General features: G+C 57.0%; 102 protein-coding genes, 2 tRNA genes, 1 pseudogene and 1 riboswitch (2 of these 106 cut by a window edge). Of the genes and pseudogenes, 56 read left to right on the forward strand and 49 right to left on the reverse strand.

Translation table 11 applies throughout. From position 1 onward, the window contains the following. Positions 1-120 carry the 3' portion of a ParB/RepB/Spo0J family partition protein gene (locus ACR0J7_RS07470; RefSeq protein ID WP_480913718.1) on the forward strand. Its footprint begins 777 nt before the window's first position, so the window shows 120 of its 897 coding nt (coding positions 778-897); its start codon lies beyond the left edge, outside the window; it ends in the stop codon at positions 118-120. Here the strand turns inward: ACR0J7_RS07470 and ACR0J7_RS07475 are convergent. The 4 genes from ACR0J7_RS07475 to rph are packed head-to-tail and all read right to left on the reverse strand — an operon-like array spanning position 110 to position 2,934. Beyond that, positions 110-463 carry a YbaN family protein gene (locus ACR0J7_RS07475; RefSeq protein ID WP_480482526.1) on the reverse strand — a complete coding sequence of 118 codons (354 nt, stop codon included), beginning with the start codon at positions 461-463 and terminating at the stop codon, positions 110-112. The genes ACR0J7_RS07470 and ACR0J7_RS07475 overlap by 11 nt on opposite strands. 2 nt (positions 464-465) lie before the next feature. Further along, on the reverse strand, positions 466-1,620 hold the full coding sequence (gene hemW / locus ACR0J7_RS07480) for a radical SAM family heme chaperone HemW (RefSeq protein ID WP_480913720.1): 1,155 nt from the start codon (positions 1,618-1,620) through the stop codon (positions 466-468). After that, entirely contained in the window at positions 1,610-2,224 is a 615-nt protein-coding gene (gene rdgB, locus ACR0J7_RS07485) for an RdgB/HAM1 family non-canonical purine NTP pyrophosphatase (protein ID WP_480546076.1), read from the reverse strand. Before rdgB ends, hemW begins: the two co-directional genes overlap by 11 nt. Continuing rightward, on the reverse strand, positions 2,221-2,934 hold the full coding sequence (gene rph / locus ACR0J7_RS07490) for a ribonuclease PH (protein ID WP_267363729.1): 714 nt from the start codon (positions 2,932-2,934) through the stop codon (positions 2,221-2,223). The genes rdgB and rph overlap by 4 nt, the downstream gene beginning before the upstream one ends. A gap of 112 nt (positions 2,935-3,046) precedes the next feature. Between rph and hrcA the strand changes: the two genes are divergently transcribed. Both hrcA and ACR0J7_RS07500 read left to right on the forward strand, forming a co-directional pair. Then, complete coding sequence (gene hrcA, locus ACR0J7_RS07495) at positions 3,047-4,111, forward strand: heat-inducible transcriptional repressor HrcA (protein WP_480898691.1); 1,065 nt, start codon at positions 3,047-3,049, stop codon at positions 4,109-4,111. A 10-nt stretch (positions 4,112-4,121) separates the two neighbouring features. Then, the gene (locus ACR0J7_RS07500; RefSeq protein ID WP_480494021.1) at positions 4,122-4,685 is read left to right on the forward strand and encodes a nucleotide exchange factor GrpE; all 564 of its coding nucleotides are present in this window, start codon (positions 4,122-4,124) and stop codon (positions 4,683-4,685) included. Between the two features lie 56 nt (positions 4,686-4,741). Here the strand turns inward: ACR0J7_RS07500 and mutS are convergent, their stop codons facing one another. Continuing rightward, positions 4,742-7,357, reverse strand: coding sequence for a DNA mismatch repair protein MutS (mutS, locus tag ACR0J7_RS07505; RefSeq protein ID WP_480913842.1), 2,616 nt, complete (start codon positions 7,355-7,357; stop codon positions 4,742-4,744). Between the two features lie 160 nt (positions 7,358-7,517). Between mutS and ACR0J7_RS07510 the strand changes: the two genes are divergently transcribed. Next, positions 7,518-9,773: an NADP-dependent malic enzyme gene (locus ACR0J7_RS07510; RefSeq protein WP_267363735.1), complete on the forward strand. Its 2,256-nt coding sequence runs from the start codon at positions 7,518-7,520 to the stop codon at positions 9,771-9,773. 3 nt (positions 9,774-9,776) lie between these two features. Continuing rightward, the gene (locus tag ACR0J7_RS07515) at positions 9,777-10,649 is read left to right on the forward strand and encodes a ribokinase (protein WP_480913723.1); all 873 of its coding nucleotides are present in this window, start codon (positions 9,777-9,779) and stop codon (positions 10,647-10,649) included. Here the strand turns inward: ACR0J7_RS07515 and msrA are convergent. The 4 genes from msrA to ACR0J7_RS07535 form a co-directional block, all read right to left on the reverse strand. Continuing rightward, entirely contained in the window at positions 10,646-11,317 is a 672-nt protein-coding gene (gene msrA, locus ACR0J7_RS07520; protein WP_480913725.1) for a peptide-methionine (S)-S-oxide reductase MsrA, read from the reverse strand. The two genes, ACR0J7_RS07515 and msrA, sit on opposite strands and share 4 nt — an antisense overlap. Before the next feature lie 255 nt (positions 11,318-11,572). Beyond that, entirely contained in the window at positions 11,573-11,854 is a 282-nt protein-coding gene (locus ACR0J7_RS07525) for an SCP2 sterol-binding domain-containing protein (protein ID WP_480913727.1), read from the reverse strand. A 79-nt stretch (positions 11,855-11,933) separates the two neighbouring features. Further along, positions 11,934-12,338: a DUF1810 domain-containing protein gene (locus tag ACR0J7_RS07530; protein ID WP_480913844.1), complete on the reverse strand. Its 405-nt coding sequence runs from the start codon at positions 12,336-12,338 to the stop codon at positions 11,934-11,936. Between the two features lie 32 nt (positions 12,339-12,370). After that, positions 12,371-13,597 (reverse strand): argininosuccinate synthase, encoded by a 1,227-nt coding sequence (locus ACR0J7_RS07535; protein ID WP_209506894.1) that lies wholly within the window; start codon positions 13,595-13,597, stop codon positions 12,371-12,373. Positions 13,598-13,775: 178 nt separating this feature from the next. On the opposite strand from ACR0J7_RS07535, the gene ACR0J7_RS07540 reads away from it, so the two are divergent. Beyond that, a complete protein-coding gene (locus tag ACR0J7_RS07540) occupies positions 13,776-14,501 on the forward strand; it encodes a hypothetical protein (RefSeq protein WP_480913729.1) in 726 nt (241 codons plus the stop codon). Between the two features lie 58 nt (positions 14,502-14,559). Beyond that, the gene (gene ilvA, locus ACR0J7_RS07545) at positions 14,560-15,786 is read left to right on the forward strand and encodes a threonine ammonia-lyase IlvA (protein ID WP_480538375.1); all 1,227 of its coding nucleotides are present in this window, start codon (positions 14,560-14,562) and stop codon (positions 15,784-15,786) included. Here the strand turns inward: ilvA and ACR0J7_RS07550 are convergent. Further along, positions 15,783-16,112: an Hpt domain-containing protein gene (locus ACR0J7_RS07550; RefSeq protein ID WP_480913731.1), complete on the reverse strand. Its 330-nt coding sequence runs from the start codon at positions 16,110-16,112 to the stop codon at positions 15,783-15,785. The genes ilvA and ACR0J7_RS07550 overlap by 4 nt on opposite strands. A gap of 162 nt (positions 16,113-16,274) precedes the next feature. Here ACR0J7_RS07550 and ACR0J7_RS07555 point away from each other — a divergent pair, with 162 nt between their 5' ends. Continuing rightward, positions 16,275-17,549 (forward strand): PP2C family protein-serine/threonine phosphatase, encoded by a 1,275-nt coding sequence (locus tag ACR0J7_RS07555; RefSeq protein WP_480913733.1) that lies wholly within the window; start codon positions 16,275-16,277, stop codon positions 17,547-17,549. Here ACR0J7_RS07555 and ACR0J7_RS07560 read toward each other — a convergent pair. Continuing rightward, positions 17,546-17,989 (reverse strand): NUDIX hydrolase, encoded by a 444-nt coding sequence (locus ACR0J7_RS07560; protein ID WP_267363745.1) that lies wholly within the window; start codon positions 17,987-17,989, stop codon positions 17,546-17,548. The two genes, ACR0J7_RS07555 and ACR0J7_RS07560, sit on opposite strands and share 4 nt — an antisense overlap. Before the next feature lie 76 nt (positions 17,990-18,065). Here ACR0J7_RS07560 and hslO point away from each other — a divergent pair, with 76 nt between their 5' ends. The 8 genes from hslO to ACR0J7_RS07600 all read left to right on the forward strand — a co-directional run bounded on the left by hslO (position 18,066) and on the right by ACR0J7_RS07600 (position 27,306). Further along, the gene (hslO, locus tag ACR0J7_RS07565; protein ID WP_480486934.1) at positions 18,066-19,052 is read left to right on the forward strand and encodes an Hsp33 family molecular chaperone HslO; all 987 of its coding nucleotides are present in this window, start codon (positions 18,066-18,068) and stop codon (positions 19,050-19,052) included. Continuing rightward, complete coding sequence (locus ACR0J7_RS07570) at positions 19,045-19,641, forward strand: CoA pyrophosphatase (RefSeq protein WP_480482502.1); 597 nt, start codon at positions 19,045-19,047, stop codon at positions 19,639-19,641. The genes hslO and ACR0J7_RS07570 overlap by 8 nt, the downstream gene beginning before the upstream one ends. Then, positions 19,638-20,792 carry a CCA tRNA nucleotidyltransferase gene (locus ACR0J7_RS07575; RefSeq protein ID WP_480546072.1) on the forward strand — a complete coding sequence of 385 codons (1,155 nt, stop codon included), beginning with the start codon at positions 19,638-19,640 and terminating at the stop codon, positions 20,790-20,792. The genes ACR0J7_RS07570 and ACR0J7_RS07575 overlap by 4 nt, the downstream gene beginning before the upstream one ends. Positions 20,793-20,983: 191 nt before the next feature. Further along, positions 20,984-22,822, forward strand: a complete 1,839-nt coding sequence (locus ACR0J7_RS07580) for an ABC transporter ATP-binding protein (protein ID WP_480913735.1) — start codon at positions 20,984-20,986, stop codon at positions 22,820-22,822. Next, the gene (locus tag ACR0J7_RS07585) at positions 22,819-24,651 is read left to right on the forward strand and encodes an ABC transporter ATP-binding protein (RefSeq protein WP_209598978.1); all 1,833 of its coding nucleotides are present in this window, start codon (positions 22,819-22,821) and stop codon (positions 24,649-24,651) included. Before ACR0J7_RS07580 ends, ACR0J7_RS07585 begins: the two co-directional genes overlap by 4 nt. A 39-nt stretch (positions 24,652-24,690) precedes the next feature. Then, complete coding sequence (locus tag ACR0J7_RS07590) at positions 24,691-25,920, forward strand: class I SAM-dependent RNA methyltransferase (RefSeq protein WP_480913737.1); 1,230 nt, start codon at positions 24,691-24,693, stop codon at positions 25,918-25,920. 21 nt (positions 25,921-25,941) lie between these two features. After that, positions 25,942-26,727: an ion transporter gene (locus ACR0J7_RS07595; RefSeq protein WP_480486945.1), complete on the forward strand. Its 786-nt coding sequence runs from the start codon at positions 25,942-25,944 to the stop codon at positions 26,725-26,727. Between the two features lie 60 nt (positions 26,728-26,787). Further along, complete coding sequence (locus tag ACR0J7_RS07600; protein WP_480486947.1) at positions 26,788-27,306, forward strand: L,D-transpeptidase family protein; 519 nt, start codon at positions 26,788-26,790, stop codon at positions 27,304-27,306. Here ACR0J7_RS07600 and ACR0J7_RS07605 read toward each other — a convergent pair. From ACR0J7_RS07605 to cysQ, 7 genes are all read right to left on the reverse strand, one after another. Continuing rightward, on the reverse strand, positions 27,290-28,741 hold the full coding sequence (locus ACR0J7_RS07605; protein WP_480913739.1) for a nodulation protein NodH: 1,452 nt from the start codon (positions 28,739-28,741) through the stop codon (positions 27,290-27,292). The two genes, ACR0J7_RS07600 and ACR0J7_RS07605, sit on opposite strands and share 17 nt — an antisense overlap. A gap of 6 nt (positions 28,742-28,747) precedes the next feature. Then, positions 28,748-30,448 (reverse strand): DUF5927 domain-containing protein, encoded by a 1,701-nt coding sequence (locus ACR0J7_RS07610; RefSeq protein ID WP_480913741.1) that lies wholly within the window; start codon positions 30,446-30,448, stop codon positions 28,748-28,750. After that, on the reverse strand, positions 30,445-31,431 hold the full coding sequence (locus ACR0J7_RS07615) for a glycosyltransferase family 2 protein (protein WP_480913743.1): 987 nt from the start codon (positions 31,429-31,431) through the stop codon (positions 30,445-30,447). Before ACR0J7_RS07615 ends, ACR0J7_RS07610 begins: the two co-directional genes overlap by 4 nt. A 185-nt stretch (positions 31,432-31,616) precedes the next feature. Next, positions 31,617-32,660 (reverse strand): glycosyltransferase family 2 protein, encoded by a 1,044-nt coding sequence (locus ACR0J7_RS07620; protein ID WP_480913745.1) that lies wholly within the window; start codon positions 32,658-32,660, stop codon positions 31,617-31,619. 7 nt (positions 32,661-32,667) lie between these two features. Next, a complete protein-coding gene (gene galE / locus ACR0J7_RS07625; RefSeq protein WP_480622657.1) occupies positions 32,668-33,651 on the reverse strand; it encodes a UDP-glucose 4-epimerase GalE in 984 nt (327 codons plus the stop codon). Between the two features lie 71 nt (positions 33,652-33,722). Next, on the reverse strand, positions 33,723-34,523 hold the full coding sequence (locus tag ACR0J7_RS07630; protein WP_480624808.1) for a 3-deoxy-manno-octulosonate cytidylyltransferase family protein: 801 nt from the start codon (positions 34,521-34,523) through the stop codon (positions 33,723-33,725). Continuing rightward, positions 34,523-35,320 carry a 3'(2'),5'-bisphosphate nucleotidase CysQ gene (cysQ, locus tag ACR0J7_RS07635; protein WP_480913746.1) on the reverse strand — a complete coding sequence of 266 codons (798 nt, stop codon included), beginning with the start codon at positions 35,318-35,320 and terminating at the stop codon, positions 34,523-34,525. Before cysQ ends, ACR0J7_RS07630 begins: the two co-directional genes overlap by 1 nt. Positions 35,321-35,442: 122 nt before the next feature. On the opposite strand from cysQ, the gene ACR0J7_RS07640 reads away from it, so the two are divergent. Next, a complete protein-coding gene (locus ACR0J7_RS07640; protein WP_267364436.1) occupies positions 35,443-36,267 on the forward strand; it encodes an ABC transporter permease in 825 nt (274 codons plus the stop codon). On the opposite strand, the gene ACR0J7_RS07645 is transcribed toward ACR0J7_RS07640, so the two are convergent. Further along, on the reverse strand, positions 36,264-36,866 hold the full coding sequence (locus ACR0J7_RS07645) for an alpha-ketoglutarate-dependent dioxygenase AlkB family protein (RefSeq protein ID WP_480546065.1): 603 nt from the start codon (positions 36,864-36,866) through the stop codon (positions 36,264-36,266). The genes ACR0J7_RS07640 and ACR0J7_RS07645 overlap by 4 nt on opposite strands. Before the next feature lie 212 nt (positions 36,867-37,078). Here ACR0J7_RS07645 and dnaK point away from each other — a divergent pair, with 212 nt between their 5' ends. The 13 genes from dnaK (at position 37,079) to radC (ending at position 48,745) form a co-directional block, all read left to right on the forward strand. Then, positions 37,079-38,986 carry a molecular chaperone DnaK gene (dnaK, locus tag ACR0J7_RS07650; protein ID WP_480506882.1) on the forward strand — a complete coding sequence of 636 codons (1,908 nt, stop codon included), beginning with the start codon at positions 37,079-37,081 and terminating at the stop codon, positions 38,984-38,986. Positions 38,987-39,060: 74 nt separating this feature from the next. Next, positions 39,061-40,206, forward strand: a complete 1,146-nt coding sequence (dnaJ, locus tag ACR0J7_RS07655; RefSeq protein WP_209598968.1) for a molecular chaperone DnaJ — start codon at positions 39,061-39,063, stop codon at positions 40,204-40,206. Positions 40,207-40,445: 239 nt separating this feature from the next. Then, positions 40,446-40,551, forward strand: a riboswitch (TPP riboswitch). 44 nt (positions 40,552-40,595) lie between these two features. Beyond that, on the forward strand, positions 40,596-41,399 hold the full coding sequence (thiD, locus tag ACR0J7_RS07660) for a bifunctional hydroxymethylpyrimidine kinase/phosphomethylpyrimidine kinase (protein WP_480898640.1): 804 nt from the start codon (positions 40,596-40,598) through the stop codon (positions 41,397-41,399). Beyond that, complete coding sequence (thiO, locus tag ACR0J7_RS07665; protein ID WP_480898638.1) at positions 41,396-42,373, forward strand: glycine oxidase ThiO; 978 nt, start codon at positions 41,396-41,398, stop codon at positions 42,371-42,373. Before thiD ends, thiO begins: the two co-directional genes overlap by 4 nt. Beyond that, a complete protein-coding gene (thiS, locus tag ACR0J7_RS07670) occupies positions 42,357-42,551 on the forward strand; it encodes a sulfur carrier protein ThiS (protein WP_480506885.1) in 195 nt (64 codons plus the stop codon). Before thiO ends, thiS begins: the two co-directional genes overlap by 17 nt. Before the next feature lie 2 nt (positions 42,552-42,553). Next, positions 42,554-43,318, forward strand: a complete 765-nt coding sequence (locus ACR0J7_RS07675; RefSeq protein WP_480474355.1) for a thiazole synthase — start codon at positions 42,554-42,556, stop codon at positions 43,316-43,318. Then, on the forward strand, positions 43,315-43,911 hold the full coding sequence (locus tag ACR0J7_RS07680; protein WP_480559220.1) for a thiamine phosphate synthase: 597 nt from the start codon (positions 43,315-43,317) through the stop codon (positions 43,909-43,911). The genes ACR0J7_RS07675 and ACR0J7_RS07680 overlap by 4 nt, the downstream gene beginning before the upstream one ends. After that, on the forward strand, positions 43,908-44,873 hold the full coding sequence (locus ACR0J7_RS07685; protein ID WP_480913748.1) for a ThiF family adenylyltransferase: 966 nt from the start codon (positions 43,908-43,910) through the stop codon (positions 44,871-44,873). Before ACR0J7_RS07680 ends, ACR0J7_RS07685 begins: the two co-directional genes overlap by 4 nt. Positions 44,874-44,891: 18 nt before the next feature. After that, positions 44,892-45,827, forward strand: a complete 936-nt coding sequence (locus tag ACR0J7_RS07690) for an ABC transporter substrate-binding protein (RefSeq protein ID WP_480474352.1) — start codon at positions 44,892-44,894, stop codon at positions 45,825-45,827. Next, the gene (locus ACR0J7_RS07695) at positions 45,824-46,498 is read left to right on the forward strand and encodes a TenA family protein (protein ID WP_480913750.1); all 675 of its coding nucleotides are present in this window, start codon (positions 45,824-45,826) and stop codon (positions 46,496-46,498) included. Before ACR0J7_RS07690 ends, ACR0J7_RS07695 begins: the two co-directional genes overlap by 4 nt. Beyond that, on the forward strand, positions 46,495-47,223 hold the full coding sequence (locus ACR0J7_RS07700) for an ABC transporter ATP-binding protein (protein WP_480913751.1): 729 nt from the start codon (positions 46,495-46,497) through the stop codon (positions 47,221-47,223). The genes ACR0J7_RS07695 and ACR0J7_RS07700 overlap by 4 nt, the downstream gene beginning before the upstream one ends. After that, positions 47,220-47,954 (forward strand): ABC transporter permease, encoded by a 735-nt coding sequence (locus ACR0J7_RS07705; RefSeq protein ID WP_480913753.1) that lies wholly within the window; start codon positions 47,220-47,222, stop codon positions 47,952-47,954. Before ACR0J7_RS07700 ends, ACR0J7_RS07705 begins: the two co-directional genes overlap by 4 nt. 35 nt (positions 47,955-47,989) lie before the next feature. Next, positions 47,990-48,745: a RadC family protein gene (gene radC / locus ACR0J7_RS07710; protein ID WP_209506928.1), complete on the forward strand. Its 756-nt coding sequence runs from the start codon at positions 47,990-47,992 to the stop codon at positions 48,743-48,745. Between the two features lie 3 nt (positions 48,746-48,748). On the opposite strand, the gene ACR0J7_RS07715 is transcribed toward radC, so the two are convergent. From ACR0J7_RS07715 to secA, 3 genes are all read right to left on the reverse strand, one after another. Continuing rightward, positions 48,749-50,305 (reverse strand): phosphate ABC transporter substrate-binding/OmpA family protein, encoded by a 1,557-nt coding sequence (locus ACR0J7_RS07715; protein ID WP_480913755.1) that lies wholly within the window; start codon positions 50,303-50,305, stop codon positions 48,749-48,751. A 24-nt stretch (positions 50,306-50,329) separates the two neighbouring features. After that, complete coding sequence (locus ACR0J7_RS07720; RefSeq protein ID WP_480913757.1) at positions 50,330-51,247, reverse strand: hypothetical protein; 918 nt, start codon at positions 51,245-51,247, stop codon at positions 50,330-50,332. A 100-nt stretch (positions 51,248-51,347) separates the two neighbouring features. Further along, entirely contained in the window at positions 51,348-54,065 is a 2,718-nt protein-coding gene (secA, locus tag ACR0J7_RS07725; protein ID WP_480586931.1) for a preprotein translocase subunit SecA, read from the reverse strand. A 177-nt stretch (positions 54,066-54,242) separates the two neighbouring features. Between secA and ACR0J7_RS07730 the strand changes: the two genes are divergently transcribed. The 4 genes from ACR0J7_RS07730 (at position 54,243) to ACR0J7_RS07745 (ending at position 57,419) form a co-directional block, all read left to right on the forward strand. Continuing rightward, entirely contained in the window at positions 54,243-55,091 is an 849-nt protein-coding gene (locus tag ACR0J7_RS07730; RefSeq protein WP_480913759.1) for a peptidylprolyl isomerase, read from the forward strand. Between the two features lie 5 nt (positions 55,092-55,096). Further along, positions 55,097-56,323 carry a bifunctional glutamate N-acetyltransferase/amino-acid acetyltransferase ArgJ gene (argJ, locus tag ACR0J7_RS07735; protein ID WP_480913761.1) on the forward strand — a complete coding sequence of 409 codons (1,227 nt, stop codon included), beginning with the start codon at positions 55,097-55,099 and terminating at the stop codon, positions 56,321-56,323. Then, entirely contained in the window at positions 56,320-56,718 is a 399-nt protein-coding gene (mutT, locus tag ACR0J7_RS07740; protein WP_267363933.1) for an 8-oxo-dGTP diphosphatase MutT, read from the forward strand. Before argJ ends, mutT begins: the two co-directional genes overlap by 4 nt. A 110-nt stretch (positions 56,719-56,828) precedes the next feature. Continuing rightward, positions 56,829-57,419 carry a hypothetical protein gene (locus ACR0J7_RS07745; protein WP_480913762.1) on the forward strand — a complete coding sequence of 197 codons (591 nt, stop codon included), beginning with the start codon at positions 56,829-56,831 and terminating at the stop codon, positions 57,417-57,419. Between the two features lie 248 nt (positions 57,420-57,667). Here the strand turns inward: ACR0J7_RS07745 and ACR0J7_RS07750 are convergent, their stop codons facing one another. Beyond that, entirely contained in the window at positions 57,668-58,921 is a 1,254-nt protein-coding gene (locus ACR0J7_RS07750) for a class I SAM-dependent methyltransferase (protein WP_480546051.1), read from the reverse strand. Between the two features lie 143 nt (positions 58,922-59,064). Between ACR0J7_RS07750 and ACR0J7_RS07755 the strand changes: the two genes are divergently transcribed. The 11 genes from ACR0J7_RS07755 to ACR0J7_RS07805 all read left to right on the forward strand — a co-directional run bounded on the left by ACR0J7_RS07755 (position 59,065) and on the right by ACR0J7_RS07805 (position 71,045). Further along, positions 59,065-61,056 carry an AMP-binding protein gene (locus ACR0J7_RS07755; RefSeq protein WP_480773068.1) on the forward strand — a complete coding sequence of 664 codons (1,992 nt, stop codon included), beginning with the start codon at positions 59,065-59,067 and terminating at the stop codon, positions 61,054-61,056. Between the two features lie 234 nt (positions 61,057-61,290). Further along, positions 61,291-62,022 carry a hypothetical protein gene (locus ACR0J7_RS07760; protein ID WP_480773069.1) on the forward strand — a complete coding sequence of 244 codons (732 nt, stop codon included), beginning with the start codon at positions 61,291-61,293 and terminating at the stop codon, positions 62,020-62,022. 99 nt (positions 62,023-62,121) lie between these two features. Next, positions 62,122-62,937 (forward strand): ABC transporter ATP-binding protein, encoded by an 816-nt coding sequence (locus tag ACR0J7_RS07765; protein ID WP_480913763.1) that lies wholly within the window; start codon positions 62,122-62,124, stop codon positions 62,935-62,937. A 29-nt stretch (positions 62,938-62,966) separates the two neighbouring features. Then, the gene (locus ACR0J7_RS07770; protein ID WP_267363929.1) at positions 62,967-63,953 is read left to right on the forward strand and encodes a branched-chain amino acid ABC transporter permease; all 987 of its coding nucleotides are present in this window, start codon (positions 62,967-62,969) and stop codon (positions 63,951-63,953) included. A 3-nt stretch (positions 63,954-63,956) separates the two neighbouring features. Further along, complete coding sequence (locus ACR0J7_RS07775; protein ID WP_209506939.1) at positions 63,957-64,214, forward strand: hypothetical protein; 258 nt, start codon at positions 63,957-63,959, stop codon at positions 64,212-64,214. A 3-nt stretch (positions 64,215-64,217) separates the two neighbouring features. After that, complete coding sequence (locus tag ACR0J7_RS07780) at positions 64,218-65,294, forward strand: branched-chain amino acid ABC transporter permease (RefSeq protein ID WP_480482437.1); 1,077 nt, start codon at positions 64,218-64,220, stop codon at positions 65,292-65,294. 74 nt (positions 65,295-65,368) lie between these two features. Next, positions 65,369-66,652: an ABC transporter substrate-binding protein gene (locus ACR0J7_RS07785; protein WP_480474335.1), complete on the forward strand. Its 1,284-nt coding sequence runs from the start codon at positions 65,369-65,371 to the stop codon at positions 66,650-66,652. A gap of 111 nt (positions 66,653-66,763) precedes the next feature. Beyond that, complete coding sequence (locus ACR0J7_RS07790) at positions 66,764-67,597, forward strand: ABC transporter ATP-binding protein (protein ID WP_480474334.1); 834 nt, start codon at positions 66,764-66,766, stop codon at positions 67,595-67,597. A 19-nt stretch (positions 67,598-67,616) separates the two neighbouring features. After that, positions 67,617-68,834, forward strand: coding sequence for a phenylacetate--CoA ligase family protein (locus tag ACR0J7_RS07795; protein ID WP_480913764.1), 1,218 nt, complete (start codon positions 67,617-67,619; stop codon positions 68,832-68,834). 122 nt (positions 68,835-68,956) lie between these two features. Next, positions 68,957-70,621: an ABC transporter permease gene (locus ACR0J7_RS07800; RefSeq protein WP_480913766.1), complete on the forward strand. Its 1,665-nt coding sequence runs from the start codon at positions 68,957-68,959 to the stop codon at positions 70,619-70,621. A gap of 73 nt (positions 70,622-70,694) precedes the next feature. Continuing rightward, positions 70,695-71,045, forward strand: coding sequence for a DUF2794 domain-containing protein (locus ACR0J7_RS07805; RefSeq protein WP_209598949.1), 351 nt, complete (start codon positions 70,695-70,697; stop codon positions 71,043-71,045). Here ACR0J7_RS07805 and ACR0J7_RS07810 read toward each other — a convergent pair. The 3 genes from ACR0J7_RS07810 to ACR0J7_RS07820 all read right to left on the reverse strand — a co-directional run bounded on the left by ACR0J7_RS07810 (position 71,042) and on the right by ACR0J7_RS07820 (position 73,611). Then, the gene (locus ACR0J7_RS07810) at positions 71,042-71,779 is read right to left on the reverse strand and encodes a C40 family peptidase (RefSeq protein WP_480913767.1); all 738 of its coding nucleotides are present in this window, start codon (positions 71,777-71,779) and stop codon (positions 71,042-71,044) included. The genes ACR0J7_RS07805 and ACR0J7_RS07810 overlap by 4 nt on opposite strands. After that, the gene (locus ACR0J7_RS07815) at positions 71,776-73,158 is read right to left on the reverse strand and encodes a leucyl aminopeptidase family protein (protein WP_480913769.1); all 1,383 of its coding nucleotides are present in this window, start codon (positions 73,156-73,158) and stop codon (positions 71,776-71,778) included. Before ACR0J7_RS07815 ends, ACR0J7_RS07810 begins: the two co-directional genes overlap by 4 nt. A 63-nt stretch (positions 73,159-73,221) precedes the next feature. Beyond that, positions 73,222-73,611 (reverse strand): hypothetical protein, encoded by a 390-nt coding sequence (locus ACR0J7_RS07820; RefSeq protein ID WP_267363938.1) that lies wholly within the window; start codon positions 73,609-73,611, stop codon positions 73,222-73,224. Between the two features lie 144 nt (positions 73,612-73,755). Here ACR0J7_RS07820 and ACR0J7_RS07825 point away from each other — a divergent pair, with 144 nt between their 5' ends. Together ACR0J7_RS07825 and ACR0J7_RS07830 are read left to right on the forward strand one after the other, a co-directional pair. Further along, positions 73,756-74,406: a carbonic anhydrase gene (locus tag ACR0J7_RS07825; protein ID WP_209506947.1), complete on the forward strand. Its 651-nt coding sequence runs from the start codon at positions 73,756-73,758 to the stop codon at positions 74,404-74,406. A 97-nt stretch (positions 74,407-74,503) separates the two neighbouring features. Then, positions 74,504-75,040 (forward strand): SRPBCC family protein, encoded by a 537-nt coding sequence (locus ACR0J7_RS07830; protein WP_480506899.1) that lies wholly within the window; start codon positions 74,504-74,506, stop codon positions 75,038-75,040. A 63-nt stretch (positions 75,041-75,103) separates the two neighbouring features. Here ACR0J7_RS07830 and ACR0J7_RS07835 read toward each other — a convergent pair whose 3' ends face one another. The 5 genes from ACR0J7_RS07835 to ACR0J7_RS07855 form a co-directional block, all read right to left on the reverse strand. Beyond that, positions 75,104-76,021, reverse strand: coding sequence for an endonuclease/exonuclease/phosphatase family protein (locus ACR0J7_RS07835; protein WP_480538326.1), 918 nt, complete (start codon positions 76,019-76,021; stop codon positions 75,104-75,106). A 346-nt stretch (positions 76,022-76,367) separates the two neighbouring features. After that, entirely contained in the window at positions 76,368-77,309 is a 942-nt protein-coding gene (locus ACR0J7_RS07840; RefSeq protein WP_480482420.1) for a class I SAM-dependent methyltransferase, read from the reverse strand. 213 nt (positions 77,310-77,522) lie between these two features. Beyond that, positions 77,523-78,545 (reverse strand): aspartate-semialdehyde dehydrogenase, encoded by a 1,023-nt coding sequence (locus tag ACR0J7_RS07845; protein WP_480913771.1) that lies wholly within the window; start codon positions 78,543-78,545, stop codon positions 77,523-77,525. A 103-nt stretch (positions 78,546-78,648) separates the two neighbouring features. Then, the gene (locus ACR0J7_RS07850; protein ID WP_480898310.1) at positions 78,649-79,680 is read right to left on the reverse strand and encodes a glycosyltransferase family 4 protein; all 1,032 of its coding nucleotides are present in this window, start codon (positions 79,678-79,680) and stop codon (positions 78,649-78,651) included. 21 nt (positions 79,681-79,701) lie between these two features. Then, on the reverse strand, positions 79,702-80,874 hold the full coding sequence (locus tag ACR0J7_RS07855; RefSeq protein ID WP_480898312.1) for an MFS transporter: 1,173 nt from the start codon (positions 80,872-80,874) through the stop codon (positions 79,702-79,704). Positions 80,875-81,015: 141 nt separating this feature from the next. Between ACR0J7_RS07855 and ACR0J7_RS07860 the strand changes: the two genes are divergently transcribed. Beyond that, positions 81,016-82,158, forward strand: coding sequence for a DUF3095 domain-containing protein (locus tag ACR0J7_RS07860; RefSeq protein ID WP_480913772.1), 1,143 nt, complete (start codon positions 81,016-81,018; stop codon positions 82,156-82,158). On the opposite strand, the gene ACR0J7_RS07865 is transcribed toward ACR0J7_RS07860, so the two are convergent. Then, the gene (locus ACR0J7_RS07865; protein ID WP_480913774.1) at positions 82,125-82,934 is read right to left on the reverse strand and encodes an HpcH/HpaI aldolase family protein; all 810 of its coding nucleotides are present in this window, start codon (positions 82,932-82,934) and stop codon (positions 82,125-82,127) included. The two genes, ACR0J7_RS07860 and ACR0J7_RS07865, sit on opposite strands and share 34 nt — an antisense overlap. 188 nt (positions 82,935-83,122) lie before the next feature. Between ACR0J7_RS07865 and hpaR the strand changes: the two genes are divergently transcribed. Both hpaR and ACR0J7_RS07875 read left to right on the forward strand, forming a co-directional pair. After that, positions 83,123-83,557, forward strand: coding sequence for a homoprotocatechuate degradation operon regulator HpaR (gene hpaR / locus ACR0J7_RS07870; protein WP_480482410.1), 435 nt, complete (start codon positions 83,123-83,125; stop codon positions 83,555-83,557). 600 nt (positions 83,558-84,157) lie between these two features. Beyond that, a complete protein-coding gene (locus tag ACR0J7_RS07875; protein ID WP_480831938.1) occupies positions 84,158-84,856 on the forward strand; it encodes a fumarylacetoacetate hydrolase family protein in 699 nt (232 codons plus the stop codon). A 3-nt stretch (positions 84,857-84,859) separates the two neighbouring features. Here the strand turns inward: ACR0J7_RS07875 and ACR0J7_RS07880 are convergent, their stop codons facing one another. Together ACR0J7_RS07880 and ACR0J7_RS07885 are read right to left on the reverse strand one after the other, a co-directional pair. After that, positions 84,860-86,071, reverse strand: a complete 1,212-nt coding sequence (locus ACR0J7_RS07880; protein WP_480913776.1) for a winged helix-turn-helix domain-containing protein — start codon at positions 86,069-86,071, stop codon at positions 84,860-84,862. Beyond that, entirely contained in the window at positions 86,068-87,093 is a 1,026-nt protein-coding gene (locus tag ACR0J7_RS07885; protein ID WP_267366879.1) for a LacI family DNA-binding transcriptional regulator, read from the reverse strand. Before ACR0J7_RS07885 ends, ACR0J7_RS07880 begins: the two co-directional genes overlap by 4 nt. A 115-nt stretch (positions 87,094-87,208) precedes the next feature. On the opposite strand from ACR0J7_RS07885, the gene ACR0J7_RS07890 reads away from it, so the two are divergent. Further along, positions 87,209-87,285, forward strand: a tRNA-Arg gene (locus tag ACR0J7_RS07890). Between the two features lie 201 nt (positions 87,286-87,486). Here the strand turns inward: ACR0J7_RS07890 and arsJ are convergent. Genes arsJ through ACR0J7_RS07905 form a run of 3 tightly spaced genes read right to left on the reverse strand, consistent with a single transcriptional unit; the run spans position 87,487 to position 90,577 of the window. Continuing rightward, the gene (gene arsJ, locus ACR0J7_RS07895) at positions 87,487-88,752 is read right to left on the reverse strand and encodes an organoarsenical effux MFS transporter ArsJ (RefSeq protein ID WP_480913778.1); all 1,266 of its coding nucleotides are present in this window, start codon (positions 88,750-88,752) and stop codon (positions 87,487-87,489) included. Continuing rightward, positions 88,749-89,747, reverse strand: coding sequence for an ArsJ-associated glyceraldehyde-3-phosphate dehydrogenase (locus ACR0J7_RS07900; protein WP_480487022.1), 999 nt, complete (start codon positions 89,745-89,747; stop codon positions 88,749-88,751). The genes arsJ and ACR0J7_RS07900 overlap by 4 nt, the downstream gene beginning before the upstream one ends. Further along, positions 89,744-90,577: an arsenate reductase/protein-tyrosine-phosphatase family protein gene (locus tag ACR0J7_RS07905; RefSeq protein ID WP_480913780.1), complete on the reverse strand. Its 834-nt coding sequence runs from the start codon at positions 90,575-90,577 to the stop codon at positions 89,744-89,746. Before ACR0J7_RS07905 ends, ACR0J7_RS07900 begins: the two co-directional genes overlap by 4 nt. A 363-nt stretch (positions 90,578-90,940) precedes the next feature. Here ACR0J7_RS07905 and ACR0J7_RS07910 point away from each other — a divergent pair. Next, positions 90,941-91,016, forward strand: a tRNA-Thr gene (locus ACR0J7_RS07910). Between the two features lie 23 nt (positions 91,017-91,039). Here ACR0J7_RS07910 and ACR0J7_RS07915 read toward each other — a convergent pair. Genes ACR0J7_RS07915 through hsdR form a run of 4 tightly spaced genes read right to left on the reverse strand, consistent with a single transcriptional unit; the run spans position 91,040 to position 97,772 of the window. Further along, complete coding sequence (locus tag ACR0J7_RS07915) at positions 91,040-92,170, reverse strand: SIR2 family NAD-dependent protein deacylase (RefSeq protein WP_480913782.1); 1,131 nt, start codon at positions 92,168-92,170, stop codon at positions 91,040-91,042. An 11-nt stretch (positions 92,171-92,181) separates the two neighbouring features. After that, a complete protein-coding gene (locus ACR0J7_RS07920; RefSeq protein ID WP_480913784.1) occupies positions 92,182-93,945 on the reverse strand; it encodes a restriction endonuclease subunit S in 1,764 nt (587 codons plus the stop codon). Then, complete coding sequence (locus ACR0J7_RS07925) at positions 93,942-95,420, reverse strand: class I SAM-dependent DNA methyltransferase (protein ID WP_480913786.1); 1,479 nt, start codon at positions 95,418-95,420, stop codon at positions 93,942-93,944. Before ACR0J7_RS07925 ends, ACR0J7_RS07920 begins: the two co-directional genes overlap by 4 nt. Continuing rightward, positions 95,421-97,772 (reverse strand): EcoAI/FtnUII family type I restriction enzme subunit R, encoded by a 2,352-nt coding sequence (gene hsdR, locus ACR0J7_RS07930; RefSeq protein ID WP_480913788.1) that lies wholly within the window; start codon positions 97,770-97,772, stop codon positions 95,421-95,423. 70 nt (positions 97,773-97,842) lie between these two features. Between hsdR and ACR0J7_RS07935 the strand changes: the two genes are divergently transcribed. Further along, positions 97,843-99,267, forward strand: coding sequence for an exonuclease domain-containing protein (locus tag ACR0J7_RS07935; RefSeq protein ID WP_480913790.1), 1,425 nt, complete (start codon positions 97,843-97,845; stop codon positions 99,265-99,267). 740 nt (positions 99,268-100,007) lie between these two features. Here ACR0J7_RS07935 and ACR0J7_RS07940 read toward each other — a convergent pair. From ACR0J7_RS07940 to ACR0J7_RS07970, 7 genes are all read right to left on the reverse strand, one after another. After that, complete coding sequence (locus ACR0J7_RS07940; RefSeq protein WP_480913791.1) at positions 100,008-100,631, reverse strand: hypothetical protein; 624 nt, start codon at positions 100,629-100,631, stop codon at positions 100,008-100,010. A gap of 589 nt (positions 100,632-101,220) precedes the next feature. Continuing rightward, complete coding sequence (locus ACR0J7_RS07945; protein WP_480913793.1) at positions 101,221-101,493, reverse strand: helix-turn-helix transcriptional regulator; 273 nt, start codon at positions 101,491-101,493, stop codon at positions 101,221-101,223. Positions 101,494-101,738: 245 nt separating this feature from the next. After that, entirely contained in the window at positions 101,739-102,926 is a 1,188-nt protein-coding gene (locus ACR0J7_RS07950; protein ID WP_480913795.1) for a tyrosine-type recombinase/integrase, read from the reverse strand. 223 nt (positions 102,927-103,149) lie between these two features. Further along, positions 103,150-104,502: a hypothetical protein gene (locus ACR0J7_RS07955; RefSeq protein WP_480913797.1), complete on the reverse strand. Its 1,353-nt coding sequence runs from the start codon at positions 104,500-104,502 to the stop codon at positions 103,150-103,152. Positions 104,503-104,901: 399 nt separating this feature from the next. After that, on the reverse strand, positions 104,902-105,918 hold the full coding sequence (locus ACR0J7_RS07960; protein ID WP_480913799.1) for an HNH endonuclease: 1,017 nt from the start codon (positions 105,916-105,918) through the stop codon (positions 104,902-104,904). Between the two features lie 42 nt (positions 105,919-105,960). Next, positions 105,961-107,091 (reverse strand): 5-methylcytosine-specific restriction endonuclease system specificity protein McrC, encoded by a 1,131-nt coding sequence (gene mcrC, locus ACR0J7_RS07965; protein ID WP_480913801.1) that lies wholly within the window; start codon positions 107,089-107,091, stop codon positions 105,961-105,963. Continuing rightward, complete coding sequence (locus ACR0J7_RS07970; protein ID WP_480913803.1) at positions 107,091-109,310, reverse strand: AAA family ATPase; 2,220 nt, start codon at positions 109,308-109,310, stop codon at positions 107,091-107,093. Before ACR0J7_RS07970 ends, mcrC begins: the two co-directional genes overlap by 1 nt. Before the next feature lie 375 nt (positions 109,311-109,685). Here ACR0J7_RS07970 and ACR0J7_RS07975 point away from each other — a divergent pair, with 375 nt between their 5' ends. From ACR0J7_RS07975 to tnpA, 3 genes and pseudogenes are all read left to right on the forward strand, one after another. Continuing rightward, positions 109,686-112,898: a UvrD-helicase domain-containing protein gene (locus ACR0J7_RS07975; protein ID WP_480913804.1), complete on the forward strand. Its 3,213-nt coding sequence runs from the start codon at positions 109,686-109,688 to the stop codon at positions 112,896-112,898. Between the two features lie 359 nt (positions 112,899-113,257). Then, the gene (locus ACR0J7_RS07980) at positions 113,258-114,151 is read left to right on the forward strand and encodes an OST-HTH/LOTUS domain-containing protein (RefSeq protein ID WP_480913806.1); all 894 of its coding nucleotides are present in this window, start codon (positions 113,258-113,260) and stop codon (positions 114,149-114,151) included. A gap of 248 nt (positions 114,152-114,399) precedes the next feature. Further along, a pseudogene (gene tnpA, locus ACR0J7_RS07985) lies at positions 114,400-114,830 on the forward strand (IS200/IS605 family transposase). Positions 114,831-114,887: 57 nt separating this feature from the next. Here the strand turns inward: tnpA and pncB are convergent. Next, on the reverse strand, positions 114,888-115,343 hold the end of the coding sequence (gene pncB / locus ACR0J7_RS07990; RefSeq protein ID WP_480484546.1) for a nicotinate phosphoribosyltransferase. Its footprint extends 837 nt past the window's final position; 456 of the gene's 1,293 nt are visible here — the last part of the coding sequence; its start codon lies beyond the right edge, outside the window; it ends in the stop codon at positions 114,888-114,890.

The following is a 115,343-nucleotide window of genomic DNA, read 5'->3' on the forward strand; positions in this document are numbered from 1 at the left end:
GCTATTTTGGCCATGAAAGTCTCGATCAACCACAAGGCGGGAACGGAATCCGGTCAGGTTGTTCTGACGTATGAAAACCTGGATCAGCTTGACGATCTTTGTGCAAAGCTCAGCCGTTAGGGCGCGTCCAGATAAATATCAGGACGCCGCCCAGAACAATGACCTGAAGGATCAGCACGAAGGGCGGAACGGATAAGAGCAAAGACACTCCTAAAACGGCGGCGACCGACAGGGTTGCTGCCTTTTTTGCGGCCGGGCGTATTGCGCCCGAACTCTGCCAATCCAGTATCATTGGCCCGAAAATCCGGTGCGACAGAAGCCAGTTGTGCAACCGTGAAGAGGATCGCGCAAAGAAAAACGCTGCCAGCAACAAAAACGGAACCGTTGGAAGAAGAGGCAGAACAACCCCAATCGCGGCCATCGCAACGCAAAGCAATCCCAGCCCCGCCCAAAGATACTGCATATCTAGCCCATCAATTCCCGGATTACAGCATTCAGCACGGCGCGCCCCGCTGGTGTTGCTCTGAGTCTGTTGTTATCACGTTCAATCATATTAATGCCGACCAGATGGTCCACGGTTTCGTCTGGAAGTGGACGGTCCGACAGGGCCTCCCACCTATCTACATCTAGTCCTTCTGAAATCCTTATGCCCATCATAAGGTATTCGTTCGCCTGATCTTCAAGCGAAAGGACATAGCGTTTCTTTTCTCCGCAACCCTTCGTGGCGGCGTCAAGCCAACGTTGCGGGTTCAGATGGGTCTCGGTCGCGTGTTTTTGACCATCCACAGTAATCCGCCCATGAGCGCCGGGACCAATGCCGACATAATCCCCGTAACGCCAATAGACCAGATTGTGCTGCGACTCTGCACCGGGGCGGGCGTGGTTGGACACCTCATAGGCGGGCAGGCCGTGTTTCTCGCAAATCTCTTGTGTTGCAAGGTACATGTCGGCCGCACTGTCATCTTCGGGCAAGCCGCGCAGTTTTCCGACAGCATACCGGTCGCCAAAAGCGGTGCCGTCTTCGATTGTCAGTTGATACAGCGACAGGTGATCCACGGCCATGGACAAAGCTTCGTTCAACTCGGCCCGCCAGGCATCCAGCGTTTGGTGCTGTCTGGCATAGATCAGGTCAAAGCTGACCCGTTCAAAACAATCACGGGCGATGTCAAAGGCGGCGCGTGCCTCGGCCACAGTGTGAATCCGCCCCAAGCGGCGCAGGTCTTCGTCGTTGAGCGCCTGCACGCCCATCGAGATCCGGTTGACGCCTGCGTCACGATAGGCCGCGAACCGTCCGGCCTCGACCGAACCGGGATTGGCCTCGAGAGAGATTTCCATGTCATTGGCGGGGCGCCACAGGGCGCGGGCGGTTTCAATCACGGCGGCAACGGTTTCCGGGTCCATCAGCGACGGGGTTCCACCACCGAAAAAGATCGTGTTCAGCACCCGATCCGGGGTTTCGACGGCCGAGCGCCGCAATTCGCTCAGATAGGAGTTAAGCCATTGTTTTTGATCGATAGTTTTGGAAACATGGCTGTTGAAGTCGCAATAGGGGCATTTGGCCTCGCAAAAGGGCCAATGCACGTACAGGCCAAAGCCCCCGTTGCGCCAATCATCCGCCAAAGCAGCCTTTCACGAACTTCTCAACCGCGCGACCGCGATGGCTAATCTTGTTCTTTTCCCAGCGATCCATCTCGGCAAAGGTAATGTCGTATCCTTCGGGAACAAACATCGGGTCATAGCCGAATCCACCTTCGCCGCGGATGGGCCAGACCAAATGACCGGGGGCAATGCCTTCAAACACTTCATCATGCCCATCAGGCCAGGCCAGCACCAGTGTGCTTCGGAATTGCGCTGTGCGGGGATGGGGGGCGTTCTTTGCCTCAAGCTCAGTATGGGCGCGGGTCATCGCCATCAGGAAGTCGCGACCGTTGCCGGTTTCGGCCCAATCAGCGGTATAAACACCCGGCGCGCCATTCAGGGCGTCGATGGTGATTCCGGAATCGTCTGACAGGGCAGGCAGCCCGGTGGCTTTTGCGGCGGCGTGGGCCTTGATCCGGGCGTTGCCGACAAAGGTGTCCTCGGTCTCTTCCGGTTCGGGCAGGTCCATGTCCGCCGCACCCACAACCGTCACGCCAAAAGGTTCGAGGAGATGCGCCATCTCCTCAAGCTTGCCTTTGTTGTGGGTCGCGACCAACAGCCTGTCGCTGTCAAACTTACGGGTCATGCGGTGGCAGCTTTCTGGGCTGCGGCCAGCTCGGCAACGCCTTTTTCCGCCAGATCCACCAGCTGATCCATCTGGGCGCGGCTGAATACAGAACCTTCGGCACTCATCTGAACCTCGATCAGTTTGCCTGACCCGGTCATGATAAAGTTGCCGTCGACACCGGCCTCGCTGTCTTCCGGATAGTCAAGGTCCAGCACAGGCTGGCCCGCATAGATCCCGCAGGAAACGGCGGCGACCGGATCAACCAGCGGATCTGAAATCACGTCACCTGCTTTCATCAGTTTGTTGACGGCCAGTCGCAGCGCAACCCAGCCGCCGGTGATCGAGGCACAGCGGGTGCCGCCATCGGCCTGGATCACATCGCAATCAACGGTGATCTGACGTTCGCCCAGTGCAACCCGGTCGACGCCGGCGCGCAGGGCGCGACCAATCAGGCGCTGGATTTCCACCGTACGCCCGCCTTGCTTGCCCGAGGCCGCTTCACGCCGCATCCGAGTATTGGTGGCGCGGGGCAGCATACCGTATTCGGCGGTGACCCAGCCTAGCCCCGAACCCTTGATGAAAGGGGGTACGCGATCTTCGATCGTAGCGGTACACAGAACATGTGTATCGCCCATTTTGATCAGGCAGGAACCTTCGGCATGTTTGGTGAACCCCGTTTCAATTGAAACGGCGCGCATTTCACTTAAGTCTCTTCCAGAGGGTCGCATGGGAAATCCTTTGTTTGCTGGGTTGGGGATACCGCCCCGCAGCGTTACGATGCAACCCCGATTGACCTTTCATTTGCCTGCTATTTAATGATGAACCAGCAGGGGAAAACGCATGAGTGAAGCGAGCAAAATTCTGGACGAGATGAACGACCGGTCGCGCGAGGTGTTCCGGTTGATCGTTGAAAGTTATCTGGAAAGCGGAGAGCCGGTTGGAAGCCGCACCCTGACGCGTACCCTGTCTGAAAAAGTCAGTGCCGCAACCGTGCGCAACGTGATGCAGGACCTTGAGTTTCTGGGTCTTCTGGACAGCCCGCATATCAGCGCGGGTCGGGTACCGACGCAGCAAGGACTGCGTATGTTCGTGGACGGTTTGCTTGAGGTTGGCGATCTGGGCGTCGACGACAAGCAAAAACTGGAAGAGACTTTAGGCTCTAACACGGGTGATGTTGGCGGAATGCTGGATCGGGTCGGGTCAGCTCTGTCACACGTAACACAAGGTGCGTCGCTGGTTCTGACGCCAAAGCATGAAGCCGAAATCAAACATATCGAGTTTGTCTCGTTAGGGCATGACAAGGCTTTGGTGGTGCTGGTCTTTTCTGACGGCCATGTTGAAAACCGCCTGTTCACACCGCCGCCCGGCCAGACGCCCAGTTCGATGCGCGAGGCTGCGAATTTTCTGAATGCGCTGATTGAGGGGCGCACACTCAGTGAAGTGCGCCGTCAGATGCAGAAACAGATTCAGGCGCGCAAGCAGGAAATAGATGCGCTGGCGCGCGAGCTGGTCGAAAGCGGGCTGGCGGCCTGGGACGGAGACGGAGCCGACTCGGCCCGTTTGATCGTGCGGGGGCGGGCGAATCTGTTGAACGAACCCGGTCAGGCCGGAGAGTTGGAGCGTATTCGCAGCCTGTTCGATGATTTGGAGCGCAAGCGCGACATCGCGGATTTCCTCGAATTGACGGAAGACGGCGAGGGTGTGCGCATTTTTATTGGGTCTGAGAACAAACTTTTCTCACTTTCGGGTTCCTCTTTGGTGGTGTCTCCATATATGAACGCTGATCGAAAGATAATCGGTGCGGTCGGGGTCATCGGACCCACGCGTCTGAATTATGGACGGATCGTGCCGATCGTGGATTATACGGCGCAACTGGTCGGCAAGCTGATATCCGACCGGAGCTAGAGGGTAAGAGATGGCAGAGCCCAAGAACGAAGATTTTCTGGACGATATCATGGCGGCAGAAGCGGAAGAGCTGGCCGAGGAGTTTGCTGAGATCAGTGACGAGGCGTTGGAGCTGGACGAGCTGCGCGCTGAGCGGGATGAGTATAAAGACAAATTCATGCGCGCGCTTGCCGACGCCGAGAACGCGCGCAAACGCGGTGACAAGGCGCGCCGCGATGCCGAACAGTATGGCGGTTCCAAGCTGGCCCGCGATATGCTGCCTGTTTACGACAACATGAAGCGCGCGCTTGAGGCCGCGACCGACGAGCAGAAAGAGGTTGCCGCCGGACTGCTGGAAGGCGTCGAACTGACCATGCGCGCTCTGAAGGATGTGTTCCAGAAACACGGGATCGAAGTGATCACACCCCAGGTTGGCGACCGGTTTGATCCGAATGTGCACGAAGCAATGTTCGAGGCCCCGGTCCCGGGCACGCGGGCAGGGGACATCATCCAGGTGTCCGCCGAAGGTTTCATGCTGCACGACCGACTGTTGCGTCCGGCTCAGGTCGGGGTCTCTTCAACGCCAGCAAGCTGATTGGCTTTTCAAAGCCAAGCCTTCGGCGAGAGTATTTTTGAAAAGATGAAGGGCGGTCAGGATCTGGCCGCCTCTTTCAATTTGTAGATCAGATCCAGCGCCTCGCGCGGGGTCAGTTCGTCGGGCAGGACACCCTCCAGCATCTCGGTCACCGGCGAGGTTTTCGGTGCGGGCGGGGGTGGCGGCGCGGCTGCCGAGAACAGCGGCAGGTCGTCAATCAGCGCCTTTTGCTTACCGCCTTCGCGTTCGGTTTTTTCAAGCTGGTCCAGAACCACCCGGGCACGTTCGACGACAGAAGCGGGTAAACCGGCCAGCTGCGCAACCTGCACCCCATAAGACCGGTCAGCCGCGCCCTTGTGAACCTCGTGCAGGAAGATGACTTCGCCATCCCACTCTTTGACCGCTACGGTGGCGTTATCGACACCTTCGAGTTTGCCGGCCAAAGCCGTAAGCTCATGATAATGCGTGGCAAACAATGCGCGACATCTGTTGGCCGCGTGCAGGTGTTCCAATGTGGCCCAGGCGATGGACAGGCCATCATAGGTGGCGGTACCACGACCGATTTCGTCCAGAATGACCAGAGCGCGGTCATCGGCCTGATTCAGGATGGCGGCGGTTTCGACCATTTCGACCATGAAGGTCGACCGCCCCCGCGCCAGATCGTCCGAGGCTCCGACGCGGCTGAACAGCTGACTGACGACGCCAATATGCGCCTCTTCGGCCGGAACATAGCTGCCCATTTGGGCAAGCAGTGCGATCAGGGCGTTCTGGCGCAGAAAGGTTGACTTACCGGCCATGTTCGGACCCGTCAGTAACCATATCGCTGCGCCGTTTTCGACGGTCAGATCGCAATCATTGGAAATGAATGCATCGCCGCTTTGCTGCCGGAGGGCGTGTTCCACAACCGGGTGTCGACCGCCCTGCACATTGAATGCGCGAGAGGCATCAACCCTTGGACGGCACCAGTTTTCACCCCGCGCAAGATCAGCCAGAGCGGTCGTCAGGTCCAGTTCGGCAAGCCCGCGGGCGGCTTGATTCAATCGGGAAGCGAGGTCCAAGATAGCGCCAGAAAGCCTTTGATAGAGCCGCTTTTCAATCTCCAGCGCCAGATTCCCGGCGTTCAGGATACGCGTTTCGATCTCGGACAGTTCGACGGTTGTAAACCGCACCTGATTGGCTGTCGTCTGGCGATGGATATAGGTTTCGCTAAAGGGTGTGTTCAGCATCTTTTCGGCATGGGTGGCCGTGGTTTCGATGAAATAGCCCAGCACATTGTTGTGCTTAATTTTCAGCGAGGTGATGCCGGTGTGTTCGACATATTTTCGTTGAAACTCGGCGATGACGGACCGGCCTTCGTCGCGCAAGGTGCGGGCCTCGTCCAGTTCAGCGTCAAAACCTGGCGCGATAAAGCCTCCGTCGCGGGTCAGAAGCGGGGGCTCGGCCACCAACGCCTCGTCCAGCAAGGTCAGCAAGTCATCGAAACCAACAAGGTTCTGAAGCACGGTTGCCAGCAACACCGGTAAATCCTGACCGGTGCAGATTTCGGCAATCGTGACCGCCTGGGTCAGGCCATTGCGAATGGCTGTCAGGTCACGAGGCCCGCCACGTTCTAATGACAAACGCGACAGAGCGCGGTCCAGATCCGGGGTTTTGCGCAAGGCTTCGCGCAGATCAGACGCGATCAGGCTGTCACCAGCGGCGAAACTGACTGCGTCAAGCCGGGCATGGATCACATCCAGATTTCGAGAAGGGCTTGAAAGCCGCTGTTCCAGCAATCGCGCGCCACCGGGGGTAACGGTCCGGTCAACGACAGAAAGAAGCGATCCTGCGCGCCCGCCGGACAGCGAGCGGGTCAGTTCCAGATTGCGGCGCGTTGCAGCGTCGATCTGAACGACCCGATCCTCAGATTCTTTCAGCGGTGTTTGCAGCAGGGGCAGCTTGCCCTTTTGCGTAATCTCCAGATAGTCGATCAGCGCGCCCATCGCGGACACTTCGGCGCGGCCGAAATTGCCGAACGCGTCCAAGGCGCCCACGTGAAACAGCCCGCAGATGCGCTTTTCCGCCGCCGTGCTGTCGAAACTGGCGCGCCCGACCGGGGTCAGTGAAATCCCCAGATCAAGCAGCGTTTCGTTCAGCTTTTCCTGCGCCCCATCGGCCACGATCAGTTCAGAGGGCGCAAGCCGGGCAAGTTCGGGGCTGAGCCGGACCGAGGTCAGGGGCATCACGTGAAACGCGCCCGTTGAAATATCAGCCCAGGCAAGCGCGGCCTCGTCCCGGACCTCGGCATAGGCAGCCAGAAAGTTGTGCCGGCGCGCCTCAAGCAGCGCATCTTCGGTCAGTGTTCCGGGTGTGACCAGTCGCACGACATCACGCTTTACGACCGATTTAGAGCCTCTTTTCTTCGCTTCAGCCGGGCTTTCCATCTGTTCGCAGACCGCAACGCGAAAGCCCTTGCGGATCAGTGTCAGAAGGTATCCTTCGGCCGAATGCACCGGCACGCCACACATCGGGATGTCTTCGTCATTGTGCTTGCCACGCTTGGTCAACGCGATATCCAGCGCTTCGGCAGCGTTGACGGCATCCTCGAAAAACATCTCGTAGAAATCACCCATGCGATAAAACAGCAGGGCATCCGCGTGGGCTTGTTTGATTTCGAGGTATTGCGCCATCATTGGCGTGACTGTGGACAAATCGGCCCCCTTTTGGCGTATTCCGGGCGCGACCTTACAAATCCCGCATCTTCTGTAAAAGCCGAAAACTCATTCTCGTTGAGGCGGGCGTTCTCCTGCGCTATGAGGCGTCAGCCCTGAAGTCATGGAAACGACATTTAAGATGCCCAAAGCGAAGATCACCAAAGAAGAGGCATTGGCCTTTCACCTGGACCCCACCCCCGGCAAGTGGGAGGTGCAGGCCACCGTCCCCATGACAACGCAGCGTGACCTGTCGCTGGCCTACAGCCCGGGCGTGGCCGTTCCCTGCGAGGCCATCGCGGAAAACCCGGAAACGGCCTATGACTATACCAACAAGGGCAACCTGGTGGCCGTAATCTCGAACGGGACGGCGGTGCTGGGCCTTGGTAACCTTGGCGCGCTGGGCTCGAAACCGGTCATGGAAGGCAAATCGGTCCTGTTCAAACGGTTCGCCGACGTGAACTCGATCGATATCGAGCTGGACACCGAAGACCCGGATGAATTCTGCCGTGCGGTGCGCCTGATGGGGCCGACCTTTGGCGGCATCAATCTGGAAGACATCAAGGCGCCCGAGTGTTTCATCATCGAACAGCGCCTGAAAGAAGAGATGGACATCCCCGTCTTTCACGATGACCAGCACGGCACAGCCGTGATCTGTGCTGCGGGCCTGCTGAACGCGCTGCATATCTCGGGCAAGAAGATCGAGGACGTGAAAATCGTTCTGAATGGCGCAGGTGCGGCTGGGATTGCCTGTATCGAACTGCTCAAGGCAATGGGCGCGCGGCATGAAAACTGCATTGTCTGCGATACCAAGGGCGTGATCTATCAAGGCCGGACCGAGGGCATGAACCAGTGGAAATCGGCCCACGCGATCACAACCGACTTGCGCACATTGGAAGACGCGATGAAGGGGGCGGATGTGTTCCTGGGCGTTTCGGTGAAAGGCGCGGTCACGCAGGATATGGTCGCCAGCATGGCCGACAATCCTGTCATCTTTGCAATGGCCAATCCCGACCCCGAGATCACTCCGGAAGAAGCGCACGAGGTTCGCGTGGATGCGATCGTTGCCACCGGGCGCAGCGATTATCCAAACCAGGTGAATAACGTTCTGGGCTTCCCCTACCTGTTCCGCGGTGCGTTGGACATTCACGCCCGCGCCATTAATGATGAGATGAAGATCGCCTGTGCCCACGCACTTGCCAATCTGGCGCGCGAGGATGTGCCGGATGAGGTCGCCATGGCCTATGGCAAGTCGCTGACCTTTGGGCGGGACTATATCATTCCCACCCCATTCGACCCGCGTTTGATCCATCGCATCCCACCGGCCGTTGCAAGGGCGGGGATGGACACCGGTGCCGCGCGCCGTCCGATCATCGATATGGACGCGTATGAGCTGAGCCTGAAATCCCGGATGGACCCGACCGCCAGTATCCTGCGCGGTTTGAACGCCCGTGCGCGTCAGGCGCAAAGCCGCATGATTTTCGCCGAAGGCGACGATCCCCGGGTATTGCGCGCTGCGGTCATGTATCAGCGGTCAGGTTTTGGTAAGGCGCTTGTGGTGGGTCGGCCAGACGATGTTAAGACCAAACTGGAAGCCACGGGCCTGGGCGACGCTGTGCGTGAAATCGAGGTCGTGAATGCCGCCAATACCACGCATCTCGAAACCTATTCGAACTTCCTGTATCAGCGCCTGCAGCGTAAGGGGTTTGACCGCAAAGACATTCACCGTTTGGCTGCACGGGACCGCCATGTGTTTTCTTCGCTGATGCTGGCCCACGGGCATGGTGATGGTCTGGTCACTGGCGCAACCCGCAAGTCCGCGCATGTGCTCGACCGGATCAACCATGTGTTTGATGCAGATGCGGCCAACGGTGCTGCCGGTGTGACAGCTTTGCTGCATAAGGGCCGGATTGTCCTGATTGGCGACACTTTGGTACATGAATGGCCCGACGAAAACGATCTGGCGAATATTGCCGAGCGTTCGGCCGCAGTTGCCCGGCATATGGGGCTGGAGCCGCGCGTGGCTTTTGTCAGCTTCTCGACCTTTGGCTATCCGGTGTCAGAACGTGCCGAAAAGATGCACCGTGCCCCGGCTGTTCTGGATCGGCGCGGCGTCGACTTTGAATACGAGGGTGAAATGACGGTGGACGTCGCCCTGAACATCGAACAGCAAGCGGCCTATCCGTTCTCGCGCCTGACCGGTCCGGCGAATATCCTGATCGTTCCGGCCCGGCATTCGGCATCAATCTCGACTAAGCTGATGCAGGAAATGGGTGGTGCGACCGTGATCGGCCCGATCCTGTCAGGCATCGACAAGCCGATCCAGATCTGTTCGACCGTCTCGACCGCGAACGATATTCTGAACATGGCCATTCTGGCCTCTTGCGACATCGGATAAATCATGACGATCTGGAATCTCGGCTCAATCAACGCGGATATGGTTTATGACCTGCCGCATTTGCCTGCGCCGGGGGAAACTCTGGCTGCCCGTAGGCTGGGTCGGTTCCTGGGCGGCAAGGGGGCCAACATGTCGGTGGCCGCGGCGCGTGCGGGATCACGCGTCAGCCATATAGGTGCCGTGGGGCCCGATGGGCGCTGGGCCAAGGATCGACTGACAGGATATGGTGTGGATACGCGCCATATCTCTGAGGTGGATGTTCCCACAGGCCACGCCATCATTGCGGTGGATGCCGAGGGTGAGAACCTGATTATCCTGTATCCCGGGGCCAATCACGCTTTGGAACCCGCCCATCTGGGGCAGGCGCTGGCCTCGGCAAACACCGGTGATCTGCTGATCTTACAGAATGAAACCAATGCCCAGGTCGAAGCGGCGCAGCTGGGGCGCAAGCTTGGCTTGACCGTCTGTTATGCCGCAGCCCCGTTTCAGGCACAGGCCGTTCAGGGCGTTCTGCCCTATCTGGATTTCCTGATCCTGAATGAGGTGGAGGCCGAGCAACTGCGTCAGGAAACCGGTCTGAGCATCGCTGATCTGCCCGTTCGGCATGTCATCGTTACCCTGGGCTCAAAAGGCGCGAGGTACTTGCAGCAGGGCAACGATCCGGTCGAGTTTCCCGCGCATAAGGTGCGGGCGGTGGATACCACAGGGGCAGGCGACACCTTCACCGGCTACGTGCTGGCAGGCATGGATCGCGGAATGCCAATGGAACAGGCCATATTGCAGGCAAACCGCGCCGCAGCCCTGATGGTCATGCGGCACGGAACGGCGGATGTCATTCCCGATCTGAAAGAAGTACGTGACGCATCCTTTGACTAGGAGCCTGCAAATGGCGCATCCCCACCCCAAAGCTGCTTGACGCGCGCGTCACGACCACAGGCTTTGCGATACGCCTTGTAGGCGTTGTGCTGGCGCTTTGGTCCAAAACGGGTAAGGACCAGTTTGTTGCCTTTGTAATAATCCTGATGATACGCCTCGGCGGGGTAAAAGGGTCCTGCGCTTAGAACCGGGGTGACAATGGTCTGCCCCAGCGCTTGCTGCGCGTCTGCTTTGGCTTGTTCCGCCAGCGCCTTTTCACCTGTGTTAGAGACGAATATCGCAGTTCGATAGCTGTCGCCCCGGTCACAGAACTGGCCACCGGCGTCTGTCGGGTCAACCGACCGGAAAAACATGTTCAGAAGTGACGCGCGAGAGACGCGCGCCGGATCGAACGTGATCTGAACCGCCTCGTAGTGTCCGGTTTCCCCTTTTGAAACCTGATCATATGTCGGGTCCGCAGTTGTACCGCCGGTATATCCGGACACCGCCCCGATTACGCCGGGCACGGATTCGAAATCGGATTCCACGCACCAGAAACACCCGCCAGCCACCGTCAGCGTTTCGGTTCCCGCAGCCGGGGCGGGCAGTGCGCGCAACAGTGCGGCCAATGCAATCAGTGTAAACAGAAGGGCTGGTCTGACGGTTTCAAAATAAGCGGTCCGCATCATGTCAGGTCTCCTTTTAAGATGAGATTGACGCGGGTTCGACCCCCTTGCAATTGCCTGTCATGCAATGTCACGCGCTGGTGAGACGAGTTTATCGTCTGCGATTACGTGTAGACGGCCCACTTGAAGGGTGGGCGAAACCACAGTTCATTTGCCCCAGATCATGCGCGACAGGTATCCCGATGCGGAATCGCGGTACACCGCGGGGGAACCGCTGGTCTGGCTGGACTCGGGCCAAAGGCCAACTTTGAGGCAAATTCAGCCCAGCAGTTGCCCCAGCTTCATCGCAACACCCATATTGCCCGAGATCTTGAGCTTGCCCAAAGCAACGCCGGTCATCGGGTTCAGCTTTCCGGTCAACAGCTTGGTCAGGTTCTCCTGCGAAATACGGATTGTGCAATCCGTGTCCCGATCCTGCGTCGTTGCCTGGTTTTCTGCCAGAACAATCACACCATCCGCGCCGCAATCGAATTTGAGCGATCCATCAAAGCTTTTGCCGCTCAGCCCTTTTTGAATTCCATCGGCGATGTCCTGAAGCATTCGGGTTCCTTTCACGGTTTCCGAATGCGTAATGCGTCAGGTGTCGAACAGGCAAGGCTGACCCAACTGGAACTTCTGATCACGATGCGCCGAGGATCTGAACCGTCCGGTCACAAGGCTTGCCGCCATAAAAGGCATCCAGAACAGCACGAAACTCGGGCGGAGCATCTGCCACAGACGAAAACAATGTCATCGAAGATCGCAGCTTTTTCGCGTCAATTCCGCCCAGAATGTCGCGGGCATCGCGCCCCGTGTGCAGCAGCATCAGCGAGGCCGCCTGCCTAAGCCGGTCGCGCAGTTCCGGGTGGTTCAGATAGCGTGTCGCCTCGTCCAGATCTTCAATGCCGTAAAGCTGCGCCATATGGGACTGGCCCAGCTCGGCCAGTTGCGGAAACACGAACCACATCCAGTGGCTGGATTTCTGCCCCTGTTCAAGTTCGCGCAGGACATCGGCCCAAACCGTGTCCTGCGCCTCGATGAACATGTCGAGTTCGTCGTCGGTATCGTCTTCGTCGATCACTTGGACAGGCGCTTGTTCCGAGCAGCCAGCAGTTTCAGACGCAGCGCATTCAGCTGGATAAAGCCTGCCGCATCTTTCTGATCGTACGCACCTGCATCCTCTTCGAAGGTCACATGTGCCTCAGAGTACAGCGAATGATCCGACCAGCGGCCCACGGTCGAGGCCAGACCTTTGTACAGTTTCACGCGGACGGTGCCGGTGACATGCTCTTGCGACCTGTCGATGGCGGCTTGCAGCATCTCGCGCTCGGGGCTGTACCAGAAACCGTTATAGATGAGTTCCGCATATTGCGGCATCAGCTGGTCTTTCAGATGCATCGCGCCACGGTCCATGGTGATGGATTCAATGCCACGGTGCGCTTCCAGCAGGATGGTGCCGCCGGGTGTCTCGTAGATACCGCGCGACTTCATGCCCACGAACCGGCCTTCGACCAGGTCCAGACGGCCAATACCGTGCTTGCCGCCATATTCGTTCAGCTTGGTCAGGATCGTGGCCGGGCTCATCGCCTCACCGTTGATGCTGACGGCGTCGCCTTTTTCAAAGCCGATCTCGATAAATTCAGGCTCATTCGGGGCGTCCTCGGGGTGGACGGTGCGCTGGTAGACATAGTCGGGGGCCATATCGGCGGGGTCTTCCAGAACCTTGCCCTCGGACGAGGTATGCAGCAGGTTGGCATCGACCGAGAACGGCGCCTCACCACGCTTGTCCTTGGCAATCGGAATCTGGTTCTGCTCGGCGAATTCAAGCAGCTTGGTACGGCTGGTCAGATCCCACTCGCGCCAGGGGGCGATCACCTTGATGTCTGGGTTCAGCGCATATGCCGCCAGTTCGAACCGCACCTGATCGTTGCCTTTGCCGGTTGCACCATGGGCGACAGCATCAGCACCGGTTTCGGCAGCGATCTCAATCAGGCGTTTCGAGATCAGCGGCCGCGCGATCGAAGTGCCCAGCAGGTACAGACCTTCATATTGCGCATTGGCACGGAACATCGGGAAGACGAAATCGCGGACGAATTCCTCGCGGATATCCTCGATATAGATGTTCTCGGGCTTGATCCCCAGCAGTTCGGCCTTTTGGCGCGCGGGCTCCAGCTCCTCGCCCTGACCCAGATCGGCAGTGAAGGTCACGACCTCACAGCCATACTCGGTCTGCAGCCATTTCAGAATGATCGAGGTATCAAGGCCACCGGAATAGGCCAGAACAACTTTCTTGGGCGCGGACATCTGACTTCCCTTTATGCGTAGAACGATTGGCCCCTAGCGGGTTTTGGACGCGGGGGCAAGTTGGTGCGCGTTGACGAAGGCCGGGAAATGAGGTGAAACGGGTGCAGAGAATAACAAGCATTGGTTGAAGAGGCGGTTTCAAATGTTGGGATGGCAGATTTTCTTGCATTCTGTGCGGATGGTATTTGGAAACATCAAGCAGGTGCTACAGATAACGGTTGGCCCTGCTCTAATTGCGACAATCATCATCGTGGGCGTGTTTTTGGCGCTTGGTATTCCGCTTGAGGCGCTTGAAGACAACACAGGCGCGTTGCCGCCAGGTGCAACCGCAGGTTCAGCCATTGTCTTTGTGGTCGTTTTACTGGCGGTAATGTCCGTTACCATGTTCTGGATCGCGGTGTCATGGCACCGCTTCATCCTGATGGAAGAATATCCCACGGGAATACTCCCGACATTCCGCTTCGACAGGATTCTGGCCTATTTCGGTCGCTTTCTGATGTTGGGAATTTTGATGGCCATTGCATTCCTTCCGATGGGCTTTGTTATGTCAGCACTGAGTGGCGGCTCAATCGGATTCGCGCTTGTCGCTGTTTATGCCATCTTTCTGGTTGTCTGCTTTTATCGCCTTTCTATCGTCTTGCCAGCGGCAGCTATCGGGCACCCAGCGACTCTGGCAGATGTATGGAACAGCACTCAGGGTGCATCGGGGGCTATTATTGTTCTTTTGATCGTGAATTTTCTGTTCCAATTTCTGGTTCAGCTAATATTCACCGGGTTGGCGTTTATTCCTCTGTTAGGCATCTTACTGACATTGTTTTTTGGAATGCTGATCCTGCCGATGATCAACGTCAGCATTCTGACCACGATGTACGGCGTCTTTATCGAAAAACGCCAACTCTCCTGAGCGGCGTACACATATGTATTCCTTGCCCTTATCACGCTGATGGGGCAGGGAAGCGGTCATGACCGACTTCATGACCCGCGCCCGCGCCGCCGAAGAGGCGATGCGCTCTGTCTTCCCGGCAACGCCGTTGCAGCGCAATGCCCACCTGTCCGACCGTTATGGGGCGGATATCTGGCTCAAGCGCGAAGACCTGAGCCCGGTGCGCTCCTACAAGATTCGCGGTGCCTTTAACGCCATGCGCAAGCAACAGGGGCAGAACCTGTTCGTCTGTGCCAGCGCGGGCAATCACGCGCAGGGCGTGGCCTATATGTGCCAGCATATGGGGGTCCGGGGCGTGATCTTCATGCCGGTCACGACGCCTCAGCAGAAGATCCAGAAAACGCGTATCTTTGGCGGGGACAACGTCGAGATTCATCTGATCGGTGACTATTTCGATGACACGCTTGCTGCCGCTCAGGCATGGTGCACGCAGCAGGGCGGGTATTTCCTGTCGCCTTTTGACGATGCCGATGTGATCGAAGGGCAAGCCTCGCTGGCGGTTGAAATCGAAAGGCAGATGGGTGGTGCGCCCGATCACGTTGTGCTTCCCGTGGGCGGAGGCGGCATGTCCGCCGGCGTGGCCACATGGTTCGGGGACCGCACCCATTGCCTGTTCGTCGAACCGGCCGGAGGGGCCTGTCTGCGCGCAGCCCTGGCCGCGGGGCATCCTGTTTCGCTGGATCATGTGGATACCTTTGTCGATGGCGCGGCGGTCGGGCGGATCGGTGAAAAGCCGTTCGAGTTGTTGAAATCACGTCACCTGTCGGACGTTCTGGTCCTGTCCGAGGACCGTATCTGCACCACCATGATCGAGATGCTGAATGTCGAAGGCATCGTGCTGGAACCTGCGGGGGCGCTGGCGATCGAGGCAGTAGGTGATATCCAAAGCTTTGTGCGCGGAAAGACCGTGGTCTGCCTGACATCCGGCGGCAATTTCGATTTCGAACGCCTGCCCGAGGTCAAGGAACGTGCGCAGCGGTACTCCGGTGTGAAAAAGTACTTCATCCTGCGCCTGCCGCAGCGACCCGGCGCTCTTAAAGAGTTCCTGAATATTCTCGGCCCCGAGGATGATATCGCCCGGTTCGAATACATGAAGAAATCGGCGCGCAATTTCGGCTCGGTTCTGATCGGGATCGAAACCCGCAAGCCCGAAAACTTCATGCGCCTGTTTGCCCATCTGGACGATGCCGGGTTCACCTATACCGACATCACCGAGGACGAGACGCTGGCACAGTTCGTGATCTAGGTCAGGTTCTCATTCAGCTCGGCTTGAAACATGGTTTTCGAGCTGTCGAAAGCGGCCAAAAGCGCTGTCAGATCAACCTCGGCCCCTTGCCCTGCCGCGGCCTGCCGTTCCCCATCCTGGCAGAGTTTCGAGAATTGATCGAACCCCAGGCTCAACGCGCTGCCTTTCAGGAAATGCAGGTTCTGTTCCAGCTCGGCCCGGTTGGTGTCGCGGCGCAGGCGGATGATCACGTCCTGCACTTCTTCCAGAAATATCTCGACCACCTCGTCGAATTCCTCGGGGCCGACTTCATCCCGCAACTGCCTGACTCTGGCCCAGTGGATCATGATATTCACCAGCTAATGAATGGTCATGGTTCTGAATAGACGCGCCCGGTAAAAAGCAGGTTAACGGGGCCACGCTTCGGCAATCGTCACTCTTCACCGGATGTTAAATCAGTCGGCGATAGGGTCGCCATCAGTGACGAAACTCATCAGAGCAGAGGGTAAATGGTGCCGGGTGCGAGTTTTGAGGAAACCAGAGCTGATCTGGATTTCGGCGCGATCCGCACGGTGCTGGTGGTGGATGACAGCCGCCTGCAACGGCGCATTCTGGTGGCCTCTCTCAGGAAGTGGGGGTTCGAGGTGATCGAGGCCGATACAGGCCATGCCGCTTTGGCACTTTGTGTCGATAATCCGCCCGATCTTGTGCTAAGCGACTGGGTCATGCCGGGGATGAGCGGCCTTGAATTCTGCTGTGCGTTTCGGGCATTGGAAACGGATCAATACAGCTATTTCATCCTTCTGACATCCAAAAGCGAAAAGCAGGAGGTCGCGCGCGGTCTGGATGCCGGGGCAGACGATTTTCTGATCAAGCCGCTTGAGGCGGACGAACTGCGCGCCCGAATTTCAGCCGGTGCGCGCATTCTGGACATGCAGCGCGAGCTCTCACAGAAAAACCGCCTGATCGAATCCGCGCTCGAGGAACTCAGGCTGGCGCATGACGCGATCGACAAGGACCTGATGCAGGCGCGAAAAATTCAGGAATCGCTGGTTCCCGAACTGACCCGGACATTCGGGAAGTCACAAGTCAGTCTGTTGCTGAAACCCTGTGGTCATATCGGCGGTGATCTGGTGGGGATGTTCTCGCCCGGGGTGAACCGGCTCGGGTTCTACAGCATCGATGTATCCGGTCATGGTATCACCTCGGCCATGATGACGGCGCGATTGGGGGGGTACCTGTCCAGCAAGCATTTCGATCAGAACGTCGCGATGGAGCGGAGGTTCGACAAGTTTTATGCACTTCTTCCGCCGAAATACGTGGCTGAAACGCTCAATTCCCGCCTGATGGCCGATGAAGGCATCGAAGAGTATTTTACGATGATCTACGCCATCGTTGACCTGCGCAACGGGCATCTGAAAATGGTACAGGCCGGGCATCCGCACCCCCTGCTGCTGCGGCAGGGTGGCCGCGCCGAGTTTCTTGGTGACGGAGGCTTGCCCATAGGATTGATCGAAGATGCGCGCTTTCAACAAATCGAGACGCAGATGCAGCCCGGCGACAAGCTGCTGTTGTACTCGGACGGGTTTACCGAATGCCAACTGGCTGGTGGTGGCTTGCTGGAAGAAGACGGTTTGCGTCAGATGGCCCAACAGAGCATGTCGGAAAGGGGCGGGTCAGAGTTTCTGGACGACATGTTCTGGCGTTTGACGCAAGTGATGTCACCCAAAGACGGCATCGGCGATGATGTCTCGGCCGTCTTTTTTGAATATAACGGACCTTAAAGCGACCCGAGATGCAATTCGGCAAAGTGCCGGTCACCGTCATTTCCCAGTAAACCCACGGCGTCAGCAGTTTCCATCCACAGCGCTTCGTGAAACGCCTCGGTCGGCGGGCCTATGCGTCGCACGGGGCGGGCGCGATAGATCAGGCAGACCTTCTCGGCCCACAGGTCGTATTCCGGCATATAGGTGAAGCGCCGAAAGGCACCAATCCGCCGGGGCGCCGCAATAAGCCACCCGGTTTCTTCAAAGACTTCGCGATGCAGGGCGGTAACGGGTGATTCGCCCGGATCAATACCCCCGCCGGGCAATTGCAGGTCGGGTCCGGGTTCTGTCTGGCAGGTCAGCAAAAGGTGACTTCTGCGGGGCAAAAGTGCGTAAACACCGACCCGTCGCGTGTATTTCCGCCCCGGCTCTGGGGTTTCACCGAACCGCCTGATCATGTATGGCCCCTTACAACCTAATCTGTTCGACCTATATGGTGCCGGTATGCCAACCTGTGGCGTGTAAGGAAACCCCATGTCTCTTGGAACAAAAATCGCGTGGGACGATACCGTCCTGCCCTTTCAGCTCGATGTATCGGATATGCGTGGCCGAGTGGCCCGCCTGGATGGTGTGCTGGATGGTATCCTGAAGCAGCATGACTACCCCGAACAGGTCGAGGCGTTGGTGGCCGAGATGGCCCTGCTGACCGCATTGATCGGGCAGACGGTTGCGCTGCGCTGGAAGCTGTCGTTGCAGGTGCAGTCCAAGGGGCCGGTGCGCATGATTGCGACCGACTATTACGCACCCAAGGCCGAAGGTCAGCCTGCGCAGATCCGGGCCTATGCCAGCTTTGACCGTGACCGGCTCACCGATACGGCCCCCTTCGATCAGGTGGGCGAAGGGTATTTTGCCATCATGATAGACCAGGGCGAAGGCACGCAACCCTATCAGGGTATCACGCCGCTGACCGGGGCCTCCCTCAGCGCCTGCGCCGAGGCCTATTTTGCACAGTCCGAGCAGCTGCCAACCCGGTTCTCGCTGAGCTTTGGCAAATCGACCGAGCCCGGCGTGGATGAACATTGGCGTGCCGGCGGCATCATGTTGCAGCATATGCCCAAAGCTTCGCCATTTGCCGCCTCGGGTGAGGGCAATGGCGAGATCCTGACCGCCAGCGATCTGGTCGACGGTGAAGAGGGCGAGAATTGGGGGCGGGTCAATATCCTGCTGGACACGGTCGAGGATCTTGAGCTGATTGGTCCCTCGATTGCGCCGACTGATTTGTTGATCCGGCTGTTCCACGAAGAACAGCCACGGGTCTATGATGCGCAGTCCGTGCAGTTTGGTTGCACCTGCTCTGAAGACCGGGTTCGGCAGAGCTTGTCGATCTATTCGGCAAAGGACCTCGAAAAGATGACGACGCCCGAAGGTCAGGTCACCGCAGATTGCCAATTCTGCGGCGCACATTATGTGCTTGATCCATCAACAGTTGGCTTTGAAGCCGAAGACCGCAAGGGTGCTTGACCCGATTGAACAGATCCGGACGGCGCTGCGCCGTCCCGGTCACGGGTCCAGCGATTTTGACCTGAACCCGGATACTGTCCTGCCACCCGGCCGCCGCCTGCGCCCGGCGGGGGTTCTGGTTGCAATCTCGCTTGCGGATGACACCCCTCGGGTGATCCTGACGAAACGGTCCTCGGCCCTCAAACACCATCCGGGTCAGATCGCGTTCCCCGGCGGCAAACAGGATGAAGGGGATGCAGATGTCACGGCTACGGCCCTGCGCGAAGCACAGGAAGAGATTGGTCTTCCCGCGGATCTTCCAGAAATTCTGGGTTACCTGCCGACGCATGAAACAGTCACCTCTTTCACGGTTACACCCGTGGTGGCCGTTCTTCGAAAGGGATTCCAACCTGTTCCGGAACCCGGCGAAGTCGACGAAGTCTTTTCGACCCCCCTTGCGCATCTCTTGAATCCCAAGAACTATCTGGTTGAATCGCGCCGCTGGCGTGGCCAGAAACGCAGATATTACACAGTTCCGTACGGCCCTTATTACATATGGGGCGCGACGGCCCGCATATTGCGCGGGCTTGCTGCACGGGTGAATGAATGATGCAGATTGAAGAACTTTGGGTCAGCGAACCGGCGACCCAAAAGGTATGCGCCGCCCTGACCTCATCCGGGGCGCAAGCGCTTTTTGTGGGCGGGTGCGTGCGCAATGCGCTGCTGGGCGCGCCGGTTTCGGATATCGACATTGCCACTGACGCCCGGCCTGAACAGGTTGTCGAGATGGCGCAGGCTGCGGGCCTCAAGGCCATCCCCACCGGTATCGACCATGGCACGATTACAGTGGTCAGCGCCGGTATCCCGCACGAGATCACCACTTTCCGGCGTGACGTCGAAACCGATGGTCGCCGCGCTGTCATCGCCTTTTCCGATCACGTCGAAGAAGATGCTGCGCGGCGCGATTTTACCATGAATGCACTTTATGCAAGGCCCGATGGCACTGTGTTAGACCCGCTTGGCGGGCTTCCCGACCTTCGGGCCCGGCGGGTGCGGTTCATCGGTGAAGCAGAGGACCGCATTCGCGAAGACTATCTGCGGTCACTGCGCTATTTCCGGTTTCACGCATGGTATGGCGACCCGGATGCCGGTTTCGACCCGGACGCGCTGGCTGCCATTGGTGCCAATCTTGACGGGCTGACCTCGTTGTCGCGGGAACGCGTCGGGGCGGAACTGCTGAAACTGCTGGGCGCGCCTGATCCGGCCCCGGCCATTGCGACGATGCGCAGCACGGGCGTATTGGCAAAGTTGCTGCCGGGCGCGGATGACCGGTCACTGGCACCTCTGGTCGCTTTGGAACATGCGGCAGGTGCCGAACCGAACCCCGTGCGCCGTCTGGCGGCCATCGCGACACCCGATGACGCCGCAACCCTGCGCCTGAGCCGTTCGCAACTGCAACGCCTTACCGGAATGCGGAGCGAAGCGCAGTCAACCACCAGCGTGGCTGAACTGGGCTATCGGTATGGTGACGAAGGCGGGTTGAACAAAACCCTTCTGCGGTGCGCGTTTTTCGAACAGCCCTGGTCCGAAAGCTTCAGACAGGACCTGCACGCAGGCGCAGCCGCGCGTTTCCCGATACAGGCCAAAGACCTGATCCCCGGGTTTACCGGCCCGGCGCTGGGCCAAAAGCTGGCCGAGCTTGAAAGCCGGTGGATCGCGTCGGGTTTTGCGCTGTCGCGCGAGGACTTGCTTGCAAGTTAATGTTTAGTCTCAAAAGGGGATGACAACTTTGGTCCATTGTGGTTAGGTGCGCCCGTCACATGGATGGAGGAATGCGAATGTATTACGGGATCTGGTTCGGCTAAAGCCGGGACACTTGCCCCGTAAAGGGTGGTGTTCAGGCGCCATCTGTCTTCGCACGTCTTTATCTCTGCTCAATCGGAGCACACTCCATGTTTCGCTATTTCGAAAACCTTGTTGACCCTTTTGTCGCCTATCATGAGGCTGACACGCCGCCGACCCGGCTGTGGCCGTTTCTGCTTGACTATTCGCGCCCGTTCTATCGGGTGTTTGTCTGGGCTGCGCTGATTTCCATTATCGTCGCCGGTGTCGAGATTGGGTTGATCTATTATATGGGTCGTGTCGTTGACCTGTTGGGCGGCACACCAACCGAGGTGTGGCAGAACCACGGGACCGAGCTGCTGTTGATCGCGGCCTTTGTCCTGTTTCTGCGCCCTTTGTTGCATCTGGTCGACGTACTGATCCTGAACAACACGATTCTGCCGAACTTTGGCACTCTGATCCGCTGGCGCGCCCATAAGCACGTTCTGCGTCAGTCGGTTGGCTGGTTCGAGAATGATTTTGCCGGGCGGATTGCCAACCGGATCATGCAGACACCGCCCGCGGCCGGTGAGGTGATCTTTCAGGTCTTTGACGCGATTTCCTTTTCACTGGCCTACCTGATCGGGGCGGCAATCCTGCTTTATGCGGCGGATGCGCGCCTGCTGATCCCGCTGCTGATCTGGTTTGCGTTCTACGCGATGCTGGTGCGCTGGACTGTTCACCGTGTCGGGCCGGCGTCCAAGGCGGCATCCGATGCGCGGTCAACCGTCACGGGCCGCGTCGTGGACAGCTATACCAACATTCATTCCGTCAAGATGTTCGCCCATGGCCCGCAAGAGCTGGACTATGCCCGTGAAGCGATCGAGGAAACCCGCCGGACATTCCAGATCGAGATGCGGATTTTCACCATCATGGATGCGGTTTTGGTTACCCTGAACGGGGTGCTGATCGTTGGTGTCGTGGGTTGGGCAATTGCCCTGTGGATGCAGGGTTCCGCTTCGGTTGGCGTCGTTGCGGCAGCAACCGCGCTGACCCTGCGCCTGAACGCCATGACCGGATGGATCATGTGGGCGCTGACCAGCTTTTTCCGCCAGCTTGGTATCGTGGCCGAGGGGATGGAGACCATTGCCCAGCCCATCGACCTGCTTGACGCGCGCGAAGCCAAACCCCTGCGGTTGACCAGGGGTGAGATCCGGATTCGCGATCTCTCGCACCATTACGGGCGCGAGGCCGGTGGGCTTGACCACATCAACCTGACCATTCAGCCCGGCGAAAAGGTCGGTCTCATTGGGCGGTCGGGTGCCGGGAAATCGACCCTGGTAAAGCTCCTTTTGCGGTTTTACGACGTCGAACGCGGTGCCATTCTGATCGATGATCAGAACATTGCGGGTGTCACACAGGACAGCCTTCGCAGCCATATCGGCATGGTCCAGCAAGACAGTGCGCTGCTGCACCGGTCTGTGCGCGACAACATCCTTTACGGCCGCCCGGACGCGACCGAGGCGCAGATGATTGCCGCAGCCAAACAGGCCGAAGCGCATGCGTTCATCCTTGACCTGCAAGATCCGCAGGGGCGCACCGGGTATGACGCGCATGTGGGTGAGCGGGGCGTAAAGTTGTCTGGTGGTCAGCGGCAGCGGGTAACGCTGGCCCGGGTGATCCTGAAAGACGCACCAATCCTTTTGCTGGACGAGGCGACATCGGCGTTGGATTCCGAGGTCGAAGCGTCAATTCAGGAAACGCTCTACGGCATGATGCAGGGCAAAACCGTGATCGCCATCGCCCACCGGCTCAGCACCATTGCGCAGATGGATCGCATTCTGGTGATGGACGGGGGCCGCATCGTCGAAGAGGGCGCGCATTCTGATCTGTTGGCGCAGGGCGGCCTTTACGCGCAGTTCTGGGCGCGGCAATCTGGCGGCTTCATGAACCCGGAGGCCGCTGAATGAAGATTGCCGATCTCATCTATCCGTTCAGGACCACTGAAACGCCCCCGCCGCAGACATTGGGGGCGTTCATTCGCTGGAGCCTTTCGGGCGCCTGGCCCATGCTGTTTGTCGCCGCGTTCTTTTCGGCGCTGGCTGGCGCGATGGAGGCTGGAACAGCATGGATTCTGGGGCGTGTGATCGATGTGGCAACATCCAGCGGGCCCGAGCATTTCATGACCGCCGGGAATATGTGGATGATCTTTGGGGCGGTGGTGTTCTTCATGCTGCTGCGCCCGATCCTGTTTGGGCTGTCTTCAATTTCGAACAACTATATCGTGATGCCCAACATCACGCCTTTGGTGCTGGCCAAGCTGAACCGCTGGACGCTGGGCCAGTCTGTCACCTATTTCGACGATGATTTCGCCGGGCGCATCGCCCAGAAACAGATGCAAACGTCGAACGCCATGGCCTCGGTCGTGTCCGAAACGATCAGTGCGATAGTGTTTGCATTGGCGTCGCTGGTGGGCTCTTTGCTTTTGTTAGGGTCTATTCATCCTTTGGTGATGCTGCCTTTTGCGGCCTGGTTGGTGGTCTATTTCCTGCTTGTGCGCTGGTACCTTCCGCGTATTCGCATGCGCTCGGCCGCACGCGCCGGGGCGCGGGCGATGGTTTCGGGGCAGGTGGTCGACACGATCACCAACATCAAAACCGTCAAGCTATTTGCACACTCGGATTTCGAAGATCAGGCCGCGCGGCATTCAATGGTCGAGTTGCGGAAAAAATCGCTGGCATTTGGCAAACTGTCGGCCAGTTTCCGGTTCGTCCTGATGGCGCTTGCCGGTATTCTGCCTGTTCTTCTGCTGGGGGCGACGCTGTGGTTATGGCAGTTCGGAACGGCGACCGCCGGTGACATCGTTGCCGCTGGTGCGGTGTCGGTCCGGATTTCGCAGATGACCGGATGGGTCAGCTTCACTCTGATGGGCCTCTACGCCAATGTGGGCGAGATTGAAAACGGGATGAAGACGCTGGCCAAACGGGACAGGGTCGAAGATGCGCGCAGCGCGAAGGATCTTGATGTGACCGAAGGGTCCATCACGTTCGAAGATGTCAGTTTTGCATACGGCCGGGATGTGGGCGGTGTTACGGACCTGACGCTTACCGTGCAACCGGGCGAGAAGCTGGGAATTGTCGGTGCCTCAGGGGCGGGCAAATCAACGCTCGTTTCGCTGCTTCTTCGGCTCTATGACAGGGAAAACGGTGCTATTTGCATCGACGGGCAGGACGTGTCGCAGGTCACGCAGGACAGTTTGCGCCGCCAGATCGGCATGGTCACGCAGGAAACGGCGATGTTCAACCGGTCCGCCCGCGAAAACATCCTCTATGGTCGCCCGGACGCGTCCGAGGCAGAGTTGATCGAAGCGGCAATCAAGGCCGAAGCGCATGACTTCATCCTGAGTCTCAAGGACGCCCAGGGCCGCACCGGCTACGACGCTCATCTGGGCGAGCGCGGCGTAAAGCTCAGCGGCGGCCAAAGGCAACGGATCGCCCTGGCTCGCGCCATTCTCAAGGATGCGCCCATTCTGGTTCTGGACGAAGCAACCTCGGCCCTTGATTCCGAGGTCGAGGCGTCGATTCAGTCGGCGCTTCATCGGGTGATGCAGGGAAAAACCGTTCTGGCCATCGCCCACAGATTATCGACACTCAGCGAGATGGACCGGATCATCGTTCTGGATCAGGGGCAAATAGTGGAAACCGGAACGCACGAGGATCTTTTGGATCAGGGGGGGCTTTATGCCCGGTTCTGGCATCGGCAATCTGGTGGCTTCATTCAGGCGGAAGCTGCCGAATAAGGGTTTTGTTGCACCCAAAGCCCGGCTATCAGGCCCCTCATGACGCAGAAATACACAATCACCCGGCTTGGCCATCAGGGCGACGGCATCGCTGATGGGCCCGTTTACGCTCCGCGCACCCTTCCGGGTGAGATCGTTAGCGGCACCCTTGTTGATCAGGTGCTGACCGATATCCGCGTCGAAGTACCGTCTGATGTCCGGGTGAAAGCCCCGTGCCGCCATTACAAAGCCTGCGGCGGCTGTCAGCTGCAACACGCCTCCGACGCGTTTGTCGCCGACTGGAAGCTGAGCATTGTCCGCAACGCCCTTTCAGCGCAGGGGGTTGAGGCGCCAATGCGTCCGATCCACACATCACCCGAACACTCGCGCCGACGCGCCACGATTGCCGTCAGGCGGACCAAGAAAGGCACATTGGCCGGGTTCCATGGACGTGCATCGGACACGATCACCGAAATCCCGGATTGCCGTTTGCTTGACCCGGCCCTGATCGCCGCAATTCCTGTGGCCGAGGCGCTGGCGGTTCTGGGCGGCAGCCGCAAGGGCGTCTTGGCCGTCACGCTCACCCTGTCCGAGGGCGGGATGGATGTGGCCGTCAAGGGCGGCAAGCCCTTGGATGGGCCGCTGGAACTGGCACTCGCGCAAGCGACCGAAAATCACGGTCTGGCGCGGCTCAGCTGGGATGGTGAAGTGATCGCCATGCGCCACGCTCCGGTTCAGCGCTTTGGGGCCGCTGCCGTCACGCCACCACCCGGTGCCTTCCTTCAGGCGACCAAGGACGGAGAACAGGCTCTATTACAGGCCGTTTCCGAGGCAACACGGGGTGCGAAACGAATTGTTGACCTGTTTGCGGGCAGCGGCACATTCTCATTGCCTCTGGCAGAAAAAGCCGAGGTTCACGCGGTCGAAGGTGCCGCGGACATGGTGCAGGCGCTGGATCAGGGCTGGCGCAGGGCGCAAGGTCTGAAACGCGTGACGACCGAGGCCCGCGACCTGTTCCGTCGTCCATTGATGCCGGATGAACTGAAATCGTTTGACGCAGTCGTTCTGGACCCGCCCCGCGCTGGTGCCGAGGCACAGGTGGCCGAGCTGGTACAGGCCAGACGCCCGGTGATTGCCTATGTCTCGTGCAACCCCGTCACCTTCGCGCGCGATGCAAAAATATTGGTTAACGCTGGCTATACCCTTGAATGGGTGCAGGTCGTTGACCAGTTTCGATGGTCGTCACATACGGAACTTGCTGCGCGGTTTACCCTGAACGCCGCATCTTGATAAGACAGGAGAAAGCGACCCATGGGTTTCAGACAGCGTCTGCTGAACATCATCGAAGCGCCTGCATTCGGGCAATTCATAACGGCTGTCATCATCTTTAACGCAGTGCTTTTGGGGATGGAGACGTCGCCGACCCTGATGGAAGCCGCCGGGCCGCTGATCGTGATGCTGGACAAGCTGTGCCTTGCGATCTTTGTGGCGGAAATCGCCATGAAGCTGACCGCGACCGGACGCAGGTTTTTCACAAACGGCTGGAACAATTTCGATTTCCTGATCGTCGGCATTGCGCTTGTTCCCAGCGCCGGAGGTCTTTCCGTTCTGCGAGCCCTGCGAATCCTGCGGGTATTGCGCGTGATTTCCGTTGCGCCAAGACTGCGCCGGGTGGTTGAAGGGTTCATCTCGGCCCTACCGGGAATGGCCAGTGTTTTCCTGCTGATGGCAATTCTGTTCTATATCGGTGCCGTGATCTCGACCAAGCTGTTCTCGGCAACCTTCCCGGATTGGTTCGGCGATCTTGGCCTGTCGGCCTATACACTGTTTCAGATCATGACGCTTGAAAGCTGGTCGATGGGGATCGTCCGCCCGGTGATGGAGGTTTATCCCTATGCCTGGCTGTTCTTCGTCCCCTTCATTATGGTCACAACCTTTGCGGTGGTGAACCTATTGGTGGGTCTGATCGTAAATTCCATGCAGGACGCGCACCATGCAGAGGATGAGGTCAAAACTGATGCGTATCGTGATGAGGTTCTGGAACGCTTGGAGAGCATCGAGCGGCATCTGACCGAAAACTTGAACATCAAAAAGTGATTTCAGTTTTCGCGTTTTTTGGCATAATAAGCCCCAAAAAAACAAAGCAGGCAGTGAAACATGGATCGTCGAGCATTCGGATTGGGGGCGGTAGCAACGCTGGGCCTATCGGCTTGTGCATCAGCCCGACCAAATTTTCTGACTTATGATGGGCCCGAGGTCACCTCGCTGGTGGTCAACAAGGGCGCGCGCAAACTTTATTTGTTGCACCACGAAAAAGTCCTCAAGGAATATGATGTGGATCTGGGATTTGCGCCGCAGGGCACAAAAACCAAACGCGGAGACGGCCGCACGCCCGAAGGAAGTTACCTGATCGATCGGCACAACCCCAACAGCCGGTATCACCTGTCTATCGGGATATCGTATCCCAACTCTCAGGACATCGCCAAGGCTAAGGCTGCGGGAGTTGATCCCGGTGGGGACATCTTCATTCACGGGCAGCCAAATCTACGATCCGAGTTCAAACGCGCCAAGAAAACTCCGGATTGGACCGCGGGATGCATCGCGGTCAAGAATGACGAGATCGAAGAAATCTATGCGATGGTCAACCGAGGGACGCTGATCACCCTGCGCCCTTAGGGGGCACAGGCGCCCACGCTGCAATCCCGAATGTTTCATAGTCGTGCTGGTAGACCTCGGATGCCAGCGCTTCAAGCTGTTCGTCATAGATCTGATCCAGCGTAAACGGAACATCTTGCGCGCACGGGCCGGGAACCGGCGGATTGGGGTGGCCTGTTGAGCGGGCCAGATCCGGCAGAGCCGTGGTCAGCTCTTCTTCCCGCAGAATCAGGTCCGGCATCAAAAAGCTGGCAATACCATCCAGCGTGCGGGACTGGCTGCACCACGTCCCGTCAACGCGGATCGGCGTCTGACCGTTGAGGTTCATGCGCAGGAACCCGAGGAACGCCAGAAACGCATCCCGATGCTGTTCGACCGAGTAATTGGTGTCGCGCACCTGCCCGGGGATCGGCAGGTCAAGGCGGTTGCGCAGGTAATTGCGAACCATCTTGTAACTGCCAAGCCCGGTATCCAGAATGTACTGGCAAAACGCCGAATGCGCCCGTGCCAGCGGGTGGCGCAACACGGTGAACTTCCGGTGTCCGGGGTGGTCTTGCATCCAGGCGCGGATTTCCTTGCGGTTCCGGTTTGTGACCAGATCGTCCGCAGAACAGCCATCCAGCTCGGCCATCCATTGCGCGATAACAGGCTCTATTCCGCCGCGAATGGGCAAATACATCAAATTTGATCTGGCTGCGGCGATATATTGCGGTACCGCCGCCCCTCGGTTTGGCTCGAAACGGGTGGGCTGGTGCAATCCGAACCTGTCCAACCTGGACAGGGCGTCTTGCATCTCATCGGGGTTGGTGACCTTCGATACGGCAGGTGCCGGGTTTTGCGGTTTCAGAGTGTCGTCCAGCTTGCTCAGCCGCGCCTCAACCCCCAGCCATGCGGCCAGACCGTTCAGAACGTCCAACTCGGCCAGGTCGTCATAGGTGATGAAAAAGGCAGTCTGACCGGTTTTCTGTAAATGCCGCTGCAACATGTGTTGGTGGCCGTGGACCTGATCGAGATACTCAGAAAACTCAAGCCCGTCGAACGCAACCTGGGCATCGACGCGGCGCTTCACGTTCTTCAGCAGCCATTGCTGCGTGGCGCGTGCGATTTTCAGGGACAGAAAACTGTCCAGCGGATTGCGTGTGAGAATGATCTTGGCACAGCGTGGATCGTTCAGCACTGGCTTCAGAATGCGTGGGTCATGGTCCTGGAAATACCGAAAACCGTTCAAGTCGCCCGGTGCCGACCTGATTGCCTTCAACAGCCGCATCGGATTTGCGTCGCGGTCTTCCAGCGACAGACCCAGAAGGGTATCGGACTTCAGGTTGCCGGCAAAATGCGGGTTGAAGGCTTCGCCATGGCAGGAAACCCCTTCCAGCGCGTTCAGATTGGCCTCAAGAAGGTTCGACCCTGTGCGCATGGCAGCCAGAACAACGAAGTAGTTAAAATTGGCTGGCATGGGTGATTACTGCACCAGATAGGGTTTGCGATAGGGTTTCGTCTGACGGCCGAACACATCGTCCGAAGGAAAATCGCCCATCAGGTAAGGGTGCATACCCTGGTTCTTGAGGTTTTGCAGGAACTTCCCGAAGCCGGACAGATCGACCATTGTGGGCGCTTCTGTCAGGTGGCTGGACTGATGCGCGCCAATCTCGTCCAGGATTGTCTGCAGGGGCTCCATCGGCGCTTCAAGGAAATCGGCCAGCGACCAGCTGCGCATCCGCGCCTTGGTCCAGACCGAGGTCAAAACCTCAAGCTGTTTGGTTTCGATCTGTTGCAGACGCGCGGCCTCGCTCCGGATGTCCGAGAAGTTCAGGTTCGACCGGAACAGCGGAATTGCCCAGGCCCCGGTGATGACCGAGATTTGCGCATTCTTGTCCCGCGCCAGAAACCAGTTGATGTCCTGCGTGTCGCGGGGGCTGAACTGGAAACACTGGCGTTCGCCGCGTGTGTTCCAGATCAGGTTCGACAGAAAGGCCGTCGGATTGTAATCCCGCAGCAAAGCACAATCGCTGAGCGCACCGTTTGTAATGGTTTCACCCTTTGCAAATTCCGCACGCTCGGGTCCGAACAGGTGCCCGTGCACGCGTGTGCCAGTGGCCGCGGCCAGCCATTCTTCGAAATCTTCAAACAGTTCGGAAAAGCCCTGAAATACGGAATAGGGTGACGAGGTAAGGCCGTTTTCACTGCCGTGCCGGGGAAACCGGCTTTGCATGTACAGCCCGTCACGCCCCCGCGTCCGCCGTTCGACCGCCTTGGAAAACACGCGGTCAATCTTGCCGGGGTTGGGTTCTGCCGGTTTCATCGCACTGGCCTGATCGGTCAGAAACGCCTGATACAGCCGTTCCGCACGGGGCCAGATTTTGCGGGCAACAAAACAGTCTGATCGCCGCAGCAATTGCAGATGATCGTCGTAGAAGATGTGCGGGCGGCCCTGATAGTCGAACTTGGACAGGGTCAGGGATCGGCTCTCGATATGTGTGGAATACAGCCGCGCCAATGTCTGGAAATAGCTTTCATCCGGGATCCACACATGGCGGAAGTAGCTGTCATATTGTTTGCGCTTGGGGTCCTGCAAAATGGCAGACAGTGTTTGACGGGTCAGGCACCACCACTGGCTGCCCATATGCGGGACCAAACCGTCGGGGATTTTCCGACGAAACCCGACCGCGCGCTGAAGCTTTACATATGCGTCGAACAATCCGCGCTGTTTTCGCCAGGAAAACGGGAACCGCAGCGTAAACCGTTCATGATCCAACCCGCCGATTGTCCAGCTGACATCAGACGTTGTCGCGCTTTCGATGAAATCGACACGAGGCCGGTCGGCCAGGTAATCAATCAGCTCCTGAACCGGGCGCAGCGGCAGGCAGGCCCCCGACGACAGGAAGACGTGGCGCGTTTCGGGAAATCGCTCCAGCATCAGTTCGGACGCGCTTTGTGAGGCAGCAACGATTCCCCACCCGCCCCAGTCGCATTGATGCCGGTTGGAAAATGCGATCCGGGGATTGTCCGAACAGGACGCAACACATCGCGCATATTCTTCACCCGGTACTTTGCGATCCACATGGATCACAACAGGGCATCCCGCAGCGGTCCAATGGCGCGCGACCTGTTCGGCCCGGTCCAGCGAGGTATGAACCAGCATGACGACGCCCAGACCGCTCATGCCCAGTTTCCCTTTGACATCAGGCCCAGAATCTCAAGCTGCCGCCAGTTGATATAGGCCTCGGACCACTCGCACCAGAATACGGGCTTGTCTTCAAGCTGTGCGGCATAGGCCTTGTATTCGCCCGAACCGCTATAATGCTGGCGGCGTTGCAATTCTTCACGCGCCTTGTCGCCAAGGGTGTCAATCAGCTTGGCATGAAGCAACGAGCCGCTGGCCTTTTCCCCACCCCATTCGTCGTACACCTGATTCAGCCCGCGCGGCAAAAGCGAGTGGGTCGAGCTGACATAGACATAGCGTCGATCCCATTTGACCAGCGGGATCTTGTTCAGTGCCGGGGCTTTGGATGGCTTGTCGCGAAAGAACACACGCGCCCGGGCGCCCCCTTGAATCCACAGGTTCTTGTAATCGGGGTTCTTGGTGATCGTGTAATTTCCCGGATCGAACCACCGTGCGATTTCAAAAGGATCCTGCCCCTCGCGATAGGTTTCGGCATCCACAGACCCTTCGGGGTACATGTCGATCAGCATGGTGCCAAAGCTGCGCACGGCACTTCCCTCCAGCCAGTCTGTCAAGGCGCGGATCGGGCGGGTGTCGCAGAAGGGGTAGATGAAAAACTCATCCGGGTCGACGCTCAGAACCCAATGTCCATGCGCGTATTTGCGCAGAATGTAATTCGACCAGTCCAGACCATAGCTTGCACGTTTGTAGCTGGTAGTCGTCCGCCAGACCGATACATCGGACTGCTGTTTCAGGAATTCAAAACTGCCGTCATCGCTGTCATTATCGATGAACAGAAAATGGTCGATACCCAGTTTGCGGTAATATTCCAGAAAATAGGGCAGGCGAATTTTCTCGTTTCGCACAACGCTCATCAACAGGATATCGTCGCGGCGGATGGCAGACGTGTTGTTGCTGGCGGGCTTAAGTTCGCGCCGACGTCTGAGGCAGCGCAGAATACGGCGCTTGCGCCGCAATCTCATCTTGTATGAATCAAACAGGCTCACGCGACTGCCCAACCTTTATTATAACGCGAGCTTTCCCCGAACCCGCCGCGACCGTTGGTTGCGACAGGGCATTGTCGGTTTATGCCACTTCTACCTCTTCTGAGGCAACTTTTTTAAACCCCGGAAATGGTAAAGGTGCCGTTGATCCCCCCGATTTGTTTTCAAGACCAGCCGCCGTCACGCATCAGCCCCATCTCCAGCAACTGCGACCAGCCGGTATAGCGCACCGAGTGCGGGGTCCACATGTCTGGTTGACTGAGTATCTGATCGTAATACGTGCCGAACTGGTTCGGGTCATGAAAATGCTGGCGGCGCAGCTTTTCAGTTTTGGATTTTTCAATAATGTCCGGCAGAAATTTCGTGTGCAGCAGCACGCCGGACGGGGTGTCGCCGCTTGGCCCGTCATACACTGCGTTCAGACGACGGGGTAGGGCGGAATGGCACGAGTTTACATAGGTATAGCGCCGCGACCACCGCATGAGCGGGATCTTGTTCAGTGTGGGGGATCGCTGCTGCGTTTGGGTAAAAAACACCCGCTCGCGTGCGCCGCCCTGAACCCAAAGGTTTCCCATCGGGCTTTGCCGCTGCGCGCGATACGGGCCTGCGTCAAACCAGTTCAGCACCTCGATCGGGGCCGTGTCCGGGTCATAGGTTTGGCCGCCCAACGGCCCTTTTGGATACAGATCCAGCATCAAAGCGCCAAACCCGACCCGCCCCTGCCGGTCCAGCCATTCTGTGAGCTCATGCAGGGAATGGCGGTCGTGCCGGGCATAAACCAGCAACTCATCCGCGTCGACCATCAGGCACCAGTGGCCATGGCCGTAACGCATCTGTAGCCAGCTGAGCCAGTCCAGCCCAAAGCGTGATCCGCGATAGCTGGACCGGGTCTGCCAAAGGGAAACATCCGGTTGATCCTGCAGAAATTCAGCCGATCCGTCATCGCTGCCGTTGTCGACGATCAGAAAATGGTTCACGCCCAGCTGGCGATAGTGACGGAAGAACCACGGCAGGCGGGTAATCTCATTGCGCAAGGTGGTAAAGGCCAGCACGTCGCCGCCCCGTATTCTGCTTGTCTGATCTTTCAGGCAGGTCAGTTGATGTCGGCTGCGCATCGAGCGCCAAAGAAGGCGTCGCCGTTTCCAGCGCAACCGGTATTCCTGTTGCCAACCGATATCAGGAAGTGTCTGAACCGTATTGGACGTCACCGGGGCCTCATTTCTCGTAGTGGCCGTTCTGATGCCAGCGCCAGGCATCCGCAATCATCGTCTCTAACGTTGACCTTTTCGGCTTCCATCCCAGTTCGGTTTGGGCGCGGACAGAGCCGGACACCAGCTTGGTGCAATCGCCCGCCCGTCGGGTACCGACCGAATACGGTACCGGACGGTTGGTAACGGATTTGGAATGCTCGATCACCTCAAGCACGGAAAACCCCGAGCCGGTGCCCAGATTGAAAACACGGCTTTCTTTTCCCTGTTCCAGCCAGCCCAGCCCCAGAACATGTGCGTCGACCAGATCACAGACATGGACATAATCGCGGATACATGTGCCGTCCGGCGTATCGTAATCGGTGCCAAAAACGGTCAAACCCTCGCGCTTGCCATCAATCGCATCCAGCATCAGGGGGATCAGGTGAGTTTCAGGCCGGTGAAATTCGCCCACTTCGCCTTCGGGATCGGCACCAGCAACGTTGAAATACCGGAAAATGACATGGCGCAGCCCATGGGCCGCTTCGAAATCCCTCAGGATGTCCTCGATCGCGCGCTTCGATGCACCATAGGCATTCAGCGGGTGTTGGGCGGTGGCCTCGTCCAGCACCACATTGTCATGTTCGCCATAGGTGGCGCATGTGGACGAGAACACGAAATCCAGACAGCCCGCCGCAACCGCAGCCTCGACCAGCGTCAGCGATCCGGTCACATTGTTCGACCAGTACAAACCGGGCTGCTGCATCGCGTCGCCCACTTGGCTGAGCGCCGCAAAATGCATCACCGCAACCGGCTTGTGTTTGGCAAATACCTCGTCCAGGCGTGCCCGGTCCAACAGGTCGCCCTGTTCAAACGGCCCGTATTTCACCGCATCCTGCCAGCCCGTGACCAGATTGTCATAGGTCACGGGAACATAGCCCGCCTGCGCAAGCGCCTTGCAGGCATGCGACCCGATATATCCGGCACCACCGGTCACGAGGATTGGTTTCATGAAGCGTCCTTTGGAACCAGATTGCCTGTCATCGAGATATGGGAACCGCGGGGCGTCATGGGCAAAACCGGCTACTCCAGCCCCATCGCAGCCATCATCTCTTCGATCTTGGGCACGTCCTGCGGGTTGTTCAGCTCCCAGAACTGACGGCTCTTGGCGTCAACCTCGACGCACAGAACCTTGCGGCCATTTTCCATGAACCTGAGTTGTTCAAGACCTTCCAGCTTTTCCAGAGGGCCTGTTGGCCAGCCCGGATAGGCCGCCAACGCATCGGGCCGATAGGCATAGACGCCGACATGGTGAAACACCGGCGTGGGTTCATCCCCGCCATAGGTTTCTGAGGTGAAAGGCACGACCTCTTTCGAGAAATACATCGCGCTGTTGTCGCGCCCGAACACGGCGGTTGTTCCGCCAACGCGGCCATGTTTGCGGTCGTTCAGCAGGCTGTTCAAAGCATCCCCGTCGCAACGCAGGACCGGTGTGGCCACGCCAGCATCGGGTGCCGCGCGCAGCCCCGTGATCAGGTCCTCGACAAACCAATGCGGTGTCAGGGGTGCATCGCCCTGAAGGTTGACCACGATGTCATATCCGCTGCCCAGAACCTTGTGCGTCTCGGCGCAGCGTTCGGTGCCGTTCTGGCAATTTTCCGAGGTCATCACCACCTCGGCGCCAAAGCCTTCGGACAGTTCGCGGATGCGGTCGTCATCGGTTGCGACCACAACCCGGTCCACGCCCGCAACAGAAGTGGCTGCCCGCCAGGACCGTTCGATCAGTGTCATCGAAACGCCGGTCGCGCCGGTCAGCGGCACCAAAGGCTTGCCCGGATACCGGGTCGAGGCATAGCGCGCGGGGATGGCGATCAGAACTGACATCAGGCCTCCTTCAGCTTAACACCCGGAGCGTACGCGATAAAAAACGGGTTCGCATAGCCCTCTTTGCCATAGACAAGCGGCGCGTGATCGTCAAACCGAACAATCCGGCCTCCGGCCCCGGCCAGTACCGCGTGCCCTGCCGCCGTGTCCCATTCCATCGTGCGCCCGACCCGCGGATAAAGATCCGCCTCGCCCGTCGCAACCAGACAGAACTTGAGAGACGATCCCGCGCTTTTGCTGTCCTTGACCTGATACTTGTTGATGTAATCCTCGGTGGCCTGATCCCGGTGCGATTTTGAGGCCACGACCAAAAGCGCGGAATTGTCCGGGTTAGAGACAGATATTGGGATCTGGGTGCCAGGAGCATCCTTGTCAAACGCGCCCGTTTCCTCGACTGCCTGACCATCGGCCTGCGTATAGAACATGCGGCCCCGCGCCGGGGCATAGACCACGCCCCGTGTCGGTGTTCCGTTCTCGACCAGCGCGATGTTGACGGTGAAATCGCCACGGCGGTTGATGAATTCCATGGTGCCATCCAGCGGATCGACGATCAGAAAGGTATCCCCTTTTTCGGAATGCGAGGCGGCCTGCTCTTCGGTGATCAGCAGGATATCGGGGAACGCCTGACGCAACCCGGCTGAAATCAGCGCATCGGCTGCCTCATCCGCATCGGTCACAGGGCTGGAGTCTGATTTGACTTTGACGTCGAAATCGTCTGCCTCGTAGATTTCCATGATCCTGTCGCCTGCCTCAAGGGCCAGACGCCGGATGACGGGAATAAGCGCGTCGTAGGTCACAAAAATGCTCCGTTCCTGTGGTTTGTTGATCCAAACTCGTGACCGACTTATGATGCGACGGTTACCGAACGGCAAGATATTCATGCCAGGTTAGGGACGACGAGGCAGGAAAGACCCTTTAAGTGTTCTATTACAAGCGCAATCAAACGCTGCTGGGCGGTGCACTGACGACTGCGGAACTGGTGTTCCACGCGGTGGTGCGGAACGTGCGCGCGCAGCATCCGAATGCGGTGATCGCGATCCTGCTCAACGTTGTGCAATTGCTGGTGATGATGGTCACGTTCTATCTGCTCATGTCGCTGATGGGCCGGGGCGGGGTCGCCAGGATCAGGGGCGAATTTCTGCTGTATGTCCTGTCGGGCGTGTTCCCGTTCATGTTGCACATACAATCGATCGGCGCGATTTCCGGGGTTGGATCCTCCAATAACCCAATGATGCTGCATTCGCCGATGAACGTTATGGTCACGATTCTCGCGGCGGCCTTCAGCACTTTCTATAAGTTCCTGTTGGCCATGTTCATCATCCTGTTCGTCTACAGTGTCGCGGTTGCTCCGCTTGAGGTGCAGAACCCCGGCGGCGCCTTCGCAATGCTGGTGCTGGCCTGGTTTACCGGCTGCGCGGTGGGGCTTGTGTTCATGGCGTTGAAACCGTGGGCCCCGACGACCGTTTCGATGCTAACCAATATATATCGCCGTCTGAACATGGTGTTTTCCGGCAAGATGTTCATTGCGAACGCATTGGGTGGCGGGCTGTTGATGATGTTTGCCTGGAACCCGCTGTTTCACATCATCGACCAGACCCGCGGGTTCGTGTTCCGCAACTATTATCCAAGAAACACCAGCTGGGAATACGCGGCCTGGGTTGGAATCGCCCTGTTGATGATCGGTCTTATGGGTGAATTCTTTACCCGTCAGCACGTCTCGAAAAGCTGGAATGCGCGCCGCTAGCGCGCGACCCGCAGCGTAAGGTTTATGCGCCCGCCTTTGGGCAACAGGCGCGAGGATCCGAACCTGATCCGATCCACACCGTGATAGGCAAGCCGCGCCGGACCACCCATGACAACCACATCCCCCGAGCTCAGCCAGATCGACTCGGTCTTGCCGCCGCGCGTCGTGCTGCCAATCCGAAACAAGGCATCGTCGCCCAGCGAAACCGACAGGACGGGCCATGAAAAATCTGCCTCGTCCTTGTCCTGATGCAGGCCCATTTTTGCGCCTTCCCCGTAATAGTTGACCAAACAGCAATCGGGCGCTCGCTCGGTGCTGACCAGATCACGCCAGATATCCAGAATGGTGGCGGGGATTTCCGGCCATATTCCACCTTTGGGGTGCTGATCCTGATATCGGTATCCTGCCTTGTCGGTCACCCAACCCAGATCACCGGCCGAGGTCATCCGAACCGACATCTCCTTGCCCGAGGGGGTAACAGGCCGGAACAGGGGCGCAGCTTTCAGAATCGGGCGCAAATCCGCGATCACCCGCGACTGGGCCTCAGGATCAAGATAACCTTTCCTGATATCGAACCCCCGCAAAACCAATCGCGCCATTCCAGAAACCCCAATCCTTTCCAATTCCTTGCCAAAAAAGGCATCAGAATCCCTAAAACCTGCGTTCTACGGTGCTTGCAGGCCTCTGGTCTCGCCCTTATATACGCCGGGACGCGCGATGGTAGTGCTGTCGCGCACATCAGATCGGGGGCGGGATGCCGAAACGGGTCCTGTCGTCGAGACATCGCCTTGAAGAGAAAGGGATTGCAAAAATGGGAAAAGTAATCGGGATTGACCTCGGGACCACAAACTCGTGCGTGGCCATCATGGACGGTTCGCAGCCGAAGGTTATCGAAAACGCCGAAGGGGCGCGGACCACGCCCTCGATCGTCGCCTTCACTGAAGATGAGCGACTGGTCGGTCAGCCTGCAAAGCGTCAGGCGGTCACCAACCCCGACAACACGATCTTTGGCGTCAAGCGCCTGATCGGTCGTCGTGTGGATGATGCCGAAGTCGAAAAAGACAAGAAAATGGTGCCCTATACCATCGTTGATGGTGGCAATGGCGACGCATGGGTTCAGGCCCGCGGTGAAAAATACTCCCCAAGCCAGATTTCGGCCTTCACTCTGGGTAAGATGAAGGAAACCGCGGAAAGCTATCTGGGTGAGGAAGTCACGCAGGCGGTCATCACCGTTCCCGCATACTTCAACGACGCACAGCGTCAGGCCACCAAAGACGCCGGTAAAATCGCCGGTCTGGAAGTGCTGCGGATCATCAATGAACCGACAGCTGCCGCTCTGGCCTATGGTCTGGACAAGCAGGAAACCCAAACCATCGCAGTCTATGACCTTGGTGGCGGTACCTTCGACGTGACCATTCTGGAAATTGACGACGGCCTGTTCGAGGTCAAATCGACCAACGGCGACACCTTCCTGGGTGGTGAAGACTTTGACATGCGCATCGTCAACTACCTGGCGGATGAGTTCAAAAAGGAACACGGTGTCGATCTGTCTGCTGACAAGATGGCCTTGCAGCGTCTGAAAGAAGCCGCCGAAAAAGCCAAGATCGAACTCAGCTCGACCTCGCAGACCGAGATCAACCAGCCGTTCATCTCGATGGGTTCGAACGGTCAGCCGCTGCACATGGTCATGAAACTGACCCGTGCCAAGCTGGAATCCCTGGTCGGTGATCTGATCAAGAAGTCGATGAAGCCGTGCCAGGCTGCTCTGAAAGACGCCGGTCTGTCGGCTGCTGACGTGGACGAGGTTGTTCTGGTCGGTGGTATGACCCGGATGCCGAAAGTGATCGAAGAGGTCACGAAGTTCTTTGGCAAAGAGCCGCACAAGGGTGTGAACCCGGACGAAGTGGTTGCCATGGGTGCCGCCATTCAGGCCGGTGTTCTTCAGGGCGACGTCAAGGACGTGGTTCTGCTGGACGTGACCCCGCTGTCGCTGGGCATCGAGACGCTGGGTGGCGTGTTCACCCGCCTGATCGACCGCAACACCACGATCCCGACGAAAAAGTCTCAGGTCTTCTCGACCGCCGAGGACAACCAGAACGCCGTGACCATCCGCGTGTTCCAGGGCGAGCGTGAAATGGCTGCGGACAACAAGATCCTCGGTCAGTTCAACCTCGAAGACATCCCGCCCGCACCGCGTGGCATGCCCCAGATCGAGGTGACTTTTGACATCGACGCCAACGGCATTGTCTCGGTTTCGGCCAAGGACAAAGGCACCGGCAAGGAACAGAAGATCACAATCCAGGCATCGGGCGGTCTGTCCGACGAAGACATCGAAAAGATGGTCAAGGACGCCGAAGAGAACGCGGAAGCCGACAAGGAACGCCGCGAGCTGGTCGACGCCAAGAACCAGGCGGAAAGCCTCATCCACTCGACCGAAAAGTCGATGGAAGAGCATGCCGACAAGGTCGACCCGACCACGATCGAAGCTATCGAACTGGCGATCGCGGCACTCAAGGACGAGCTGGAAACCAACAATGCCGACAAGATCAAGTCTGGCATCCAGAACGTCACCGAAGCAGCGATGAAGCTGGGTGAGGCCATCTACAAGGCGCAGTCCGAAGAGGCCGAGGACGAGCCTGCCGCGGCAGATGCCGCACATGGTGATGACGATATCGTCGATGCCGAGTTCGAAGATCTGGACGACGACAAGCGTAACTAACGGGTAACCGGGCCAATGTAGGCCGGTCCGGATGCCGGGCCGGCCTATTTACGTTGAGGCAGAAGGAAATACTGATGTCAAAACGCGACTATTACGAAGTGCTCGGCGTGTCCAAGGGCGCTTCGGCGGATGAGATCAAGAAAGGCTTTCGCACGAAAGCCAAAGAGCTGCATCCGGACCGCAACAAGGACAACCCGGATGCCGAGGCGCAGTTCAAGGAAGCCAACGAGGCTTATGACGTGCTGCGCGATGCCGACAAAAAGGCGGCCTATGACCGCTTTGGCCACGCCGCCTTCGAAAACGGCATGGGCGGTGGTGGCCGACCTGGCGGCGGCTTTGGACAGGGCGATTTCTCCAGCGCGTTCTCGGATGTGTTCGATGACCTGTTCGGCGATTTCATGGGTGGGCAACGTGGCGGTGGCGGTCGACGCGCCGCGCGCGGCTCGGACCTGCGCTATAACCTGCGCGTATCGCTGGAAGAGGCGTTCTCGGGCCAGCAGAAAACCATCAATGTACCGACAGCCGTGGCCTGTTCTTCCTGCGAAGGAACCGGTGCAGAAGGCGGGGTCGAGCCGACAACCTGCCCCACCTGTTCCGGCATGGGCAAGGTACGGGCGCAACAGGGTTTCTTTACGGTCGAACGAACCTGCCCCACCTGCTCGGGTCTGGGTCAGATCATCAAGAACCCCTGCAAATCCTGTAAAGGTGCAGGCCGCGTCGAAAAAGATCGCGCCTTGTCGGTCAACATCCCCGCTGGTGTCGAAACCGGTACCCGTATTCGTCTGGCAGGTGAAGGCGAGGCCGGAATGCGCGGTGGCCCTCCGGGCGACCTCTACATCTTTGTGGAAGTGTCTGATCACAAATTGTTCGAACGCGACAGCGTGAACCTCTATTGCCGTGTACCGGTCAGCATGGCCAAGGCCGCGCTGGGCGGATCGATCGAGGTTCCGACAATCGATGGCGGCCGTGGGCGGGTGCAAATCCCGGCAGGCAGCCAGTCGGGCCGGCAAATGCGCCTGCGCGGCAAAGGTATGCCCGCGCTGCGCGGCGGCGGTGTTGGCGACATGTTCATCGAACTGGCCGTCGAAACCCCGGTCAACCTGACCAGCCGCCAAAAAGAACTGCTGCGCGAGTTTGATGACCTGGGCGAAGATAACCACCCGGAATCAAAAAGCTTCTTCTCATCCGTCAAATCCTTCTGGGACGGTATGAAAAGCTGACAAACAGAGTTACGGGGGCTCTGCCCCCACCGCCCGTTCCGGGCGCCTCCCCCGGGATATTTCCGGCCAGATGAAGCAGGGATCCTTTATTCATCTGGCTCTAAATATCCCGGAGCGCGAGGCAGAGCCTCGCAAAATACTCCCTAAAGACATTCAATTGGCCTTATCAGATGACCAAAAGTGGCAATGCATTTGCCAAATTGGGTCTTGATTCCAACCGCTGACCCTGAAATTGTCCGCGACAACCGTTGGGGTGTCCTGTGAAAGGGCTGAGAGGCGCGACCGCGCTAACCCATCGAACCTGATCCGGGCAATTCCGGCGTAGGGAACGGTCTTATGAACACAGACGTTTTCCCCACCTCGTTGCCCAAAGAAGATGGAGCAACGACATGGCGGCAATTGCCCTGACCATTGCAGGATCTGACAGCGGCGGAGGCGCCGGGATTCAGGCCGATCTGAAAGCGATGTCGGCGCTGGGTGTATTCGGCGCAAGCGTCATTACCGCTGTTACGGCGCAGAACACGCAAGCCGTCACTGCGGTGCATGGGGTTCCGCTGGATGTCATTGCTGCGCAAATCGACGCGGTGCTCAGCGATCTGGATGTGACGGCCATCAAGATCGGTATGCTTGCCACGCCAGAGATCATTCACACAGTGGCCCGAGGCCTGGAAGCGTTCAAAGGTCTCGTCGTTCTTGATCCTGTCATGATCGCAAAATCCGGAGATGCGTTGTTGGCGCAGGAAGCGGTCCGGACACTGCGCGAAGTGATGGTGCCAGCAGCGACTGTGCTGACACCCAATCTGCCCGAAGCGGCATGTTTGCTGGATGCGAAACCGGCGCAATCACCGGACGAGATGGCCGCACAAGGCAAGGCCCTGTGTGCTCTGGGCGCGGGTGCGGTTTTGATGAAGGGCGGGCATGGGTCGGGCGATGTCTGCCACGATCTGTTGGTCGACCCCTCAGGCGTCGTGGCCGCATTTCAGGCCCCGCGTCAGAACACGAAAAACACCCACGGAACCGGATGCACTCTGTCGTCTTCGATCGCCGCCGGTCTGGCCAGGGGTCTGCCGCTGAGGGATGCGATCGCGCAGGCGCATAATTATCTGCAAGGGGCCATCGCGCGGGCGGATGAGCTGAAGATTGGTGCCGGGCACGGTCCTGTGCACCACTTCCACCGGATCTGGCCCGCATGACACTCTGGTCGGTTATAGGTGCGGGCGTAACGGGTCTGGCCGTGGCCAGCGAGCTTGTGTCACGCGGGGCAAAGGTGCAGGTTTTCGATCCGGGCGGCCCGCCCGGCCCGCATGGGTGTTCCTGGTGGGCCGGTGGGATGCTGGCCCCTTGGTGTGAATTTGAAAACGCGGAAGAACCGGTGCTGCGGCTGGGGCAGGAAGCAATCGAATGGTGGGCGCAGCGAACGCAGGTAAACAGACATGGAACTCTTGTCGTTGCCAATGCGCGCGACCTGCCCGACCTGCGCCGGTTTGCACGCCGGACCGAAGGGTTCAGCGAGGTTGATCGTGCGAAAATACTCGAATTAGAGCCTGATCTGAGCAAGTTCGGCAAAGCTCTGTATTTTGAAAACGAAGCTCACCTTGATCCTCGTCAGGCGTTGCGCGATCTGCATCGTCACCTGCAAGGCGCAGGCGTGGAATTCCACCGAAAGCTGGCTCCGGTGCAACTGGACAACGCCATAGACTGCCGGGGCTTGCACGCGCGCGAATATCTGCACGACCTGCGCGGCGTGAAGGGTGAGATGCTGGTTCTTCGTTGCCCCGATGTGAACCTTTCGCGTCCGGTGCGGCTGTTGCACCCGCGGATGCCGCTTTACATCGTTCCGCGCGGGGATGGCGTCTACATGCTGGGCGCAACTATGATCGAATCCGAGGACAGCAGCCGCATCACCGCGCGTTCGATGCTGGAACTGCTCAGCGCGGCCTATGCCGTGAACCCGGCCTTTGGCGAGGCCGAGGTGCTGGAGATCGGTGTCGATCTGCGCCCCGCTTTCCCGGACAACCTGCCGCGTATCCGGCGATTGGGCCGGACAATTTATGCCAACGGGCTTTATCGCCATGGCTATCTGCTGGCCCCTGCACTGGCGCGGGGTGTCGCTGATCTGGCATTGGACAACACACATTCGGAGATGGTCGATGAAGATCGTGCTTAACGGCGAGACGCGCGATGTGCGCGCGGAAACCCTGTCGGATCTGTTGCTGGAATGCGGCTTCTCAGGCCGTGTGGCCACCGCCGTGAACGAAGATTTCGTGCCGTCAAGCCTGCGCGTTGGGCACAAACTGACCGATGGCGACCGGATCGAAGTTGTCGCGCCGATGCAGGGGGGCTGAGGATGCGAACGTTCTACGGCATCGAACTGCCGAACCCCTTGATGCTGGGCACCGCCCAATATCCCAGCCCCGCCATTCTGGAACAGGCCTTTCGCGAAAGCGGTGCGGCGGTTGCAACGGTATCGCTGCGGCGGGAATCCGGCGCGGGGCAGACATTCTGGCAGATGATCCGTGAACTGGGTGTACTGATCCTGCCAAATACGGCTGGCTGTCATACGGTGAAAGAGGCGGTGACCACAGCCCATATGGCGCGCGAAGTGTTTGATACCAAATGGATCAAGCTGGAACTGATTGGCCACACCGACAGTTTGCAGCCGGATGTGTTCCAGCTGGTCGAGGCCGCGCGCATCCTGACCGAAGACGGGTTTGAGGTGTTTCCCTACACCACCGATGATCTGATCGTGGGCGAACGCCTGCTCGAAGCGGGGTGCGAAGTGCTGATGCCGTGGGGGGCGCCTATCGGGTCCGGGCGCGGGCTGAACAACGAATACGCCCTGCGGTCGATGCGGGCCGAGTTCCCTGACACGCCGCTGGTGGTGGATGCCGGGATCGGCCTGCCCAGCCACGCGGCCCATGCGATGGAACTGGGTTATGATGCCGTTCTGCTGAACACCGCTGTGGCCCGTGCCGGTGACCCCGTTCTGATGGCCAAGGCGATGGCGCAGGCAATCCATGCCGGACAACTGGCCCATCAGGCAGACCCGATCGAGGCACGCGATATGGCCGAACCTTCGACCCCTGTTGTTGGAAAGGCCTTCCTGTCATGACGCTGGACCGTTTCTATCCGATCTTCGATCACTCGGACTGGCTGCGGCAGATGCTGCCCCTGGGTGTCAAACTGGTGCAGCTGCGTATCAAGGATCAGCCGGTTGAAGTGGTGCGCGATCAGATTGCCGCCTCGCGTGATCTGTGCCGCGACTACGGGGCGGTTCTGGTGATCAACGATTACTGGCAGCGGGCCATCGATCTGGGTTGTGACTGGGTTCATCTGGGGCAAGAGGATCTGGATGATGCTGACCTGAAAGCCATCCGAAAAGCGGGTCTAAAGCTGGGCGTTTCTACTCATGACGATGATGAGCTTGAGCGGGTTCTGGCCATGGATCCCGATTACGTGGCGCTGGGTCCGGTCTATCCGACCATCCTGAAAAAGATGAAGTGGCATCAGCAGGGCCTGCCCCGCGTGACCGAATGGAAGGCGCGGGTTGGCGACATTCCTCTGGTCGGCATTGGCGGCATGAGCGTCGAGCGCGCAGCAGGGGTGCTGGCAGCCGGGGCCGACATCGTCTCGGCCGTCACGGACATCACGCTGAACGCCGACCCCGAAGCGCGGGTGCGTGCTTGGATCGAGGTCACGAGATGAGCCGCTATGCCCGCCAAACGCTGCTGCCCGAGGTTGGGGCTGAAGGACAGGCCCGCCTGACTGCGGCCCGTGTTCTGGTGGTCGGCGCAGGTGGTCTGGCCGCGCCGCTGCTGCCGCTATTGGCCGGGGCCGGGGTGGGGCATATCACAATTGTCGATGGTGACATCGTCGATCTGTCGAACCTGCATCGCCAGACATTGTTTTCAGAAGAAGATTGCGGGTTGTCAAAGGTCGAACGCGCCGCTGACCGATGCCGTGCGTTGAATGCCGAAATCGATGTGATCGCCATGAAAATGGCTCTAACAGGAGAAAATGCGCCTGATCTGGTGTCGCAGGCGGATATTATCCTGGATTGTGCTGACAGCTATGCGGTCAGTTATTTGCTGTCGGATACCTGTCTGGCACAAGGCAAGCCGCTGATCAGCGCCTCGGTGCTGGGGCTTTCAGGTTATGTGGGCGGTTTCTGTGGCGGCGCGCCATCTCTGCGTGCCGTTTTCCCCGACGCACCGGAAAGTGGCGCAAGTTGCGCCACGGCGGGTGTTCTGGGCCCCGTTGTCGGTGTGATCGGGTCCATGCAGGCGCAGATGGCGCTGAACCTGATCCTGCGGCTTGACCCGTCCCCGCTTGGGCAGATGGTGCAATATGATGCGCGAACCTTGCGCTGTACCGGGTTTCGTTTTGATGACGCGCCGGAACCGGCAAGCTGTTTCCGCTTTCTCTCCGCCAGTCAGTTGAGGGAGACAGACCAGATTATCGAACTGCGTGACCCGAACGAAGCTCCGGTTCCGGCTCACCCGAATGCAACGCGCATTTCACCCGAAGAAATACAAAAAATAGACCCAAACAAGGGGCAACGCCTCGCCCTTTGCTGTGCCACCGGGCTGCGCGCATGGCGCGCTGCCGAGAAAATCCAACCGATTTGGCCGGGCGAGATTGTCCTCGTCGCGGCCTCAGCCTCCTGAGAAAAGGAAACGTGAGATATGAAAAAGCTGATGACAGCCCTTGCCCTTCTGGCCGCCGCGCCGGCCTGGGCCGAAGACAAGATGACCGTCCTGCTGGACTGGTTCATCAACCCCGACCACGGGCCCATCATCGTGGCACAGGAAAACGGCTATTTCGCCGAGCAGGGGTTGCAGGTCGAAGTCGTTGCCCCTGCCGACCCATCCGCGCCGCCGCGTCTGGTGGCTGCCGGTCAGGCGGATCTGGCGGTATCCTATCAGCCGCAGCTGCATTTGCAGATCCACGAAGGGCTGCCGCTGAAACGGGTCGGCACGCTGGTCGCGACGCCCCTGAACTGCCTGCTGGTTCTGAAAGACGGCCCGATCAAATCGCCCGCTGACCTCAAGGGAAAGAAAATCGGTTTTTCCGTCGCCGGTGTGGAAGAAGCCATCCTCAGCACCGTGCTTGGCAAATACGACGTCGCGCTGGATGATGTTGAGATGATCAACGTGAATTTCTCACTCTCGCCCTCGCTGATGACCGGTCAGGTGGACGCGGTGATTGGCGCCTATCGCAACTTCGAACTGAACCAGATGGATATCGAAGGCCGCCCCGGCACCTGTTTCTATATCGAGGAAGAGGGCGTGCCGTCTTATGACGAACTGATCTATGTCGCCAACCCCGATACGATGGACAAAGACAAGATCGCCCGTTTCCTGGCCGCGACCGAAAAAGCGACTCAGTACATCGTCAACAACCCGGAAAAAAGCTGGGAGGTCTTCTCGGCCACCTCGCCCGAGCTGCAGGACGAGTTGAACGCGCGCGCATGGGTCGACACGCTGCCGCGCTTTGCCCTGCGTCCCGCCGGGTTTGACGCTGGCCGTTATGCCCGGTTCGAAGCGTTCCTGAACGACAGCGGCATGATCGACACTGTCCTGCCCGTCAGCGACATTGCCATCGACGTCACCGCGCAATGAGCGATTATGGCAAAGCCTTTGCGCTGATGCGCGATGCGGCGCAGGGGCCGTGGCGGGATTACACCCGCCACGCTTTTGTCGAAGCCCTGAAAGACGGCACCCTGCCACGTCCGGCGTTCCTGCACTATTTGCGTCAGGATTACGTGTTCCTGATCCACTTCTCGCGCGCCTGGGCGCTGGCCGTGGTGAAATCGGAAACACATGCTGAAATGCTGGCGGCGTCGCGTACCGTGAACGGCCTGATCAGCGAAGAGATGAAGCTGCATATCGGTATTTGCGAAGCAGAAGGCATTTCGCAGTCCGATCTGTTTGCAACGCCTGAACGGCCCGAGAATCTGGCCTATACCCGCTTTGTTCTCGAGGCGGGCTATAGCGGTGATCTGCTGGATCTTCTGACCGCACTTGTACCGTGCGTCATGGGATATGGTGAGATTGGCACCCGCCTGTCTGCAGAGGCAACATCAACGACCTATCGTGGCTGGATCGATACCTATGCGGACGAGGGCTATCAGAACGCCTGCGCGGCCGTGGGTGAATTGCTGGATTCGGCTCTAACAGGGCGGATTGGGGCGGATTTCCAATCTTCGCCCCGCTGGGATCGTCTGTGCCGGACGTTCCGTACAGCGACGGAATTGGAGGTCAATTTCTGGCAGATGGGTCTGACCCCATGACCCCGGCGCCCGATCTGACCATCAGCGGCACTGCTACGATCGACGGTGCGATTCTGTTCGCACCGCTGACCCTGACGCTTGACGCTGGGGCTTGGACCTGTCTGCTGGGCGGATCGGGTGTTGGCAAAACCACGGTCTTGCGGCTGATTGCCGGGCTGGCAACCGGGGCTGAATTCTCGGGCCGGATCACCGCCAGCGATGGCCAGCCGGTTTCAGACCGGGTCGCTTATATGGCGCAGGACGACCTGTTGCTGCCTTGGGCGAGTGTTGCGCAAAACGTCTCGTTGGGCGCGCGACTGCGGGGCGAGAAAGTTGACCTTGACCGGCGCGACCGCCTGATCGAGCGGATGCGGTTGCAGGACCATATGACCAAGAAACCGCCCGAGCTTTCGGGTGGGCAGCGTCAGCGCGTGGCACTGGCCCGCACCCTGATGGAAGACCGGCCGATTGTGTTGCTAGATGAACCCTTTTCCGCCCTTGATGCCCGAACCCGTGCCGATATGCAGGATCTGGCCGCCGAGGCGCTGAAAGGCCGCACTGTCCTTCTGGTAACCCACGATCCGGGCGAGGCCGCGCGTCTGGGGCAATCCATCGTCGTCATGACACAGCACGGGCTGACACCGTGCGACCCGCCGGTTGCTCCAGCCCCGCGCAGCGTGGATGATTTGCAGACGCTGGAAACACAAGGCGCGCTTTTGCGGCTGCTGCGGGAGGGCGGGTTATGAAGTCCCTCTCTGTTCTGGCAGCAACCCTGTTTGCCCTTGCCATCTGGCAGGGGATCGTGACCCTGACCGGATTGCCAAAGTTCATCCTGCCCGGCCCTGCGGTGGTTGCTGAAACCTGGTGGCAGAACCGCTGGCTGATTGCAGAACATACCTGGATCACAGCCATTGAGGTCATTATCGGTCTTGCCTGCGGCACGTTGCTGGGCGTTGTCACCGCATTGCAGCTGGCCAATTCCCGTGTCGCACGGGTTCTGGTGCAGCCAATGCTGGTGTTCACGCAGGCCTTGCCGGTCTTTGCACTGGCCCCGTTGCTGACCCTGTGGCTGGGCTATGGCCTGTTGTCAAAGGTCGCGATGGCGGTCCTGATCATCTACTTCCCGATCACGTCGTCCTTCTTTGACGGTTTGATGCGAACACCGCAGGGGTATCTGGACCTTGCGCGCACGATGCAGGCCAGCAAGCGCGCTGTGTTGTGGCATATCCGTGTCCCTGCGGCGTTGCCGTCTTTGGCCTCGGGGATGCGGCTTGCGGCGGTGTATGCGCCGATCGGTGCCGTGATCGGTGAATGGGTCGGTTCATCGCAAGGTCTGGGATATCTGATGCTGCTGGCCAATGGCCGCGCCAAGACGGACCTGATGTTTGCGGCGATGCTGACGCTGGGCGTGTTTTCGATCCTTCTGCACATGATTGTCCGCCGCGCCACCGTGCGTATGGCAGGAGAGGTGCGTTAACCTTTCGGAAAGTGATTCTGCGTCAGGGTAAACGCATGACACAGGACGCCTTTGCCGAAGCCCCCATGCTGTTTGATACGGACGAAGCGCCAGCGCAGCCGCTGCCGAATGGTCGGTTACCCTCCTACATCAAAGACCATCGCAAGCGGCTGCGCGAACGGTTCATGGCGGGCGGGTCCGCAGCGATCCCGGATTATGAGTTGCTGGAGCTGGTTTTGTTCCGGTCCATCCCGCGGCAAGATGTGAAACCATTGGCGCGGGCATTGATGAATGCCTTTGGCGATTTCAACCGCGTGTTGACCGCGCCCGAAGAACGGCTGCGTCAGATCAAGGGCGTTGGTGACACGGTCATCACCGATCTGAAAATCCTCGAAGCCTGCGCGCATCGGATGGCACGGGCGCGGGTGATGCAGCGGCACGTGATATCCAGCTGGGACGCGCTTCTGGATTATTGCCATACAACAATGGCGCATCGCGAGACCGAGCAATTTCGCGTTTTCTATCTGGATCGCAAGAACGTCCTGATCGCGGATGAGGAACAGGCCAAAGGCACCGTGGATCACGTGCCCGTCTATCCGCGCGAAGTGGCCAAACGGGCGCTGGAGCTGAATGCATCGGCCCTGATCCTGGTGCACAACCATCCTTCGGGCGACCCAACGCCGTCACAGTCGGACATCGACATGACCAACCGCATACAGGATGCCTGTTCCGCCCTGGGGCTGACGCTGCATGACCACCTGATCATCGGCAAATCGACCGAGCTCAGCTTTCGTTCCGAAGGGTATCTCTAGTGGCTACTGCACCCAAATCTCGACCCGCCGGTTGACCTTGCGGCCCCATTCGGTGTCGTCGCAGGCCATGGGCATCGCTTCGCCAAATCCTTCGGCGGTAACCGCGATACTGTCAGGGATCGGGGCTTCAAGCGCGGCGATAACCGCGTTCCGCACGGTTTGCGCGCGCCGCAGGGCGATGCGGGCATTTGAAACGGCACCCCCGCCCCCATCGCTGAAGCCTGCAAACACCACCTTGCGTGCCTGCAACGTACCCGCGTCTAGCATTTGTGCCAGTTGCTGAATACTGGCGCGTGACTGCGCGTCCGGACGGGACGATCCGGGTTCGAACCGAACCGACAGGGACAGGCGCGACAAGGGGCGCAGGGTCTTGATCATGCGCTGCAACTCCTCAAGTCCGACCTCAGTTCCACCAGTGACGACCGCATTGGCAAGCCGGTCCCCCTGTACGCCAACCGGCAGGGTTTCAGCAGATTGATCCACATATCCTGCGTCACGTATGGCCATCTGCGCATCGGGGCTTTGGCTATAGGCCAGAAACTGCCGCGCAATCCGGGGCAGGCGTCGTTCCGGCAGATACAGGAACATGGGCATATTCAGTGGGTAATCTTCAGTCTTGATCGACTGGCGGGTCGCGGCCAGCGGATGCCCGCACCCGCCGGTCAACGGCAAAGCGCGGGTGCCATGGGCCGATGCCTTGCTGGCGATCCCGATGGAGAACGGATCCTTAGCCACGGCCGCGGTCAGGTCATGTATGCGTTTGTGGTGGATCGCCGTATCGGTCAGGTCCACACCGGCGGTTTTCAGAACCTGATCCTCGACCGCCTGCGCCAGCCCCGACCCGGCCTCTGGCACATGCAGTGCAATAGGGGCATCCGGCCCACCCAGCTGCGCCCAGTTGCTGACCTCTCCGGACAGAATGCGGGCCAGGTCCGCCAGCGAAACCTGCCGCATCACGCTGTCGGGGGCCACGACCGGGACCATGGCATCCAGTGCAATGACCCGCGACCGACGGGCGCGCTTCAGATCACCCAACCCCGCAGCCTCGGCAGCCTCCCGCTCGGCCTCGCGCATCTCGCGCAGGGCCATCACGATATCCGCCTGGTCCGCGATCAGGTCACTGAACCCGCGATCGGTGGTGCCCACGTCAAAGAAAAACCGTGCCAGCGGCGCCGACCGGCCTGCCTGATGCAGCTCGTAAACAAAGGTGTCCTCATCCACGCGGGCGGGGGTCGCGGTCAGGTCTTCCTGACGGGCAAAGCCGATGATCAGGGCGGGCAGCACCGTTTCCGCCATCACCGATGATCCGGAAAACTGCACTTCGGCGACGAAATCGATCAGGTTGGGGCAGGCGGGCCCCTCACAAGTGACGCCCGAGCCATCCACGGTCAACGTCCCGAATTGCGTATCGACGCGATAGAACTCACCGTCAAAGCTCAGCAGATTGCCGGTCACTTCGACCTTGCCATCATGCGAGGTCAGTGTGATGTCCTGCCCAAAAGCACCGGTCGCCACCGTCACGGAAAACAGCGCAGCCACCGCCACACGGAAAAATGTCATAAGAGGTTCAAGCCTGCCTGCGGATTACTTTGCCGCGATTGTCAGGTCTGAGAGCAGATTATTCAACACCAGAAACTCGCCCGCGCGCGAACAATCCGGCAGGGTCACTGACATGTCGCGCGACCGCAGGCGGCGGTCCGACAACAACTCCAGCGACTGCACGTTCAGCGTGTGGCCGCAATTTGCATCGGTCACTTCGGCCTCGACAGTCAGGTCAATCGTGCCGGATTGATCCGACGTACTGGCCGGGAAAGAATACACTTCGATATTCTGCGTCATACCGGAACCGGACTGACCCAGACGCATAACCTTACCGGCGCCTTCGGCAGATGCGTCATCCCAGACATGGCCATCCGCGCCATAGCTGGCACCAAATTCCAGCGCATGAATCTGCAACTCGGTATCACCCTGCCATTGCAAGACAACACGATCAAAACCGGCGATTTCGGGAACGTGAGTGGTGGCGACAGTGCCTGTTTCATCTTCGAAAGAAAACAGGAAGATCGCGTATTCCGAAAGAGCCGGGATCGCCATGTCCAGCGCGCCGCTGGCATCCGTCATCTGGCTAACAGTCAGGCCGCTATGGTGAATTTCAATCCGCTCGTTCTTGTGGCACGGCGCTTTCAGCGACAGGTGTGCCAAGGCACCGGGTGCTGCGTTTGCGTGCGCGCTGATCCGGCAGTTCGATGTCTTGGGGGCTACAGGTACAGCGCGGGGTGCCGGTGTAACAGTGACCGGATCGGCATCTGATACGGTGGCCGAAGTCAGAACGATACTGTCCAGTCCCGACAGAATCGAAGACTGATCGGCAACAGAGGCCACATCGACACCGCCCTGCGCGCGGTTCTGCTGCGCAGCCGGTCCGTTCTGCATCAGATAGCCTATGCCCAGGGCACAAGCGACCGTTCCGCACATGGTTACGTAGTTGCGAACTACAAACAAGACACCCTCCCCAGTTGAAGGAGCAGCTTGCACTCTCGCCACCAATCGCGGCCAATTTGTGGCCGCGAGACGGACTCATTGTGATTAAAGGGTGTTAACGTCAGGTCAATCTGCCGTGGCAGTGTTTGAACTTCTTGCCGGATCCGCAGGGGCACAGGTCGTTTCGCGACGGGTTACCCCAGGTCGACGGATCACTCTCGTCAAAACCCGGCAGGGCATCGCCTGACGCCGCCGCTTCGGCCTTGGCCTCGGCCTGGCTTGCGGCCTTGTCCACGGCCTGCTGGGCCTGCGCCTGTTGCGCCGCCATCTGCGCCAGCATTTCCCTCTGCTCTTCTTCGGTCAGTGGACGCACGCGCGACAATTGCTGTGTCACGGTTTCCCGCAAACCGTCCAGCATGGATTCGAACAGCTGGAAGCTTTCGTTCTTGTATTCGTTCAGCGGGTCGCGCTGGGCATAGCCGCGGAACCCCACGACCGAGCGCAGATGTTCCAGCGTAAGCAGATGCTCGCGCCATTTGCTGTCGATGGTCTGCAACAGCACCTGCTTTTCGATGTTGCGCATGTTTTCGGGACCAAAGGCAACCGCCTTCTGGGCCATCATCTCATCCGCGGCCTTGATCAGGCGCTCGCGCACCTGCTCGTCATCCACGCCTTCTTCGGCAGCCCAGTCCTGAACCGGTGCATCGATGGTCAGCTTGTCCTTGATCGCCGCATGCAGACCGTCGGTATCCCACTGATCCGCATAGGATTTCGGCGGCATGTATTCGTCAATCAGATCGTCGATCACCTGCTCGCGCATATCCGAGACGATCTCGGACAGGTCATTGGCCGACATGATCTCGCGGCGCTGGCTAAAGATCACCTTGCGCTGATCGTTCATCACGTCGTCGAATTTCAGAACGTTCTTGCGCATGTCGAAGTTGCGGCCCTCGACCTTGGACTGCGCGCGTTCCAGCGACTTGTTCACCCAGGGGTGAATGATCGCCTCGCCTTCTTTCATGCCCAACGTGGTCAGCACCTTGTCCAGCCGTTCCGAGCCAAAGATGCGCATCAGGTCGTCTTCAAGGCTCAGGTAGAATACGGTACGGCCCGGATCGCCCTGACGGCCCGAACGGCCGCGCAGCTGGTTGTCGATGCGGCGGCTTTCATGGCGTTCGGACGCCATCACATAAAGGCCCCCTGCGGCCAGAACCTTTTCTTTTTCTTCCGCGTGGCGCGCCTCTTCTGCGGCGCGCAGCTCCGACGGATCAGCCTCGGGGTTGTCCGCAATCGCTTGCAGCACCTTCATCTCGACATTGCCGCCCAGCTGAATGTCGGTGCCGCGACCGGCCATGTTGGTGGCGATGGTCACCGCGCCCAGACGGCCGGCATCAGCGACAATCTGCGCCTCCTGCTCGTGCTGGCGGGCGTTCAGAACGTTATGGGCGATGCCTTCCTTGGTCAGCATCTGGCTCAGCAGTTCCGATTTCTCGATCGAGGTCGTCCCCAGCAGAACCGGCTGACCCTTTTCCTGCGCCAATTTGGTCTCTTCGATCATCGCGCCATATTTTTCCATGGCGGTGCGATAGACCTGATCATCCTCGTCCACACGGGCAATCGGCTTGTTGGTCGGAACCTCAACCACGCCCAGGCCGTAAATCTCGGCAAATTCCTCGGCCTCGGTCAGGGCGGTCCCGGTCATGCCGCCCAGCTTGTCGTAAAGGCGGAAATAGTTCTGGAAGGTCACACTGGCCAGCGTCACGTTCTCAGGCTGAATCTGCACGTTTTCCTTGGCTTCGATGGCCTGATGCAGGCCCTCGGACAGGCGGCGGCCCGGCATCATGCGGCCCGTGAATTCGTCGATCAGAACGACATTGCCGTCGCGCACGATGTAATCCTTGTCGCGCTGGAACAGCTTGTGCGCGCGCAGACCCTGATTCACGTGATGCACCACGGTCGTGCTTTCCGGGTCATACAGCGAATGGCCTTCAGGAATCAGGCCGGCAGCCAACAGCTGCTGCTCCAGAAACTCGTTGCCCTCATCCGTGAAGGTCACGTTGCGGGCCTTTTCGTCCAACGTGTAGTGTTCGTCGGTCAGACTCGGGATCAGCGCATCGATGGCGGTATACAGGTCCGAGCGGTCCTGTGCCGGACCCGAGATGATCAGCGGCGTCCGCGCCTCGTCGATCAGGATCGAATCGACCTCGTCCACAATCGCGAAATTGTGGTGCTTCTGGTAAACCTGCTCCAGATCGGCCTTCATGTTGTCGCGCAGATAGTCAAAACCCAGCTCGTTGTTGGTGGCATAGGTGATGTCGCAGGAATAGGCGGCCAGTTTTTCCGCGTCAGGCTGGCCCGACCAGATCACGCCTGTGGTCATGCCTACGGCAGCAAACACCTTGCCCATCCATTCCGCGTCGCGCTTGGCCAGGTATTCGTTCACCGTGACCACATGCACGCCCTTGCCGGTCAGCGCGTTCAGATAGGCAGGGAGGGTCGCGACCAGTGTCTTGCCCTCACCCGTCTTCATTTCCGAGATGTTACCCTGATGCAGGAAAACACCGCCCATCAGCTGCACGTCAAAGGCGCGCAGCCCCAGCGCGCGGCGGGCGCCTTCGCGCACGTTGGCAAAGGCTTCGGGCAGCAGATCGTCAAGGCTTTCGCCATCCAGCGCGCGTTTGCGCAGGTCTTCTGTCTTGTCGATCAGGCCCTGATCGGACAGTTTCTCGAACTCGGGTTCCAGCGCGTTGATCTTTTCGATCAGGGGGCGGGTCGCCTTGATCTTGCGGTCGTTCGGTGTTCCGAACACCTTTTTGGCGAGCGTTCCGAGTCCCAGCATGTTCACTCCAGCGGATCTGTTCTTGTCTTGGTTTTTGACAGGCTTGCCCACCTTGCGCGCAACCCATAGATACGGGGGGTGAAAGGCGGCCCTGTCCAAGGCTTCAAAGCGATGTAAGCGGCAGGTTCCAGAGTGTCAACGCTGCGCCCTGCCGCGGCAAGGAAATAGGATGATTCAATGCCCAAAGGCCTCACTATTCTGCCATCGCTGGCTCTGACCGCCATGATGGCCTTGCCGCTGGCCGCCGAAACCCAGCCGGATGCATCCACCGTGGTGGCGCGTGTGAACGGGGATGAGATCACTTTGGGTCACGTGATCGCAACCGTTGCCGCCCTGCCGCCGCAGTACCAGCAGGCCGAAGATGACGTATTGTTCGACTTCGTACTGGAACAGCTGATCCAGCAGCAATTGCTGGGGCAACAGCAGGACGGGCTGAACAAACTGAACACGCTGCGGCTGAAAAATGAAGAACGCTCACTTCTGGCGGTTCAGACCGTCACAGCCCTGACCGATACCGTTGTCACGGACGAGGCCATTCAGGCAGCCTACGACGCGCAGTACAACGATTTCGCGGGTGAGGACGAATTCGATGCCAGCCACATTCTGGTCGAGACCGAAGAACAGGCCAACGACCTCAAGGCGCAGCTTGATGACGGCGCCGATTTCGCCGAACTCGCGCGCGCGCACTCCACCGGTCCGTCCGGCCCCAATGGCGGCTCGCTGGGCTGGTTCGGCAAGGGCCAGATGGTACCGGAATTCGAAACAGCCGTGGTCGCGCTCGAAAAAGGGCAGGTGTCCGACCCGGTTCAGACGCAGTTCGGCTGGCATGTGGTCAAGCTGAACGACAAGCGCAAAACCGAAGCGCCCGCGCTGGATGCCGTGCGCGAAGAGCTTGCACAAACCGTTCAGCAGGACGCCATTCAGGCGCGCATCGATGAACTGACACAGCAGGCCCAGATCGACCGCCCCGCTCTGGAAGGTGCCGGACCCGAAGTCCTGCGCCAGCTGGACCTGATTCAGGAGTAACCCCCGTGGCCAAGATCACCAAGGTTTCGCCGCTGGCGCCAGCGTCCTTCCCTGATTTGCCTGCAATTGACGGTGTGCGGTTCGCCACCGTCGCGGCGGGCGTGCGATATCAGGGCCGCACCGATGTCATGCTGGCCGTGCTGGACCCGGGCACATCTGTGGCCGGGGTCTTTACCCGTTCGGCCACACGGGCGGCACCGGTTCTGGATTGTCAGGACAAGATCGGCGGGCCCAGTGATGGCCCGGCGGCGATCCTGGTGAACTCGGGCAATGCCAATGCCTTTACCGGGCATTATGGTCAGACCTCGGTGGCCGAGGTGACGCAGGCCGTCTCGAAGGCGACTGGTGTTCCGGTCGAGCGGGTCTTTACCTCCTCCACCGGCGTGATTGGTGAGCCGCTGGCTCATGACCGCATCATTGCCAAGCTTGAAACGCTGAAGGCGGGTCTCAGCCGTCACGCGATCGAAGACGCCGCACGCGCGATCATGACCACGGACACCTTCCCGAAAGGGGCCGTGGCGCAGATCGAAATTGATGGCAAAACAGTTTCTATTGCGGGGATTGCAAAGGGTTCCGGCATGATTGCGCCAGATATGGCGACGATGCTGGTCTATATCTTTACCGACGCGCAGGTCGAACAATCGGCGTTGCAGGCGATGCTGGGCGCGCAGACAGACCGGACGTTCAACAGCATCACCGTGGACAGCGATACATCCACCTCGGACAGCCTGCTGCTGTGCGCCACCGGCGCTTCGGGTGTGGACGCCACCGGCAACGCGGCCTTCGCCGAGGCGCTGGAAGCCGTGATGCTGGATCTGGCCCAGCAAGTGGTGCGCGATGGCGAAGGTGCCACGAAATTCGTCGAAATCCGCGTGACAGGGGCCGCAACAGACGCTGACGCCAAGACCCACGGCCTTGCCATCGCCAACTCTCCGCTGGTCAAAACCGCCATCGCGGGCGAAGATCCGAACTGGGGTCGTATCGTCATGGCCATCGGTAAATCCGGCGCCGCGGCGGATCGCGACCTGCTGAGCATTTCTTTCGGCGACATCCTTGTGGCCGAAAAAGGCTGGGTCAGCCCCGATTACAGCGAAGACGCAGCCGCCGCTTATATGAAAGGTCAGGATCTGGTCATCGCCGTTGATCTGGGCCTGAGCGCGGGCAAATCCACCGTGTGGACCTGCGATCTGACCCATGGGTATATCGAGATCAACGCGGATTACCGCTCGTGAAAACCGTGTTGGTCTCTGCGGTCGCCCTGATCGACATCGAGGGCCGGGTGCTGTTGGCCCAACGCCCCGAGGGTAAATCCATGGCCGGTCTTTGGGAATTTCCCGGCGGCAAGATCGAGCCCGGCGAAACCCCCGAGGCCGCCCTGATCCGCGAATTGCACGAGGAGCTGGGCATCGATACCTGGGCCTCGTGCCTCGCCCCCCTGACCTTTGCCAGCCACAGCTATGACGATTTCCACCTGCTGATGCCGCTGTTCGCCTGCCGCAAATGGCAGGGTATCCCACAGTCGAAAGAGGGGCAGGCGCTGAAATGGGTCCGCGCAAATGACCTGCGCAACTACCCCATGCCCGCCGCAGATGTGCCCCTGATCCCGATCCTGCGGGATTGGTTGTAAGGGCTCAAGGGGCGTCAGGCGCAAACGGCCCGAATTTCAGCTTGGCGGATTTATTTGCCGATTTGTGGTAGTGTTCGAGTGCTTTCTCAACGGTGAAGGAGTACCTCGTTATGATTGCAAGTCGAGTTGCAAAGCTTTGGGGGTCCAGGATTGTTTTGATTTTGGCCTTTTTTGTTTTGGTGGTTCATGGTGCCAAAGCAGATGATGCGAAGACTGCGATAACGGTCATGATCGAAGAACAGGCCCGAATTGACCGCTACGTTGAGCTCGATTTTGCGCGGCAGGATCTTTTGTTTCACCAGACAAGTACGATCCTGGCCCTATACGGTGATTACAACTCCTACACCAAATCGGACGGCACTCAGGCCAATGGCTCTGACATGACGCGGTTCAGAAATCGGGTCACTGAATACGTGCCCGCTGCCATTGTGGATTTCCGCCGAAAGTCCCAAAGAGACAAATCAATTTCAGGGGATGAGGCAAGCAAGGCGGAAGCCGCCGAAGCCCTGATGGAAGAGATGCTTTTGGCCGCAGGCGAAATCATTGAACTTTGCGACGCCAACAAGCCCTATGAGGCAAGCCTCGTTTACCGCGATAAGACAATGCCCTTGAACACGAAACTTTTGGGGTTGCTGTACACGTTGCGCTCAACATCTGTTGGTCGTTTTAAAAAAGCAGCATTAAAAGCTAAGTATCAATAGCCGCGCCAACCTGCCGAAGGTCGAAGTCTGTTTGCCGGTCCGGCATCCCTGCTGCACACGGGACCTGTTTGGTACGGTAAAGCCCAAGGCTACCGGATACCACTTATAGGTCAAAGCTAATCTGGATATCTGTATAATGTAAAAGATGATGCGGCTGCTAAATACAGACGGTCATCGGACGGCGCGGCATTCCCGCGCCGTCACAAGAAACCAATAGCGCCAAACGCCAGACGCAAACCGCATTTCTGTCAATGAAGCGGTAGCTTGTCGTGGTTCGGGTTTTTGAACAGCAGCACGCCATCAATTTCGATCTGTGGCCGACCTTCGATCAACCTGTGAATCACGGGGCGGTCCATTTCGAGCGTCCATCCCTTTGTCAGGAAAAACTCCTGCAAAGCGCCTTCAAGATAGCGAGAGTGCGTTCCGATAAACACGCGCTTTACAAGATTTTCTATGCCGTCGAAGTTGCTCTGCACAAAGTCCAGCTCCGAGCCCTGAATATCGATGTGTAGCAGATCGACAGCTTCGCCATTAGACAGGGTTTCAAGCGTATAACAATTCAGCTCTGTATAGTCACCTTTGGCGCGGGATTCGGCCAGAACCTTTTCGTCCGGATAGAAAATCGGCTCTGCGCCCCAGTTTTCGTGCGCCTCTTCGTATTTTGGGAAAAGCGCGATGCCCTCTTTGCTGGCGGCCACCCCATTGACAAGGCGGTACTCACTTGGGTTGAAGCCGTTCAGTTGAAACGTGCGCTCGGCGTTTTCCAGATGAGAGCTGTCACCTTCGATACCGATCAGGTCGACGCTTAACCCTCTCTTTTTGGCGACGAAGCCCATATTATTTAGCCAGCATCCCCAACCGCAACCAAGTTCAATAATCCGGTAAGTACCTGAGGCCTCTTTCACAGACAGAAGTGTTGCCGCCCATTCTGCGATGTCTGCATGCCAATTACCCGGATCGGGAATAGGTTCTACCTTGCCTGCCAGGGGTTCCAGGATGCTGGACATCACGCGTGGTTCAATTCTGACGCCAAGAAAGTTGGTCACCACCCCGTCTGTTGCTTTCGGATTGGGTTCGGCGAACTCACGAATTAGATCCAAAGCTGGAAAATCGCAAACATAGTTGTAAAGAGGGTGCCCGGCACCTGCTTGGTATTCCTGATTTTGCGCTGGAGTATGAGTTTGCGCGCGAAAATGCCGCCTGAAAAATCGCCTGAGTCCCAACCTTCTGTCCTCAAATGAATTGTAAGTCGCCTCACTTTGAATAGATAGCTGGTAATGTCCAGCTATCCGTGGCGAAAAACGGAAGCTGTGGTTGTCGCAGGTTTGTGATTTCAGAGACAATTTTCGCGTCGTTCTGAGATTAATAGATGGCGCAGTTGCTCTCTCTTCTGGTTGTGCCTCTTCGCAATTTTCGTCCTGTTCGTCGAACCCGCATAACAACCTGTGCAGCGCATAACCGTTCAATAGCCCGACATGTTCATATTGTACAAAACGTAACATCACCCCTCTGCACCTGTTACAATTCGTAAGAATTGAGAAAACATCAGGAAAAAGTTGACGCTGATCGTGCGGGTGTCCCAAATCGGGGCACTGGCATCCGGGGGCTTTCCCGGATCCGCCATTTCCGGCTTTGAGGAGGCCGGATGGGGAGGAGAAAAAGATTGGCTCAGACGCAGTCGGGCGCCGAAGGGTTGCACTCCCTTCCGGCGCTTCTACACCGCAACGCGACCCAGTTCGGGGATGCCCCGGCCTATCGGGAAAAAGAATTTGGGATCTGGCAATGCTGGACCTGGGCTGAAGCGGCCAAGGAAATTCGCGCGCTCGCCCTTGGATTTCTTGAAATTGGCGTTGAGCGCGGTGACCACATTGCCGTGATCGGACGCAACCGGCCAGCACATTACTGGACCATGGTCGCAGCACAGATGGTCGGTGCAGTTCCGGTGCCTCTGTATCAGGACGCAGTCGCCGAAGAGATGACCTATGTGATGGAGCATTGCGGCGCGAAATATGTCGTCTGCGGTGATCAGGAACAGGTCGACAAGGTCATCGAGATTCAGGAAAAAGTGCACCAGATCAAGCACATCCTCTATACCGACAAGCGGGGGATGCGGAAATACGACCACAGCCAGATGAACGCGCTGGAAGACCTCATGGCCGAAGGTCAGGCAGGACATCAGCGGTTTGATGCAGAGCTGGACAAGCGCATCTCTGAGATCACCTATAACGACACCTGCGTCATGCTTTATACCTCGGGCACAACGGGCAAGCCCAAGGGGGTGGTTCTGTCGAACCGCAACGTGATCGAAAGCGCCAAGAATTCAGCGATCTTCGACCATTTGACCCGCGATGAAGATATCCTTTCCTATCTTCCAATGGCATGGGTCGGGGATTTCATCTTTTCCATCGGTCAGGCCTATTGGTGCGGGTTCTGCGTGAACTGCCCGGAAAGCGCCGACACGATGATGACCGACCTGCGCGAAATCGGGCCGACCTATTTCTTCGCCCCACCACGCGTGTTTGAAAGCCAGCTAACCAATGTGATGATCCGGATGGAGGATGCGAGCAAGCTGAAGCAGCGCATGTTCCATCACTTCATGGCGCATGCCAAAAAAGTGGGTGGCAAGTTGCTGGATGGCAAACCCGTCGGCTTTGGCGACCGGATGAAATACGCGCTGGGTAACCTGTTGGTCTACGGGCCGCTCAAGGATACGCTGGGTTATGGCCGGTTCCGGGTTGGCTATACAGCGGGTGAAGCGATCGGACCGGAAATCTTTGATTTCTATAGATCTTTGGGCATCAACCTGAAACAGCTTTATGGCCAGACCGAAGCAACCGTGTTCATCACCGTACAGCCGGATGGCGAGGTTCGGGCCGACACGGTTGGCGTGCCCGCGCCGGATGTCGAGATCAGGATCGACGACAAGGGCGAGATCCATTACCGCTCGCCCGGCGTGTTTGTCGAATATTACAACAACCCGGATTCCACGGCATCGACCAAAGATGCCGAAGGCTGGGTGGCAACGGGTGATGCCGGGTTCATCGAGGAAAGCAGCGGCCATCTGCGGATCATCGACCGCGCCAAGGACGTGGGCAAAATGGCCGACGGGTCCATGTTTGCGCCGAAATATGTCGAGAATAAACTGAAATTCTATCCCGATATTCTCGAGGTCGTTCTGTTCGGAAACGGCAAGGATCGCTGCGTGGCCTTCATCAATATCGACCTGACAGCGGTCGGCAACTGGGCGGAACGCAACAACGTGGCTTACGCCTCCTATCAGGAACTGGCAGGCCATCCGCGTGTGTTAGAGACGATCAGGGCGCATGTGGAAGAGGTCAACAAATCGGTAGCAGCTGATGAAATGCTGTCCGGTTGCCAGGTGCATCGCTTTGTCGTTCTGCACAAAGAACTGGACGCTGATGATGGTGAGATGACGCGCACCCGGAAAGTGCGGCGTGGGTTTGTCGAAGAGAAGTTCCACGACATCATTGCGGCGCTTTATGACGGGTCCGAAAGCGTGTCGACCACGACCGAAGTGACCTATGAAGATGGGCGCAAGGGATCGATCAGCGCGACGCTGAAAATCGTGGATGCGCCGGTTGTACCGGGTGCGCAGCACAAGGTGGCAGCGGAATGATAATGCGTAGTCGGAACTTAATATCCCCGCCGATAGTCTTGAATTCCCCACTCGCCTTTCGCGGTAGTTTGCTTGAAGTTACTGTCTTAAGAGAGAAATTCTTAAGAGGTTTTTGTCAAAGTGCTTCCCCGTGTGATTTTGATCATTGGCCTACTGATGATTGTGAGTTCTCTGGGGCTATTGAGCTTCGGAGTCACATCTCGGCCACCCACTGCGAATTCAAGCAGAGAATTAGTGGTAAGCAAAGCAGAGGAAAGCGAGGCATCGGTTGCCCCGGGCACTGGCGCCGCACAAATTGCGAAACTCAACGCGCGGAACGTTCAGTTATCGTTCAATTCGGAGGGCGAAAACGCTCCTACGCTGATCTTACGCAACAGCCAAACTTCGGAAGTTATCGGAGCTCTTCCAGAATACTATTTGGTCTGGGAAGACCTGATCCGGCGTTGCTGGAAGAGCATCGCGACATCATCTCAGTTCAACAATGTCGGGCTCACGTCAAATTCAGACACCGAACTCGATTACGATGTCCGAGGCTCCCGTCGTCTGTGGTATTCAAAGGACCAGGCATTCGTCGTGAGGGAAGAAGTTTTCGGCGGACAGACGGTCGAGCAGTTGAGGCGAGGCTGCACAGTACTAACCAACCCTCAGGTGTCAATAAACGCAGATGTGGTCAAAAAACTAACAAATCTCTACAATATATGGTGGGACGAAGAACGGTTCGGTGCGAATTCTGTCGAAATTCCTGTTGCTGGAACTCGGAAAAAGGAAGATTTTCGGCACGCCGTTCAAACCAACTTCGGGTCGCGTCGGGGCTGTGCAATGAGAATAGAGTTCGATGGCTGGGTGACAATACTCAATCCCAAGGCTGTGTTTCATTTGGCCGAATCCGGTATCGGAAAGTGCGACCGCCCCTCGTTCGGTTCAGGGAAGATACCGGTGCATCGCTTGCCACAGATCACGAAGTAGTTTTCTCGACCTGCGAAAGGTCCACTTTCCCCGGCGGCCTGAGATTTTCTCGGGATTGTTTCTACGTAATCCGAGCAGTAGCGATCGGAGGATAGGGTAATGAAGGACTCCATAGGATATGTCACCGAAGACGGTCGCAAGATCGGCGGCGTGGTGATGGAGATGAAGAACATCACCCTGCGCTTTGGCGGCGTCGTGGCCATCAAGGATATCTCGTTCGATATTCGCGAGGGTGAGATTCGCGCCATCATCGGGCCGAACGGGGCCGGGAAATCGTCGATGCTGAACGTTATCTCGGGGTTCTATGTCCCGCAGGAGGGCGAGGTCTGGTTCCACGGATCAAAACGCCCGCCCATGCGCCCCTTTGAGGTGGCGCAGCAGGGAATCGCGCGGACGTTCCAGAACATCGCCCTGTTCGAGGGGATGAGTGTTTTGGACAACGTCATGACCGGGCGCTTGAACTTCATGCAGACCAACATCCTCCAGCAGGCGTGGTGGAAGGGAAAGGCCGAGGCGGAAGAGGTTGAAAACCGTGAGGCGGTCGAGAAGATCATCGATTTCCTTGAAATCCAGCACATCCGCAAGACGCCCGTTGCGCGCTTGCCTTATGGCCTGAAAAAACGCGTCGAACTGGCTCGCGCACTGGCAGCAGAGCCAAAGCTCTTGCTGCTGGATGAACCGATGGCGGGCATGAATGTCGAAGAGAAAGAGGACATGAGCCGCTTTATCCTCGACGTGAATGACGAATTCGGCACCACCATCGCCCTGATCGAACACGATATGGGCGTGGTGATGGACCTGAGCGACCGCGTGGTCGTGATGGATTACGGCAAGAAGATTGGTGACGGTACACCCGACGAGGTGCGCAACAATCAGGAAGTCATCGACGCCTATCTGGGGGTCAGCCATGACTGAGACCAAAGCAGATATCCGGGGAGGCACATATGCCTGAGCAGTTAATCTTTGCCACGGAGGTCATCCTTAACGGTCTGATGGCCGGGGTGCTTTATGCGCTGGTCGCGCTGGGCTTTGTGCTGATCTACAAGGCATCCGGGATTTTCAATTACGCGCAAGGGGTTATGGCCCTGTTTGCGGCGATGACACTGGTCGGGATCATGAACGGGCAGGTGCCTTTCGCGCATTTGATCAACGCGACCTTCGGCACTCATGTCTATAACTTCGGCTGGAACATCCCCGCCCTGCTGGCGATCATCCTGACAATGGGTGTGATGGTTCTGCTGGCCTGGTGTGTGCAGCGCTTTGTCATGCGACATCTGGTTGGGCAGGAGCCGATCATCCTGTTCATGGCCACGATCGGTCTGGCCTATTTCCTTGAAGGTGTGGCCGACCTGATGTGGGGATCCGAGATCAAGACGCTGGATGTGGGTCTGCCGCAGGGCATCAACCTGTGGATCGACGAGGTCACCTTTAACATCTTCGGCTATGGCTTCTTCATCGACAACCTCGACATCGTGGCAACCGTAATTGCGGCGCTTCTGGTGGCGGCGCTGGTGGCCTTCAGCCAGTACACAAAACAGGGCCGGGCCATGCGTGCTGTGGCAGATGACCATCAGGCGGCACTTTCGGTCGGGATCTCGCTCAACTTCATCTGGGTCATGGTCTGGTCGGTGGCCGGGTTCGTGGCGCTGGTCGCGGGGATCATGTGGGGCACCAAATCGGGCGTGCAGTTCTCGCTGTCGCTGATCGCACTCAAGGCGCTGCCGGTGTTGATGCTGGGCGGGTTCACTTCGATCCCCGGTGCCATCGTCGGCGGACTGATCATCGGTGTGGGCGAGAAGCTGTTCGAATTCTCGGTTGGCCCGCTGGTCGGCGGTGCGACCGAGAACTGGTTCGCCTATGTGCTGGCGCTGATCTTCCTGGTGTTTAGACCGCAGGGTCTGTTCGGCGAGAAGATCATCGAGAGGGTGTAACGCATGACCAAGCTGATCGCCATCATCAACGTAATCGCATGGGCGGGGTTCTGGGCCTTTGGCTATATCGCGCTGACCTCGAATGACCTGACTGACAGCCAGTTGACGATTGCCGCGATCCTGGCCTTTGCCGGTCTGATCATGGGTGTTCTGGCCTACCTGAAACTGGTGCGCGCCTCTGAGGCGAGCGGATATGCCAAAGGGTCCAGCCAGCTGGACGCCGCGACCCGAAACCGGGCGCAGGAAGAATGGGGAAAGTAACAGATGTTCTATCGTGAGGCCGGAGATTTCAAAACCTCCTACGTGGATGACAGCCAGACTTTCCCGATCAAGTTCGACCGGTACCGGTACTATGTCGTTCTGGCGGTGGCGTTCGGGATCATTCCGTTCATCATCAACGACTATTGGGCAAACGCCCTGCTGCTGCCCTTTCTGATCTATGCCATCGCGGCGATCGGATTGAACATACTCGTGGGCTATTGCGGGCAGGTCAGCCTTGGTACAGGCGGTTTCATGGCGGTGGGTGCTTATGCCTGCTACAAGTTGATGACCGCATTTCCAGATGTCAGCATGTTCATTCATGTCCTGTTGGCTGGTGGTATCACAGCGATTGTAGGCGTCTTGTTCGGCCTGCCTTCCCTGCGGATCAAGGGGTTCTATCTGGCGGTGGCCACGCTTGCGGCACAGTTCTTTCTGGTCTGGCTCTTCAACCGGGTGCCGTGGTTTTACAACTACTCGGCCTCGGGTCAGATCAACGCGCCCGAGCGTGACGTGTTCGGCATCATCATCTCGGGCCCGAACGCCCCGGCCTGGGCGACCTACCTGTTCTGCCTGATCTTCCTGACCTTCAGCGCGATTATTGCGCGCAACCTGACCCGCGGCACGACCGGGCGGACATGGATGGCGATCCGCGACATGGATATCGCCGCCGAAATCATCGGGGTGAACCCGTTGAAAGCCAAGATAAGCGCTTTCGCTGTCAGCTCGTTCTTTGTGGGCATCGCAGGGGCCTTGTTCTTTGCCGTCTATCTCGGCGCGGTCGAGGTGGGCGAAGCATTCGGCATTCAGAAGTCATTCCTGGTGCTGTTTATGGTGATTATCGGCGGATTAGGCTCGATTTTCGGGTCTTTTGCCGGGGCGGCCTTCCTCGTGCTTCTGCCGGTTCTGCTCAAACTGGTTGGCGTCGATCTTCTGGGTTGGCCGACCGATATCGTTGCCCATCTTCAGCTGGTGATCGTGGGCGCGCTGATCATCATGTTCCTGATCCTGGAACCCCACGGTCTGGCACAGTTGTGGCGCGTGGCGAAAGAGAAACTCAGACTCTGGCCGTTCCCGCATTGAGGGCTGGCCCAATCATAAAGACGGGTGATCAAGCCCGAACTCAATATCGGATCAATCAAGGGAGGAGACACCCGATGAACAAGAAACTGGCAACCGTGGCGCTGAGCGCCCTGATGGCGGCAGGACCCGCGATGGCGGATCTTGTGTTCCCGTCGCTCAGCTATCGAACCGGGCCCTATGCGGCCGGTGGTATTCCATTCGCGGACGGTTACGCCGACTATTTCACGCTTCTGAACGAGCGGGACGGTGGCATTGGCGGTGTACCAGCAAACGTGATCGAATGCGAAACCGGGTATAACACCGAAAAAGGCGTGGAATGCTATGAATCCACCAAAGGTGAAGGCGCGCTGGTGTATCAGCCGCTGTCGACCGGTATCACCTATCAGCTGATCCCCAAAGTGACCGCAGACGGCATTCCGCTGCACACGATGGGGTATGGCCGGACCTCGGCTGCGAACGGCAAAGTATTCAGCCACGTGTTCAACTATCCGGCCAACTATTGGAACGGTGCGTCCGGTGCGATCAACTATCTGCTGGATGAAAATGGCGGTGACCTGAGCGGCAAGAAGATTGCGCTGGTCTATCACAACTCTGCTTACGGCAAGGAACCGATCCGGACGCTGGAAACTCTGGCTGAAAAGCATGGGTATGAGCTGTCCTTGCTGCCGGTTGATCACCCGGGCCAGGAGCAGAAGTCGCAATGGCTGCAAATTCGCCGCGAAAAGCCTGACTATGTCATCATGTGGGGCTGGGGCGTAATGAACCAGGTTGCGGTTCAGGAAGCGGCCAACATCCGTTTCCCGATGGAAAACTTCATCGGTGTCTGGTGGTCTGGCGCGGAATTCGATGTTCAGCCTGCTGGCGAAAAAGCGACCGGTTACAAGGCGCTGACCTTTACTGGCCTTGGCATGGACTATCCTGTCTATGACGACCTGAAAAAGTACGTCGTTGACTCGGGCAAGGCTGCAGGTGCCGGCGATCAGCTGGGTACAGTTCAGTACAACCGTGGTCTTTATGCCGCCATGCTGGCAGCCGAGGCTGTGAAAACGGCGCAGGCGATGCACGGAACCGCTGATATCGACGCATCGATGATGCGCGATGGCATGGAAGCATTGGAAATGACCAACGCCAAGATGGAAGCTCTTGGCATGTCCGGGTTCGGCCCTGAATTCTCGGTTTCCTGCGAAAATCACGGCGGCCCAGGCCTTGTCGGTGTTGTTCAGTGGGATGCGGCGACTGGCGCCTGGAACCCGGTACAGGACTTCAAACCGACAGATGCCGAAGTTATCGGCGCGTTGATCGATGAAGATTCCGGTGCCTACGCAACCGAAAACAGCATCTCGCCACGTTGCGAGTAAGGCATGTTGCGCCACGGATGTGATCCGAGGCGTTCAGACAACCGGAGCGGCGGGTCGCCTGCCGCTCCTCACGAACAGCCCCGGAACGGGCAGGCATGAGGAAACGCGCTGATGCTGGATGCGGCACAAACCACTGACGTGCAGGCGGAAACCCTGCTTGAGGTCAATAATATCGAGGTGATCTACAACCACGTGATCCTCGTGTTGAAAGGCGTCAGCCTGAACGTTCCAAAGGGCGGCATCACAGCACTGCTGGGCGGCAATGGCGCGGGCAAGACAACCACGCTCAAGGCCGTTTCGAACCTGCTGCATTCCGAACGCGGAGAAGTCACCAAAGGTTCGATCAAGTATCGCGGCCAGAACGTGCATGAAAGCGATCCGGCCGATCTGGTTGAAAAGGGTGTCATTCAGGTGATGGAAGGCCGCCACTGTTTCGAGCACCTGACCGTCGAGGAAAACTTGCTGACCGGTGCCTACACCCGCAAGGACGGGGCGGCTGCGGTCCAGCGGGATCTTGAGATGGTTTACGCATATTTCCCCCGGCTCAAGGAACGTCGCCGGTCGCAGGCAGGCTATACATCGGGTGGGGAACAGCAAATGGTTGCCATGGGGCGGGCGTTGATGTCGCGGCCCGAGACGATTTTGCTGGACGAACCCTCAATGGGTCTTGCTCCGCAGCTGGTCGAAGAGATTTTCAGTATCGTGAAGGACCTCAACGAAAAAGAGGGCGTGTCCTTTCTGCTGGCAGAGCAGAACACCAACGTCGCCCTGCGCTTTGCACATTACGGTTACATTCTTGAATCCGGGCGTGTCGTGATGGATGGCCCGGCAGCCGACCTGCGCGAAAACCCGGATGTGAAAGAGTTTTACCTGGGCATGTCCGACGAAGGCCGCAAAAGCTTTCGCGATGTGCGGTCCTATCGTCGTCGCAAAAGGTGGCTGTGAGCGGATGGAGGATATGGCTATGACCTATTTCGACGCACTCGAAACACGCTCGGCAGACGAACGCGCCTCGGACCAGGCCAGGGCACTAGTGGAGCAGATCAAACGCGCGATGTCGGCCCCTGGATTTGCGTCGCATCTGTCAGAATTAGACACTAATAAGATAAAATCAGTTGAAGATTTGCCGACATTGCCGGTTCTGCGGAAATCGGATCTGACCAGAGCACAGGCCAAACGCCCCCCGTTTGGTGGATTTACAGTGAAACCGGCGCGGCATTTCCATCATGTGTTCCAGTCGCCGGGACCGATCTATGAGCCGGGCAGCACTGATCACGACTGGTGGCGCATGGGCCGTTTCCTGAATGCCGCGGGTGTTGGCGCAGGGGACATTGTCCAGAACTGTTTTGGGTATCACCTAACCCCAGCCGGTATGATCTTTGAAAATGGCGCACGGGCTGTCGGCGCGGCTGTTCTGCCCGCAGGAACCGGACAAACCGAGTTGCAGGTGACTGCCGCCCGCGACGTTGGCTGTACGGCCTATGCAGGCACGCCGGATTACCTGAAGGTCATTCTGGACAAAGCCGACGAGATGGGCGTTTCACTGCATTTCTCGAAAGCCGCCGTTGGCGGTGGGGCCTTGTTCCCGTCTCTGCGACAGGAATATGCTGACCGGGGTATCTCGTGCCTGCAATGTTACGCGACAGCGGATCTGGGCAATATTGCTTATGAAAGCGCCGCGATCGACGGGATGATCATCGACGAGCACGTGATTGTCGAGATTGTGACACCTGGAACCGGAACTCCGGTGGCACCGGGTGAGGTGGGTGAGGTCGTGGTGACCTCTCTCAACCCCGATTACCCGCTGATCCGCTTTGCGACGGGCGACCTTTCCGCCGTGATGCCGGGGATTTCCCCCTGCGGTCGCACGAACACCCGGATCAAAGGTTGGATGGGGCGTGCAGATCAGACGACCAAGATCAAAGGTATGTTCGTGCGTCCGGAACAGGTTGCCGCTTTGGTCGACAAGCATGAGGAAATCGTCAAGGCTCGTGTCATCGCCACCCGTCAGGGCGAGATGGATTCGATGACTGTCCAGATCGAAAGCACAGGCGGGGATGATACGGCATATGCCAGATCGGTGGCCGAAGTGCTGAAACTGAAAGGCGCAATCGAAGTCGTGGCCCCCGGCTCGCTGCCCAAAGACGGGTTGGTGATCGAGGATCAGCGCGTCTACGAATAGTGGTGAATAACAGGTCTGCGGCAGTTTGTGCCGCAGATTTGTTGACCGACGCACTGGTGTTTCCGAGCATTTTGGTCGATTAAAGGCGTACCCTAAGCCTTTGCCAATCAAAAGCCGGGATAATGGCCCAGATCGACTATTCAGAAAACGGATCACGCAATCGCGGTGTACGCGGCACACGGCTGTTGGCCGCAGTTGCCTATCTTGTGGCTGCCGCATGCCTGTTGCCCATGGTGGCCGTGGTTCTGGCGGCAGTGACGGGCGGGACAGATACGATCTCGCACCTGCTGGAAACGGTGCTGCCCAGCTATACTGTGACGACCCTGATCCTTGTGGTGCTGGTCGCGGCGGGTACGTTCAGTATCGGCACGGGCGCTGCCTGGCTGGTGACGATGACCCGCTTTCCCGGTGTCAGGATCCTTGAGATCGCGCTGGTCTTGCCCTTGGCTTTTCCGGCATATGTGCTTGCTTATGCGTACACCTTTATTCTGGATCATCCGGGTATCGTTCAAAGCACTTTGCGGGATGTAACGGGTTGGGGGCCGCGCGACTATTGGTTCCCTGAAATCCGTTCGACCGGGGGCGCTGCGGTGATGCTGATTCTGGTGCTGTACCCTTATGTCTACCTGCTGGCGCGGGCTGCGTTCCTGCAACAAAGTGCTTCGGCGTTTCTGGCTGCTCGGGCGCTGGGCAACAATCCATGGCTGGCGTTTCGGCGCGTCTCGCTGCCGATGGCGCGCCCGGCAATTGCCGGTGGTGTGCTACTGGCCATCATGGAAACCATCGCCGATTTCGGAACCGTGTCTTATTTCGGTGTGCAGACCTTTGCGACCGGGATTTACACCAGCTGGTTTTCAATGGCCGACCGTGCGGCGGCGGCGCAGCTGGCCTGGTGCCTGCTTGTCTTTGCACTGATCATGGCTGTGGCCGAACGCACCCAGCGCGGTAAGGCAAAATACTATCAGGCCGGAAAGAAACATGCTGCCCAACCGGCGGAACACCTGACCGGTCTTCGCGCCGTCGCGGCATTCTTGTTATGTACGATACCCGTTATTTTCGGGTTTCTGCTGCCCGTTATCATACTGGTCGAGATGGGTTTGGAATCGGAACAGAACCTGCTGTCGCGGCGCTATATCGGTTTCATCCAGAACTCGCTGATCCTTGCCGGCACGGCTGCGGTTGTCACTGTCTTTGCGGCGATCTGTGTCGGGTTCTTTCAACGTCTGAGACCCGGGCGCGCGTCGTCTGCGACGGCCTATTTGGCGCGGCTGGGATATGCCGTGCCCGGTGGCGTCATTGCAGTCGGCTTGATTGTACCTTTCGCCAGCTTTGACAACGCGTTGGATGCCTGGATGCGGCAGACCTTCGATGTATCGACTGGGTTGTTGGTGACAGGTTCGATCTGGTTGCTGGTCGCCGCTTATATGGTGCGATTCCTTGCCGCCGCGCTCAGCGCATATGAGGGGGGTCAAAGCACGGTTCATGCCAATATGGATGCCGCGGCCCGGTCGTTGGGGCAAACCCCGCTGGGAACGTTGCGGCGCGTTCACCTGCCCATTTTGACGCCGTCGCTGCTGACCGCGCTGTTGATCGTCTTTGTGGACGTGATGAAGGAATTGCCTGCCACCCTGATCATGCGCCCGTTCAACTTCGACACACTGGCTGTACAGGCGTACAGGCTTGCCTCGGATGAGAGGCTTGAGGGCGCCGCCGTGCCGTCGCTGGTCATTCTGGCGGTCGGCTTGCTGCCGGTAATCCTGATCTGCCGTCAGGTTGGTCGGCGGTAACACTTGTGTTGTAAAAGCCGGGCAACAGCGCATCAGGCTTGATTCAAACATGATTTCCGGCAAGGCTGGCGGTATGAACATGCAGCCTCCCAACCGGTTTTCGGCAAACGCAGCGCAGATGCCCGTGGCCTTTGACCGGCATGAGATGTCGCAAATCCTGTCCGTTTATGGACGGATGGTCGCCGCTGGAGAGTGGCGAGACTATGGTATCTCAAACCTGCGCGATATGGCAGTGTTCTCGATCTTCCGTCGCACCGCTGAGCACCCGATCTACCGCGTCGAAAAGCACCCGCGCCTGAAGTCCCGGCAGGGGATGTACTCAGTCATAGGTATGGATGGCCGCATCCTGAAACGCGGCCATGATCTGCGCGCGGTACTGCGGGTGCTGGAACGCAAGCTCATCCGGGCCGTAAACCCGGATTAGAGCCTTTTTCGCGCTGTAACAGGCCCGTCGCCCTGATCCTGAATGCGCTGAATCGCCCGGTCCATTGGCTCGTACACAACCGCCATATGGCTGGCGTTCGCATGTAAAATCATGTTGTCGTCCGAAACCCAGGCCACGTGCCCTTTCCAGAACAGTAAATCCCCGCGCTGCGCAGGTGATTCAGCTGACAGGACAGCGCCCAAGGCTTGTTCCTGATCGCCGCTGTCGCCGGGGCACGGAATACCACAGGCCAGCAGCGCGGCCTGAACAAGCCCTGAACAATCGATACCGAACCGGCTGTTGCCGCCCCACAGATAGGGCGTGCCCAGGAACAGCTCGGCCACGGCAACCGGATCACGCGGTTTTTCTGCAATTGGGGCCGTGTGAACCTTTGGGACAAAACCCAACTCGGTCTGCACAAACCGATCCGTTTCGGCAGTCGCATGGATTTTACTTCCGAAACTCAGAGACACGAGATCGCAGCTTTTGATATCGCGGGCCGCGTAGGCATGTGTTGCTGGCGCATTGATCCAATGAGTCGCAGGCATATCCTCGGACAGGTGGTCTGTTTCCAGCCAACCAGCATATCCGTCTTTTTCCGCGACGATCCTGCTCCACCCGCCGTTGTTTTCTGCGACGTGAACCGTGTCCCCCAGCAGCAATTGCCGGTCACGCGGCCCGTCAGGGACACGCAACAGGTCGACGACCGGTTTGGATATGCGGTGCTTGGTCATAACCCCAATACCTCCGGTAAGGCCGACAGCACTGCGCGTGTTCCCTGACCCAGACCACCTTTTGTGCGGCCGGGTTCATTACTGGGTTGCCACGCGTAGATGTCAAAATGGATATAGCGGGTGGACCCTACGAACCGGCGCAGAAACAGCGCGGCGGTGATAGACCCGGCAAACCCGCCCGAGGGGGCATTGTCCAGATCGGCAATGCCGGGTTCGATCATCGCCTCGTAGGGTGTGTGAAACGGCATTCTCCAGACCGGATCGGCAGACGTTTTGGCCGCTTGTGCCAAGGCCATCGCGCAGCTTTCGTCGTCGGTGTAAAACGGTGCCAGATCAGGGCCCACGGCCACGCGCGCCGCACCGGTCAGCGTCGCCATCGAGATCACCAGATCGGGATTCCCCTCATCCGCCAAAGTCAGCACATCAGCCAGAACCAGACGCCCTTCCGCGTCGGTGTTGTTGATTTCAACGGTCAGGCCCTTGCGTGAGGTCAGGATATCACCGGGGCGGAAGGCATTGCCTGATACTGCGTTTTCAACGGCCGGGATCAGAACCCGCAATTGCAGGGGAAGGTCCAGCGCCATGATCATCCGGGCCAGTCCCAGCACATTGGCCGCGCCGCCCATGTCTTTTTTCATCAGGCCCATGGAAGCGCCCGGTTTCAAATTCAGCCCGCCGGTATCGAAACAAACACCTTTGCCCACTAGTGTCAGTCTGGGGCCACTGGTGCCCCAGGTCAGCTCGATCAGCCGGGGGGCCTGCGCCGCGGCCCGTCCCACCGTGTGAATCATGGGAAAATTCTGATCCAGCAGCGCATGGCCAGTGATCACCTTGCAAGACGCGCCGAACTCATTCGCCAGAACCTCGACCGCTTGCTGCAACTGATCCGGTCCCATGTCCGAAGTGGGCGTGTTGACCAGATCGCGCGTCAGAGCTTCGGCATTTGCCATGGCCTCGATACGGGCGGCGTTGATGCCATCAGGTGCAATCAATGCCGCTGACCCTCCGGTCTGGGTCGCGTATCGATCGAAGACATAGCCAGTCATCAGCCAGCCAAGACACTCCATCTCCAAAAGATCCGCAGGAATGCCCGAAGCAATGCCGTAGGTGCCTTCCGGCAGCGCCATGGCCGCTGCGGCAAGGGGGAACCGTTTGCGCGCACGTTTTTCTTCGGTTCCGTAACCAGCCAGCGCGAATTCAATTGAGCCGTTCGTTGCCGGCACAAGCAGGGCCTGCCCCAGTGCGCCGGAAAACCCGTTTGCTGCGACCCAGGACTGCACGCGCTCAGGCTGATCCAGAAGCCAGCCGTCCAAATCCGGCTGCGCGATCACATGAAGCGGTACGGAAGGGTCAGAGGATGGGGCGAAGGACAGAGTCATGGGCGCCTCGGCAGATTGTTTCTGTGCACAGACTAGCCGCGCATAATCTGCCCGCAACCCCTGTCAGACGGAAAGGTCCTGTTGGTCCCAGACGGCTGTCAACGACCGCTCACCAACGCGGATCAGACGTCCCAGGGTCGCGCCCGCTGCTACCGCGTCACCGGCATCGACGGCCTGCGCCACGTCCCCTGCAACCCTGGCCAGAACCGTCATCCCGACCTGTTCGGAAATCGCGACCAGCGACCTTGCGCATTTGCGCAGTTCGGCCCATTCGCGCTGACGCCAAAAGCGTTCGCAGTTCGACAGGCGCACTGCCAGTTCTTCGATGGTGCGGCACAGCACATCCAGCGCGTTCTTGTCGCCCAGTTGACGGTAAAGGCCACTTAGTTGATCCGAATCCAGACGGACGGATTCCTTGTGCTCAAGCGTGATTATTTTTTCCACCACATTCACCCTAATTCTGACGCCCCCACGGCGCAGGTTTGATACTGGTGACAAATTCCTTTGCAAAACCTTGCAGAGAAATCGGATAATTGCTCGAATTTTCCTAGAATTCGGTTTAGAGGATCGGTCAGCGACAAGAACGGGGACACCGTAATGGAATTTGCCAAACCTTTGCCGAGCTATCTGGTCACGCGGTATCACGGCTGGAAAGCGACCACGTATTCGGAAAACCAGGTCTGGTTCAAGCGGCTGGCAGATGAAGGGCAGCGGCCCCGGGCGATGGTGATTTCTTGCTGCGACAGCCGGGTCCATGTGACCTCGATGTTCGGTGCGGATCAGGGCGATTTCTTTATCCACCGCAATATCGCCAATCTGGTGCCACCCTATGCGCCGGACGGCGATCATCACGGTACCAGCGCAGCAATCGAGTACGCCGTCACTTCTCTCAAGGTTGCGCATCTGATGGTTCTTGGCCATTCGCAATGCGGTGGCGTTCAGGGCTGTATCGACATGTGCAAGGGTCAGGCGCCGCAACTGGATGCAAAAGAAAGCTTTGTCGGCCGCTGGATGGACATTCTGAAGCCAAAATTCGAACTTGTCGCTGATATCGAAGACAGCCTCGAACAAGCCCGACAGCTGGAACGCCAATCGGTTGTCGCGTCGCTTGAAAACCTGATGACGTTCCCGTTCATCTCGTCAGCGGTCGAAAAAGGCACTCTGAGCCTGCACGGGTTGTGGACCGATATAGGTGCTGGCGGGTTAGAGAGTTTCGACCCCATACAGAAGAAATTCGTTCCGGTCTGACGACAGTTCATAGCAAATAAATGATGCGGAATACGGCTCTGATTCCGGGCCGTTTTTTCGTATGCTCCACACATGACGTTTGATTTTGGAGCTTGCTATGAAGATACTTAAACGAATTCTCGCAGGGCTGTGCCTTCTTGTTTTTCTGTTCGTCGCCGTCTCATACGTGTTGCCCGGCAAGGCGGAAGTGTCCCGCAGCATCACCATCGACGCCCCGGCTGCAGTGATCTTTCCGTTTGTGAATTCCATGCAAGCGACCGAGAAATGGTCACCCTGGCTGTCACGCGATCCGGAGACGAAACTAAGCTACAGTGGCCCCGAGGAAGGTGTCGGTAACAAGTTGAACTGGAGCTCGGATCACGCACAGGTCGGTACGGGGTCGCAGGAAATCGTCGAAAGCGTGGAAAATCAACTGGTCAAAACAGATCTGGACTTTGGGCAGATGGGCACGGCGTCGGCTTCGTTCACTCTGAAACCCGATGGTGACTCAACCAATGTGACTTGGGGGTTCGAATCCGATCTGGGGCTCAACCCCATGTCCCGCTGGATGGGGGTGATGATGGATAAATGGGTTGGCGGCGATTACGAGCGGGGGTTGAATAATCTGAAAGTGCTGATCGAAAATAACACCTAGACCCTTCTTGGGATCGCGACATACGTTCTGGTATGCCCACCAAGGCGGCGGAGACCTCGCGGATCAATCCAAACGAAACCGCGCGAATTTGCCGAAATGGTCGGATCCCATGAACGGACGCAGTTCGACTGTTCCGGTTGTTCCCTTCGGGAACAAAAGGTTGTCGATTGGCAACGGTAGGTGCCAGCTGCCAAGATCATGAGTGTTCAGGACGGCCCCAAAACTCTGGTTGTCTGCTGCCGCCGCTATCCGCCGGACGCTTGCACCCCAAGGAACCATGTTGAAATCCCCGGCTATCAGAACCGGGCCATCCAGATCCGCAATGCGTTCCGCAATGATCCGGCTTTGGGTTGATTGGTCATAAGGAAAAGGCCAGTTCAGGTGGATCGATACGATCCAGACCAAAGACCCGTCCGGGGCTTCGACTTGTATTCCGACAAGACCATGACCTTTCAGGCAAAACCCGGACCCTTCGACAATCGGCAAAGTTGTCAGGATGGCAACGTTTTGTTCGGGACGAAACTCACAGATCACCTTTTCGGGGTAATGCTCGAACAGGTTGCTCATGTATTCGCGGTTGTGACTCGAGACTTCCTGCAACGTCACGATCTGAGCATCGGATGCAATGATGTCGTCGGCCAGCGAATACCGGGGCCACGCCCGGCTCATGAGGTTCTTTTGATACAGGGTCAGACACGGACCGTCGCAGTCCTTGGGCGGGGCGGCGAAACTGGTTGCGATTGATCCCACAGCAACAGCGGCAAAGGCCAGGGTGACCAAAGCAAGGTATCTGGCGCGCATATACAGCAGGATCGCGGCACACGGCAAAAGCAGAACGCCAGCTTGCGGGCGGAAAAGCGCAAAGGAATCTCCGACCGCCAGGAATTGTCCGGTAAACCCGATGAGGATAAGCCCAACCAGAATGCCTGTACATCCTGTGATCAGGTATCTTCCAATTCTGCGTTTGGCCGAATTTCCCATGCTCTGCCTCTGATGCCCTGTGCAGGGCACCACCTGTTGTCTGCTCTGTCTCATCCGTTGCGTTCAGATCCGTGCTTAGCTGGCAAGCACGCCTGAATTTGTCAACTGGTCGGGGGAATGTTCCGAATTCAGGACCGGTATTTGAACATTTCGTTCGGACTGATGAGCCTAAAGGTTCCACTAGAGAGGAACGGGTGATGAAAGTGGGTCTGTGTAAGTTACCGGAGGTCCGCTTCGAGCCCAGATGCAAGGTTTTGTCGTCCTTGCTTTCTGATTAACGGTTGCCACCCGAGGTGCCGAAAATTCTCGGGTCTATTCAACACAATTTCATTGCGCGTTTCTTAAACTAACGCAGCACTGGCTTTGTAGACTTAGTGATTATCAAGCCTATAGAAGTTGTAACGTACCCCTTCATCAGCAATCGCATGTGCTTGGTGCCAGAGTACTGTCTTGGATCCCCTTTGCGCCTGTCCACGGTTAAATCAAGTGGATCGTCGCCTAAGCGAATATCCAACGGCTCCACTTTGTGTCCTTTGGATTGAAGGCGTTTCACAGCATCTTCAATGTCACGTAGGCGATAGATTGCGGTCTTTCCGCCTTTTGACGTCCGGGTGTTTGATGATAGGTTGAATTCCGTTGTATGCACAGCGACCCCACCGGGACGCAGGCAGTCCATCTGTTTCTCCAAAAAACGAACTCCGAGTTCGAGAGAACCGCAGTGCTCGAAAGAACACGTGGACCAGGTAAAGTCGTACCCTGAGATATCGCTGGGAATATCGTTCATATCAATGGGGCGAAATTTGACGCTCTTCTTAAATAATTCCTTTGAGCAGATCTCAGAGAAAAGTAAATCTTCGACTGATGCGCTCCATTGGCCAGTTGTCTCCCAACCTTCATTACCCTTGTTGTTGTCAGCCAGATCACTCGCTAGAACTTCGCAGCCCTTCGCTGCGAGGTAGGCAGGGATTCTTTCCTTACCAACTGCGAAACCCAAGCCCTTGATTCCGGGCTGGAGTAGGTCGCGTTCGCGCAAAGCTTGTAAAATGAAAGCCAGCTCCCAATACTTGCGATGGTGAGTATGAGGAAGATTGAGTTCTTCAATGCAGGCGGCAAACTCATTCGAGTTTAGGCGTCCTGTTCGAGCGATTTCTGAACCTAACGGGCCTTGGCTCAATGGGCTATTAGATGAGACGTAGCTTACTTTTGGGTCGCGCTCGAAATTTTCGATACGGATTTTGGGAGTTGGACGTAAGATTGCTTCTAGCTTATCGAAAAAGGCTCGAGCCACGGCGGTTCACCATTTAATTAACCGAGATAGTGTTTTAGTAAGTCCAACGCTTTATCGGATCAGAAAAGTTGAATATTGTAGTTTGAATATATTATCAACATTCCAAATGCTTGATGCACAAAGCCAGTCTTGTTCCGCAAGTTTGGCTTTCTAAAAAGAAACCCGCTGATCAAACAGCGGGTTTCTTTTTTAGTTTTTGCAAAGGCTGGATTGTCAGCCCTTTTTCAGGACCTCACGGCCCAGCAGTTCGGCGATTTGCACTGCGTTCAGAGCCGCGCCCTTGCGCAGGTTGTCCGAGACACACCACAGGTTCAGGCCGTTTTCGATGGTCGAATCCTGACGAATACGGCTGATGAAGGTCGCGAAATCGCCCGCGCATTCGATGGGCGAGACGTAGCCACCGGCCTCGCGCTTGTCGATCACCATGATGCCTGGTGCTTCGCGCAGGATGTCGCGAGCTTCGTCTTCGTCCAAGAATTCCTCGAACTCGATATTCACGGCCTCGGAGTGGCCAACAAAGACCGGAACGCGGACGCAGGTGGCTGTGACCTTGATCGACGGATCGACGATCTTCTTGGTCTCGACAACCATCTTCCACTCTTCCTTGGTCGAGCCGTCTTCCATGAAGACGTCGATCTGCGGAATGACGTTGAAGGCGATCTGTTTTTGGAACTTCTTCGGCTCAACCTCGGTGGTGGGGTTGTAGACGGCCTTGGTCTGATCCCAAAGCTCGTCCATGCCTTCCTTACCGGCGCCCGAGACCGACTGATAGGTCGACACGACAACGCGCTTGATCCTGGCGCGGTCATGCAGCGGTTTCAGCGCGACAACCATCTGCGCGGTAGAGCAGTTGGGGTTGGCGATGATGTTCTTGTTCTTGTAGTCGTGAATCGCTTGCGGGTTACATTCCGGCACGATCAGCGGAATCTCCGGGTCATAGCGATAGAGCGACGAGTTATCGATCACCACGCAACCCGCGGCCGCCGCCTTTGGAGCGTAGACTTTGGTCGCCTCGGAACCCACGGCAAACAGCGCCATGTCCCAGCCGGTGAAATCGAACGTGTCCAGATCTTTGGTCGTAAGGGTCTTGTCGCCAAAGCTTACTTCGGTACCCAGCGAGCGACGGCTTGCCAGGGCGGCAAGTTCATCAACCGGGAACTGGCGTTCAGCCAGAATGTTCAGCATTTCGCGGCCCACGTTGCCCGTGGCGCCGACGACTACGACGCGATAGCCCATTTCATGTCTCCAAAGTTAAGGACGCGCGTTCATAGCCGCGTTGCGGCGAAGAAAAAAGGGCTATCAGCGGGGTTTTCAACGACTGATGCTGAATTCAAGCGGTTCAATCGTTCAAAAGTCGTTCATATAGCGCAACCAGCGTCTTTGCTTCGCCCTGAATGTCAAAATTCTGCTCGACATGGGTGCGGGATGCCTGACCCGCTTGTGACAGGGAATCATTGCATTTCAACATCTGGGCAATCGCCTCGACCAAGGCGGGAACATCATCGGGGGCCACCACCTTTCCAAAGGATGGATCAGTTATGATCTCGGAGAACGCACCGACATCTGTGGCTACAACCGGAACAGCGCAGGCCATTGCTTCAAGAGGGGTCAAACCAAACCCCTCCCACCTTTGTGGCGCAACAAACAGGTCCAGAACCTGATACCATTCAGCAATCTGATCTACGGTCACCTCGGGCTTGAAAAGGATGCGATCCGACAAGCCAGCCTTTGCGACCTTATCCTTCAGTTCGGCCAGAAATGCGGTGTGTTTCTCGGTTGCCCGGCCCATGACGATGCCTGACACTGTGTCGAACCGCCCGCACACGTCAATCATGGCGTCGACAAAGGCATCAGTGCCTTTTTGGTGTCGAATGCGGCCGTAACACCCTAACAGTACCCCATCCGGCAGCCCCAGCCGAGCACGGACGGCGGCCTTGTCTGAAGGCGGAACGAAGTCTTCTAGGTTGATGCCATGCATCACCACCTGCGAGTCTCGCTCAAGATACCCTGCGGTTTTGCGCGAGGTTGCAACGACCGCATCCATCTTTCCGATCAGCCATTTGGTATAGCCTGTGTGCGGCCTTTGGGACGCGCTTGTGAACAGCATTTTGAGTTTCAACCGGAACACATCGCGCAGGATGAGGCCCAGCAACATCTCGGTGTTGCGGCGCGCGTGCCAGACCCGCCATTTACGACGCGACAGGAAAGGCAGTCGACCAAGCGGGATGTGCGGGGTGTCGGCGGGCAGACCCGGGCCAGTGGCGGCGATATCGATCCATTGCGCTTGCAGCGGAACCAGCCTTGCTATGGTAGCCGTTACGCCCGAAAGTCTGCGTTTTAGATTTGGGGCTATGACAATGGGGTCTTTCAACAGGCTCTCCTGATGGCTGCGTCAATCCACACTATCGCGGCTGAATAGATAGATCACGCAACCAATGGCAAGGGTGACCGCAAAAAACCCGAATATTGCGGTGTAGGGTGCCGCTGATCCGTCTTGCACGGTGGCTGCGTGAATACGTCCGGTGACGAATTGAGCAATGCCAACGCCGCCGATGCCGAAAAGATTCAGCAATGTCACACCACGCCCCACCAGATGCGGAGGCACGAAGGCACGGCCATGAGCCATGATGACCGGAAAGCTGGCACCGGTAAAGCCGATTACGGCCATCAGCAGGACAGACAGCCATGTTGCATCCTCGATCCACAGGCAGAGCAAGCCCAACGCAGCTGCGCCCAGTGCGTTGCCAGCGAAAACCACCCATTTCCGGGTACCAAAAACGCGGTCCAGCGGTCCGTAAACAAAAGTGCCCGCAATCATAGCCGCACCCATGATCAGCGTTGCAGTGCCGATCTGAGTGGCACTTAAGCCAAAGACGTCGTTCAGGTAAGGCCCGGCCCAAAGCCCTCGCAGCGCAGCAGAGGGGGCGTAGGCAACCAGCATCAGGGGCAGGATCAGCCACAGGGCAGGCTCCTTCAGCAGATCCAGCAGCGATCCCTTGTGTTCTGTTTCGACCTTCGCCGGGTCGTGAACTGTCAGCCACAGGCCCAATGCGATTGCGGCGGACACTGTGGCCAGCCCGACCATCGTTGCGCGCCACCCCATCCATTCCACGGCAAGCGCGGTTGGATAAGAAGCCACCAGATTTCCAACGGACCCTGCGCCCAACATCACGGCGGCCAATGTGGCAAACCGCGCCGGGGGGTATTCACGCGCAAAGATATAGTAGGAGGCCATTAGGACCGGAGAGCACCCGACACCGATCAGGCCCATGGCTATGCTGATGTGCAGGGGCGTTGTTGCGGCTGCAAAAACCGCCGCTCCACCTGCCCCGCCCACCAGAAGCAGAGCGGCGGACGTGAGGCGTGGGCCAATCCTGTCCAGCGCCCATCCGACCGGGATCTGCATGACGGCGAATACGATAAACCAAAGACCGGAAGCAAAGGCCAAATCTTCGGGCATGGCACTTATGTCACGTTCCAGATCTAGGCTGAGAACCGCAAGGAAAGCGCGGAAAAATTGGCTGAGCACATAGCCCAGGCATAAAACCACCAAACCGGCCTGCATCTTCAGCCCTTTCCTGCTCGTCCGAGGAAAATGCTTGGCACGCCGTGATGCAACGCACAAGCCTGTGTATTATGTTTCAAAGTCAGGACATGGCTCGCCTTCCGGCTATCTTTGGTCAAAACATTGATTCCGAGGGGGAGCATGAAAGACCTCCAGTTCACATTTTACGAAAACCTTCCCTTGCAGCGCGATTTTACCCGCCTGGCAGACCCCGCACAGTTTTCAAAACTGCCCGATGATTGGGTTCTGGGTGTTGCTGACATTGTCGATTCAACAGGCGAAATCGCGCGGGGCCGGTACAAGACCGTCAATACTGTGGGCGCTGCGGTAATTTCGGCCATGATCAATGCAATGGACGGCGCGCTGTTTCCATACGTCTTTGGCGGCGATGGGGCTGGGTTTGCTGTTCCACCCGGAAAAGCTGAAACCGCCCGGACTACGCTGGCGGATTTGCGGCGCTGGGCGGATGAAGAGTTCTCCATGCCATTACGGGCGGCGCTGGTGTCGGTGGCTGATATTCGCAAAGCGGGTAAGGATCTGCGCGTTGCGCGCTATGCACCCTCTACCGGAGTGGATTACGCTATGTTTTCCGGCGGTGGTCTGGCCTGGGCCGAGGCCGGGATGAAAGCCGGGCAAAACATGGTCACACCCGCAGGGCCAGGTGCACAGCCGGATCTGACGGGCCTGTCTTGCAGGTGGTCCAACAGCCCGGCCCGTCACGGTCAGATCGTTTCACTGGTCGTACAGCCCACACCGTCAGCAACCGAACGGGACTTTGCCGATCTTGCGCAATCCGTCTTGTCCGCGTCGGAAGCGCTTGAGCGCGCAGGCCATCCGGTGTCGGAAAAGGGTCCGCCCATGACATGGCCTCCGCCCGGCCTTGACATTGACGCACATGTGTCGCGCAACGGGCGTCATGTGATTTTGCACAAAGTCGTCCTGCTGGTTCAGAACCTGTTGATCGCGGTATTGTTCAAAACTGGCCTGCGGATGGGACGCTTTGAGCCGGACCATTACAGACATATGGTCAGCAGCAATGCCGATTACAGAAAGTTTGATGACGGGTTGAAAATGACGCTCGACTGCGATCCGGACACATTGCGCCAAATCGAACACCTGCTTGAAGAGGCGCGTCGCCGGGGGAAAATCAGATACGGTTTGCACGCACAGGACGAGGCGATGATGACATGTATCGTCCCCTCGGCCACCCGGGATGACCATGTGCATTTTGTTGATGGAGCCTCGGGCGGCTATGCGCAGGCCGCTGCGGCCATGCGCACTTGAGTGTCTAAGAAGGTTTCCATTTGCGCGGCCAGCGCGCGTGCCGCCTGTGCCAGCAGCATCACATCAATGCCGACCGCCAGAAATTGGGCGCCCATGTCCAGATAGGCCTGACGCGCTTCGTCATTGGTGGCAAGGATGCCCGGCGCTTTGCCTGCGGCCTTGATCCGGGCCAGGGCGTCCGCGATGACCGCACGCACCTCGGGTGCGGCGCTGTTGCCCTTGTACCCCATGTCGGTTGACAGATCAGCGGGACCGATGAAAACGCCATCCACACCTTCGACTTGAAGAATGTCATCCAACGCGGCCACTCCGGCGCGGGTTTCCACCTGCAACAACAGGCAGATTTCCTGATCTGCGGTCTGGATATAGTCACTCGTAGACCCATACATCGTGGCGCGCGATGCCGCTGCACCAACACCCCGCACCCCGTCCGGCGGATAACGGCAGGCACGGACCAGATCCTGCGCCTGCGCGGCGCTTTCAACGACCGGAACCAGTACTGTTTGGGCACCGGCATCCAGAACCATCTTGATCAGCCAGGTCTCTCCAACAGGGACCCGCACAACGGGATGAGATGCGCTGCTGGCCAAAGCTGTCAGTTGATCCCGGATCGAGCGGATATCATTTGGCGCATGTTCACCATCGATCACCAGCCAATCGAAACCCGCGGTTCCCATGATCTCGGCGGTGACGGATTCAGCAAAGCTCATCCAGCAACCAATCTGCTGTTCACCCTTTATTAGAGCCTGTTTGAACATATTCTTTGGGGCTGACATGCTGAAACCTCATATTTGAGCCGGAGCAGGTGAGAAGGACATGAAATGGACCTCGGTCGCATCATCAACGGTCGTTCCTAATTGTCCAGCCTGAAATCGGCCCGCATAACGTGCGTATACGGGAGTGGGCGCTGCTGCTGCGTGTCGGGTTGCTTGCTTATATCCCGGATTTCGGTGATAATTTTCTTATGACCGACGATCTCCCTCTGACGTCGCGATCTTTGCCCATTGCGCTTTTGCGGGCGCGGGAAAAGGTTATGGGACCCATTCGAGCAATGCTGGCTGACGCTGGTGTCACGGAACAGCAGTGGCGGGTGTTGCGGGTGTTGAATGAAGAAGGCCCGCAAGAGCCGACCCACATCGCCGATCGCGCCTGCCTGTTGCTGCCAAGCCTGACGCGCATTCTGCAAAAGCTGGAGAACCGCGGACTGATCACGCGGCGCAGCCATCCGGCAGACCGACGACGTCAGGTTGTTGAGATCAGCACAAAAGGGGTTCAGATCATTCGTGCCAATCTGGCTGCAAGCACGGCCCAGGCGGAACGTATTCGATCTCAGCTTGGACCGGACAAGCATGAGTTACTGCTGGATCTGCTGAACGAGTTGAAGGACCTCGAATCCTGATCATTGGCACTGCATGAGATGTCTTCGGCAGTGACCCCGCCGGAAACTGTAGGGGGAGTCTCCGACGGGGCGGCCAGACCCGGACTGGTCGTTGGTGCCTGGCCCAAGACCGGTTACGTCAAACCTGACGGTCCGGCCTGTGCTTCGGAGTATATGAAAAGCCTGTGATGTGGCTCTGAACAGGGTCTTTCGGCCCTTGGGGGAGGGGCCTTGCACCTATATTCTCCGAAACTGATTTAGGCTTAGCCGACCGGTAAATGGGTCAGCCTATGGTTTGCCGACGTCACTTTGGTGGAATGCTTTACCAAAGCTGCTGTTCTGAATTATGACACCGCACCGAAATCGGAGCGGTCCTGACCACCTGAGGATTTTGCCCGGCTTTTGACTGAGCCAAGAGTTGTTTCGACCTGTTTGTGTACTGGTGAGACCATAAAAACTGATGAAACCAATTTTTGACACGGCGTCAGTCAATCAGGTCAGAATTGAGCCGTTTCACGCTGAAACACCACTTCGAGATTGGCGAAATACAGCGTGTTTTCCGGGCTTGCTGGAGGGTCTGGCAGACGTAATATGGCAGCTACGCAACCTTCAGGGATTATCATGCCAAACAGCCTTTTTTCGCTTCCGGACCCGATCACCATCCCCGTTGTCGGCGCGGCAGCCGGATATCCCATTGGACGGATCTTCTGCGTCGGTCGAAATTATGCCGCCCATGCCGCAGAAATGGGGAATGAGGTGGATCGCGAGGCACCTTTCTACTTCACCAAATCCGCCCCGAACGCCGTACTCTCGGGTGCGACGGTTCCTTATCCTGCCGGGACCCAGAATTACCATCATGAGATGGAATTGGCATTGGCCATTGGAAAGCCCGTGTTTCGCGCCACCAGTGCGCAGGCGTGGGAAGCCGTTTATGCCTATGGCTGCGCCCTGGATATGACGCGCCGTGATCTGCAAATCCGCGAGCGCAACAAGCAGCGGCCCTGGGATCTGGGAAAGGACGTCGAAAACGGAGCGGTCTTTGCCCCGTTGACGCCAGCTGCCGACTGGATCCCGGAGGATGACAAACGCATTCAGCTAAGCGTAAACGGAGAGTTGCGCCAGAACGCGACCCTGGAGGAGCTGATCTGGAAGATCGACGAGATTGTCATGCACCTGTCCGGCTTTTACCGCCTGCGCCCCGGTGACCTGATCCTGACCGGTACACCGGCTGGTGTTGGCCCAGTCGTTGCAGGGGATGTTCTGACAGGTGAGATTGATGGGCTGGAGCCGGTCAAGTTGACTCTGTCAGACGCAGAATAGACCCTAAATAGGTTCTTTCAGCCAGTCCTTGGCGAACGTTACATGTTCCACACCAGCAAGTCGCCGCACCCGGTCCAGCTCGGCGTTCAGGCGTCGGGTACGGGCATCTGACCAGCGCAACCCGCGCTCGGGCCAGAGCGCTTTGACGTGCAGCAGATCACGATCGCGGTGGGCCTTCATATCGATACGGCCAATCATACGGTCGCCTTCGAGCAGCGGAAAAACGTAGTATCCATAAGTTCGTTTGGCCTCGGGGACGAAAACCTCGATGCGGTAATGAAAGCCGAACAGCCGCTCGGCCCGGTTGCGGTCGCGCAGCATGGGGTCAAACGGGCTGAGCACGCGAATGCGGCCTGGTGGCTGCGGTACTTCGGTCGTCAGATCTGGGCGTGCGAATGTCTTGCGCAAGCGCCCATCGGCACAGGTAACCTCGATTTCTTCAATGTCGCCACTTTCCAGCGCCGCTGCGCACCAGTCTTTTGCCTCAGCCGCGTTGACGGTGTCCCAGAAAGCCGCCAACTCTCCGGATGTTGCAAATCCCAGGCGGTCCAATGCGGCGTTGCACAGCCAATCCAGCGTCGCCTCGGCATCACAGGGCGTGCTGCCGGGGCAGAGATGTGTTTCAATCACGCGCTCTGTCAGATCATAGCGTTTCTGGAACCCATCCCGACCGACGACAGTGAGGGCACCCGAGCGCCACAGATACTCCAACGCGGTTTTCGATGGGTGCCAGTCCCACCACCCGCCCGAGCCCTTCTTTTCATCCTTGCCAACATCCGAGGACGACACCGCCCCATGGTCGCGGATGTGTTGCAGCACTGTGTCAAACTGCTGTTCGAACCCATCACGACGCCAGTCCTTCCACCGCGCCTTCAACATATCCGCATCCCGCTGAAAGCGCAGATGCCAATGCTGATAGAACTCCATCGGAATGACCGCCGCATCGTGCGTCCAATGCTCGAATAGCGCATTGTCCCTTTCATAGAGCCTTTTAAGATTGGCGCTGCGATAGGCGGGCCGGCGAGAGAACAGGATCATGTCGTGGGCACGGGCAACGGTGTTGATGCTGTCAAGCTGAACGAACCCAAGCCGGTGGATCAGGTCCAGAAGCGCGGAACCTTTGGCCGAGCCCGAGGGTCGTTCACCCAACGCGTGTCGGTCCATGAAGATGGCCCGTGCCGTCCGGTTGTCGAGCCTTTTCAGGGATGTGTTCATCGCCGTTTCAGCGTGTCACCATAACTGATCGTGGGGGTCAGAGTAACGCGTGTCTCGATCTCGGTATCAGGATTTTCCAGACGTTCGGCGATGATCTGGGCAGCTTGACGGCCGATTTCCAGACGACAGGCATCCATCGTCGCGAGTTTTCGGGGCAGGCCCTGCAAAAGCTCGACATTGTTAAAGCCTGCCAGGCCGATCTGTCCCGGAATATCGATACCCTGCTCCAGCAGGTACAGCAGACCACCGGCCCCGATCATATCGTTCGAGTAATACAGAAAATCCAGCTCGGGCGAGCGTTCCAGCATGGCCTGGGTCATCTCGCGCCCTTTGGCCAGGGCCGATCCACCGGAATAGAACTCGCGATCCTCGATCTCGATCCCGTGTTTGCCCAGCACTTCGGTAAAGCCTTCGAACCGCTTCCGTGCGCGGTGATCCAGCGGCATCTTGGTACCCATGAAACCGATATGTTGATATCCGGCCTTCAGGATAGCCTGCGCCATTTCGCGCCCCGCGCGGCGGTGTGAGATCCCCACCATCGCATCCACCGGCTTGCCATCCGTGTCCATGATCTCGACCACAGGAATACCCGCCGAATCCAGCATGGCGCGCGCGGCTTCGGTATGTTCAAGCCCCGCAATGATCACGCCAGAGGGCCGCCACGAGAGCATCTCGTACAGCACTTTTTCCTCTTTCTCGGGCAGATAATCGGTTACCCCGACCACGGGTTGCAATTCGGTGTCTTCCAACACCTGGTTGATGCCCGTCATCACCTCGGGGAAGACCATGTTCGAAAGCGAAGGGATGATCACCGCGATCAGATTAACCCGGCTGGACGCCAATGCGCCCGCGATCTTGTTGGGGACATAGCCAAGCTCTTTGGCGGCGGCCAGAACGCGGGTGCGGGTGGCATCAGACACATCCCCCCGGTTACGCAGAACCCGGCTTACCGTCATCTCGGATACTCCGGAAGCCTCCGACACATCACGAAGGGTAAGCGGGCGTTTGGTTTCACTGTTCACGGGAGGCACCTGCGTTGTTGTTTTGTCCGATGGTAGCGTGAACAGGTCGGTGTGTACAACAATTGTGCAAAGGCGATGACAACCCGGAAAATCCCGGTTACAGAGAGCCTGGCACGGCCCCGTGGCTCAACTGGATAGAGCAGCCCCCTCCTAAGGGGCAGGTTGCAGGTTCGAATCCTGCCGGGGTCACCAAAAATACAGGATAATATATCGGATACCGGGATTCAGCGGCCAGCGGTGTCGTCATGGTTTACTGAACATTGCGAAGGCATATGCCGAAACATGTAAAATTCGCGCCGTTCGATTTTCTATAACCTTGCGCAGCCCCGCCGATCAGATCGCCACCAATCATGGCGAGGGCGATTCAGTCTGTGAGGTATCGTTCAAAAACGGTCACGTCAGTGCGTCGGAGGTTTGGTCTGTCAGTTGGCCTGAAGTCAGCGCAGCAAGGGCCAACATTACGGACGCGGTGCCGAGGACCATTGGCAATCCTCCGATCTGATAAGTCAGGCCGGACAGAACCGTGCCGATCAGCCGGCCTGTTGCATTTGCCATGTAATAAAATCCGACATCCATTGTCACGCGTTCGGACCGGGTGAAAGCCAGGATCAGATAGGAATGCAGCGATGAATTCACCGCAAATATCGCTCCGAAGATCAGCAACCCAACCACAAGCGTTGTGGTCAGCCAGGTTTCAGGCCCATTTGACAGCGATACGGCGAATGTTAGAGCCGCAGGAACGCAGAAAAGGACAATCGCCCAATTACGTGCCGCGCGGATCAAATCGCCTTCGGTTCGATCCGCCGCACGAAGGATCTTTGGCGCGTAGGCCTGCACTGCGCCATAGAGGATGACCCACAGCGCCATGAATGTTCCGATCATGAAGAACGCGGAACGGTTGCCGTCGTCGGTGCCGTCCGACAGGGCGGCATAGAAATAGATCGGGATGCCGACCACGAACCAGACATCGCGGGCACCGAACAGAAAGACCCGCGCTGCGGATAGCCAGTTCACATTGGCGGATTTTGACAATATTTCCGAGAATTTCGCCCCTTTTCGCCCCTTCGGCAGGCCCGCTGGCATGAACAGAATAACTGCGAACAGGATCAGTGCCAGAACCGCCGCCATGGCCAGAATTGCCGTCATGAATCCCAACGTGGCCAGCATGGCCGCGCCCAACAGGAAACCCAGCCCTTTGACGGCATTTTTTGATCCGGTCAGCACCGCGACCCACCGAAACAGCCCTCCGCCCTCGGCCGGGGCCAGTAATTTGACTGATGATTTCGACGACATCTTGGCCAGATCCTTGGCCACTCCGCTTGCCCCCTGCACCATCATCGCAAAGCTGACCGAGGCGGTAACGGTCCAGTGCGGATCAAGCTGCGTCATGGCAAGCAACGCCACCACCTGCAGCCCCAATCCTGCATAAAGGGTGGACGTCAACCCGAACCGGGCGGCAATCCAGCCTGCGGCCAGGTTGGTGACGATCCCAGCAATCTCGTAAAGCACAAACAGATAGGCCAGCTGAACCGGTGAGAATCCCATGGTGTGAAAGTGCAGCAGCACCAACATCCTGAGCGCCCCGTCAGTCAGCATGAAGGCCCAATAAGCCGCCGTGACCGCGACATACGCCGACAGTCCTTCGGGCCGCTGGGTCACAGCGAGGACCCGACCATCAGCGCCACATCCACCAAGCGGTGCGCATAGCCCATCTCATTGTCGTACCACGCATAGATTTTCACCTGTGTCCCGTTTATCACCATGGTCGAGGGCGCATCGACGATCGAGGAGCGTTTGTCATTGGTGTAATCGGTGGATACCAGTGGGCGGGTCTCATAACCCAGAATACCCTTCAGATCACCCTCAGCCGCCGCTTTGAAGAGGGCGTTGACCTCGTCAACCGTGGTGGCCCGCTCAACTTCGAATACGCAATCGGTCAGCGAGGCGTTCAAAAGCGGCACCCTGACGGCGTGACCATTCAGACGCCCCTTGAGTTCGGGATAGATCAGCGTGATGGCGGTGGCCGAACCGGTGGTCGTCGGGATCAGTGAGTTGAGGGCCGACCGTGCGCGCCGCAAGTCTTTTGCGGGCCGATCAACGATTGTTTGCGTGTTGGTCACGTCATGGATCGTGGTCATCGACCCGTGGCGGATTCCCAGATTCTCGTGGATCACCTTGACCACCGGCGCCAGGCAATTCGTTGTGCACGAGGCCGCTGTCACAATTTTATGAGTCGCGGGGTCGTATGTGCCGTCATTCACACCGACAACGATATTGGCCGTCGGGCCGTCTTTGACCGGGGCCGAGACGACGACCTTCTTCACCCCGGCATCAAAATACGGGGCCAGCTTGGCCTCGGTCTTGAACACGCCCGTACAGTCGATCACGACGTCGACGCCATCCAGCGGCAGGGTGTTCTGGTCTTTCGTGCCGATGAACGGCAGGCGGGTTCCATTCACAGTGATGCTGTCGGCATCAAAGCTGAATTCTGCATCCCAACGCCCGTGTACCGTGTCGAACTCCAACAGATGCGCGTGCATCTGGGGGTCGCCGACGGCATCGTTGATCCAGGCAATCTTTGCCCCCTGTTCCAAGAGTGGCTTCAGGGCCAGTTTCCCCATTCGGCCAAGGCCGTTCAAAGCATAAGTCGTCATGTCGCATCCTCAAGTGGCGACCGCGCGATTTCATCAACGGCGGATTGCAGTGCGATCCGGTCCAGGCTTTCAACCGGCAGCGATGTAAAGGCTTGAATCCGACGCTTCAGCGCGCCGTACGCGTTTTGAAAGGCCAGGCTTTTCTCGGCATCGGTGCCTTCTGCCTTGACTGGATCCGCCATGCCCCAGTGACCGCTGATCGGCTGGCCTTCCCAGGCGGGGCATTCTTCGTTCGCAGCTTGATTGCAGACCGTAAAGACGAAATCCATTTCAGGCGCGCCCGACCCCGAGAACTCGGATACATTCTTTGAGCGGAGCGCCGAAGTATCGTGCCCCTTGTCTTGCAGAACCCGAATTGCAAACGGGTTGAGTTCGGAAAACGGTCGTATGCCGGCCGAATACACATTGAACCGATCCCCGCCGATATCCCGCAAAAGGGATTCGGCAAAGATCGACCGGGCAGAATTACCCACGCAAATGAATAACACGTTGAATTTTCGGTCAGCCATGGTTTCACGTCCTTTGGCTAAGGGCATGCAAAGATCGGGTCGGCCACGGCAGCAATCCACGAGCAGGAAATCGAACATGTGCTGCACGTTCTTCATTTCAACCGAATAGAGCAGTGACGTCCCGGAGCGTTCCTGCTTGACCAGCCCGGATCGCTGCAACGCGTTGAGATAGTTCGACAAGGTGCTGGGTTTGATCCCCAGTTCCGACGCCAGTTCCCCCGCCGAAACAGTGTCGGGATACCGTCGCATCAACATGCGAAACACGGTGATACGTTGTGGGTGGCCAAGGATGGCCAGTTGATCGATTACTTCTGTTATCATATTTCATGAATTATGGAATTATAGGTATGAAGTCAAAACGACTTTTGCGTCGTTACAAAAATTTCACAAACTGGAAGCTCGCCCCAATGGATTGATCATTGGCCCAATACCTCGACGACAACATCTGGTGAAAAGAGCGGAAAGGCCCGAACGGACACAACTGGTCTTGCAGGCTTCAGGCTGACAGTTTAAATGAGCCATCTCATCCGGCAGAGACCAGTTTCGGATGACTCAAGGCGCCGCTGTAGCTCAGCTGGTAGAGCACGTCATTCGTAATTAGCGGGTCCCCGCGAGAATGACTTGCAAAAACAAGGGGTTCGCGGCAAAGACATGGAACTAGTAGGGTCATAGTAGGGCCTGAAAGCCTCAATAGCTCAGCTGGTAGAGCAGGTCCTTCGTAAGGACAAGGTCGGGGGTTCGAGTCCCTCTTGAGGCACCACTTCCCCAAATGAAAACAGACGCTTACTGTGTTTCGCGGTAAGCAAGCTCGCTCAGAGCGAGTCTTAGAATACTTTCGACGCATTCATAGCGCTTAGTTTCAAACCAAATGCCGGTTAGGCCTAGGCCCGCAAGGAAAGCGTTTCGACTCCTCAGCTCCTCCAAGCTTTCTGGACAGGACTCAACGACGAAATGCTGCGGTAGGTCGTCTCCATGGTGGCTTGCCTTGATAGCTTTAAAGACCTGGATGGTCCGGTCGTTGTGTAGGCTGCATCCTAGGAACAGAAGACTATTGTTCCGAAAGTAGTAGTCGAGCAGCTTTGGTATGGGCAAGGAAAGATCGATCTCGCCTGTGCCATAAGCGGCGTCATACTGGTCGTTACTGAGAACGCAGTGACCGGGGCGGCGAATGTCACCGTGCAACTTGACCACCGTTGTCTTTTTTGGGTCTGGGAACTCCGCCGCATTCTCCCCGGTGATGATCTGCACAGGTTCTGGATTGCCGGTTTCGAAAGCCTGTTCGATCAGCCGGTCGTAGTTCGTTGTGACGACGGTATCAGAGAAGAGTTCCGCGAGACGAAACACGACATCAGGTATCGTACCGTTGCGATCGAATTCGTCCCGGATGTCTTGAACGAAGACCTCTCGCCCCCGCAGAGCCACGATTTGTTCGATGACGCCCTCGTACTGGCCCGCGTCAAGCAAGGCCTGCACGGCTTCCCGTTCCAGACCGGCCGTTTCTGCTTGGTGCCACAAGTGCCCCTCCCAGGACGAAAAACCACCGGGCACGGAAAGCCCTGCGCCAACGAAAGGAAGTGTGTCCTTTGTTGCCAAACGGCCCAAGAGTTGATCAAAGCGCCGCTGGTTCAGTTCGAACCAGTGGTTGTCGTCACCCTCGGCAGGAAAGGTGTCCGCGAAGAACTGCTCGCACAGGATTTCATGCCGCCTTTCCTTTCTGTATTCCCGGAACGCCTGGTCATAGGCTTCGCGGTCTCCGGCGAAGAACGCCTTGCTGGGATCGGTAAGCTTGGCAAGCCCGAATTCGTCCCGGACTTTTTCTCCGTCCTCGCTGTTCAGCCACTCGTTGAAGTCAGAGAATTTCTCAAAATGGTTGTGTTTATCCTCATCACACCAAATTTTGTGATCTTGCAGCATTGAAATATGCCTTATGCCGCGATTTCTGAGGCTTGCCTGACAAGACCGTCAGCCAAGTTTAATTTGGTGTCTTGTGCCTGCTTCAAACTTGATGCCAAGCTGTCGCAAATCGCGTCAAGTTGCTGGACCTTATCCACGATTCGATCTTGTTCCTCGATTGATGGGAAAGGTATGGCAAGCGGCTTCAACTTAGAGGCTTTGATTCCCTTTGCGGTCATTCCCGTGCCGTTTCTGTCGATCATTTCTTGGACGGGTTTAGAGCGAATAGCTATTTCGATGTATTTTGTATTTATCTGCGATATTGGCTGAAGGCAGATCACGCGCTGTGCAAGTGCGAATGGCTCATCGATGTCGTTGATGCAGACGTTTGCTAACGGAGCCTCGGTTGTGAAGAACAGGTCTCCGATCCGTGGGAAACCTCTCGTCATCCATTCTGCGTAAGTCGAATCCGACACATACTCGCGCGGTTCTCGGTTCAATTGCCCCATTCGGACGTTCTTTGCCGTAATCAGTGGAGTTCCGCTCTCAGTCTTCTTAGGGGTTCTTCCCCGGTAGTCGATAAATAGAAACAGCTCGTCGAAACTGGCTGCTGACCAACTAGCGGGAAGCGGCGCTCGATACTCTTCAGTGAGCGTATTTGCGCACTTTTTCAGGCGTGCATCACCAGTTTCTTTTTGCAGCTCAGAGCGAGCCGCAAGATTTTTTTGCAGGAATTCATTCGGGTCTGTGTCAGACTCAAAGGTCTTCGAGAGCAGGCCTCGGACAGCCCATTCCAATATCGCTTCACGTAGTGACATGATGCTCTCTTCAGTCGTGAACAGAGCATCGAAATTGGCTTCTAGGCGGGCCCAGTTCTGGGTGAGGTCCTCGGGGGTTTGGCTGTTTGTGAGAGCCGCAAGGCAGGTTTCCACGAGAGCCTGATGCGCCTTGAGGCTGTCTTCGGCTTGCGCCTCCAACGTATCGCAAAGCCCCATCAGCTCATCAACCTTGGCCACGATGCGGTGCTGTTCAGCGGTCGGAGGAAGAGCAATTGGAGTGTCAGCGAAATACCATCGCGGAACGCGTTTTTGACCGGCTGAGCCGGTCATCACAGCCTTCCCATTCTCTAAAAAGGACGGGGCCTTCAGATGAAGCAGGATAAACCGCGGAACGACTTCTTGGGAATAAGGTCTGGCGACATGAAGTTCAGTTGTGCCGGCTCCAACGCCATTGTGCAAATTCGAGAATACCGCGGCTTTGCTGTTCTCGAAACAGGGCGTGATCTTTGCCAAGGCGATATCACCATCAGCAAAGTGCGTGTATGACTTCTTGATCTCGCCCCAGCGCCTTTCGGCATGATGATGTTCGCCGGTATGGCTTGTATGGATATCTGGCATCGGGACAAATGAGGCGAGAGTACTGTCTTCGACGTCGTTGCGCGGGCTGATTTCAGCCAATGAGCTGAGGCGTGTCCATGCCCACCCATTTGGCAGCAAGAACCGAAATTCTTCCTCCGCGACTGGTGAGACACCCTTTTTATTCTTTGCTTTCTTTTGCTTCACAAGGTCTAGGCGGGATTGCTCGATGGCCTCGAGCAAATCGGTCGAATTACCCTCTTCCGGATCTTGGGGCACCAGTTTGCCTTGCACCGCAAGTTCCAAGATCAGGTCCCGCAACTTCTTGATGCCATAGAGGCTGATCCCTCCACCATTCCCGCGCCCGGCACCGGACTTCTTCTCGATAGCTGAGGTCCAGATGTCCAAATGCTCGGTGATCAGCTGGTTCACGTCCGTCATGCGTGCGCCCCGTTCAGTGCGTCGGACAAGATCGTCTTCAGTTGGTCACGTAGCGCCTGGATCTCATTTTGCGTGGTTGCGAAGTTTTCCAGCAGTTCGTCCGGGTCGTGATTGATCACATCGCCAACGTGCGGGTTCTTCAGGTCGAAGTTGTAGCCCCGGGCCGCGAGATCTTCAGCGCTGATTTTCCAGGCCTGATCAGTCTCGAAACGCGCTTGGAACCCATCGGTCTCATCACCCCACCAGTCGATCTCTGTCTGAAATTCCTCAAACTTCATCGGCCTGGTTTTGTTGTAGCTGGTCACACCCTCTGGATATGGGTGCTCGTAGAACCAGACATCCTTGGTCGGCGTGCCTTTGGTGAAGAACAGGATGTTGGTCTTGATGCTCGTGTAAGGGGCAAAGACCCCGTTTGGCAGGCGAACGATGGTGTGCAGGTTCGCCTCTTCCAGAAGGGCCTGTTTGAGCCGTGATTTCATCCCCTCGCCAAAGAAGAACCCGTCTGGCAAGACGACGGCGGCACGACCGTTGGTTTTCAGAAGCCGCAAAATCAGCGCCATGAACAGATCGGCGGTTTCCCGTGTGCGGTAATGGGAGGGGAAGTTGTTTTCGATCCCATCTTCTTCCATCCCACCAAAGGGCGGGTTGGTGACGATAACGTTCACACGGTCCTTTTCGCTGTAGTCCTTATACGGGCGTTCCAGGGTGTTCCCGTGAACGATGCTAGAGGGCGTGTCGATCCCGTGCAGGATCATGTTTGTCACGCAGAGCATGTGTGGGAGGGCTTTTTTCTCGACACCTCGGATCGATCCCTGCAGGACTTCTTCGTCGACAGCTGATTTGACGTATTTTGCCCGCTTGTGGTCAACGACGCAGGCAAGAAAACCTCCTGTCCCGCACGCGGGATCAAGCACGGTTTCATCCAGTTCAGGGTCTACTCGGTTTACAATGAACCGGGTGACGGCTCTAGGAGTGTAGAACTCGCCTGCATTTCCAGCGCTCTGCAGGTCCTTCAAAATCTGTTCGTAGATGCTGCCGAACGTGTGTCGGTCTGCAGTGTTGTTGAAGTTGATCTCACAGATTTTGTTAACGACCTGACGCATCAAGGTACCGGACTTCATATAGTTGTAGGCATCCTCAAACACCCCGCGTATCACCTGCGCTCGCGCGGCTTGCGGCCCATGTGTAGGTAATTTTTCCTTCAGCGTGGGAAATAGCTGAAGGTTAACGAAATCTGACATTGCGTCGCCAGTGATACCCTCCGGGTCCTTTGCCCACGAGCGCCAGCGGATATGTTCGGGAAGAGGTGATTGGTAATCATCCTCCAACAACTCCATTTCGGCTTCGCGATCATCAAAAATCTTGAGGAAAAACATCCAAACCATTTGCCCGATGCGCTGTGCATCGCCATCAACACCCACGTCTTTGCGCATGATGTCTTGAATAGATTTAATGATGCCGGATACGTCACTCATTTATGCGTCTGCCTGTTTGTAGATTTCTTGTTCAAGCTCTCTCAGGGCTTGTTCGTACTCGTCTTTACCTCCGAACACATCATTGATGATTTCAACGGGTGTTCCGATTGAATCGAAGGGCTGAAGGCGTAGCACTTTCGCACTTTCGATGGTGGTGATGCCTTCGTCTGCATACTTGTCCAACAAAGCCGACAAGACAGCCCGAGCTTGTTCACCATACTTCGTGAAATAGTCCCGCTTCGTCACGTTTAAGGCACGCTCCTTTCGCGTCAGCGGCGGCTGTTCATACGCAACATGACACAACAGATCGAAGTCACCGAAATCTTTACCAACCTCAGCTGCAAGGTTCTCGAGAAGCACGCCATGTTCTTCGAGTTCTTCGATGATGGCCTTTTTCTTGTCAGCATCGTTCCAAGTCCGGATGAAGTCGTCGAGAGACGCGTACTCCGAAAGAACCTGCTTCCGCGCGAAGTCCTTGTAGGATTCTGTGATCAGGTTTCCATCTGGCCCTAGATACTCAATCCGTTCTGCGATGATATTTGCGTCTACCCCGCTGACACGAATCTTGGTCGAGCCAACTGGATCGTCGCCGCCAGGACCGTCGTCATCGTCGTCGGGACCATCTGGTGGATCGGGCGGAACAGGGTCGTCATCGTCGCCTGGTGTGTAGATAACGACAGGGTCACCATCAAAATCAGGGTCCCGAAATAGGTCGGTAGCCCCTTTGAAATCCATAATCGTGAAGAAATACTTGTTGTGCTCCTCATCGATCCGCGTCCCCCGTCCGATAATCTGTTTAAAGGTGGTCATCGAAGAGATGGTTTTGTCTAGAACGATGATCTTGCAGGTCTTGGCGTCCACGCCTGTTGTTAGGAGTTCTGAGGTAGTTGCGATAACTGGGAACTTGCTTTCTGGATCGATAAAATTGTCCAGCTCTGCCTTGCCCTCCACGCTATCACCAGTGATGCGCATCACATATTTTGGATTGTCGAGAGCTAGCTCACCGGCTGCGTTAACAATCGCTTTTCGCATGCGTTCTGCATGGTCAATGTCCTCGCAAAATATGATCGTTTTGGAGAACGGATCGGTAGCCCTCAGAAGTTGCATTACGCGATTTGCAACGAGTTTCGTCCGCTGGTTTAGGACGAGAATTCTGTCCATATCCTGCCGATTGTACTCGCGCTCATCGATTTCTGCGCCCAGGTCATCGGTCATACCGGGTGGCGGTCTCCAACCTTCGATGTCCCGATCGATGTCAATCTTGACGACCTTGTATGGCGCTAGAAAGCCATCATCGATGCCCTGTTTTAGGCTGTACGTGTAAACCGGCTCTCCGAAGTATTCAGTGCTAGAGACATACTTCGTCTCCTTAGGTGTTGCGGTTAGACCGATCTGGATGGCACCCGAGAAATACTCGAGGATTTCTCGCCATGCAGCATCAGCTGCGGCGCTGCCCCGGTGGCACTCATCGATCACGATGAGATCGAAGAAATCTTGGGAAACAGACTTGAAAATCTTGTCGCTTTCGTCTGGACCGGTCAGTGCCTGATAGAGCCCAAGGTGTATCTCGTATGACGGATCAATCTTCCTGTTGCGCACCTTAGTCATCACGCTTCCGAACGGTTTGAAGTCGTTGACCAGTGTCTGGTCTACAAGAACGTTGCGGTCAGCTAGGAACAGAATTCGCTTCGCTTCACCTGCTTTCCAAAGCCGCCAGATGATCTGAAACGTCGTGTAAGTCTTCCCTGTTCCCGTCGCCATGACCAAGAGCGCACGCTTCTTATCATTAGCGATCGCCTCAATGGTCCGGTTGATCGCCTCAACCTGGTAGTAACGTGGCTCTTTGCCGGATGCGTCTTCGTGGTAGGGCTGGAGAACAAGTGCTTCGTCCTCATCCTTGATCCCACGGAAACTCTTGTAGCGCTTCCAGAGAACATCAGGTGCTGGGAAGTCTGCCAGAGAAAACTCGGTTTCGATGTCTTCACCGGTCTCGGGCACTTTGTTGTGCCCAGCAAACGCATCGCCGTTTGAACTGAAGGCGCTTGGAATTTCTAGGATTTCCGCATAGCCCAGCGCTTGCTGTATGCCGTGGCTAACACCGACGTTGTTATCTTTGGCCTCAACGACCCCGACTGGGACCGAGGGCTCCCAGGATAGAACGTAGTCCGCGAATTTCTTCTTCTTTTTGTTCCGTGAAGACAAGTTCCCACGGACTACCACGGGTCCGGGTGTTAGCGTGACCTCTCGACGGATTTGCGTCATTGGGTCCCAACCCGCATCGCGAATAGCCGGCGAAATGAAAAGATCGCAAATGTCGCTTTCGCTTAATTTCTTTTTCTCGCTGTCGTCCATGATAGCGACCTTTTGGGCTATTTCTTCAATGGGATGGCACCAGCATACCGTTTGAGTTGAAATCTGCTAGTTGAAACTTGGGTTTAGCCACCGACCCGATGCGGGTAAAGCTACTTGGATGAACTTTGTTTTTTATGACTCCGAAACCACCGGCACGGACACGACGTTCGACCAGATCCTGCAGTTCGCAGCGATCCTCACTGATGCTGACCTCAACGAACTCGACCGCTTCGAAACCCGCTGCCGCCTTCTGCCTCATGTGATCCCAGCGCCCGGTGCTTTGCTCGCCACACGTGTGAGCCCAGAGATGATGACGGACTCCAGCCTGCCTTCGCATTACGAAATGATGCTTCGGATTACTGAGAAGTTGCGCGCGTGGTCTCCCGCAGTATTTACCGGCTACAACACCCTCTCCTTCGATGAACCCTTGCTGCGCCAAGCATTCTACCAAACGCTACAGCCGGTTTATCTGACCAATACCAACGGCAACCAACGGGCGGATGTGCTGCGTCTGGCCCAGGCCACCGCAGCATTGGCCCCCAACGCTATGGCCGTGCCCATTAGCGCCAAAGGCAAGCCAACCCTGCGTCTCGATACACTGGCACCGGCCAACGGTTTCGCGCATGAAAACGCCCATGACGCTTTGGTGGATGTGGAGGCAACTATTTACATGGCGCGGCTGATCCGTGACAGCGCACCTGCTATTTGGAATTCCTTGCTGCCGCTGGTGGTCAAGGGCGAGGTCGCTAGTCGACTGGGCTCCGGTGAACCCAAGTGCATCGTCGAGTATCACATGGGGGTGCCGTCCGTTCGTGCCGTTGTCGGCTGTGGCCACCATCCAAAAAACCAAACCATGCAGGCTGCGTTTGATCTGCGTCGAGATCCAGCAGAAGTCTTGAACTTAAGTGAGGCAGAACTGTTGGAAGAGACGAAGGGACCCAACCGGGCGCTCCGCACCATCTACTCAAACAAATTGCCAGCATTGGTCGACGTAGCCCTAGCGCAAAACCTGCCAGCCGATATTGGCTTGCCGATGGCTGAGATCGTCCGCCGGGCCGCTGTGGTGTCCGCTGACGTTCAGTTTGCTGCGCGGGTGGGCAAGGCAATGGAACAGCGCTACCCGCCCTTCGAGCCAGCGGAGATCGTCGAGCAGCGCATGTATGAAGGTTTCCCAAGCCGTACCGACGGAAACCGAATGCAGGCGTTCCACGAGGCCGAGTGGCCCGAACGAGCGGAAATCGCCGAGTCCTTTGGTGACGACAGATACCGCGAACTGGCGCGGCGCATTGTGTTTGCGAATGCTCCAGATGCTTTGTCGACTGCGCGTCACAAACAGCTGCAAGCTTGGCTGAACAACCGCCGTCACGGGCGTGACGGTGTCGAAGCCGGGCGAACTTTGGCAGACGCAATGTCAGACCTGGAACAAGTTGAAAAAGAATACCCAGAAGGCAGTGAACCAATTACCGCCATAAAGCATTGGCTTGAAGCATTCTGAGTGCACTCGAGTTTGCTGGGCATAACACCAATTGGAAAACGCAGTTTTTGTACCGCCCTGAGGCCAAAACCAAACCCGGTAAACCCGTCAAACCCGGGCGCGACCTACTGCTCTAGGTTTGACAGCATTTTGCGGCGAACGGCCCTGTTGGGCGTTCCACAAGCATCGGGCTTACTCCGTTTGGCCGCTGGGGGGCCGCGCAAGGCCTTTGCGCCAATTTGGCACCCCCCGTACCTTATTTGTACGCTTCATGTGGCCCTGTGGGGCTGCGTGCGCTTCTTGGTTGCCGTCTGCTATGTTTCTATGGCGTGGCTTGAGTTGTCGCAATTTAGCTTGCCCAAAGCTTGGGATCTTACTGACTTGGTTTCGCTACTTGCTGTGACTGCCTGCTGAAATACCAGAACTATTGTAGAGCCACTTAATATTATGCTGGAAGTTCTCGTAACGCATTAAAAAGGTTAGATGTTTAGTGCGTTTATGGGGCAATAAATAGTAAATGGCACATGACACTACTGGCTGCATGTTGCCAGCCGTGGTGTGCAGCCCAGGCCGCTGGCCCAGTGGTGTCATGTGCCACTTATTATTATATTTTTATTATTATTATATTAATTAATAATAACAATAGCTTACGGATTTCACCGGATGGGCGGCTGCCTTCACTGGCATAACTGGGCGGTTTTCCAATTGGGCGCTTTGCGGGCGCCCAAAATCTCTATGTAGGTACCTTAGTAGGTGTGGATCTATGCAAAACTGCGAAGGATTGGGCGTTCTCTTTCAACTGGGCGAATACCTTGGTCCTTGAGTTCGTAATTCGACCAAACTGCTGGCCAATCGAACTCTCGTATGGATTCGCGTACAACTGGCTGCGTCATTGGCTCCCAAAACAATGAAGCAAGGTCCTGATCATCGGTTTCTACGAGTTCATTCAATGCCTCTTCTACTTCATTGCGCTTATCGGCTAAAACAACGCGTCGAAGCCAGATGCAGATCATCCATTCGAGGCCATATTCCAATTCTTTTGGGTTCTTGAACAAGTAGATCATACATGCCTTGGGGTTCGCCTTAGTCTTCCCCTTCAGTTTGCGAGGGTCATACGCAACGGCTTGGAGAATAGTCGATCCAAGGTTTCTTTTGGTGACTATGGCCTGATCCCAAAACAGATACGCGTGCAGCTCTGATATGGGCGTTCCATTCACAAACTCCTTCCTTACCCAGCGGTAGAGTTTTGTTTGGCAGATTATATTTTTTTCACAGTAAACATCATACTGTGACTCTGGCGATGAAATGTGGGTCCTGAACGCGAGCTTTTCTCCATTTTCGTCAAAGAGCGGCCGCCGAGGTTGATGCTGATTAGGATAGTTCATGTCTTCAGTCCTTATGTGTATGAAACCATAGCTGTCGATCGATTTGACCTGGGCGAGTTTGAAATCGGATGTATCAAACTGCCTTCCTGCAGTTCGGCTCGTGTAATGGGCCATTTGCCGGGATCGATGCGCCGAAGGCTGTCAGTGGTTCGTTTGCTGTTTTGATTGAGTGGTTTCTACGTCATGCGCAGAAAGCCAAGCGTCAACGTCTTCCCACCGATACCAGACAATGCCACAGGGTTTTGTGTATCTCAGGCCGGTGCCGTTGGATCGCATCTTTTCCCAAAAGCTCTTGCTGGTGCCTGTCAAGTTCGCGAGCGTTGCAGTATCGATCAATCTTCTTGCTGTTTTGGGCACCTTTGCCACCTCTTGCTATTTAGGTGGCTTCCTAATTGTCACGTTCTTTTTATTAGGTATGCGGCTAAACGGTGGGCGCCCAACTTTTACCCAGACAGAATACATCTCTCCGGCATTGAATTTTTTGACGTAATCTCTCGGATCGCCATCAGAGCCGTTAGAAGCGGGCTATCGATGTCGATACTGTAAACACGCTGATAGCCACGGATCGACAAATACAGGTCAATATCCATCATGAATTCTCCTGCGTAGAGACGGCGTGTGCGCTCATCCAAGCCTCGAGGTCTGCCCAGCGGTACCAGACAAGATTGCGCACTTTGATGTACTGCGGGCCTTGGCCCCGCATGCGCATCTTTTCCCACGTGCTCTTGGATGTGTCCGTGATCCGGGCAAGCTGAGCAGTGTTCAGAAGCGACAGCCTCTCTGGTCCCTTGGCGTTGCATTCCGGCTCAAATTCCTGCCACCTTTTCTGGCGGTATGAGCAGTTCAGTTTCAGATTTGTCATTGTGACAGTCCTACCTTTTCGGTGAGCGGCGCAGCACAGTGCAGCGCCACATCAAGCGAGTGCCTGATGTGAAGAAGGATCGCCTTTTGGCCTTGAAGCAGCATTCCGGAAGGCTGTGGGGACCGTCTGTACATTTCGGAGTTTTTGCAGGTGCAAAATCGGAAGAAGTGGTCGATACCGTTGCACTTGCGAATAGAGATTTCGCCCGCCAAAGCGGTTATTAGCCTATGAGATAGGATTGCGGGTCATGCCGCTGTGTTGTCGTTCTGGATAGAAAGTTCGACGAGCCGCAAAATACGGTCAGCAACGGCTTCCACCGGGCCCCTGAGCCGCTCGGGTTGACTCACGATGTAGCCAGCGGTCACGTCTCCAGAGAGGCGATGATTTAGCAAGCGTTTCAACGCGTAATGCGGCACGTCTAGGCTTTCAGCGATAGTCACAAAGGTGCGGCGAAGGTCGTGCAAAGTAAAGCTAACACCGGATCGCTGTTCTACGCGCGCTGTAAATTTTTTAGTTTCAACGAGGTGCCCGGTTTTACCCTTTCCCGGGAATACCCAGGGTGACGAGCCGACTATCCTTCGGCGCTCGACCAGCAAATCGAGGATGAAATCTGCCAGAGGAAGGTCGAGCGGGTCTCCGTTTTTGGTCTTTGGAATGTGCAATGAGCGGCGCTCTAGGTCTATGTATTCCCACCGAAGACTGGCAATCTCGTTTCTTCTCATTCCGGTAAACAGGGCCAGAAGCAGGAAGTCGCGCGAATAATCAGGTTCAGCCATGACCGCCGACCACCAAGACGGAAGTTCATGGGACAGGACTGCGCTTCGCCGACGCCGTTCGGGGAACCACGCTCTCGCCTGAGTTAGAATGGTCACTGGATTTGGCGGAAACTCGTCGTAGGCGGCAGCTGTCACGTTATAGATTGATCGAAGATGTCGCATTACATTGTTTGCGGTGACTTCACCGTGATGCTTTGCGATGTGCTGATGGCGTTTCAGGACCATCTGCCTGGTAATGGATAAAATCGGCGCACGCATCCAATCCTTCAGATAGAGACTGATAGTTCGGGTGTAGCGATCCAGGGTGCTTGCCGCCAAATTGGGGCGAACGCATCTGAAGCGCTCAAAAGCCTGAGCAAGTGTCACGGCTTCCTGGGCAACGCGGCGTTTTTCTTGGTTTGGGTCTACACCGCTCGCCATTTCGCTGAGCGCCGCCAAGCTGCGGCGCCGGGCTTCGTCAACGCTTAGTACATCTGCGCGGCCGAGCGTAATACGGCGTGTGCGTCGGTTTACCTGACCCTCAACAAAGAAGACCTTAGAGTTCGAGCCAACCCTGACGCCGAAGCCACGCAAGGTGGTATCCCGGTACAACTTTTGGCCGGTTTCAGTGTATGGTAGCGCGTCAATCGCACGCTTAGTGAAATGCAATTTTGTCATCGAGACCTCCATCTGGCCTCAACTCAAAGTAGGTCATGATTTTCGAAATTACAATCATTATCAGAGACTTATCAGTTTTTCGGTTCGCAAAAAGCGACACCTGTCCAGGCTAGTTCGGTCTGATTTTCGCCGGGTCGATGATTTGGTTCTCCGTGCCCAACGCCTGAACTTGCACATAACTGGGGGCTGCGGCCAAAGGGTATGCAGGCCTCGAAAAACAGGACTAGTCAGCTTGCATATTTCGCCACCGACTATCTGCTTTGGCTTCTGCTCCAAGTATCTTTTCGGCGACGGAGTCGCGATACTGGCCTAGTAGATCGGTTCGACTTCTGCAGGTATTGATCAACTCCATTTCTAAGGCGCCGCTCAGAAGTTGAGCATTGAGAAAGAAGGCTGCCGAGCCTGCTTCAAACCGACTTGGCGGTATGTCTGCTGGGTCTATTCCAGTCCCATCGAAGGACATGTCCAAGGGCGCTTCCCAATCGCCAAAGACTTCTTGGAGCAGACCAGAACTGACTTCTTCCCATGCCCAATAATCGTTACTACAGCCATCACGAAATCTGGCATTGGGAAGCTTGAAGTCCATGAGTTGTACGTGAGCATCTTCGCGCCCGGTTATTCCAGGTCCGCCGATCTCAAGACCTCCATCCCTTTCATCGAAGTAGGCGCCTTTGAGAACCAGTTCACCGTCCTTCCTTCTGTTGGCATCAAGGCTGCTTCGGAACTCCAGCAACGGACCCGGTTCGCCAGTACGCCCAACGGGGGCAATGGCTAAACGAACTTCAAGGACCATACTTGCATAAACCTCGAGCTCTCCGCCGTCGCTGAAACGGAGTTTTGCTTGGCTTTGTTCCCCTAGGGGCGCAGTCCCGAGCAGGACCGAAGGAATAGGTGGAAGTTCACTAGGGTGAGCTTGGTATCCAGCGAGGCCGACGGAACAACCGATCAGGTCGATTGGCCGCGCAGCACAAACAATTTGATCGGTCCTGTAATCGTATCGGCCATTTCCTTGTGTCGCCTCCGCCCAATAAAAATCGAGGTTTGATTGCTTTGCGACCGCTCCGCTCATGGCCCGCAGCTGTTGGGCGAGGCGCGCCCATTTCTCTTCTTCCCACCTTGTCAGAAATTCGCGGTCCGCACCGAATGTGCAACCTTCAAAGACTTGGCAGATAAATGGGGCCGCTGACTCTTTGCGAAGCAGGGCGATGGCCTCGGCGATCTCAAAATACTTGCCTGGCTTCTTTGCCAACCGCTCCCTGCGCGATCCGCTCGCGTCCTTGGGAAGAGTGTAGGTATCGAGGCGTTTGGTTGAGTCAGTGATGTTTCCGCCACCGAGCCCTGCCGTGACTACGACATCCCGCTTTGTCAGATCCCCAGTGGCACACACTTCTTCCAAGAGGTGGTGAAGATTGGACGCAGCAAGCGCTTGGTCATCTCTTGAAAAAACTTGGTTCTTGTCTCGTGCCGCTCGAAGTTCAGAAGCGCGCTTCTCTTTTGGAACAAGAGACAAAGGCACTTCGGCCTGCACTGTTGTGTTTGCCGTCGATTGATCGGATGTCCTCTGTGCCGTGGTCATTTTTGATGTTCTCCTTAAAAAAAACTGCACAGAAAATATCGAACTGCGAACGCTTCTTCCTTCCGAACAGACACGAAGAGCGCAGCAAGATTTCGGAATATTGATGGCCAAAATTCGGAATTTTGGCGCTGAAAACACGTATCTCACGCATGCGCGCGCGAGTAGGTAACAATGAGATCAGGGGTTAAACAGATACCTCCATCCGGTCCAAGAAAACGTGGTCCGAGCGCACCTTTAGCTTGGCAGGCGAAAAAGCCATACATGGGGGCGGGTTACCCAGCTTTGGTCAGCTATCGGGATTTTGTGTAGCCAGCACGAATTGCCGTTAATGCAAACACACGGGTATTTTCTCCGTGCTGTAGCCTGTTCCACACTCGAGAATTTACAGCGTCATCGTTGTCAATGCTTCTTCCTGAGCAACCCAACAAGCTCCGGGATCGACAGCCAAGGTCTTTTCGCGTGAATCATGCGATGGCAGTTGGCGCATACAAGGGTGAGGTCAGAAAGCTTTGTCTTGTCGCCCGGCTTCATTTCAGAAACTGGCACCGTGTGGTGGCACTCGATGAAGCCTTCCCCCCGATCGCCATAGGCCGCAGCGAAGTCAAAGTTGCAGGCTTCGCAGTAGAGGCGCCCGTGCTTCTTTAAGAATTGCTTCTTCTTACTCTTGGCAATCTTTGTATCGCGCTCACGGTAGCGGTGAAACCTGGTAACCAACGCACCTTCGGCCGCCTCAGCCACCTCTGGTTCCCCAGTATCTACCGCACCTGCCGAAGGTGTGGCGCCAGATTCCAAAGATTTCAAAACTTCACGTATGGATTGCGCGGCCTTGGCCAGTTCTTCAGAAGAGAGGTCCCAAACTTCTTGTTCGACGGCACGAGGCTTCCGGCCCAGACCCTTCCCAACATACTCCGGGTCGTACTTTTTCAGCTCCATAAGCTTCATGTAGACACCGTTTGGGTTCCGGAAGGTCTCGTCGCCGTGCAGCCCTAGGCTTGCGGCGAGTGATCTGATCTCATCCGCCAAGCTCATAAGTCTGTTATCTGTTTTGCCTGGAATTTGAGGAGCAAATTTCTTGTAGAATTCTGTCGCGAGGATCAGTTCATCTCGCGTCCACAGTGGGTTTCTAGTCCTCTCTTCAATTTCAACGATGTCAAAATCGAATCGTTTCAGGACACCTGCAGCTCCATCTTTGCCACCTGAAAAGGCCGAGTTCGCTAATGGTCCTACCTCAGGCAACACATAGCCGTGGGCCGCGCCCACGATCGCCTTTGAGTCAAAGTCCTCGCCGTTAACCCGAAGCAGGTAGCGCGTAGATTTCCCGAACCCGTACTTCTTAAGAAACGCATTCTGCCCAATGGTACGGTATTCTTCGACCGCCTTGAGCACGGAGTCTTTGGTTACATCTGAAAGTGCCATGTGTTCACGCTTGCAGAGGGCTCCGTATTGTTCAACCGTCACCTAGCTTTCCGACAAGGAACTCTGCAAGGGAATTTTGCGAAGGGATTCAACGACCTCAGCACTAGATTGGCTGAGATCGATTGTGACAAGACGTACCCGATGCCCCTGGATTAGAGCTGTTTCGTCTATGTCTAGGCTGATTGAGGGGTACAAGAGCATGCCTTCAGTGGTCAAAGACAAGGCATCGCTCTGCACTTCCTGGCTCCGAAGATACGCATAGAGTTGGTACAAATGATTGGTCTTGAAGCGCGCGCCGCCATACTGCGATTTTGTTAGAACGTCGGTGAATTTGGTGTCGACTACTATCCGGCGATTTTCACGATCGTTCTGTAGTACAATGTCCGTGATCATGATCGGAAGGTAATCAACAATACCTGAAGATGCCGACTCAACTGGCCAGCGGTACTGTTTACCCGGAAAAACGCGCCATCCATCTTCCCTAGAAAGCTCTGCCTCAAAGAAGTTGCCGACGGCCTTTTCGAAAAGGTTTCTGAATGCGATTTCGTCACGCTGAATGCGCAAGGCTGAACGAGAGCCCTCAAGCTCTGTCGGCAAGATCAGGTCGAACACGGCGCGCGCGAGAGAGATCATCAATCGATCCTCGCCCTGATGCCGCCCAATCTGGTCCGCCGCAATTTCCGATCTTGAAGGTTCGCTGCCGACCACTCCTGCACGTCCAAGAGAATGGGAGAGGCCACGGCATCTGTGGGCCAGTTCGATGTCGTCGATCCAACTGGCGAGACTGTCAAGCGCAGCTTTCACCAGCCGATTTCGGGGCGTGTCGATCGTCAGTTCTTCGAAACGGCAAGCAACTTCACCCTTTCGAAACAAATCTCTAGACACGGATCGCAGGATATCAATCCGCCCACGCACACGGCGAAGCACCTCATCGCGGCGATGATATCCGAAGCTCAAGTTTCGGCGCAGTCTCTTTTCCGTTGCGAAACAGAGCAGCCTTGCGACCAGAGTTTTAAAATCTGGTGACTGTTCAATTTCGGCTTCAAAGCGGTCCTTAAATTGCGCAAGTCCGGAAGCATAAAGAAACAACAACCAAACGTTTCGCACCGGGATCTTGTTTAGCACTAGCGGCGCTTCGTTGTTTTGCTCTTGCTGTGAAAGAAGCGCTTCCATCAAAACCCTTCGAGCAAACGATGTGCTGAGGCTTTTGCCTTGTCCGCGTTGTCGAACCAGTATTCATCCAAAAGTGGACCGATCTCCGTTTCGACAATCTGTCTGAACCAATAACGGGGATCTTTGATTTTTTCGCCAGGCGCAGGAGTTACATAACTGTGTCCAACTTTGAACTGCGCTCCAAGTGACCTGTCGCTCGCGATCTCCTCGTTCAGCTCCTCCATGCGTGACTTAATGTCTGAAATGGTAGAAGCATCCATCCCAGATTTTTCAACGCACCAGTCATACCAGGCGTCGTTGAGCATAGTCTCAAGTGTGACGAAAGCGAAACGCCTACGCAGTGCGAGATCGACGAGGGCCAATGAACGATCGGCGATATTCATTGTGCCGATCACATAAAGATTGTCAGGAATAAAGATGCGTTCAACATCATCTAACCGGTAAGCAAGCTCGATGGCTTCATCTTCACGACGTTTGTCTTTTTCAAGAAGCGTTAACATCTCACCGAAGATCTGAGCAGGATTACCCCGGTTGATTTCCTCGATTATTACAATGAATGGGCGGTCGCGTTCTGCACGTGCGGCCTCAACGGCTTCTAAGAAAATGCCATCTGTAAGTTTGAGATGGCCATTTCCATCGGGGCGCCAACCCCGAACGAAGTCCTCATAAGATAGCGATGGGTGAAACTGAATCGAACGCATTCGTTTTCGTATGATCTTGCGATCCCGCGTGCCGATCAGCGCATATGCAAGCCGTTTCGCGAGCCAGGTCTTTCCGGTGCCCGGCGGCCCCTGAAGAATCAGGTTCTTCTTATCCGACAGGCGCAAGAGTGCGCGCGAAAGCTCGTTTGCCGGAAGGAAACAACCGTCCGAAACAATATCATCGGTTCCATATGGATCGAATTGCGTCTCTTCGTTGTCTGTCTCGGCCTCTTCTTCTTCTCGCTCAATTTCACTGATGGTCTCAGCCGGAGCGCTATATCGCTTCGCCCAATATGGTTGTTTCAACCAAAAGTCGTAGTCCTGTTTATGATCGCCAAACGCAAACCTGATCAGCCTGCGGCTATCATCGGTTGGATCGGCCTGCACGATTGTGGTCCGGTATGTGTAAAAATACCATTCCTTAGGTGGGTCGAGCCGCGTCCATTCTACGCCAACCGTGCGTCCGTCGGTTGTGGTCTCAGTTACCGTCCCGATCGCCTTTATCCGCATGCACGACACATGTTTGTCGCGGTTATCGAAGGGTAGGCCGTACTTTTTTACGAAAGACGCTTTGATAGCTATTCTATCACCTGGCTTCATTCGAGCGACGTGATCGGCGAACTTTTCATCATATCCGTTCTGCCAGATACCTTCGCTCAGAAAGCGCTCGGTCTGGTCATCACTTCCATCCCAAACGGCACCCACGAACCAGAATTGGCGATTGGGATCGTCAAATAGGTCGCCATCCAGATCTTCTGATGGCGCAGGCTCCTCTTCTGTATCTGTTGTTGTTTTGAATCGGGCATGAATATCGCGAAAGATTGCCAGCGCACTATCCTGATCAAGATGCGTTTCTCTACCCTCAGGTGTGAGCTGCCAAACACCGCGTTTCTTGTTGTCGACAAGCCCCGCCTTAACCAAGTAAAAACGAGCCCAGCCAACTGAGTTCTCGAACTTTGATTGCCCATTTTTGTTTACGGCGTTGATTTCTCCTTCTTCGATGAACGGACTTTTTTCCATCCATTCATAAACAGCCTTTGGTTCAGCCGATCCCCCAAGATCACGCAGTGCATCCAGAACAGGCCCAAACAATCGAACGAACCTGGGACCGGCAGCGGACGCAGGACCATTCAGATCAGGAGTGTCGATCTCCAACTCGTCAGGAGCACCTGGCGCCCATTCAAATAGCGCTCTTTGTTGCTCTTCGACAAAGACAGCTGGATCCGGGACATCAAATCCAAATTCCTTAGCTGCTGTGATGAAGCCCTCTCTTGCTGAACCATCGAGCGTGCCGTCTTCAACGTTCTGTTGATTGACAACGATGGAGCTGGGCATAGGCCAACCACGTTCAGCAGCGATCTTTACCAGAGCGCCCAAGTGGTGGTTCATTTTGTATCGAACCTTCTGCCAGCTGGCGTCATTAGCCTTGGCTAGATCGCCATAGCTTATGAAACGTTCCTGACGAGCTGCGTCCAAAATGGCGCGGTAAGTTTTTTTCAAATCTAAGTTTTCGGTCATACTTGTAAGTCTATGGAAGGACTCTTTGATTGGGTAGCTATTTCAGGGGGTTGGTCCTGACAGATTCACATGATTGTCCATCATGAAGAGCTGCCGCCGGAATAAAGGCGATGCAAAAATGCGGTGTGGTTTCTGCCTTCCAAATCATATTGGCTCGCCAACTCCCTCTGAACCGGAGCGGTTTACAAGCTAGAAGCGCTGAAACCCGTCGATGGGGTGGGGTTGCCCGGATTTGCAGTGTTTACAGGGTTTGGTGCGGCCTGTTGCGCTGGTGCAGCAAGTTTACGCACCTGTTCTTAGGTTATTGCCTTACTACCGTCTGTTTTTGCTGTAGAAAATTGGTGGGTAAGAACCGGAGCAATTTTTTTTCGCACTATGACACCAACTGAGAAGAACGAGATAGTGCGAAGCTGGCTTGCTGGCCTGGTGTTTGGCCTTCTGGGGCACAGATACAGAGGCATTGCGGTTTCGAATTCTGGGGTAACACTACTTTCTCGAGCTCCCAGAAAATTTTCGTTCACGGACATTACGCGCTCCCTGCAAGTAACCAAGACCTTCGGCAAGTCGTCGGTGATTGTAACCATCAGGGGTGGTGAGGAGGTCAAAGTGGCCGGCTTTAAGAGGTCAGATGCGGCCGACTTCGTCACATCGGCCAACACTGCTTGGCGGCGACACTTTGTCGAGCAGGTCGACCGCTCTGATGGAGAACTACGAACTCTGGCTGAAGTGGTTGGACGTTTGGATCAGCCGAAACGATATCCCTCAGCGTGCCTTCTCCAACCATTCTTGGAGCGCACAAATGCTGTGGTTGGGAGACTGCCAGCCGAGATACCCAAAGGTGTCCTGCCACCAGAACAGCAGATAATCCTGGATCGAGTTAGGGAGTTTCAGAGAGAACCAGTGCGATTGCGCGACGATGCAATCAAGACATTTACTGACGCCGAGCTCGGCCAATTCGAAGACTTTTTCAACACGATCGAGTCAAACCCACTGACGCCGGAGCAGCGACTAGCAGTTGTTGCTGATGAAGACGCTACACTTGTTCTTGCTGGAGCGGGTTCCGGTAAGACGAGCGTGATCGTCGCCAAAGCCGCATATCTGATACAAAGTGGGATCCGACAGCCCGATGAAATCTTGCTTCTGGCGTTCGGAAAAGATGCGGCCGCCGAAATGGCCAGTCGTATCGAAGAAAGGGCAGGGGCAAAGGTAGACGCGCTGACCTTCCACGCCCTTGGCAATAGTATCATACGGCAAGTCGAGGGCGGTGCTCCGGCGTTAGCGGCCCATGCAAGCGACGACAAGCAATTTGCAGTGGTTCTGCGTGACATTCTCTTCAACGACATTGCGAAGCTACCTGTGCTTGGAGGGCTACTTCTGAAGTGGTTTTCGGAGTTCTATTGGCCTTACAAGAGCGAATGGGACTTCAAAACAAAAGATGAATATTACCAGTACGTTGAATCGCATGAGCTTCGGACGCTCCAAGGCGAGCTGGTGAAAAGCTTCGAAGAGTGGGAAATTGCCAACTGGCTCTACTTGAATGGCATCGCCTACGAGTATGAGCCAGACTACGAACACGATCTCCCGGAGAACGACAGGACGGCTTACACACCGGATTTCCGACTGACTGAAAGTGGTATCTATATTGAGCATTTCGGCGTTCGGATGTCCCAAGGACCGAACGGAGAAGCCAGGCTTACAACGGCACCTCACGTCGATCGCAACGAATATCTTGAAGGCATGGAGTGGAAACGAAAGGTCCACGCCGAACATGAAACAACTCTGGTCGAAACCTTCAGCTACGAACGTGTTGAAGGTCGTCTGACAGAGGCGCTGGAAGAGAAGCTTGCGCCTTACGCCACCCCCAACCCAATCCCACCTGAGCAGGTTTTCGAACAACTGACGGAGATGGGTCAGGTAGACGCCTTTACGCAAGTCCTTGGCACCTTCCTTCGGCATTTCAAGAGTTCCGGGACGAGCATTTCGAACTGTCTAGACCGGGCGAAAAAGTCCCGTGATAAGGCGCGCGGCGCGGCGTTCTTGAAAATCTTCGAGCCAGTGCTTGAAGCCTATCAAAACCGATTGGGCGACCGCATCGACTTTGAAGATATGATCGTTCGGGCGACGGATCATGTAAAAGCGGGTCGCTACAAGAGCCCCTACCGCCACCTTCTGGTGGATGAGTTTCAGGATATTTCTGAAGGAAGAGCGAGCCTGTTGAAGGCCCTCAAAGCGCAACATCAGGACGCACGGGTTTTTGCAGTTGGGGACGACTGGCAGTCGATTTATCGGTTCACTGGATCAGACATTCATCTGATGAGAGACTTCGGTGAAGAGTTTGGCGGCGTTTTTGCAGGGGCATCTGGTATGCACAGCTCGGTTGATCTTGGGCGTACATTTCGAAGCGTCGACAAAATCGCTTTACCCGCTCGGACATTCGTTCTTCAGAACCCGTCGCAAATCACAAAGCAGGTTATTCCGGCAGACAAATCCGAAACCCCGGCAATTAGGGTTGCACACTACGGGTGGGGTCAAGAGATTGATGCGCTCAAGTCTGCACTTGAAGATATCGAAGCCGCCACCAATGAAAGCGAAACATCGGTTCTCTTGCTTGGTCGCTATAACTTTCTGCGCCCAGAAGAGCTGCCCCAGCTGCAAAGGCGTTATCCAAACCTCGCTCTCAAGTTCATGACAGTGCATCGCTCAAAGGGATTGGAGGCAGATCACGTAGTGGTACTCAAAGCCGCCTCTGACCGCATGGGGTTCCCGTCTGAGATTGTGGATGATCCTTTGTTGGATCTCGTTCTCCCTAAGCCAGAGGAATATGACCACGCCGAGGAAAGGCGGTTGTTTTATGTCGCCCTAACGCGCGCAAGGAAAACCGTGACTGTTCTGGCAGATCGCCAGAGGCCTTCGGTCTTTGCACGTGAGTTGGTTGATAACCCCGACTATGGCGTGGTTGAGCTTGGTGAAGCGGGCATTGCCGAGCACCGGTGCGGTGCATGCGGGGGCAGAATGCTGGCGCAAACCTCAAAAAAGGGGAACCCGTACTTTCAGTGTGAACACCGAAAGCTCTGTGGCGAGATGCTTCGACCGTGCAACGAGTGTGGCAAAGATCTTCCGATTGAAGACAAAGCCCATCCTGGAACTCTAGTCTGCAGTTGTGGTGCTACCTTTCCAGCCTGCCCAGAGTGTTCCGATGGATGGTTGGTTGAGCGAAAGGGTAAATGGGGCAAGTTCCTTGGATGCGTTAAGTATCCGGACTGTAAAGGTAAGCAGAGCCCAAAGGGATCAAAGCGTACTCGGTCGGGGAAGGAAGTTGTCAGACCTCAGAAGGCGAAAGATGACCCAAATCAACGCGCTTTGCAGGAGCTACTCGACAGTGGGAAAATCCGCAATGTTCAGGGACTAGTGGACTACGTCTCGTCTCAAGAATGGTCACTGAAGCGGGATAAGAGGCGCGCGCCCGATGGACGCTACATGATCGGTATCCGCACCGCCCCATACGAGATTTTCCGTGTTCGCACCGAATTTGACCCGTCATCCGCCTATCTTCCGAGATCGAAACACGGCCGAGCGGAAAAGGGATGAGCGATAATGGGTGAAGGGGGTTTTGCGGTGTCCGCGAGACTTTGAATCACCAGGCGGATACTTTGACAAAGATGGCGCTTGTGAATTCACCAGTTGGCCCGAGGTCCCTCGCCAACTCCTTCGAAGCTGGACACGCAGCTGGGCCGCCTGTCTCGACACCCGTCGATGGGGCGGGGTCATTTAGTAGGGGTTTACATGTTTGGCCGGGTTTGCTGGCGCTGCCAGCGATCAAATCACCCGTGTACAACACATGGAAAAGTTGGCAGCGGTCTAGTCGCGGAGGCAGAAGGCCATCAGACGGAATAGCCTATCGCGCCCATGTATGATTGACTTAAATGGATAGGTAATCGGGTTGCAACATGACGGCATTGTCTAATGACGAATTGCAGGAGCTTCAGAATGAAGTCCAACGATTGTTGGGTCAATGTCTGCTTCGACTTCAACAGTACGAACGTTTGATCAAGGCCATCATCGCCCAACAGCAAATCTCTGGACCAGTCCATGACTTAGAGAGGATGCAGGCTGCACGCACAGCCGACTCCGCCCGAAAGACGCTTGGAACCTTAGTAGGTGACCTCCTCGGATCATGTATCGTCGCCGACCAGACCGACCCTCCCTTGAACCCAGGGGCCGACTCCTTAGAGGATACCAATTCAATAAGCATAGGGACTCAAATCGCCTTATCGGACGCCGATTTCGAGAATACAGAAAACAGTCTGAGAGAGTTGGTGCTCCTTCGTAACGACTTGGTCCATCATTTCATTGATCAGCACGACCTTGAGAGCTTGGACGGATGCCGTCTTGGCTGCGATGCCTTGGTTGATGCCTTGGCCAAGATCGATCACCGCTTCAATGAACTTCGGACCTGGGCTGACGACATGGGGAAGATACGCGGCCTGATGGCACAGATCGTCCAATCTGATCAGTTTCGCGACTTTGTGGTCACTGGGAGCTTACCAGATGAGAACGTTCGCTTGCCCAACACAGGTATCCTGCGCGCCTTACAAGAGGCAGCCGGCGAGTTAGCTCTCGATGGATGGACAACCGTGTCAGAGGCTGGCGGATGGATTGCCGCACGTTATCCTGACCAAGTACCCGAGAAGCATGGATACGCCAGTTGGCGGCAAGTAGTGCATGAGGCCCGCATTTTTGAACTTCGATACTTGGAGAGAGGAGGGCGGCGAGCTGCATGCTACCGGGAAAAGGTGGAGCGTCACTACGAGCAATCGATGCCCGAATGTCCTGTCAGTTAGTAGGGGATTAGTAGGGGATGTACGTCAAACGTTCTCTTGCATCGTCCAGCACCGTCCAAAACCGGTACGAGAATTAGTAAAGCAATCATAATGGTTTATGCGGGTTCGGCGGGCCTGGTCCGGTTACGTCCAACACATGGACGGCAAAATTCGTAATGATGGGGTCGGGGGTTCGAGTCCCTTCAGCGGCACCACAAGTTTCAGTATCCACGCTTTGACGCAAACCCTTCGACTTCCGGTCGGGCCCGATTCAGTGCGGAGAATCGTGTTATGATATTGGCAAGCACTGCGTTTTCTATCACCGTACCATATCGTCTGGTCGACCAAGTATCGCTATAAGGTGCTGACCGGTGCGGTGCGCCTGCGGGTGCGCGCCATCGTCCGTCAGGTCTGCCACGAGAACGAGGTCGACATCTTGCGCGGGGTGTTGTTGAGCGATCCCGTGCATTTGTTCGTGTCGGTGCCGCCGAAGATTGCCATCTCGGGTCTGGTGCGCAAGATGAAGGGCCGTTCGTCTCACAAGGTGCAACGGGAAATTCCCGCGCTGCGCAGCCGCTACTGTGGACGCCGGTTCTGGGGCTGGGGGTATTTCTCAACCACCGACGGCGCCATCACCGAGAACATCGTGCTGCAATACCTCGAAAACCATATCGCCGATCCTGCCGACGCCAATCTGTAGTCGTTTAGTCCCGGCATCATATGAATTGAGGATAAGTGTTTGATATTGTGCCTTGGCTTAGACAATCACCTCGATCGCCTCCTGAGCGCCAACGCCAAACACCCGCTTATAGCGTTCGATCTGGTCCTTCGGGCCCATCGCCTTTTCCGGGTTGTCCGACAGCTTTACCGTCGGGCGTCCATTGGCGGATACGGCTTTGCAGACCAATGAGAACGGTGCCAGCGAGTCATTTGGAACCAGACCGCGGAAATCGTTGGTCAGCAAGGTACCCCAGCCAAAGGATACTTTGGTGCGGTCAGCAAACTGCGCATGCAATTCCTGGATTTTGTCCACATCCAACCCGTCCGAGAAAATGATCCGTTTCTGGGTCGGGTCTTCACCGCGCGCTTTCCACCAGTCGATGGCCACCTCGGCGGCGGTGGCCGGATCACCGCTGTCGATGCGAATACCGGTCCAGCCCGCCAGCCAGTCGGGTGCGTTGTCCAGAAAGCCCTTGGTGCCGTAGGTATCGGG

Source organism: Ruegeria sp. O4 (assembly GCF_056535125.1).

Bases quoted from the DNA above. Each gene is read 5' to 3' on its own strand.
- ACR0J7_RS07600 (WP_480486947.1), top strand. From the start codon at position 26,788: ATGGATCGTCGAGCATTCGGATTGGGGGCGGTAGCAACGCTGGGCCTA.
- ACR0J7_RS07955 (WP_480913797.1), bottom strand. From the start codon at position 104,502: ATGACCACGGCACAGAGGACATCCGATCAATCGACGGCAAACACAACA.
- ACR0J7_RS07795 (WP_480913764.1), top strand. From the start codon at position 67,617: ATGACCTATTTCGACGCACTCGAAACACGCTCGGCAGACGAACGCGCC.
- radC (WP_209506928.1), top strand. From the start codon at position 47,990: ATGACACAGGACGCCTTTGCCGAAGCCCCCATGCTGTTTGATACGGAC.
- ACR0J7_RS07920 (WP_480913784.1), bottom strand. From the start codon at position 93,945: ATGACGGACGTGAACCAGCTGATCACCGAGCATTTGGACATCTGGACC.
- ACR0J7_RS07515 (WP_480913723.1), top strand. From the start codon at position 9,777: ATGACGATCTGGAATCTCGGCTCAATCAACGCGGATATGGTTTATGAC.
- dnaK (WP_480506882.1), top strand. From the start codon at position 37,079: ATGGGAAAAGTAATCGGGATTGACCTCGGGACCACAAACTCGTGCGTG.
- ACR0J7_RS07790 (WP_480474334.1), top strand. From the start codon at position 66,764: ATGCTGGATGCGGCACAAACCACTGACGTGCAGGCGGAAACCCTGCTT.
- ACR0J7_RS07575 (WP_480546072.1), top strand. From the start codon at position 19,638: ATGATGCAGATTGAAGAACTTTGGGTCAGCGAACCGGCGACCCAAAAG.
- ACR0J7_RS07960 (WP_480913799.1), bottom strand. From the start codon at position 105,918: ATGGCACTTTCAGATGTAACCAAAGACTCCGTGCTCAAGGCGGTCGAA.
- ACR0J7_RS07875 (WP_480831938.1), top strand. From the start codon at position 84,158: ATGCCAAACAGCCTTTTTTCGCTTCCGGACCCGATCACCATCCCCGTT.
- ACR0J7_RS07605 (WP_480913739.1), bottom strand. From the start codon at position 28,741: ATGCCAGCCAATTTTAACTACTTCGTTGTTCTGGCTGCCATGCGCACA.
- ACR0J7_RS07945 (WP_480913793.1), bottom strand. From the start codon at position 101,493: ATGACAAATCTGAAACTGAACTGCTCATACCGCCAGAAAAGGTGGCAG.
- ACR0J7_RS07610 (WP_480913741.1), bottom strand. From the start codon at position 30,448: ATGAGCGGTCTGGGCGTCGTCATGCTGGTTCATACCTCGCTGGACCGG.
- dnaJ (WP_209598968.1), top strand. From the start codon at position 39,061: ATGTCAAAACGCGACTATTACGAAGTGCTCGGCGTGTCCAAGGGCGCT.
- ACR0J7_RS07645 (WP_480546065.1), bottom strand. From the start codon at position 36,866: ATGGCGCGATTGGTTTTGCGGGGGTTCGATATCAGGAAAGGTTATCTT.
- ACR0J7_RS07615 (WP_480913743.1), bottom strand. From the start codon at position 31,431: ATGAGATTGCGGCGCAAGCGCCGTATTCTGCGCTGCCTCAGACGTCGG.
- hsdR (WP_480913788.1), bottom strand. From the start codon at position 97,772: ATGGACGACAGCGAGAAAAAGAAATTAAGCGAAAGCGACATTTGCGAT.
- rph (WP_267363729.1), bottom strand. From the start codon at position 2,934: ATGCGACCCTCTGGAAGAGACTTAAGTGAAATGCGCGCCGTTTCAATT.
- ACR0J7_RS07975 (WP_480913804.1), top strand. From the start codon at position 109,686: ATGACACCAACTGAGAAGAACGAGATAGTGCGAAGCTGGCTTGCTGGC.
- ACR0J7_RS07580 (WP_480913735.1), top strand. From the start codon at position 20,984: ATGTTTCGCTATTTCGAAAACCTTGTTGACCCTTTTGTCGCCTATCAT.
- ACR0J7_RS07745 (WP_480913762.1), top strand. From the start codon at position 56,829: ATGATTGCAAGTCGAGTTGCAAAGCTTTGGGGGTCCAGGATTGTTTTG.
- ACR0J7_RS07835 (WP_480538326.1), bottom strand. From the start codon at position 76,021: ATGGGAAATTCGGCCAAACGCAGAATTGGAAGATACCTGATCACAGGA.
- ACR0J7_RS07830 (WP_480506899.1), top strand. From the start codon at position 74,504: ATGAAGATACTTAAACGAATTCTCGCAGGGCTGTGCCTTCTTGTTTTT.
- msrA (WP_480913725.1), bottom strand. From the start codon at position 11,317: ATGATGCGGACCGCTTATTTTGAAACCGTCAGACCAGCCCTTCTGTTT.
- ACR0J7_RS07940 (WP_480913791.1), bottom strand. From the start codon at position 100,631: ATGAACTATCCTAATCAGCATCAACCTCGGCGGCCGCTCTTTGACGAA.
- ACR0J7_RS07530 (WP_480913844.1), bottom strand. From the start codon at position 12,338: ATGTTCATCGAGGCGCAGGACACGGTTTGGGCCGATGTCCTGCGCGAA.
- hslO (WP_480486934.1), top strand. From the start codon at position 18,066: ATGTCTCTTGGAACAAAAATCGCGTGGGACGATACCGTCCTGCCCTTT.
- ilvA (WP_480538375.1), top strand. From the start codon at position 14,560: ATGACCGACTTCATGACCCGCGCCCGCGCCGCCGAAGAGGCGATGCGC.
- ACR0J7_RS07550 (WP_480913731.1), bottom strand. From the start codon at position 16,112: ATGATCCACTGGGCCAGAGTCAGGCAGTTGCGGGATGAAGTCGGCCCC.
- ACR0J7_RS07845 (WP_480913771.1), bottom strand. From the start codon at position 78,545: ATGGGCTATCGCGTCGTAGTCGTCGGCGCCACGGGCAACGTGGGCCGC.
- ACR0J7_RS07865 (WP_480913774.1), bottom strand. From the start codon at position 82,934: ATGTCAGCCCCAAAGAATATGTTCAAACAGGCTCTAATAAAGGGTGAA.
- ACR0J7_RS07595 (WP_480486945.1), top strand. From the start codon at position 25,942: ATGGGTTTCAGACAGCGTCTGCTGAACATCATCGAAGCGCCTGCATTC.
- ACR0J7_RS07970 (WP_480913803.1), bottom strand. From the start codon at position 109,310: ATGACCGAAAACTTAGATTTGAAAAAAACTTACCGCGCCATTTTGGAC.
- ACR0J7_RS07675 (WP_480474355.1), top strand. From the start codon at position 42,554: ATGCGAACGTTCTACGGCATCGAACTGCCGAACCCCTTGATGCTGGGC.
- ACR0J7_RS07915 (WP_480913782.1), bottom strand. From the start codon at position 92,170: ATGCTGCAAGATCACAAAATTTGGTGTGATGAGGATAAACACAACCAT.
- thiS (WP_480506885.1), top strand. From the start codon at position 42,357: ATGAAGATCGTGCTTAACGGCGAGACGCGCGATGTGCGCGCGGAAACC.
- mcrC (WP_480913801.1), bottom strand. From the start codon at position 107,091: ATGGAAGCGCTTCTTTCACAGCAAGAGCAAAACAACGAAGCGCCGCTA.
- galE (WP_480622657.1), bottom strand. From the start codon at position 33,651: ATGAAACCAATCCTCGTGACCGGTGGTGCCGGATATATCGGGTCGCAT.
- ACR0J7_RS07805 (WP_209598949.1), top strand. From the start codon at position 70,695: ATGAACATGCAGCCTCCCAACCGGTTTTCGGCAAACGCAGCGCAGATG.
- ACR0J7_RS07715 (WP_480913755.1), bottom strand. From the start codon at position 50,305: ATGACATTTTTCCGTGTGGCGGTGGCTGCGCTGTTTTCCGTGACGGTG.
- ACR0J7_RS07555 (WP_480913733.1), top strand. From the start codon at position 16,275: ATGGTGCCGGGTGCGAGTTTTGAGGAAACCAGAGCTGATCTGGATTTC.
- ACR0J7_RS07950 (WP_480913795.1), bottom strand. From the start codon at position 102,926: ATGACAAAATTGCATTTCACTAAGCGTGCGATTGACGCGCTACCATAC.
- ACR0J7_RS07750 (WP_480546051.1), bottom strand. From the start codon at position 58,921: ATGTTACGTTTTGTACAATATGAACATGTCGGGCTATTGAACGGTTAT.
- ACR0J7_RS07475 (WP_480482526.1), bottom strand. From the start codon at position 463: ATGCAGTATCTTTGGGCGGGGCTGGGATTGCTTTGCGTTGCGATGGCC.
- ACR0J7_RS07690 (WP_480474352.1), top strand. From the start codon at position 44,892: ATGAAAAAGCTGATGACAGCCCTTGCCCTTCTGGCCGCCGCGCCGGCC.
- ACR0J7_RS07540 (WP_480913729.1), top strand. From the start codon at position 13,776: ATGGTATTTGGAAACATCAAGCAGGTGCTACAGATAACGGTTGGCCCT.
- ACR0J7_RS07825 (WP_209506947.1), top strand. From the start codon at position 73,756: ATGGAATTTGCCAAACCTTTGCCGAGCTATCTGGTCACGCGGTATCAC.
- ACR0J7_RS07775 (WP_209506939.1), top strand. From the start codon at position 63,957: ATGACCAAGCTGATCGCCATCATCAACGTAATCGCATGGGCGGGGTTC.
- ACR0J7_RS07770 (WP_267363929.1), top strand. From the start codon at position 62,967: ATGCCTGAGCAGTTAATCTTTGCCACGGAGGTCATCCTTAACGGTCTG.
- ACR0J7_RS07815 (WP_480913769.1), bottom strand. From the start codon at position 73,158: ATGACTCTGTCCTTCGCCCCATCCTCTGACCCTTCCGTACCGCTTCAT.
- ACR0J7_RS07695 (WP_480913750.1), top strand. From the start codon at position 45,824: ATGAGCGATTATGGCAAAGCCTTTGCGCTGATGCGCGATGCGGCGCAG.
- ACR0J7_RS07500 (WP_480494021.1), top strand. From the start codon at position 4,122: ATGGCAGAGCCCAAGAACGAAGATTTTCTGGACGATATCATGGCGGCA.
- ACR0J7_RS07680 (WP_480559220.1), top strand. From the start codon at position 43,315: ATGACGCTGGACCGTTTCTATCCGATCTTCGATCACTCGGACTGGCTG.
- ACR0J7_RS07860 (WP_480913772.1), top strand. From the start codon at position 81,016: ATGAAAGACCTCCAGTTCACATTTTACGAAAACCTTCCCTTGCAGCGC.
- rdgB (WP_480546076.1), bottom strand. From the start codon at position 2,224: ATGACCCGTAAGTTTGACAGCGACAGGCTGTTGGTCGCGACCCACAAC.
- ACR0J7_RS07925 (WP_480913786.1), bottom strand. From the start codon at position 95,420: ATGAGTGACGTATCCGGCATCATTAAATCTATTCAAGACATCATGCGC.
- ACR0J7_RS07765 (WP_480913763.1), top strand. From the start codon at position 62,122: ATGAAGGACTCCATAGGATATGTCACCGAAGACGGTCGCAAGATCGGC.
- ACR0J7_RS07630 (WP_480624808.1), bottom strand. From the start codon at position 34,523: ATGTCAGTTCTGATCGCCATCCCCGCGCGCTATGCCTCGACCCGGTAT.
- ACR0J7_RS07510 (WP_267363735.1), top strand. From the start codon at position 7,518: ATGCCCAAAGCGAAGATCACCAAAGAAGAGGCATTGGCCTTTCACCTG.
- thiD (WP_480898640.1), top strand. From the start codon at position 40,596: ATGGCGGCAATTGCCCTGACCATTGCAGGATCTGACAGCGGCGGAGGC.
- ACR0J7_RS07785 (WP_480474335.1), top strand. From the start codon at position 65,369: ATGAACAAGAAACTGGCAACCGTGGCGCTGAGCGCCCTGATGGCGGCA.
- ACR0J7_RS07585 (WP_209598978.1), top strand. From the start codon at position 22,819: ATGAAGATTGCCGATCTCATCTATCCGTTCAGGACCACTGAAACGCCC.
- ACR0J7_RS07980 (WP_480913806.1), top strand. From the start codon at position 113,258: ATGACGGCATTGTCTAATGACGAATTGCAGGAGCTTCAGAATGAAGTC.
- thiO (WP_480898638.1), top strand. From the start codon at position 41,396: ATGACACTCTGGTCGGTTATAGGTGCGGGCGTAACGGGTCTGGCCGTG.
- ACR0J7_RS07900 (WP_480487022.1), bottom strand. From the start codon at position 89,747: ATGACGACTTATGCTTTGAACGGCCTTGGCCGAATGGGGAAACTGGCC.
- ACR0J7_RS07560 (WP_267363745.1), bottom strand. From the start codon at position 17,989: ATGATCAGGCGGTTCGGTGAAACCCCAGAGCCGGGGCGGAAATACACG.
- ACR0J7_RS07535 (WP_209506894.1), bottom strand. From the start codon at position 13,597: ATGTCCGCGCCCAAGAAAGTTGTTCTGGCCTATTCCGGTGGCCTTGAT.
- ACR0J7_RS07755 (WP_480773068.1), top strand. From the start codon at position 59,065: ATGGGGAGGAGAAAAAGATTGGCTCAGACGCAGTCGGGCGCCGAAGGG.
- secA (WP_480586931.1), bottom strand. From the start codon at position 54,065: ATGCTGGGACTCGGAACGCTCGCCAAAAAGGTGTTCGGAACACCGAAC.
- ACR0J7_RS07800 (WP_480913766.1), top strand. From the start codon at position 68,957: ATGGCCCAGATCGACTATTCAGAAAACGGATCACGCAATCGCGGTGTA.
- ACR0J7_RS07855 (WP_480898312.1), bottom strand. From the start codon at position 80,874: ATGCAGGCCGGTTTGGTGGTTTTATGCCTGGGCTATGTGCTCAGCCAA.
- ACR0J7_RS07730 (WP_480913759.1), top strand. From the start codon at position 54,243: ATGCCCAAAGGCCTCACTATTCTGCCATCGCTGGCTCTGACCGCCATG.
- ACR0J7_RS07780 (WP_480482437.1), top strand. From the start codon at position 64,218: ATGTTCTATCGTGAGGCCGGAGATTTCAAAACCTCCTACGTGGATGAC.
- hrcA (WP_480898691.1), top strand. From the start codon at position 3,047: ATGAGTGAAGCGAGCAAAATTCTGGACGAGATGAACGACCGGTCGCGC.
- ACR0J7_RS07905 (WP_480913780.1), bottom strand. From the start codon at position 90,577: ATGATAACAGAAGTAATCGATCAACTGGCCATCCTTGGCCACCCACAA.
- ACR0J7_RS07590 (WP_480913737.1), top strand. From the start codon at position 24,691: ATGACGCAGAAATACACAATCACCCGGCTTGGCCATCAGGGCGACGGC.
- ACR0J7_RS07705 (WP_480913753.1), top strand. From the start codon at position 47,220: ATGAAGTCCCTCTCTGTTCTGGCAGCAACCCTGTTTGCCCTTGCCATC.
- ACR0J7_RS07700 (WP_480913751.1), top strand. From the start codon at position 46,495: ATGACCCCGGCGCCCGATCTGACCATCAGCGGCACTGCTACGATCGAC.
- ACR0J7_RS07810 (WP_480913767.1), bottom strand. From the start codon at position 71,779: ATGACCAAGCACCGCATATCCAAACCGGTCGTCGACCTGTTGCGTGTC.
- ACR0J7_RS07880 (WP_480913776.1), bottom strand. From the start codon at position 86,071: ATGAACACATCCCTGAAAAGGCTCGACAACCGGACGGCACGGGCCATC.
- mutS (WP_480913842.1), bottom strand. From the start codon at position 7,357: ATGATGGCGCAATACCTCGAAATCAAACAAGCCCACGCGGATGCCCTG.
- ACR0J7_RS07525 (WP_480913727.1), bottom strand. From the start codon at position 11,854: ATGCTTCAGGACATCGCCGATGGAATTCAAAAAGGGCTGAGCGGCAAA.
- ACR0J7_RS07685 (WP_480913748.1), top strand. From the start codon at position 43,908: ATGAGCCGCTATGCCCGCCAAACGCTGCTGCCCGAGGTTGGGGCTGAA.
- hpaR (WP_480482410.1), top strand. From the start codon at position 83,123: ATGACCGACGATCTCCCTCTGACGTCGCGATCTTTGCCCATTGCGCTT.